This is a genomic window from Pseudomonas sp. AIG (assembly GCF_977020205.1).
Genome location: NZ_CDROCK010000001.1, coordinates 1 through 114,263, shown reverse-complemented (window position 1 = coordinate 114,263; position 114,263 = coordinate 1). Strand labels below are relative to the sequence as shown.

The following is a 114,263-nucleotide window of genomic DNA, read 5'->3' as shown; positions in this document are numbered from 1 at the left end:
CACGCCGTTAAAGGTCGGCGACAGCCTCACCCGCCAACTGACCCTGCAAGCAGATGGCGCACTGGCGATGGCCCTGCCGATTCCGGCATTCAGTGATGTCCCGGGCCTGAGCCGCTATGCGAAAACCCCGCAAGTCACCTCGCTGGATGACGGTCGCGGTGACATCCTCGGCGGTCAGCGCATCGACCGCGTCACCTATCGCATCGACAAGGCCGGCTCGCACACGCTGCCAGCCATTGCAGTGAAATGGTGGGACACCAGCACTCGGCAATCACGTACCGCGCAAGTCCCGGCAGTCACGTTCGAAGCAGCCGCCGGCACGCCTTACAAAGCGGTCTTTTCGATCAGCGAAGACCTCAAGCAATTGGGCCAGAATCAGCTGCGTTTCTCCATGCGCGGGCTGTTGTGGCTGACGCTGATCGCCGCTGTCGTTGCCGCCGCTTATCTGCTGCGTCCTGCGTTGATCCGTGCCAGACAACAGTGGCAAGCACGCCGGCAAGCGCAGCAACGCGCGTGGCAGCAATCCCCGGACTTCGCCTGGCAACAAATCAATGCGCAACTGCAAGCCCGGCCGCCTCAATTGAGCGCGCTGTATCTGTGGCTGCGGCGCAGTCGACTGGGGTTGAAACTGGTCAATGCCGGCCCGCGTCTGCAAGCCTTGTTACGTGGGCTTTACGGTCGCCAGCCGAGCACCGGACAAACACTCGTTCAACTGCGCGAATCGTTGTCTACGCTTCACAGTCAGGCCGAACAGCAGCAAGCAAAACCGGCCTCGGCCCTGCGCCCGCTCAACCCCGTTCACGAGAAGGACTTCCCATGACGCCTGCGCTGCTGCACCGCCAACGTTTCGCACTGGCCCTGTTGTTGGGTCTCGCCCTGCCGCTGCTGGCCCAGGCCAACGAGCCGCTGCCGTCGTGGAATGAAAGCCCGGCGAAGAAGAGCATCATCGAATTCGTGCAGACGGTGACCGACCAGACCAGCAAGGACTTCGTCAAACCGGCCGACCGTATCGCCGTGTTCGACAACGACGGCACCTTGTGGAGTGAACAACCGGCCTACTTCGAATTGCTCTTCGCCTTCGACGAGGTCAAGCGCACCGCCGCGCAGCATCCGGAATGGAACACCACCCAGCCTTTCAAAGCGGTGCTGGAAAGCGATCACAAAGCCCTCGCTGCATCCGGGATGGACGGCTTGCTGAAGATTTTCGGCGCCACCCACACCGGCATGACCACCGAAGCTTTCGATGACTACGCCAGGACCTGGCTCAGTCAGGCGCGCCATCCGAAAACCGGCAAGCCGTACACCGAGATGATCTTCCAGCCAATGCTGGAAATGCTCGACTACCTGCGCAGCCAGGACTTCAAGACTTACATCGTCTCCGGCGGCGACACCGCGTTCATGCGCGCCTTCGCCGAGAAGGTCTACGGCATCCCGCCAGAACAAGTGATCGGCACCACCTTCATCACTTCATTTCAATACAAGGACGGCAAGGCCTCGATCGTGCGCACGCCGAAACTGGCGCATAACGACGATGGCCCCGGCAAACCGGAAAGCATCGACGCAGTGATCGGCAAACGGCCGATCCTCGCCTTCGGCAACTCCGACGGCGACCTGCAGATGCTGCAGTGGACAGCCGCAGGTCCGGGCAAACGGTTCATGGGGCTGGTGCACCACACCGACGCCAAACGCGAATGGGCCTATGACCGCCACTCCGATATCGGCCGGCTCGACAAGGCCCTCGACGAAGCAAATTCCCGCGGTTGGACCGTGGTCGACATGGCGTCCGAATGGCGCCGGATCTACCCGTTCGAATCGCCGGCAACCGGGCAGGTGCAATAAAAAAGCGTGCTGCAGGACTGCAATAAACGTTAGTCGCAATAAACGACCCCCGCGAAAAGGAGCAAGTCAGATGACTCGCATACGCAAATGGCTACCGAAACTCGCCCTCGTGGCGACATCGGTCATGGCGCTGTCGGCTACGGCCACGGCGGCTGAAAAACCCAATATTCTAGTGATCTTCGGCGATGACATCGGCCAGACCAATATCAGCGCCTATTCGATGGGGGTGGTGGGCTACAAGACCCCGAACATCGACCGCATCGCCAAAGAAGGCATGATGTTCACCGATTACTATGCGGAGAACAGCTGCACGGCGGGCCGATCCTCGTTCATCACCGGCCAGACGCCGCTGCGTACCGGCCTGTCGAAAGTCGGCGTCCCCGGCGCTCCGGTAGGTCTGCAAAAGCGTGACATCACCATCGCCCAGGCGCTCAAGTCGCAAGGTTATGCCACCGGCCAGTTCGGCAAGAACCACCTTGGCGACCGGGACGAATACTTGCCGACCAACCATGGTTTCGACGAGTTCTTCGGCAACCTCTATCACCTCAACGCCGAAGAGGAACCTGAGCGCCCCTATTGGCCCAAGGATGACCCTGACTTCGTCAAGTCCTACGCGCCACGTGGCGTCATTCACAGTTTTGCCGACGGCAAGATCGAAGACACCGGCGCGTTGACCGCCAAGCGCATGGAAACCATCGACGACGAAACCACCGCTGCTGCGCAAGCGTTCATCGAGAAACAAGCCAAGGCCGACAAGCCTTTCTTTGTCTGGATGAACACCACGCGCATGCACTTGTTCACCCACGTACGCGACTCGATGAAGGGCCAGAGTGGCATGCCCGGCAACGAATACGCAGACGGCATGATCGAGCATGACGGCGACGTCGGCAAACTGCTGAAAACCCTCGATGACCTGAAAATCACCGACAACACCATCGTCGTCTATACCACCGACAACGGGCCAAACCAATTCTCCTGGCCGGACGCGGCCACAACGCCGTTCCGCAACGAGAAAAACTCCAACTGGGAAGGCGCGTATCGCGTGCCGGCGATCATTCGTTGGCCCGGCAAGGTCAAAGCGGGCGAAGTGTCCAACGAGATGTTCTCCGGACTGGACTGGTTCCCGACATTGCTGGCCGCCGCAGGTGATACCGATGTAAAAAACAAGCTGCTCAAAGGTTGGGCGCCAACTTCGGGAGGCAACAACTTCAAGGTTCATCTGGATGGCTACAACCAGCTGCCGTACCTGACCGGCCAACAGCCCAAAGGCGAGCGTAAGGAGTTCTATTACTTCAACGACGACGGCATGTTGGTATCGATGCGTTTCGACAACTGGAAAGCGGTGTTCTGCGAACAGCGCGCACCCGGCGGATTCAAAGTCTGGAGCGAACCGTTTGTATGCCTGCGGGTACCGAAAATCTTCAACCTGAGGATGGACCCGTATGAACGTGCTGACGTGGTTTCTGACCAGTACTACGACTGGCAAACCAAGAACGTCTATCTGGCGGCCGTCGCTACCGGTAAAGCGGCGGTGTTCCTGCAGACCTTCATCGAGTACCCACCAAGCCAGAAACCGGCCAGCTTCAGTGTTGACCAGATCCGTGCTGCGGTAGACGCGAAAATCGCCGAGAAAATGAAAGCGCAACCTGCGCAGTAACACTGCAAGACTGTCGCCCGCCCGCACCGGCGGGCGGCACTGTTTTTGCTCGTTCCCACGCTCTGCGTGGGAACGCAGCCCGGGACGCTCCGCGTCCCTTGCCGAAGCGGACGCAGAGCGTCCAATGAGGCATTCCCACGCAGAGCGTGGGAACGATCAACTGTCCTATTTGAATTAAGGCCTCCGTATGTCCTCACGTATCGCCAGCAAGCCTTCGGCCATACCCGCCTCACACACCGCCGCTCCCGCGCTGCTGATCCCCGCCCTGCTGCTGTGCATTTCCGGTGCCGCGGCGCTGGTTTATCAAGTGCTGTGGATCAAGCAACTGTCGCTGGTGGTCGGCGTCGAGGTGTACGCGATCACCACTGGTATCAGTGCGTTTTTCGCTGGACTCGCTATCGGTGGCTGGCTGTTCGGGCGCTGGGCCGATCGCTTGCAGCAGCCAGTGTTGCTGTACGCCGGGCTGGAAGTGCTGGTGGCGATATTGGCGGTCGGTGCGACGGTGGCCATGAGTCTGGCGGCCGGTCCGTTTGCCTGGTTGCAGGAACACCTCGGTCCGCTCGCGTGGCTGTTGCCTTTTGCACTGGTTGGCCTGCCGGCAGTGTTGATGGGCGGCACCCTGCCGGTGCTGGTGCGTTCGCTCGCCGCCAATCCGGGCAAGGCCGGCGGTCAGTTGTATGCGGCCAACACCTTGGGCGCGATTATCGGCACCTTACTCGCCGCGTTCGTGTTGATCGCCAGCCTCGGCGTGCGAGGCAGTGCCTTGTTTGCGGCAATGCTCAATCTGCTGGCCGCCGTCGGTGCTTTGTGGTTTGCCCGGCAACATCCGGCGCCGGTAACCACCCTCGTCAAACACCACGCGGAAAAAGCCCCGGATCGCAGCGCGCTGTGGCTGTACTCGATCGCTGGTGGCGTGGCGCTCGGTTATGAAGTGGTCTGGTCGCAATCGATCGTGCAGTTCATGAGCACCCGCACCTACGCGTTTGCCGTGGTGCTTGCGACGTATCTGACCGGGCTGTTTATCGGCAGCGCCCTGCTCGCCCGGCGGGTCGAAAGGATCCGCGATCCGTGGGGCGTGTTCGGTTTGCTGATTGCCGGCGCCGGGTTGATCGCGCTGCTGGAAATCGCCGTGCTCGGGCGCTGGCTGGTGATCGCGCAAAGTCAGGCGGAAATGTGGTTGTTGAGTCTGGGCGCCAGTGAGCTGGCCGGCATGAGCGCGCGCTTTGCGGTGGCGGCATTGAGCATCGTGTTTGTGCCGACGCTGCTGCTCGGCGCGGCGTTTCCGCTGGCCTTACGCCTGAGTGTCGGCCATGAGCGCGTCGGCCAGGACGTTGGCACCGTGGTGGCGTTCAACACGCTCGGCGGGATTGTCGGGGTGATGTTGTGCGGCTTCCTGTTAATCCCGCTGCTGGGGCTGGTGCGCACCTTGGGCCTGCTGGCGATTATCGCCGCCGGCATCGGCTATTTCGCCGTGCGCAAAGGTCATCACGTCAAGAAGGGCCGGCGTCAGGCCGTGGTCGCCCTCGGTCTGGTCTCGGTTGCATTTGCCGTGTTTACCCCGGTCGACAAACTTGCCAGCCTGCTGCCCGGTGCGCGCAACGGCAGCCTGTCGTTCTATGAAGAAGGCCGTGGCGGCACCGTGGCCGTGGTTGCTCAAGGTCGCGGCGATAACACCTTCCATCGCTTGTATATTCAAGGCGTATCGAACACCGGCGATGCCATGCCCTCACTGCGCTACATGCGCGTGCAAGCCTTGCTGCCGCTGTTGATTCACAACGGTGAGCCGCGCTCGACACTGGTCATCGGTTTTGGCACGGGCATCACTGCCGGCGCGATGCTGCGCTATCCGGGGCTGGAGCAGCGGGTGGTCGCCGAGCTGCTGCCGTCGGTGGTCAAAGCCGCGCCGCTGTTCAAGGGCAACTTCAACGCCGCCAGCGATCCCGGCGTCGATGTGCGTCTGCGCGACGGGCGCCAGGAACTGCTGCGCAGCGCACAAACCTACGACCTGATCACCCTCGAACCGCCACCGCCCTCTGCGGCCGGCGTGGTCAACCTGTATTCGCGGGACTTCTACCAGTTGGCGGCCAGTCGTCTGGAGGACAAAGGCATCGTCGCCCAGTGGCTGCCATTACCGACGCAGAACATCGACGACTCGCGTTCGCTGGTGCGCAGTTTTCTTGATGTGTTCCCGTATGCCTCGCTGTGGACCAGCGAATTCCATGAGATGTTGCTGGTCGGCTCGATGCAGCCGATGGAACTGGACGCCGCGAAAATCACCACGCGTTTCCAGCAAGACAGCGTGCGCAGCACCTTGCAGGATGTCGGTATTGGCTCAGCCGCAGCCCTGCTCTCGACCTGGGTGACCGATCGCGCCGGGCTTGAACGCTTTGCCGCCGATGCACCTGCGGTGACCGACGATCAACCGCGCATCGAGTACGCGCCGTGGGTGCGCAGCAAGGAGATTACGCGCGTGTTGCCGGCACTGTTGGACCTGTATCAGGCGCCGCCACTGGTGAATGCCGATGCCGGTTTCAATGAACGTATGGAGACCCATCGCCAGCGTTTGATGCAGTTCTATCGCGCCAGCTTGCATGCCTATGATGGCGACCGCGATGCCTGGGCGCGGGATATCGGCGAGGTGATGCGCGGCGATGGCGGCAACCCGTATTTCCGCTGGTTCGTCGGCAAATAAACCACGGCTGAGGACTTTTCGACGCGAAACAGGTAGGGTGCGCACAATCAAAGTGCCACCACTGGACCGCGTCGAAGGTTTTCATGGAGTTGTACACGCAATGAGTTGCTGGACCGTCCTTGGCCTTACCGCCGACGCCGATACGCGCAGTATCAAACGCCAATACGCAGCCCTGCTCAAACAGACCCGTCCGGACGAGGACGCCGAGGGCTTCCAGCGCCTGCGTGACGCCTACGAGCAAGCCCTGAATTACAAGGAATGGGCGCAGGCCAGCGAGGACCACGGGGCTGATGAAGACGCCTGGGACTTGACCGGTCTGACCGTAGTCGAAGTCGATGCCTTGCAGCAGGCGACTCGTTCGCTGCACGGCACCAGCCTTGCGCAGTTACAGCAGCGCCATGCCCTTGCCGTTGAGCAGGGTTGCGCGCATATCCTCGAAGAGACCCTGCTGCAGCATTGCATCGAGAACCCGCAAACATCGGCGCCGATGGTCGATTGGGCGGTTCAGACGTATCACTGGTTCAGTGCCTGGCAGCGCCTGGAACTGGACGAGGAATCCATCGAACATTTGCTCGATCAGCAGCGGGAACGTATTACTCGACCGCTGCGTGATGCCCTTGATCGTGAGGACAGTGCGGCCTTTTTGCAGGCCTACGCACAGTGCGGCCAATACCTGTGGCTCGACGCTGAAGTACACCGACTTTGGTTCAACCTGTTCCTGAGTCGATTGCTACTGGACAGCGAATACTGGTCCTGCGCTGTTTTCGAGCAGGTTTGTGCGGGCCAGGGCTGGCATTCCGGCCCGGCCAACCGTTGCCCGAAAGATGAATGGAAGCGTCTGGTCGCGCGCCATGAGGCACCGATTTTTATCGCGCAGCAACGGCAACTCGCCGAAGCGCCGCCCGCCACCGCCGAACACCGCGCCGCACAGCTGTTGCTCGGCAGCGGCCCGTTTAGCCAGCGCCGCGCATTGGCCCGGCGCCTGCGTGAGAAAGATTGGGAGCATTGCCGACATTTGAGTTCGGCGCTGTATGCCAATCATCCAAAGGTCTGCGCAGAGATGCCCGGGGGCACCGCGTTTTTCTGGCGCGACTGGGAGCTGAGCCGTGGCGAATGGCCGACCTACGTTGGCGTGGTGCTGGCCTGTCTGATCGGTGCGTTTACTCATTTCATCCCGCTGGGGCTGCGCGTCACCGGGCTGATCAATATCGTCATGACCTCAACGATCGTGTTTGGCGTGATCGCTGCGGGCATCAACTGGCTGACGCACGAACTGGCGCACACCCATTGGCTGCTGGATGACCGCCTCAGCGCGCGGTTATGGCCGGGTTTTGCCAAGGACGCTGCGCCGTTCGGCGTACTGCGCGATCTGATTCCGTGCGCATTGATGGTGGCCGGGCTCAGCTGGTTTTTCGGCCCCATCGCCGGCGTCGTCTATGCGGCCACACTGGTCAGCGTGGGTTTGATCCGTCGCCGTCAGGTCAAGCCACACACGTCCTGGGAAAAGACTAACCTGCCGGTGAAAATCGGCCTGACGCTACTCGGCGTTGTCGCCCTGGTGCTGGTGCTGGGCGTGTTCAAAGTGGCCGCCAGCCAAGGCACAGTCAACCGCAATCAAGGCCTGCAACCCTGGGCCGAGCGTTTGTGTAGCCGGTTGCCGGCGAGTTCTTTCGACTGTGGCGCGCCCGCCACCCGTGAACAGTGGTATCCGGCGGAGGCACGACCATGACCTCAAGATTCATGTTTGTCAGCGGCGTAGTCGTCGTTCTGGTAGTGCTGGGTCTGACGAGCGCGACCCGGCCGTTCCTGAAACTCGACCTGTGGCTTGATCAGCGCGAATCCCCCGTGACCGCGCAGGCCAACGCGCTTAGCCCGATCATCGCCTGCGTCAACCGCGTCGATGTGCACTGGCGCAACGCCTACGACAAGTTCGAACGTCCGCGACCAACCAGTGATGCATTCGGACATTATCTTGCTGAGGCACGGGATTTCGACAACACGGATGCGTACACCGTGCATGACATCCAAAAGGATCTCTGCCTCAGTCATATCAACGAAAAACTCGAACTCTTGGCCTATCAGCCAGTGCTTTCACAAAAAGTCCGTGACTACGCGCAAGCACTGCAGGGGGCAGCGGTGATCTTTACGCCGGAGCGACTCGACAGAAGTGCGAACTTTTATGCCACGCCGCTCGCCCGGTTGTCCCAGGGTTCGGGACAAATCCAGGCCGCCAGCAATGCCTACATCAACGCATCAACAGCCTTGCGAGAGGAACTGCTGCCACTGGATGTGGCACTGCGCCCCGAGCAGCTCAAGCTGCTGGAAGCGCGGGTAGGCAAGGAGATTCATTGGTCTCTGCTGGCGTACATGATTCAGGCCCGGGAGACACTGGATCTGCTCGAAGACGGGATGAAACACCGCACCCTGAGCCCGCAAACCGTGGCCGATACCACCGCTGATCTGCAACAGGCGTGGAATCGCCGCGCGCCCTTCATCGCTCTTCGCGAGGGTGGATTTCGAAACAAGGACGATGACGCGCGGGAGCTGTGGCGGCACATCAGTGCGCCAGCGCAAAGCTATCTCGACGCGCTGAACACCCTGCACAAGGACTGGCAGAACCACGCCGAACCGCAACGATTGAGCGACGATTACTACGCCGTCACCCGTGGCTACGACGCCCTGCTCAGCCAATACAACCGTCAGGCACGCGCCAATTTCTGAGGGTGTGCACAGGCCGGACGGTCCTCGCGGACAATCCGGCCTCGTGCGCTTACTTGGCTTTCTTGAGCTTCAGATACGACTGACGCAGGTCTGAGGCCCAGCCATCGATCACTGGCTTGACGTCGTTGGTCGACATCGCTTGCGTGTCATTCTCCAATGGCTTGCCGGTGCCTTTGCGCACCACTTGCGCGACGACCTTGTTATTCGCGCCATCGAGGAACACCGCTTCGGTGGCCAGGGTGGTTTCCTGATCGCGAATACCGCTGGCCGTGCTGACCGCAGCGGCGACCAGCGCGATCGGGATCACTTCATAAGCGTGCAGGCCTTCGGTCGAACTGCTCACGGCGGTGATTGCCGCACGCACCACAATCACACCTGGACCTGGGCCAGTCGCCAACGGCAAGTCTTTGCCGATTTCACGCTTGAGCGCCTGATCGTAGTAGGAAGTGATGCCATTGAGGGTTTGCTGGGAAATTTTCGCGGTCGGTTGCGGTTTCGGGTAGAGCTGGGTCGGCTCGATATACACGCTGGTGAATTTCCTGACGTCGACCTTCGGATCGATCCAGCGCATGACCTCGGCACCGGACGGCGATTTGGCCTCCTTGAGCTGGCTGTAGTCTTTGAGGAAGCCGGAGTACTCTTTCGGGTCGACGGTTTTGCTGGAACAACCTACCACTGCGAGGGTGGCAAAACACAGTGTGCCCATCATCACTGCTAGCTTCATGCTGTAACTCCTGTCAGAAGGCCGAAAACTTTGCCTGGGGGAGTTACAGGTATAGCTAAAACCTCAGCAATTGCGATTGCAAAGCACAATATTCACGCAAGGCTGCGCGGCGGATCACAACGGTCATTTGACAGACGCCGGTCATCCGGCAAAGCTGCATCAAGCTTGAACGCACGCCAGACGGCAAATGCACCTGGACTACGGAAGTCGCAATGCCCAAGCATAAAAATAAAACAGCACAACCTGAACCTGATTCGCCTCGATCGCCACCCTCAAAATATCTGTTCCCGATCACCATCGCTGTGCTGCTCGCCGCCGTCGCGGGCATTGGCTGGTTTCTCTTCAGCCCTGCGCCCGCCCCGGTAAAACCTGCCCCAATAAGCGTGCCGGCACCCGTAAAGCCGCAGCCCGTTGTGGCGAGTAAAGCGGCAACAATGGTTGATGAACAACAATGCCAAGGCTGCCACAGCGAACAGGTCAAGGACTGGCAAGGCTCGCATCACCAATTGGCGATGCAAGCGGCGAACGCCGACACCATGCTCGGCGATTTCAATAACGTCACCTTCAAGGCCGAGAACGAGACCACACGCTTCGCGCGCAGGGGCGATGAGTTCTGGGTCAATACGCCCGGCATCGACGGCAAGAACGCTGACTTCAAAGTCGCCTACACCTTCGGCATCGCACCGTTGCAGCAGTACCTGATCGAGGTCGGCGAAGGTCGTTTGCAGGCACTCGGCGTGGCGTGGGATACCGAGAAACATCGCTGGTTTCATCTCTACCCCGGTCAGGGCGTCAACTTCAAGAATCCGCTGCACTGGAGCAAGCCGAGCCAGAACGCCAACTTCATGTGCGTCGAATGCCACACCACCGGGTTCAAGCGCAATTTCGATGCGTCGAGCAATACTTTCAACAGTCAGTGGAACAGCCTCGGTGTCGGTTGTCAGGCCTGTCACGGCCCAGCGTCCAATCATCTGGAGTGGACGCAGAAAAAAGGCGATCTGATCCATCAGGGGTTTGACGTCGACCTCAAGGACAAGAACGCCACCGTCGAGATCGAAACCTGTGCCCGTTGCCACGCGCGCCGTGCGCCTTTGGGCGATGGCTACACCGTCGGCAAGCGCTTGATGGACGATTACCTGCCCAGCACCCTGACCCGCGAGTTGTATGCGCTGGACGGGAAGATCAAGGATGAGGTGTTCGAACACGGCTCATTCCTGCAAAGCAAGATGTTCGACAAGGGCGTGCGTTGCAGCAATTGCCACAACCCGCACAGCACCGAACTGAAAGCACCCGGCAACGCGGTGTGCCTGCAATGCCACAACACCGCCGGCAAGACGTCGGTCGAAGGCGTCGACGGCAAAGGCCTGCAAGCGAAGAACTACGATTCCATCGAACACACCCGCCACACCATGGGCCAGCCCGGTTCGCAGTGCGTCGATTGCCACATGCCCGGCAAGTTCTATATGGGCAACGACTTCCGCCATGACCACAGCTTCAGCATTCCCAACCCTGAGCGCGCGCAAAAACTCGGCACCCCGGATGCCTGCCTGACCTGCCATCAGGGCAAGGCTGGCGACAAGGTCACCGCGCAGTTCAAATTGTGGAGCGCCTCCAGCGCAACCCAGGCACCGCGTTATGACGAAAGGCTGTGGCTGATTCGCAATGGCCAACCGGGTGCTGCGGATGCGCTGTATGAGCAGTTGCAGCGCAGTAATCTGCCGGCGATTCAACGCGCGACGCTGCTCGCCGAGCTGCCGTTGTACCCAAGCGAGCAGGCGTTGAAACTGGCCACGCAGGATCTGAAAAACCCTGCACCGCAAGTGCGCGAAAGCGCCGTGCGAGCGATCAGTGCATTCCTGCCGCCAGCGGAGCGTGCGCCTCTGTTGGCGCCGCTACTGGGTGATCCGGTAAAAGCGGTGCGCATCGTTGCCGCTCGGGATCTGTTGAGTACTGCGCGCAACAACGGTCTTGGCGCTGCGCAAGCCAATTGGGATGCGGCGATTGCCGAGTACGAAGCGGTGCAGAAAAGCCTGCTGGAACGTGCCGAGGCCAATCTGAATCTGGCCATGCTGTATCAGGCCAGTGGCCGTGGCGCGGAAGTTGAAGGTCTGTTGCGTTCAGCACTCAAGCGCGACCCGGATTTCTATCCGGCGCTGGTGACGCTGGTGCAATGGCTGGAAGCCAATGGCCGTGGACAGGAAGCGCAGGCGCTGCTGGATGACAGCCTCAAGCAGCATCCGGACGCGGCGCTGTTGCAGCACACCCAAGGTCTGTCGCTGATCCGCGCGGGTAAGGCTGCCGAGGCCATGTCACCGCTGAACAAAGCCGCGCAACTGGAGCCGCAGAACGCGCAGTACGGTTATGTGCTGGCAGTGGCGCTGCATGAAAGCGGCAAGGTCGATGAGGCGTGTGCGGTGCTGGAGGGGCTGCTCAAAGTGCAACCAGCGAACCGCAATGCGCGGTTGTCGCTGATTCAGTGGTACCTCGACAGCGGGCAGGAACCGAAGGCGCAGGTGCTGTTGCAGGGGTGGAAGAAGATGAACATGGGGGATCCAGCGCTCAAGTGATTGGCTGGAGATTGTCTTGCCCTCACCCTAGCCCTCTCCCACTGGGAGAGGGCTAGGGTGGGTTGTCTGGCGAGGTACATCGACCTGAAAAATAGAGTCGACTATGGATTCCAAGCCAATCGTTCAGGTCGGTGCATCTCTCAAATATCCCACAGTCAGTCCCCTCTCCCACTGGGAGAGGGTTAGGGTGAGGGGCTTTCAAGGGTTCACGCCATTACCAGGACGACGTCTCACCACTGCGCAACGCCATCTCGCGCCGGCTATTGATGTGCATCGCCTTGATCAACGACACCGTACCCACCAACAAAATCGCCGCGCCCAACAGGAAATCAATGTTGTACAGCTGAAAATCCTGCACCGGCCCGATCAACAGCACCCGCACGATCGCGGCGCCCAACAGCGTGGCGAGGAAGTCGATCCCCGGCTCATTACGGTAGAACACCAGCAGCAACGGCAGGCACAGCACCAGCAGCAGCAACAACACCACCACCTTGAACGACCCCTTGCGCTCGACGCTGAAGGCACATTCGTGCGGCCCGTAAGCCTTGTAATCCTCGTCGCGAATCATCGAGGTTTTCTCGTTGATGTAGTCGACGCGGTTGTATTTCTGGATCGGTGTGAAGGTGTTGGACATCTCCATCAATGTGGTGATGTTCTTGAAGCGCAGGTCAATGCGCTCGCTGCCCTTGAGGTAATAGAGCACCGGTTTATAGCCGTAGCGATAGCTGTCGAAAGGAAATTCGGTGACCTGACCCTGCACGCCGATCGGCCGTGGTTCAAGTTCGGCATAGGCACTTTTGTTGGTAGCCGACAGGTTGCGGCTCAGCGGCTGCACCTTGACCTGCTCAAGGAAGATCGGCGTGACGCCGAAGGACCACTGCAATGGTTCCAGACGCAGGCGCAATTCGTTGCGAGCGAGGTCATAGCGGTTGAAAGTGCGTTCCGAGACCACCAGCGAACCACTGAGCATGAACTCGCCGCGCAGGTTGTTGGTGACGCGCAAGGTCAGTTGGTCCTTGCCCAGCAACGCCGCTTCCGTGGACGGTGGCGTGCCGCACCACGCGGTTCTTTCGCCGACGCCGCCGAGCTGGCCGTCGCGGTTTTCCTTGAATACATAAAAGTAACTGGCCCACAGCGTCAGCATTAAAAGCAACGCTGTGAGGCCGAGGATTTTTTTGCCCGGACTCACTGATCAGACTCCCTTCTTCGGTTCCATCGTCCAGCCGAAAACCCGCTGGCGACGGCGACTCTACCAAAAGGCCACCATCGACCCAAGGGAAAATGCCCGATTCATGAGGTTTCTAGGGGTTTCCCCGGTGTACATCGAAGATCAAAAGATCGTCCGAACGCGGCCCGAACCTGCGGCAGCTCCTACATGAGGTCAACTGTAGGAGCTGCCGAAGGCTGCGATCTTTTCAACCGTCAACGCCGACGGAAAAGCGGACGCGGCTCGATCACCGAACGCCCATACAGCACGCTCATGCCGGCCAACCCTTTCAGCGCATCCTCGGCAGACTTGTCCTCACGCACGGCAAAACTGTCGAACCCGCACTGGCGCATATGGCTGAGCTGATCACGCAACACATCGCCAATCGCGCGCAACTCCCCTGCCCAGCCGAACCGACTGCGCAGCAAATACGCCTGACTGTAAGCGCGGCCATCACGAAAACTCGGAAAATCCAGCGCGATCAGCGGCAACGACCCCAACCACGGCACCAGGCTTTCAACCTCATCGTCCGGGCCGAGCCACACCGCGTGGGTCGACGGCGATTCCAGCCAATGCGTCAGCGGCAGCATCAACAAACCATCAGGCCTTGGCGTCGATGGCTCGCGCACCAGCGTCCATGGATCGTCCGTAACAATCCGCGCCACGCCCTGCTCCAGCCGCAACAGATTATTCATACCGCGGCCTCCAGCGTCTTCGGATAGACCCGTTCCTTGAACGGCTCCAGACCAATGCGCGCCACGGTGTCGACGAACAGCTCTTCGTGCTCGCGATAGCGGACAAAGGTGCCAATGATCCGCTCGATCACCTGCGGCACTTCAGCGGCGCTGAACGACGGGCCGATGACTTTGCCCAACGCACTGTGCTTGCCCTGCGCACCGCCGAGGGTGATCTGATACCACTCGCTGCCGTTCTTATCGACGCCCAGAATGCCGATATTGCCAATGTGGTGATGACCGCAGGCGTTCATGCAGCCAGAAATGTTCAGGCTGATATCGCCCAGATCGTGCAAATAATCGAGGTTATCGAAACGTGCCTGAATCGCCTGAGCGATCGGGATCGATTTGGCGTTGGCCAAGGCACAGAAATCGCCACCCGGGCAGGCAATGATGTCGGTCAGCAAGCCGACGTTGGCGCTGCCCAGATCGTGTTTGCACGCCAGTTGCCACAGCGCATGGAGATCGGTTTTCGCCACGTCGGGCAGGACAATGTTCTGCTCATGGGCGATGCGAATCTCGCCAAAACCGAAACGCTGCGACCAGTCGGCCACCGCCAGCATCTGCACGCCGGTGACATCCCCCGGCGGCGACGCCATGCCCGGTTTGGTCGACAGCACCACGCTGGTGTAACCCGGCACCTTGTGTGGCTGCACGTTACGCGCAACCCAACGGGCGAACGCCGGGCTTTCGGCCATGCGCGTGCCGAAGTCCAGATCGGTGTCGGCCAGGGTGTGATAAACCGGCGGCACGAACGCACTGGCAACGCGCTGATATTCGTCTTCGGTCAGTTGTGCCGGGCCGTCCTTGAGGTGTTGCCATTCTTCTTCGACTTCCTTGGCAAACGCCTCGATGCCCAGCGCCTTGACCAGAATCTTGATCCGCGCCTTGTACTTGTTGTCGCGCCGGCCGTGGCGGTTGTACACGCGCAAAACGGCCTCGACGTAGGACAGCAAATGCTGCCACGGCAAACCTTCGCGAATCTGCAAACCGAGGATCGGTGTGCGCCCCAGGCCACCGCCGACGATGACCCGCAGCAACATCTGCCCGTCGCGACCGGGGTAAAGATACAGGCCGATGTCATGCATCATGATCGCCGCGCGATCCTGCTTCGCCGAGCAGATGGCGATCTTGAATTTGCGCGGCAGAAACAGGAATTCCGGGTTGATCGTCGACCACTGCCGCAGAATCTCGGCCAGCGGGCGCGGGTCGATCAACTCGTCCGCCGCGACCCCGGCGAACGCCTCGGTGGTGATGTTGCGCACGCAGTTGCCGGAGGTCTGGATCGCATGCATGTTGACCTGCGCCAGGCGTTCGAGGATGTCCGGCACCTCGGCCAGTTCGATCCAGTTGAACTGCAGGTTCTGCCGCGTGGTGAAGTGGCCGTAACCGCGATCGTAGTCACTGGCGATGCTCGCCAGCGTGCGCATCTGCTCGGCGCTCAAGGTGCCGTAGGGAATTGCCACGCGCAGCATGTAGGCGTGTTTTTGCAAGTACAGGCCGTTTTGCAGGCGCAGCGGCAGAAACTCCTCCTCGCTCAACTCCCCGGCCATGAAGCGCTCGACCTGATCGCGGAATTGCGCAACACGCTCGAACACCAGCGCCCGGTCGTAATCATCGTATTGATACATGCCTGCCACCTCATCAGTTATTCCTGTGGGAGCGAGCCTGCTCGCGAATGCGGTGTGTCAGGCAACTGCATTGTTGGCTGACACACCGCATTCGCGAGCAGGCTCGCTCCCACAGTTTTCTTCAGAGCACTATGACGAAGCAGCGCAGCACGTTACAGATTCACCTGAAGCGATAAAAACCATATCAGGGCGCGGCAGAACGCCGCAGTCAGCCCTCCAATCTGATCCGCACAAATCAAGGATTCCTGAGCCTGTTTTGTTTCTGACGGGGTTTCTACAGTGCAGCTCATGCCAGACCGGGTGGCCTGGCAAGACTTTGCAACCGTGGATGAACTGACCATGAGCACAGCAACAATCGGACAGGCTTACAACTACAAGGTCGTCCGCCAATTTGTCATTGCGACGATTTTCTGGGGTGTGGTGGGCATGGCGATGGGGGTTTTTATCGCCTCGCAACTGGTCTGGCCCGAGATGAACCTGGACCTGCCGTGGACCACTTTCGGCCGCTTGCGCCCATTGCACACCAGCCTGGTGATTTTCGGTTTCGCCGGCAGCGCGCAATTTGCCGCCAGTTACTACGCCGTGCAGCGTACCTGCCAGGTGCGGCTGTACTCGGACACCCTCGCCGCGTTCACTTTCTGGGGCTGGCAATCGGTGATCGTGATCATGCTGATCACCCTGCCGATGGGCTACACCACCACCAAGGAATACGCCGAAATCGAATTCTCCGGCGCGGTGTGGATGGCCGTGGTCTGGGTCGCTTACGCCATCGTGTTTTTCACCACTGTGGTGCAGCGCAAGACCAAGCATATCTATGTCGGCAACTGGTTTTTCGGTGCGTTCATTCTGGTGATCGCCATGTTGCATGTGGTCAATCACCTGTCGATTCCGGTGGACTGGTTCAAGTCCTATCCGGTGTATTCCGGGGCTACCGATGCGATGGTGCAGTGGTGGTACGGGCACAACGCGGTGGGCTTCTTCCTGACCACCGGCTTCCTCGGCATGATGTATTACTTCGTGCCGAAACAGGTTAATCGGCCGGTGTATTCGTATCGCCTGTCGATTGTGCATTTCTGGGCGCTGATCACCTTGTACATCTGGGCCGGCCCGCACCATTTGCACTACACCGCGCTGCCGGACTGGGCGCAGTCACTGGGCATGGCCATGTCCCTGATCCTGCTCGCGCCGAGCTGGGGCGGGATGATCAACGGCATGATGACCTTGTCCGGTGCCTGGCATAAGTTGCGCACCGACCCGATCCTGCGCTTTCTGGTCTTGTCGCTGGCGTTCTACGGCATGTCGACGTTTGAAGGGCCGATGATGGCGATCAAAACCGTTAACGCCCTCTCCCACTACACCGACTGGACCATCGGCCACGTCCACGCCGGGGCGTTGGGCTGGGTGGCGATGATCACCTTCGGCGCGACCTATCACATGGTGCCGAAAGTCTTTGGCCGCGAGCAGATGTACAGCACACCGCTGATCAACCTGCACTTCTGGCTAGCGACCATCGGCACGGTGTTGTACATCGCCTCGATGTGGGTCAACGGCATCACCCAGGGCCTGATGTGGCGGGCGATCAACGAAGACGGCACGCTGACCTATTCGTTTGTCGAGGCGCTGCAGGCCAGTCATCCGGGCTTCATCGTGCGTTTTGCCGGCGGGGTGTTCTTCCTTACCGGGATGTTGCTGATGGCTTACAACGTGTGGCGCACAGTGCGGGTGGCAGACGTCGCGCTGGCGCACCGCGAAGCACAGATCGCCTGAGGCAGGGAGCCGCTCGTGATGGAGATTTTCTTTGATGTGTTGGGCGTGGTGTTTCTGTGGCTGGCGGTGGAGTACTGCTTGCGGCGGGAGACGGCGGACAGTCTGGATGAAGCGAGCATGGTGCCGTTTGCCGATGATCCGGAGGTGGCGCGGCGGGTGGAACTGGCCACCGGTAAAACCGTGAACGCGGTGGCGCCGGAGGTGGCGAAGCCGGGGTGGGTCAATCTGGAGATGTGAGGGGTGTCAGGTGGGTCGCCCTCACCCTAGCCCTCTCCCAGAGGGAGAGGGAACTGACCGCGTGGTTTGTTCGGGTTACACCGACCTGAAACACCTCGGGTGAATGCAATCTCAAAAACAACGAAGATCGGCTCCCTTTCCCCTCGCCCCCTTGGGGGAGAGGGCTGGGGTGAGGGGGTAAGCTCTTGATCTCAACTGCGTTCGCGCGGAATCAGACTCTGCAACTGCTGGGCGAGAAAATTGGCGTCGAAGGCAAACGTATCCGGATCCTTCAAACCATTGGTCTTGCGCCACTGCCACGTGCCGTCCGGCAACCCCACCAGCGAAATGCTGCCATAACGCGCCGCCGTCAGGCCCATCACCGCGAGGGAGATCTGCCCTGCGCTGCCCATCACATCCGGCACGAACTCCACCGGTTTGCCGGCAATCACGATGCTCAGCTTTTCCGTCTTGAACGTGGACGTTTCCACCGGCGTGCTCGGCCCAAACGCGACATACGCCTCACGACTCACCTCCAGCAGATTCGGCGCCTGCACCGGCTCCAGCCATTGCTGAATATCACCGAACAACGCGGTAATCCGCGAGGCCCAGGCAGCCGATTGCGTCTCGAACAGTTGCTTCTTGTGCGCTTCGCTCTCGGCGTAATGACGAAGCATCTCGCCCAGTTGTTGTACGTCGTCCATAGCGGTGTTCCTCGGAAAGGAGCTGCAAAGGTCGATAGTGGCAGATACCAGCCCCGGCGTACGTTTAACCTGCACCCGCCCCGATAAAGCACCATGACACTTGCGTGAAAGATCAGCGGTACAGTCACTTGCTGCTGGCATCGAAGTGTGAAGAAAAGGAAACTCCGGGCAGACCTGAACGCTCGACACTGTCATTTGCCTGAGGACATCCAATGCGCACCATCGGCCTGATCGGCGGCATGAGCTGGGAATCCAGCGCCGAATACTATCGACTCATCAATCAGCAAGTCCGTGATCGCCTCGGTCCATTGCGTTCGGCACAATTGCTGATGTACAGCGTCGACTTCGGCCCTGTCGAACAGGCCCAGCACGCCGGTCGCTGGGACGATGCGGCGGCAATTCTGGTGGATGCCGCGCGCAGGCTCGAAGCCGGTGGCGCCGAATGCGTGGTGCTGTGTACCAACACCATGCACAAGGTCGCCGAGCAGATTCAGGCGGCGATCAGCATTCCGTTTTTGCACATTGCCGAACCCGCCGCGCAGGCGGCTCTGGAGATTGATGCGGGTACGGTCGGCCTGCTCGGCACGGCATTTACCATGGAGCAGGATTTTCTCAAGCAACGCCTGATTGCCCAGGGTTTGACCGTGTTGGTGCCGGATGAAGCCGAGCGCAAGGAAGTCCACCGGATCATCTACGACGAACTCTGCGTCGGCGTGATCAGCGATCAGTCGCGGCAGATCTATCAGCGGGTCATCGAGTCCCTGACCGCACGCGGCGCGCAGGCGATCATTCTCGGCTGCACGGAAATTGGCCTGCTGATCAAACCCGAACACAGCGCCCTGCCCCTGCTCGACACCACCGAACTGCATGCACAGTCGGCGGTGGCGTTCGCGCTGAGCGAATGAGTCAGGCTTTCGGACGATTGCGCAGGCGGGCCATGCTCAGGGTGTCGACCCATTGCCCGTCGCGCACGGCGTAATCACGAAACAGGCCTTCGTCCTCGAAACCGAATTTGCGGTAGAGCGCTATGGCTGCCTCGTTGTCGGCGTAAACCGAGAGTTCAACGCGGTGCAGGTTCATCCAGTTGTCGGCGACGTCAAGTGCCGCCGCCAACAACTTCGAACCCACGCCTTTGCCCTGCCACGCCACGGCGACTGCCATACCGACGCTGCCGGCGTGGCTGCGACGAATCCGCGAATAGTTTTCCAGCCCCAGATGGCCGATGACCTGCCCCTGATGCAGCGCGACCAGCTTCAACACCCGCTCATTCTCCGCCAGCAGCCTTTGGCGCCAGACGTCGACGGACTGGAACGGCATCTGCAACACCTGCCGGGTGACGGCCCGCTCGTTGTAAAGCGCAGTGACAGCCTCGAGGTGCGACTCGCTGAAGCGTTCGAGGTGGATGGCGGCGTTGTGGTCGGGCATGGCGGATCCTTCCTGGATCGATATGTGGCCGACCACTCTAAACCGGTGAACCTCTGTCTGGCGAATATCAAAATGTGGGAGCGAGCCTGCTCGCTCCCACAGGGGATTAGCATCAGGGCTGGAACCATTCCCGGCGTTCATTGAAGGTGTGATGAATGAGGTCAGTCAGAGTCTGCACTTCAACCACATTCTGTGAGTCCGCGTTGACGGCCAGCCATGCCTGCAACCGCATCGGTTCCTCGAACAACCCCGGTAGCGCAATCAGGCCCCGATCAAAGCGGCTCATATACGCCGGCAACAACCCAATGCACGCGCTGCAACGAATCATCTCCAGCATCAACTCATAAGACTGCATCTGCACCACCCCGGCCAACCGCTGTTCGACCAGTTCATTCCACGGGCGGAAGCTGTCGATCTGCCGATCATGTTGCCATTGCACCAGCATGAAATCGGCGAGGTCATCAGGCGTGTCCGGGCGCGCGGTGACGCGGGAGTAGCGTTTGGCGATGTGCGGCAGGTAGTCGAGGCGCGCCAGCGCTTGCGGTTCGCTGGTGGCGAAGGTCGGGCAGGGGTGTGGGGTTTCGCCGTGGGCAAGCCAGAGGACGATGTCGGCGCTGACGGCACGCAGGGACAATTCGCTGTCCAGCGCGATGATTTCCAGGCGCACGCTGGCGTTGCGCCGTAGCAGTGCGATGAGGTCGCGGCCGAGGATGTCGTGGAGGATCGATTCGGCCACGGCGAGGCGAATCAGCGGTTGTTCGATCACTGGAAGTTTGCGTTCGTTGGCCAGCGCAACCAGTTTGGCCTGGAGTTGCTGGCCTTCGCGGGTGAGGCTTAGTGCGCTGCCCTGAAAGCTGAACAGGGTGTGTTGCAGGTCTTGTTCGAGCTGCGCGAGTTGTTTACGCAGCAGGGTCGAGCGCACGTTGAGGCTGCGTGCGGCTTGCATGAAGCAGCCGCAGCGGGCGCTGACCAGAAAGTATTGGGCGACGTCGCTGTCGATGGTCGCGGCGTGTGCGAGCCACGCTTCGTTGTTGTCGTGTGGCCAGCGGTAATCAGTGGTGCCCGGTCGTCCTGCGGGTTCGGTGAATGACATCGATGACTCCCTGTCGATCTTTGTAGTTGCCTTTACGCAATTCCTTGTAGGAGTGAGCCTGCTCGCGATAGCGTCCGGTCAGTTGACATTGACTAACCTGACCCACCGCTATCGCGAGCAGGCTCACTCCTACAGGGGGTTTGTGGTGAAACCGAGATTAGTGTTTTTCCTCGAGGACTTTGTTGAGTTCAGCGCCGTCGATGCTCAGCGTCGCGGTGTTGAGCATGCCGTCCAGATAAGCCTGGGCGATTTGCTCCTGGCGTTGCGCACGCAGGGCCTGGGTCAGTTGATCGCGCAATTCTTCGAGGGTCGCGGTGCGTGCCGGTTGTTGCTCGGTGAGTTTGATCACATGGAACCCGGCGGCGCTTTGTACAGGATCAGAAACCGCGCCAACCTTGAGCCGCGCCACGGCGCCACGCACCTCTGGCACCAGTTGCTGCAACGGTTGCAGACCGCTATCGCCACCACGCTCAGCGGTGACGCGATCCTGTGAATATTGAGTCGCCAATGCAGCAAATTCTGCCGGCGTCGCCTGTGCTTTCTTGCTCAGGTCAAGCGCCTGCTTGCGCACCGATTCAAGATTCTGCGGATCATTCACCCCAAGGAAAATCTGACTGACCCGATACAACGCCGGCGTCTGCCAGCTCGCCTTGCCAGCGTCATAAGCCTGCTGCAACTCAGCCGCACTCGGATACTCCGCCGGCACCTGACTGACCGAACGTAAGTAATCACGAAACACGATCTGCTCAGTCGCCGCCCGGGTCTGCCGGGCAACCTCGGGGCGCTGCGCCCAACCTTGGGCATCGGCCTGTTCGAGCACAGCTTTCTCGGCCAGCCGCGTGCGAATCCAGCGTTCCAGCGCTTCCCGATTACCACGCAATTGTTCGCGGGTCTCTGGCGGGACTGTCGCGAGCAGGGTCTGAAGTTCCGCAGGGGTTACCTGCTGATTGCCCAAGCGCGCCACCGCCGGTCCCGTTGCAACCGCCGCCAGCGGCGACGATTGCTGGGCGGCGACCGGGTCACTACCCGGCCGCACCACCAGCGCCACGGCCACCACCAACAGCGCCACTGCCGCAGCGCTGATCACCATGGCAGGCTTTTTCACAGCGCGACTTCCTCTTGCTCGGCGACGGCAACTTTGGCGGTCTGCGCAGTGCCGTTCCGGGTGAAGTCACGCAGATAAACGATGAATTCCTGCAACAGACGATCCCACAATTCCAGGTTGCCACGCAGGTGCTCGTTGCTCACGCCCGCCGCCACCACCACGTCCATTTCCATCACCAGAAACTCGCCCTGCAACGACAAACGCGCAAAACGACGGCTGGCGTTCCACTGCTCGGCCACACCTTGCGGCAACTCACCTTGCACGCGCAGCGCACAGCTGAAAGTGAAGTCGACGTAGCTGCCCTGCTCCACCGCCGGGTTACCGAAACGCACGGCGTAGCCGATGCCCTGACTGGCGCTGAGCAACTGGACGATGCCGTTCTGTTCGGTCTGATTGACGCGATAACCGGCCGCTTGCAGGACGTCGGTCAGGGATTGTGGCGATACGTGGCTGATCAATTGAGTCATTGTTTCTTCCTTGTTTATCAGTGCGTGAGCGCGGCTTGCGGCGCGTCGAATTGAGTCTTGTAAAGGTCATCGCCGAACCCCTGGGCCAGTTCATCGAACTTGACCCGGGCGCTGCCCGCGAAGGGCTGGCGGATCTTCATCACCTCGGCCACATCGATGTTTTCGTAGGCAGTGAGGATCTGCTTGGCGACGCCGTACATCTGCTGATTCTTGACTGAACATTGCTGCACTTGTGTGTCACGTTCAGTCAATTGCGCTTGAAGCTTAGACCGTTCTGCCTCTTTGGCACGGGCCATAACCAACAGCTCGTCATAGGCCTTTTTGAACTTGCCGGTCTGCTCGGCGCTGGCCGCCACTTGTGCCTGCGCCTGGCTGTGCAGGTTCTGCTGCTGCCCGGCCAGTTGCTCGGCGACGCCTTTGGTCTTGGCCAGTTCAGCGGTCAATTGCTTGATTTGCGCCTGCGCAGCCTTGGCCTCATTCTGCGCCGCCAGTTGCGCGGCGCTGGCCTGGGCCTGCTGACTTTGCAGGGCCTGCAACTGTTGCGTGGTGCTGCGCAATTGCGTGCGCAGGCGTTCTTCCATGCCTTCGGCATGCGCTCCAGTGGCGATCAACAGGCCGAGCCCGAGCCACACAAATCGCGTTTTCATAACCCTCTCCCGGCGCCTTAGAAGCGCGTGTTGATCTCAAGCTGCAAGACGTCGATGTCGAACGGCGCGCCGTACACCGCTTCGGTGCTCATCCAGCGACCGGTGGCGTAAACGTTCTTCGCCAGACCGTAGTTGCCGCCAATGAAATAACCCTTGGCGTTGGTGCCGCCGAGGTGGAACGACGAGTCGTTGAAGCCGTCCGGCAAGGCGTCGGGCTGGATGTATTTGTAGCCGGCGAACAGGTTCCAGTCGCCCTGCTTTTTCAGCTCCAGCGCGCTGCCGAGGGTGAATTGCACCATCCACGCATTGGCGCCGCTTTCGATGTCGCCGTTGCTGTCGAGGTTGTTGACGATCTGCCCGGCCGAACGCTTGCGCATGTCGCCTTCGTCGTAGGCGAGGTTGTGGATGTAGTTACCCTGGCTGCGCAGTTTGAAATCTTCTGGCAGGTCGGCATCCCAGACCATGTTCAGATCAAGCAGATTGAATTCGGACGCGAGACCAACAAATTGCGGCTGCGGCGTGGTGGTCGGGTTGAGCGGGTTCGGCGTGATGTCGCGCAGCAGGAACACGCTGTTGCCCTTTTGCATGAACGCCGCACGGCTGCCGTCGCTGTCGCAACCCGGTGCGCCGGCCCATGGTTCGCAAGGGCTGGAGCGCTGGCCCTGAATGTCGTCGAAGCGGTAGTAAGCCAGCGCACCTTTCAAGCGGTTGTTGCTGTTGATCGCCCATTTGGCGCCGATCTGCGCACCGTACAGCCACTTGTTGTCGCTCTCTTCCTTGTCGAAGCCGTTGCTGCTGGCAGTGTCGTTGGTGTAATCCACCGGGAACGCACCGACGGTGCCGAACACGCCCCAATCGCGGTTGAGTTTGTGGTCGAAAATAGCCGCCACACCGTCGAAGTTCAAATCGTTGGAATAGAGCATGTCGGTGGACATGAACGGGTTGGCGAAGCGCCCGCCGGTCAGGGTCAATTCATCCGTAGGCTTCCAGTTCAGGTAACCCTGATCGAGCCAGATGTCCTTCTTGGCGAAGCCGCCGCCGAGGCTTTGTGTGGTCGATACCGGGTTGTTGTCCGAGCCGGTGCCGATGCGAATGCCGGCGGTCCATTGCGGCGAAATCTCCGCTTTCATGCCCAACCGCGCACGAATGCGGAACTGGTTGGTGCGGTCTTCGCGGGTGTTGAGCAGCGGCGGCAGATTGGTGCTGCTGTTGGGGTTTACGTCGTACGGGCCGTTGTTGTTGAGCTTGGCGAAGTCGACGATCTCGTTACTGTTGCTGTCCGAGTAGTAGCGCGACTCGTCACGCAGACGAATATCGCCGTCGAAACTGATGCGCGCCGCCCATTCCGGGAAGCTGTTGGGCGCCGCCCAGTTTTCCTGTTTGGCAGTGGCCATGACTTCGGCTTTGACCTGATCGCGGATCTGGTCACGCACCGCTGCCGGCACGTATTGCACGCGGACATCGCCCGGCGCCGCCACTGGCCCGGCCGCCACGGCGGTGGATGCCGCTGCTTGTTTAGCCTGAGCCGCTTCGTTCTGCGCCTGAGCGATCAGTGCGTCAGCCTTGTCCTGTTTCAGAATGCCCTGCTCGACCAGCAAGCGGATCAGATTGATCGTGGCGTTCTCCGAGGGCGCAGGCGCTGCCACGGCCTGACCGACCAGGGTCGCAATGACCATGCCGACCGCCAGGGACAATCGATTCACGTTGGAAATCATCTGCACACAACTCCTTTTGCCAAAGCGTAAATAAATGAATTAACCCGGACGCCGCCCTTGCAGGGACAGGCGCACAGGCAACGTGATGGAGGCCGGTGGCCGTTCGCTGAGGGCCGGCGCACCGCGCAACGCGGCCAGCACTTGCGTATCAATCTCGGGGTTACCGCTGGACTTGATCAGCTCAACCCGGGTGATCTCGCCAACGCTGCTCAGCCAGACATCGGCCTGCAGCGAAAACGCGAGGTTGCGCAGTTCGGGGTTCTCGCGCAGCAAACGCTGGAAGGTGAACGCCAGAAACTGGCTGTATGTACCCGTGCCCAAACGCCCGCCGCCGGCCCCGGCCATGCCGCCACCCTTGCCCGCGCCGATGTTGAAGGCGTCGTTGCCGCTTTGAGCGTCACCGTCCATTTGCATCGGGTTGGCCAGATCGTCCGCCGGCGATGGCGGTGCTTCTTCCTCGGGCTTGACCTCTTCTGGCTCGGGGGTTGGCTCCGGCTCGACGACTTTCTCTTCCACCGGGGTTTCCGGCTCCGGCGGTTTTTCCGGCGGCGGAGGTGGCGGTGGCGGCAACGGAATGATCGTCGGCACCTTCGGCGCTTCGCGGCGGATGCCGCTCATGTCGTTGGCCCACTGCCACAGGAACCACGCAGCGAGCGCGCCGATCAGTAATCCGGCGCCCCACTTCGCGTAATGCAGCGCTGGTTTTTTCACCGGCAGCGGCTCGATCGGGAGTTGTGCGGTCATGACTCAGCCCTGACTCGGTTTGCCGGTCACAAGACCGACCTGGGACAGTTCGAGCCGGCGCAACAGATCCAGCACTTCGATGACTTTCTGGTATTGCACGGTCGCGTCGCCGCGCACGATCACCGGGAAATCCGGGCTCTGCGCCTTCTCGATGCGCAGGCGTTCTTCCAGCTCGGCCAGCGTCACCGGGTAAGCGTCGAGGAACACCTGCCCGCCGTCGTTAACCGAGATCGCCTTGGTCTTGGCCTCGGACAGCGACACCGAAGCGCTGGCCTTGGGCAGGTTGATCTGGATCCCGGAGACCTGTGCGGTAGCGGTGAGGATGAACATCACCAGCACCACCATAAGCACGTCGACCAGCGGGGTGATGTTGATGCTGTCCACTGCTGCATCTTCGTCATCGTCGTGGGAGGCATTTACGGACGCCATGTCAGTGCTCCTCAGGCCGGTACAGAGTGGTTGGCGTGATGGCCGCGATGCGCCGACTCACTGAACTGGCTCTCGCCGTGCATCTCCGCCAGCCGCGTGATGAACTCGTCGACGAACACGCGCATGTCGGCGCTGACTTCCTTATTGCGAGTAATCAGGCGGTTGTAGCCAAACAGCGCCGGGATCGCGACGAACAGGCCCATTGCCGTGGCCAGCAACGCAGCAGCCATACCCGGTGCGATGGCGTTGATGTTGACGTCACCGGCCATCGCCGTGCCGAGGAACACCACCATGATCCCCAGCACGGTGCCGAGCAGGCCGATGTAGGGGCCGCCGGCGATCGCGTTGGACAGGGTCGAGAGTTTCGAACTCAGTTGCTGATTTTCGCGGGTGCGCACGCCGTCCATCGAGCAGCGAATGGCTTCGATGGTTGCCGCTGACACCGACGAGGTGTCGGCGCCCTGCTCACGGCGGGTGCGAATCTCTTTCACCGCTACCAGATACAAGCGCCACAGCGACGAATGCTGCAGGCGCTGCGCGAGTTGGGCGTCGTCGGCGAACATCTCCAGACGCGTGCCGACCTTGGCGAATTGCACGCGGAAGTCTTCGTTGGCAGCGCTGACGCGGCTGAGGCTGCGGTTCTTGCGCAGCATGATGATCCACGACTGGAACATCATCAGCACCAGCACGGCGATGATCACCCAGGCGTCGATGGGCACCGCGTTGAGCAGGAAACCGAGGCTGCCGAAACCGAAACCGGACTGCTCTTCATCGACGCCATAAGCGACCAGTTTCGACTCGGCACCTTGCGAGGTCGCGTCGGCGAGCAACAGCGGCGCCGGACGCGCGACTTTCGACAGGCGCAATTCATCGATAGCGCCCACAAACGGCTGGAACGCGCCTTCGTGCAGGTCAGCGCCGATAGCCATAACCGAGTTGAATGCGGGCATCGCCTGAGCGAGCGTGGCAGCTTCGCGACCGTTGATGAACAGGGTCACTTTCGAGCCTTCAGCGGTCAGTGCGACGTGTTGCCATTGGCCCGGATTCAGCGCTTGGGAGGAGACGGCACGTTGGCCGTCGATCTCTACAAACGGTACACCTTGATTGGCACCGACCAGCAGACTGTTGGCGCCTTCACGACGGGCGAGAATCAGTTGTTCGCCATTGGCCTGATCCAGACGCAACCAGGCACTGAAAGTGAACGCACTGCCCGCGTTGTGTTGCAACGAAGGACTGGCCGGCAGCAACAACGGCTGGCCGCTGAACTGCAACGCGCGCCCTACTACACCGTCAATCGCCGCGCCGGTCGCACTTTGCGCCGTGTTGCCATAGGCGGTGGTGTCTTTGGCCGGGGTGCCGGTGGCGCCGTCGAAGTGATAGAGCGCGGTGTAATTCGGGTCGAAGGTCAGTTGGCCGTTGCCGGTCGCCGGGGCCTTTTGATTGCCGTAATACATCCAGATGTCCTGGCGCTGACCGCCCTCGACATTCGGCACATCGACCCAGATCAGCGCCATGCCCATCAGTGCGTCGAAACTTTCGATCTGGTGGTTGAGCACGGTTTTGTCATCGGCAGCGACAAAGCGCAGATCCGAACCGTCCTCCTTGACCCCGTCGAAGGTGAAGTTGCCGGTGTGCAGGCGTACCAGCAGCGCGGTGCGGCCGAGGGCCTGATTGATTGCCGCGCCTTGCGGCGTGGTGTCGACAGCGATCTGTTTGCGGTAATGCCAGTCGTCCTGCCACCAGGCCTGAGCCGTGGCCGGGAGCACGAAGCCCAGGCAGATCAACAACGAAAGAATGAGGCGCTGCATGAACGTGCTCCTTTAAAAAGTGGCTTGAAGGTTGAAGTGCAGGCGCGATTCCTGCTTCGAGGTGTTCGGCCCTTCGAGTAGCGGGTAGCCCCAGTCGAGGCTGCCGGACAGCCATTTGCTCAGGCTGGCGCGGGTGCCGAGGCCGACGCTGGCCAAGGCGTAATTGGCGTCCTGATCCGGCAGTTCGTCGCGCAGATACAGTTGCGCGCCTTCGGCGAAGGCGTAGAAGCGCCAGTCCTGCATCCACGTGCCGGCGTATTTGGCCAGCGACGGCGTGCGCACTTCCTGGCTGAGCAGCAAGCCGTCGTCGCCAGTGCGCTCGGCGGCCAGATAGCCGCGCACCGAGGTCGCGCCGCCGGCGGAGAATTGTTCGTTGGAAACCAGTGGCCCCGAGGCCAACTGGAAAGCGGCTTTGCTTGCGCTCTGCCAATCGTTGTCGAAGGTCCAGGTGTAATTGGTGTCGCCCTTGAGTACGGCGAAACTCGGTTTGGCGCGGTAGCGTTTGTAGTCGAAGTCTTCGTCGGAACTGCCGTAGCCGAAGATGCTACGGGTGGCGGCAACCAGGCTCAGGCCGAGGCCGAGCTGGCTCTTCTCGGTGTAGCGATAGCCGTTGTAGGCGAAGGTGAACGGCGCGTATTGCAGTGGGACTTTGTCGCTTTCGCCGGACAGGATCAGGCGTTCATCGAAGTCCTTGAAGTCGATGCCGGCCGACAGCGAGTTCGACCAGTTGCCGCTCGAGGGCAACGTGTAAATTGCCGAGACGCCGTAGCTGTGGCCCTTGCCGAGCACGTTGCTGCCGCCGATGGTGGCGACGTTGCTGTCGGATTGGTAACCGGAGAACTGCACACTCCAGCGCTCGGTCAGTGGCGCGGTGTAGGAGCCGGACCAGACCTTGGCGTTATCGGTGTCCTGCGGCGCGGTGAAGAACGTCAGGTTGACGCTGTGGCCGAGCTGCCAAAGGTTGTTGTAACCGAGGCTGGTGACGGTGCGCAGCTTTTCCGTGTCGGCGCTGTAGTCGTTGTTGAGGCCGACGCTGGCGGTCCACGGGTTCTGGTCTTCGACCTGCAGATCGACGTCCATGGTGCCGGGGCGCTGACCTTCGCGCACCAGCGGCATGACTTGCCGACCTGGCGTCTTATTGAGCTGTGCGAGTTCGCCCTGGACCTTGGCGAAGTCCGGCACCTCGCCTTCCTTCAGCGCCGGGACGTCGTCGCGGATGTCGAGTGGCGAATAGTGTTTGGCGCCGACTACACGCACGCGGCCAACCTTGGTTTCGCTGACTTGCAAATAGACGATGCCGTCGGCGACGGCTTGCTCGGGCAGCTCGACGAACACCGATTGATAACCGCGCTCCTGATAAGCCTTCTGCAATGCGTCCCTCGCGCCCTCGATATCCGTAAGGTTTTTTTGCGGACCAAGAAACGGGTACACCGCCTCTTCAATCGCCCGTGCATCGAGCACGGTGTTGCCGCGCACGAAGTATTCGTTGACGTCGACCAGACGCTTCGCCGCCGCGGTTTCGGCAGCCTCTTCGGCCAATGCCGGCTGCCCGCCCGCCGTCACTAGCAGCCAGCCCCACAGCGCCAGCCGTGACTTGAAAATCGGTTCCACACTACCCCCTGAATTCGCGATGACCTGTTGGCGTTTCGAACGCCGCGTGTATGGCGTCAATTGCTGGCTGTCGAGGCGCAGGCGTGTTTGCCCAGCCATGTGTGCAAAAGCGCGAAGTTCAGCGAGAACTCGGGCATTTGCAGCAACGCGCCGCAGAACACTTCGCCGATGATTTTTTGAATGAGCAGCACCGCCCGTGGCTCGTTGAGCAACGTGGCGATGTCGCGACTGAGGGCGTTGAAGCTCCAGACTTTCTGGTTCAGGCCAAGACCGACGAACCAGCGGAACAGCAGGTTGTAATTGAGCTGTTCATACAGCTGCTGTTCGCTGGGCACCGAATACAGCAATTGCAGGAGCAGGATGTGCATGACCGTTTGCGCGGGGATCAGCATGCCGGGCTCGGCATTGAGGTCGTGCAGGAGCTCGCGGTGGGCATCGAGCAAGTCGTCGATCTGCGGGCGCAGCAACACCAGCGAATGGCCCGGCGGAATGTAACTGGACACCTCTTTCAAGGCGCCCTGCCAGTCATCCTGCGAGACGATCCAGACCCACGGCGCGCCGTAGCGATACACCGAAACCGGCTTCTTGCGCGCGGCTTCGACGATCTTCGACAGGCGTTGATCGAGTTCCTGCATGCCCACTTTCGAGTAGCGTTCCATAGTCCCCATTGCCTCACTCCCGGCGTCCCGCCTCGGCTTGTGAAAAGCGACCCGTTGGGCCCCTCAAGCGCGTTACATAGGCATGACCGGACTGGCGATGTGCTACCGAACTTTTGTCATAAAAGCTTCATTACAGGATTGATAGGGATTTAACAGACAACACAAAACCCTGTGGGAGCGAGCTTGCTCGCGAATGCGGTGTGCCAGTCAATTAGAAGGTGACTGACAGGACGCCTTCGCGAGCAAGCTCGCTCCCACAGGGAAGATTTGTGGTGATTTGGGATCAGGTGTAGACGGGCCAGGTGTCGATGATTTTGCCGTTGCGCACGGCGAGCAGATCGCCGAATTGCAGGAGTACGGCTTCGGTCTGGGTCGGGCGCAGGAAGACTTGATCTTCGATGCTCAGGCCAACGGCACTGGAGCCGTTGACCATCTCCTGATTGGAGCTGCGACCATACACGCCGTTGCTTTGCAAACCAGCGGGCGATTCGAACTCGGCCAGCCAGTTACCGCCGTAGATGAAGAAGGTCTGGCGCTGGTTGGCGTCCCACCACGAGAACAGCTTCGACTTGTCATCCAATGCCGGAATATTGACCGTGCCAGTGCTTTTCAACACGGGCGTGGCGATGTAGGTCGCGGGGACATGCTCGGTGAGCGACGGCAAATCATAGTGCGTCGGCTTGAGCATCGCCGTGCCCACGGAAACCTCGCTGCTGAGCTTCTCGTTTTCATGAATCCGATAACTCGGGCTGCCAGCGGTGTTCAGGCACAAGCCTTCGTGCCACAACGCGGGAAACTGCTGCCGGGTGAAATCCACGCAACGCTGATAAATCACCATGACCTTGGCGAACAGTTCTTCCGGCGAGCCGAGAATCCCCGGCACGCCCATGCCGACGAACGGGTCGTAACCCATGAACCCGGCGAATTCCAGATGCTGCGGATTGGCGCTGATCAACGTGAGCATCTGCCCCAGCGCATTCATATCACCGACGCCGCCGCGATGCAGGCCGACGTCCAGTTCGATGTTGATGCGCATCCGCGTGCCCAAACCCTGCGCCAACGCAAGGTATTGCTGCAAACGTTCGGGACCGTCGAGCAACCATTGCAGTTGTTTCGCGGGATCGAACGGGCCTTTGTGGGATTGATAGAAAATCTCGGCCGAGCGCATCGGCAGTGGCTTGCCGAGCAGAATGTCCGATTGCGGAAACGTGACGGCATCATGATTGAGAAACGGCTGGTGAAACGACATCAGCTTCTGCGTCCCGGCACGCTGGCCGATGTAATTCAACAATCCCGGCGCCGGCAAGGATTTTTCCACCAGCCGCAATTGCTTGCCGCCGCGTTTGACCGACTGCATCACCACATCGATGTTGTGATCGAGCCGATCCAGATCAATCAACAGCACTGGGCGCATCGGCCCTTTTTCCTTCAGTTCCTTGTTCAGCGCGCGGAAGTATTCGCTGTACGGCGCGCCACGATCGCCCGGTCGCAGCCACGCGCCAACGCCGACCAACAGAACGCCGACACCCAACGTACCGAGGAGAAAATTGCGTCGATCAATGGTCATCAGCTCACCCCCAGAATCGACGACAAATGCGCATTGAGAAAGCGTCCGCTCGGATCCAGTGCCTGACGCACATCCACAAACTCGCGCCAGCGCGGATACAGCGGTTGCAGGTTCTTCGCGTTGAGCGTGTGCAACTTGCCCCAGTGCGGCCGACCGTTGTACTTCCAGAAAATCGGCTCGACCGCCGCGAACAAGTTGTGATGATCCATCTGATAATGCTGGTGCACCGAGATCGAACAGCTGTCGCGGCCCTCGAACATGCTCAACGGAATATCGTCAGCCTTGACGTAGCGGTACTCAATCGGAAACCAGGTGCGCAGGTCCTTGTCCTGAATCAGCTTGAGGATTTCGCGCAGGCAGGCCGGGCCGTGTTCGGCGGGCACCGAGTATTCCATCTCGTTGAAACGCACCGTGCGCACATTGGCGTAGATGTCGAACGAGTCGCCGACGCGATCATCGAAACTGGCCAGATGACGCAGGCTGTTGAGCAGCGTGCGGCGTAGGTCTGGGAAGTCGCTGGCATACTTGTCGATCTTCTCGATCAGGGTGACGAACTCGTTGCCGCCCTCTTCTTCCGGGCTGATCGGCGGCGTGGCCGGGTCGTCGGTTTCATTGAGGGCGATGGACAAGGCGTAGTCGGAATGGGTGACGACGAGCATTTCCCAGTGCTGGTTTTCACGGGTGTTGTTGTCGAGGTCTTCGAGCAATTCTTCGGTCTTGGCGATCCACTGGCGCTCGCGCAGGCGATAGGCCGGGCGGTTTTGCAAACGGATCTTCGTCGCCACACCGAGTGCGCCGAGGGAGACGCGTGCAGCGTTGAATACTTCGGGGTGACGTTGGCTGTCGCAGTCGAGTACCTCGCCATTGGCCGTAACCAATTGCAGTCCGCAGACGTGGGCCGAGTAGGACTGGAAGTTTTTGCCGGTGCCGTGGGTCGAGGTGGCAATGGCTCCGGCCAGGGTCTGGTAATCGATATCGGCCATGTTCTGCAGGGCCTGGCCGATGCCTTTCAGCGGTACGCCCATGCGTGACATCGGTGTGCCGGCGGCGAATTCGGCTTGCAGGGTTTTCGCATCGTGATCGAGCAGTCCGCTGAAATAGCTCAGCGACAACAGCGTGCCGTCGGTGGGCACCAGCGCGCTGAACGAGTGCGCCGAGCCAACCGGGCGGATCTTGCCTTGTGCTTGTTTGATGACGGTTGTCAGTTCATTGAGATTCTTCGGCGCGACTCTCGCAGCAGGCAGGCAACTCTGCCCGCCCGACCAGTTGCGCCAAGGAATCAGCCGTGGCGCGCGCATCAATTGGCCCAATGCCGGGTGACTCGCCAGCGCACTGAACGCACCGACGATGCTTGCCCGTTGCAACAACTGACGTCGTGTCAGATCCATGGTCATCCCGGGCACCTTATTCTGGGAGGGGCTGGTCGGCCATGAAGCCGATCAATTGCAGGAATTGCTCTTCCGAACACTCGACGCACTGGCCCATCGGCGGCATGCCGTTGTAGCCGTTGATGGCGTGGTCGAGCAGCGTGTCGCTGCCCTGCCGGAGGCGCGGTTCCCAGGCCTTGCGGTCGCCGGTGAGCGGCGCGTTGGCGGCCGGGTTGGCGTGGCAGAGCTGGCAGCTGTTGGCGTAGATCTGCGCCAGTGCCGGGTCTTTGGGCATGGCGTTATGATCGGTGGTGGCCGGGGGTTTGGGGGCTTCGCCGCAGCCGGGCAGCGTCATGGCCAACGCCAGCAGTAAAGTGAGTCGGATTGCCCGCATAAAGGCCTCGCTTATTGTTGTGCTCTCACCTTAAGGCAGCGGCTGCAACGGGTTGAGGGCATTGCGGGACAGTGAGGGGGGCAAACGGGGCCAGCTCTCCCCCCCGATGATCGTTCCCACGCTCTGCGTGGGAATGCCTCAAGGGACGCTCCGCGTTCCAATGGGACGCAGAGCGTCCCGGGCTGCGTTCCCACGCGGAGCGTGGGAGCGATCATCAAGCCTGTCCGCTCTGCTGTGCGCCTTTGCGTGACATTCGGGTGACATTTGCGGGTTTAAATTCCGGCGCATTCAGGCGTATAACCTGTGAAGGCTTTTTGATCTGCATACGGACATCAACACGGGGTAGCGACATGACCACAGCAAACATCCTTGGCAACCTGTTCCCTTCTGTCAGCGACATCCCGGAAAAATACCGCCTCGACGGTCAGGTCGAGCAACGCGAATATCTGGTCGACGGCCAGTTGCGCCGCTGGGACGGCCCGCTCGCCACCGTGCGCAGCCCGGTCTATCTGAAAGGTGAGAATGGCGACGAACAAGTCATCCTCGGCAGCACGCCGTTGCTCGATGCCGAGACCGCCCTCACCGCCCTCGACGCCGCTGTGCGTGCCTACGACCGTGGCCAGGGCCTGTGGCCGACCATGCGCGTAGCCGAACGTATTCAGCATGTCGAAGCCTTCCTCGGCCGCATGCGCCAGCAGCGCGACGCGGTAGTGAAGCTGTTGATGTGGGAAATCGGCAAGAACCTCAAGGACTCCGAAAAGGAGTTCGACCGCACCTGCGACTACATCGTCGACACCATCAATGCGCTCAAGGAACTCGACCGCCGCTCCAGCCGTTTCGAGCTGGAACAGGACACCCTCGGGCAGATCCGCCGCGTGCCGCTCGGCGTAGCGCTGTGCATGGGACCTTACAACTACCCGCTGAACGAGACCTTCACCACGCTGATCCCGGCGCTGATCATGGGTAACACCGTGGTGTTCAAACCGGCCAAGCTCGGTGTGTTGCTGATTCGCCCGCTGCTCGAAGCGTTCCGCGACAGCTTTCCGACCGGTGTGATCAACGTGATCTACGGCAGCGGCCGCGAGACCGTCAGCGCCTTGATGGCCAGCGGCAAGATCGACATCTTCGCCTTTATCGGCACCAACAAGGCCGCCAGCGACCTGAAGAAACTGCACCCGAAACCACACCGTTTGCGTGCCGCGCTGGGGCTGGATGCGAAGAATCCGGGCATCGTCTTGCCCGAAGTCGACCTCGACAATGCCGTCAGCGAAGCGGTCACCGGTTCGCTGTCGTTCAACGGCCAACGTTGCACCGCACTGAAAATCCTCTTCGTGCATGAAGACGTGGTCGACAGTTTCATCGAGAAATTCAACGCCAAACTGGCCACGCTGAAGCCGGGCATGCCGTGGGACAGCGGCGTGTCGCTGACACCGCTGCCGGAGTCAGGCAAGGTCGATTACCTGCATGGTCTGGTGGCGGATGCGCGCGCCAAGGGCGCCGAAGTGGTCAACCCCAATGGTGGCGAATCCCGCGAATCGTTCTTCTACCCGGCGGTGCTGTACCCGGTGAATCCGCAGATGCGCGTCTATCAGGAAGAGCAATTTGGCCCGGTCGTGCCGATCGTGCCGTACCGTCATCTCGATACCGTGATCGACTATGTACTGGAGTCGGATTTCGGTCAGCAGTTGAGCATTTTCGGCACCAACCCGGTGGCGGTCGGCCGTCTGGTCGACACCTTTGCCAACCAGGTCGGGCGGATCAACCTCAACGCACAATGCCAGCGCGGCCCGGACACTTACCCGTTCAATGGCCGCAAAAATTCGGCCGAAGGTACGCTCTCGGTGCACGATGCGTTGCGGGTGTTCTCGATCCGTACGCTGGTGGCGACCAAGTTCCAGGACAGCAACAAGGATTTGATCAGCGAGATCATTCGCGGGCGTGATTCGAGCTTCCTGACCACCGATTACATCTTCTGAGCAACTGTCACCAGGATCATGAATAAGCAAAAAGGCGACCGCATCCGGCTCTGATCAAAAGTCGCCAAGCGCCCGGCAAATCAGTGTCTACACTGATGCCAGCACTGTGCTGGATGCCGGGAGCTTGACCATGCTGGATTACTTTGCGCTAGGGGTTTTGGTGTTTGCCGGGCTCGTACTGTTTTACGGGATCATCGTGTTGCACGACATTCCCTATGAAATTGCCGTTCATCGTAACCACCCGCATCAGGATGCGATCCATGCCACTGGCTGGGTCAGTCTGTTCACGCTGCATGCGCTCTGGCCTTTCCTGTGGATCTGGGCGATGGCCTATCGAGAGGATCGCGGCTGGGGGTTCGGTGACGGTAACTCCGTGCAAAACCATGTCGTTCGCCTGGAGCAACAGGTGATCGAACTGCAAGGACGCCTCGAAAGACTCGAAGCGCTGAATGCCACTGCTCCCCACAACGGGGAGGGCTGAACACCATGGATCTGCTCCTTATCCTGACTTACGCCGCGATCTGCGTCGCAGTGTTCAAGATCTTCCGTATCCCGCTGAATAAATGGACGGTGCCCACCGCCGTACTGGGCGGCATCCTGATGATCGGCGCCCTGATTTTCACCATGAACTACAACCATCCCTACTCAGAGGTGGCGCGCACTTACTTCGTTTCCGTGCCGGTGATTCCCATCGTCAGCGGTCAGGTAATCGAGGTACCGGTGAAGGGTAACGAGCCGCTGGAAAAAGGCGATGTGTTGTTTCGCATCGATCCCACACCGTTTGAAAACCGGTTGAAATCGCTAAAAGCACAACTGGTCGCCGCCAAGGGTGATCGCTACCGCATCACCGAATTGATCCGGCGCAACTTCGGCACTCAACGCGAACTGGATGCGGCCATCGCCCGCACCGATGATCTGCAGGCGCAACTCGACAACGCCCAGTTCGAACTGGACAACACCACCGTTCGCGCGCCAAGCAAAGGCTTCGTCACCCATGTTTCGCTGCGGCCGGGGATGATGGCGAGCAAGTTGCCATTGCGTCCGTCGATGGTGTTCATTCCCGAGGAAGGCCAATATTTTGCCGCGTGGATGCGCCAGAACAGCCTGCTGCGCCTGACCGTCGGGGATGAGGCGGAAGTCGCGTTCGACGGCATTCCCGGCAAGGTGTTCGCCGGGCGGGTGAAGAATGTCATCGGTGTGATTGCCGAAGGTCAGGTACAACCTTCCGGCACACTGATCGGCTATACCGGTTCGCCGCCGGCCGGGCGTGTGCCGGTGATCATCGAAATCACCGATCCGGACTTCGCCCAGTACAGCAAGCTGATGCCGGGCGGTGCTTACGGGCAGGCCGCGTTGTACAGTCAGCACTTCCACCACATTGGCACGATGCGCAAAATCCTCCTGCGTATGGCAGCATGGATGAATTACATTTTTCCTTTCCATTGACCTGAACCGCCATTACGAGAGGCCCGCACTGAGTACTTACAGCACCCATCGACTTCCGCCCTTGCTGCGCCGTGTCTTGCGTCCGTTGCTTGATCCTTATCGACGCTACCGGCACGCGCGGTTGATTCATGCGGTGCGCGTGGCCCTCGGCTTGCTGGCGACGATCCTGTTGACCACCGGCATCAACCTGCCCCACGGCGAATGGGCCTCGGTGACCATGCTGGTGGTGATCGGTGGTTTGCAGCACCACGGCAATATCGGCAAAAAAGCCGCCGAACGCGCCACCGGCACCTTGATCGGTGCCGGCGTCGGTTTGTTGCTGGTGGCGCAGCAAGCATGGCTCGGCATGCCGTGGCTGACCTATTTTGCGATGGCGGTGGTCTGCGGTTTCTTCTCTTATCACGCCATCGGCAAGGGTGGGTACACCGCCCTGCTCTCGGCGATCACCGTGTTCATCGTCGCCGGGCATGGCGACAACCCGATCACCGACGGCTTGTGGCGCGGCGTCGATATTCTGATCGGCATCGCCCTTGCCCTCGCCTTCTCTTTCGCCCTGCCGCTGTACGCGGTGTACTCGTGGCGCTACAACCTCGCCGATGCCCTGCGTGATTGCGCCACCGTGTACGGGCGGATCATCAGCGGCCAACCGGTCAGCGCCGATGAGCATTTGAAGTTGATGGGGCGCCTCGGCGCGGTGATGGTGCAATTGCGCTCGCTGATGCCGTCGGTGTCCAAGGAAGTGAAGATTTCCATGACCGAACTCGATGCCATCCAGCGCAATCTGCGCATGTGCATCAGCACGCTGGAGATCCTCGGCAACACACGGCCGGATGCCAACGATCCCGAGGCGATGGCGCATTTACAAGCGGCATTGAAAGCTGAACACCGGCAGATTCGCGTGCAATTGATCGGCATGGCCCGGGCGTTGAAAACCGGCGCTTCACAACGCCTGGACAGGCCGCTGGAGTTGCCGGAAGGCAACCTTGATGCGCCGGTCTACAGCGCGCTGGATGGCTATCGTTTGTTGACCCGGCAACTGGCGGCGAACATCGGCGAGATGCGCCAGCGCCTGGCGAAAACCGCACCGCGCTGGAACATCTGAGGGTTACTGCGCGGCGAGTCGCCGGCGCTTCAGGCCCCAACCCTGTTGCATGCCGGCGGCGGCCAGCAGGATCGCCGCCACGCCGAACCATTGTAGGGTTTCCAGGCGATGGCCGAACGCGAACCAGTCGACGAAGATCGCCGCAATCGGGTAGATGAATGACAGCGCGCCGGTCAACGCGGTCGGCAACTTCTGGATCGCGCCGTACAGCAGCACATACATCAGACCGGTGTGAACGATGCCCAAGGTGACCAGACTGGCCCAGGCACTCGGTGCTTGCGGCAGCGCACTGAAATGCGCGAACGGCGCCAGCAGCAAAATCCCGGTGCAGACCTGAATCAGCGCAATCAGATGCGGCGGCGTGCCGGTCAGGCGCTTGATGATCAGTGCGGCAATGGCATAGAGAAACGCCGCGCCCAACGCCAACGCAATGCCCATCAGATAGTCGTTGCCGCTCTCGCCTTGAGTGCCGTGGGCACTGACGATTGCCAGCATGCCCATAAACGAAATCGCCAGCCAGAACAGCTTTTGCAGAGTGATTTTTTCGCCGAGAAACAGCGCTGCCAAACCGACCAGCATGAACGGCTGCACGTTGTACACCGCCGTGCCGATGGCAATCGAAGCGCGGGAGTACGAGGCAAACAACAGCACCCAGTTACCGACAATCGCCATCCCGCTGAGCACTGCGAGCAGGAATGTGGTGCGGGTCAGAATGCCCGGGCGTAAAAAGCCGAACGCCGCGCAAATCAACAGCAAGGTGCCGGCGCCAAACACGCAGCGCCAGAACACTACATCGAATACCGGTTGCCCGGAGACCAGCACGAACCAGCCGATCGTCCCGGAAATCAGCATGGCAGCGGTCATTTCAAATGAGCCGCGACGGATTGTATTGTCCATCTTCAATCTCCTGTCTTTGTGACAAAAGTATGCCAAGCAAACCCGCAGGCGCTCCAGCGCAAAAAGCAGGCTAAACTCGACATCTGCCTTTTTTATCGTGGGTAATTTTCACCAATTGCCTAATGCTGGAGTTTCTTCATGACTGACGATATTGATCAGATCCTCATCGGCGCATTGATGGAGGATTCGCGGCGCTCGCTCAAGGCCTTGGCGCAAATCAGCGGATTGTCGTCGCCAAGCGTGGCTGAACGCTTGCGGCGCCTGGAGGAACGCGGTGTGCTCAAGGGCTACACCGTCGAAATCGACCCGAAATGCTTTGGTTACCAATTGCAGGCCATCGTCCGGGTGCGGCCACTGCCAGGGCAGTTGCAGGAGGTGGAACGGCAGATCCTGTCGATTCCCGAATTCACCGAGTGCGACAAGGTGACGGGCGAGGACTGCTTTATCGCGCGCCTGCATGTGCGCTCGATGGAACAACTCGACACCCTGCTCGACCGGCTTAATACGCTGGCCGAAACCAACACCGCGATCGTCAAGAAGACCCCGGTCAAGCGTCGTTTGCCGCCGATGGCCTAAATGCTTTTTCCGCACGGTTGGCGTAGATTGAGGTTTTTCCGGCGAAGGATTGGCGGTATGAAAGTTCAGGCAATGATGCTGAGCGCATTAGTGTTGAGTGGTTGCGGGACAGTGCAAACGGTCATGCGCGACGACCAGGTCGCCGTGGATGATTTGAGATCGAACAAATCCTATTGCGGGGCGGTGCCGAGGATCTACAGCGGCGTGATGTATGACTTCTGTAGCCTGCATGCGCCGATAGGCGAAGGTAACAAGTACAACGCCGCCCTGCCCGGTTGGGCGATTGATGCGGTGGCTTCCGGGGTGCTCGATACTTTGTTGCTGCCCTACACCGTCTACAAGCAACAGACTGACGGCAGCATCGTGATCAATTGAATAGCTCCAGGCACACGCATTCCTGCAGACAACAAAAAACCCGCCGAGGCGGGTTTTTCGTTATTTCACAGACTGCGATCAGTCGTCGCGGCTCATGATGCCGAAGATCTGCAACAAGCTGATGAACAGGTTGTAGATCGATACATACAGGCTGATGGTCGCCATGATGTAGTTGCGCTCGCCGCCGTGGATGATGGCGCTGGTCTGGAACAGGATGCACACCGACGAGAACAGCACGAAACCTGCGCTGATCGCCAGTTGCAGGCCGCTGATCTGGAAGAAGAAGCTCGCCAGCGTTGCACCCAGCAACACGAAGAAACCAGCGGTGATGAAACCACCGAGGAAGCTCATGTCCTTGCGGGTGATCAGCACGTAGGCCGACAGACCACCGAACACCAGCGCGGTCATCGCGAACGCCGAGCTGACCACTTCAGCGCCGCCCTGCATGCCCAGGTAACGGTTCAGGATCGGGCCGAGCAGGAAACCCATGAAACCGGTCAACGCGAACGCGGACACCAGGCCCCACGCGGAATCACGGAGTTTGTTGGTGAGGAAAAACAGCCCGTAGAAACCGATCAGCACCACGAAAATGTTCGGGTAGCCGACGCGCATCTGCTGTGCGACGAAAGCCATGACGCCGCTGAATGCGAGGGTCAGAGCCAGTAGGCCGTAAGTGTTGCGCAGGACGCGGCTAACCTCTAGCTGCTCAGCCTGCACGCTGTTATTAACTGCGTAATCCTGTTCGCGCATGGCGACACTCCTGTTGGTTTGAAACGTTCAGTCGCAAAGATCATAACAGACGCTCTGTAACAAGCCATGCAGAGAGTTTGACAGTGTGTTTCATTCAGGTATTATGGCGCCCGCAACGCAACGGAGGTGTGGCCGAGTGGTTTAAGGCAACGGTCTTGAAAACCGTCGACTGTAACAGGTCCATGAGTTCGAATCCCATCGCCTCCGCCATCTTATGTACGACAAAGCCCTGATTATTCAGGGCTTTGTCGTTTCTGGCATTCCGGAATTTTGTTAATCCATCTCTGGATCGTTTCCGCATCTTTTCGGTAGTTTCCGCAACATGGCTCGCGGAATGCTCGATTTGCAGTTCTCCTAACTGTCTGTAACCCCAGCCAACTATTCTCGCTGGCTGGGTGTCGATCCACAGTACAAGCTCAATGCATTCATGAGGTGTAGTCGACCTGGTATCGTGCTATTCGAGTATTGCCTAGTTCTGCTCTTACCCGCAGATGTTCTGGGTGCGACGCATACGCATCCAGTGCCTCCTGCGAATCGAATTCACTGTACAGAACCACATCACAGGCGTAGTCGATACGACTCATATCCACACCGACTTCGATTTTCAGCAGGCCGGGTATCAGCCCGGCGAGTCCTTCAAAACGTTCCTTGAGAAACTGGCACGCGCGCTGATGCTCTTCAGGCGTATCTCCCTCCATATTCCACATCACAATGTGTTTAATCATCGCTCTCCTCCTGCGCTCTTGGTTGTGTGGGTCATTTCAACTTTTGCTCTTCTGATAGACATCCACAAATACCGCCGCCAACAGCACTGCGCCCTTGATCATTTGCTGATAGTCGATGCCGATACCCATGATTGACATACCGTTGTTCAATACGCCCATGATGAAAGCGCCGATCACCACGCCCACGACCTTGCCAACCCCGCCGGACGCTGATGCGCCACCGATGAATACGGCAGCGATTACGTCAAGTTCGAACCCGGTGCCGCCACGGGGCGTGGCGCTATTTAGGCGGGCGACGAAGATCAGGCCAGCGACCGCCGCCAGGACGCCCATGTTGACGAAGGCGAAGAACGTAACGCGGGCGGTATTGATCCCCGACAGGCGTGCGGCTTTGAGATTGCCGCCCACGGCATAGATCCAGCGGCCGATCACGGTGCGATTCATGATGAAGGTGTACACGCCGATCAGCACGCTCATGATCACCAGCACCGTGGGGATACCGCGATAGGTCGAGAGCAAGTAGCAGAAGTAAATGATCAGCGCTGCGATAAAGCCGTTTTTCAGAGCAAACAACGCCATTGGTGCTGCGTTGCCCCCACTCTTCAAAGTGCGCCGGCGGCTGCGGTATTCGATGAACCAGAAGGCCGCCGCTACCGCAACGCCGAGCAGCAGTGAAGTTATCCGCAAGTGTTCGCTGCCGAAAAGATCCGGGATAAATCCGGAACTGATCGCCGAGAACGCCGGAGGAAATGGCCCGATCGACTGTCCCTGGGAAATGGCGATGGTCGCGCCGCGAAAGATCAGCATGCCCGCCAGCGTGACGATGAACGAGGGCATGCCCCAGATCGCTACCCAATAACCCTGCGCCGCGCCGATCAATGCACCGGCTGCCAGACAGATCACCGTGACGGTAAAGAAGTCCAGTCGATACTGAACCATCAGTACCGCCGCCAGTGCGCCGATTACTCCGACCACCGAGCCAACTGACAAATCGATGTGCCCACACACGATCACCATTAGCATGCCCAAGGCCATGACCACGATGTAGCTGTTCTGCAGGATCAGGTTGGTGAGGTTGAGCGGCTGCATCAGAGCGCCGCCGGTCGCCACCTGGAAAAACACCATGATGACGATCAATGAGGCCAGCAGGCCGTATTCGCGTGCGCCACGCTTGAAGGACGTGAGCGCCGTGGTCTTGGTTGGAAGTGGAACGCTGACTTCGCTCACTGGATCACCTCGTTTTTCATGATTGCGTGCATGATTTTTTCCTGTGACGCCTGGGCGATCGGAAACTCGCCGACGAAGCGCCCTTCGTTCATCACATAGATCCGGTCGCAGGTGCCCAGCAGCTCGGGCATTTCCGAGGAAATCATGACGACGCCCCTGCCCTCGCTGACCACTTGATTGACCACCCCGTAGATTTCGTACTTGGCACCGACGTCGATGCCGCGGGTGGGCTCGTCGAGGATCAGCACCTTGGGATCGGAAAACAGCCATTTGCCGAGCACGACTTTCTGCTGATTGCCGCCCGACAGCTTGTCCACCGTCTGCAGGACATCCGGGCTGCGAATACGCAGGCGCGTCTGGAAATCGATCGCCACGGCGGTTTCGGCCAACTCATTCATCACCCAGCGTTTGGACACCGCCGCAAGGTTGGCCATGCTGGTATTGCGCGTGATGCTCTCGCCCAGCACCAGACCGGCGCCCTTGCGATCTTCGGTAGCGTAAGCCAAGCCGTGGTCAATGGCTTTGCGCACGGTTCCGAGGTCGACTTCTTCACCCTCGATGAGCGCCTTGCCACGGATATTGGTGCCATAGGAACGGCCGAATACACTCATGGCGAATTCGGTACGCCCAGCGCCCATCAGCCCGGCAATCCCCACGACTTCACCTTTGCGCACGTGAAAATTGATGTTGCGGATGCGGTCATGACCAGGCCGATGCGGATCGCCGACCGACCAGTTCTCCACCACGAAGAGTTTTTCGCCGATGTCTGCCACCCGCTTCGGGTAGCGATCGGACAGTTCGCGGCCAACCATCGAGCGGATCACCCGGGCTTCATCAATCGGTTCACCACGGCAGTCGATAACATCTACGGTACTGCCGTCGCGGATGACCGTAATCTCGTCGGCAACCCGACCGATTTCATTGAGCTTGTGGGAAATGATGATTGAGGTGATGCCGCGACCCTTCAGTTCAAGCATCAGGTTGAGCAAGGTGTCGCTGTCTTTCTCGTTAAGACTGGCCGTGGGCTCATCGAGAATCAGCAGCCGGACATCCTTGGCCAGCGCCTTGGCAATTTCGACCATTTGCTGCTGACCGATACCAAGGTTGCCGACCAGCGTTTGCGGACGCGCATCAAGGCCGACCCGCTTCAGCAGCTCCCGCGCCCGCCGATGCGCCTGATCCCAGTCGATGACACCACGGTGGGCGATCTCGTTGCCAAGGAACAGGTTCTCGGTGATCGACAGCATCGGCACCAGCGCCAGTTCCTGGTGAATGATACAAATGCCCAGCGCCTCGCTGTCACGCAGGCCCTGAAAGGTTCGCGCCTTGCCGTCGAAAATGATCTCTCCGCTGTAGCTGCCGTGTGGATACACGCCGCTAAGGATCTTCATCAAGGTCGATTTGCCTGCGCCGTTTTCACCGCAGATGGCATGTATCTCGCCGTCGCCAACCTTGAGATTCACCCGGCTAAGCGCCTTCACCGGGCCGAAGCGTTTCTGGATATCACGCATATCGAGAAGGGAACTGGTCATGGTATTTCTCCTGCACGCACGGGTACGGGATCGCCTTAGCGCAACTGCTCGGGGGTGTAGAACCGGGTGTCGTCGACGAGCACTTTTTGCCAGTTTTTGCCATCGACCAGCAGCGGAGTGAGTAACTGGGTAGGAACGACCATCGAACCGTTGTCATACGAGGTGGTGTCGTTGACTACAACGGCTTTGCCGGTAAGCGTTGCATCCATCATTTGCGCAGCCGCTTCGGCCAAGGCGCGGGTGTCCTTGAAAATGGTCGAGGACTGATCGCCGCGCATGATCGATTTGATGCTGGAGATCTCGGCGTCCTGCCCGGTGACAATCGGCATCGCTGCCTTGCCGGTGCCATAGCCAACACCGCGCAGGGACGACACCACGCCGGTCGCAATCTGGTCATTCATCGCTAGCACGGCATCCAGATGGCTATTGCCATAGAAGGCGCTGAGCAAGTTATCCATACGTGCCTGGGCCTGCGCACCATCCCAGTTCGGCGTGGCGACTTTCTCCATGGCTTCCTGGCCGCTGCGGATGACCAGTTTGCCGCTGTCGATGAAAGGCTTGAGCTGCGACATGACGCCCGCATACACCACGTGGGCATTATTGTCGTCAGTGGAGCCAGCGAAGATTTCCAGATTGAACGGGCCCTTGCCCTGTTTGAGCGCCAGCGCGTCGACGATCGATTGCCCCTGCAGCACACCTGTGCGGTAGTTATCGAACGTGACGTAGTAATCGAAGTCTTTGGTATTGCGAATCAGACGGTCGTAGGAGATGACCTTGATGCCTTTTTCCTTGGCTTGCTTGAGCACGTCAGCCATGGTCGTGCCGTCAATCGGTGCAACGATCAGGCCCTTGATGCCTTTGACCATCATGTTTTCGATCTGCGACAGCTGAGTGGGCGCTTCATACTGTGCGTATTGCAAATCGGTGTCGTAGCCCAGTTTCTTCAGCGAGTCGACGATGCTGCTGCCGTCGGAAACCCAGCGCGCTTCAGTTTTCGAAGGCATGGCAATACCGATGGTGCCTTGTGTGCTAGTGGCGCCTTTGTCACAGGCACTGACGGTAAATGCCAACAGTACGCTGGCGGCGACCTTGATGATCTTGTACATGATGACCCTCTTCTTTTTGTTGTTGGCATTTCTCGGGGATGCAAGCGCCCTTCCGGCTCTGCGAACAGAGCCGGCGGGGTCATTAGGTGTACGGGACTTCAGTGCGTTATTGCGCCAGGATGACTTCCTGGCCGTTCAGCTCGGCGGACTCAAAGAGCGCTTCGAGAATCACGTTAATGTTATGTGCCTGGGTCGCGGGCACGGTCGAGGGACTGCCGTTGCGCAACGACTGGACGAAGGCGGCCGCTTCACGGTCGAAATACACCGGGTTACCGATTTCGGCGATTTCCGGCGAATAGACGGTTTTGCGCACCGCCCAGATCTCCGGAAAGCTGTTTTCGTTCCAGTGCGTCCAGCCCTGCTGATGCCCGTTCTTGCCATCGTGGTAAAGCTTGTACGACGCTGGCATGGGCGTTGAATGCATGACGCCGTGGGTACCGTAAGCTGTGATGTCCCAGCTCTCCGTCCAAGGCATCGGATCCCAAGACATGAAGTCGATCGTGATGAGTTTGTCTGCGTAGTTGAGCACCGCGCCCACGGCATCCTCGCGCGCTGAATCGCTCATCTGCCCGGCAAACTTGGTGATCCGCGCATTGACCGAATCCGGCATGCCGAAATGCAGCAGCAAACGATCGATGGTGTGGCAACCGATCACATAGAACGCACCGCCTCGGTCACCCGGTTGTTTCATGTGGTTGGTATCGGCTTCATCGTGAGAGCACCCGGCGTGTGCCCGCACCTGCAAGACCTTGCCGATCTCCCCGCTCTGCAGCACTTGCTGCATTTTTTCCACCGAAGGCGCGTAACGCCAGCAGTAACCGACCTGGAACAGTCCACCCGTGCGCTCAACCGCTTCAACGATACGGCGAGTGTCGATGGTGCCACGCCCGGCAGGCTTTTCGCATAGCACAGCTTTCCCGGCTTCCAGCGCCTCGATGGCCCAGTCCGCCATCAGATAGCTTTTGGGGTGCACCAGCACCACGTGCACATTGGGATCGGCGAGAATTTCTTCCTTGCTGCGCGGCTGCAGATCCAGAGCGTCACAGAACGGCGCGAGCAAAGGACTGTCGTCAAAGGCACCGAGGAATTTTGCACCGGGTATACGTTTAAACGCCTTGACCCGCCCCGACGTGTGCGGGTGGGTGATACCCAGGCAGGCCACACCAATCGTGGCGTCGTGCTCAAGTTTATAGGTCATGCTGTTCTCCAGAATTCTTGTCGAGGTGGCGACCGGCTGCCGGCTCAGAGCCGCACTGCCCGCCCGGTCTTGACCGACTCCACCGCAGCATCCGCCAACTTCAGCGCCTTGAGGCCATCCTGCACAGTGGTGGGCAGCGGCGTCCCCTTCACCAAGGCATCGATGTAGGCATCCAGTTCAGCCTTATAGGCTTGTTGATAGCGTTCCAGAAAGAAGTTCAGCAGCGGTTCGCGGGCATCAGTAACGTCCTGGCTCCAGCGGCGGATTGTGGTGGGTCGCAGGTTGTCCATTTGCAACATGCCTTTGGAGCCAAACACCTCGATACGCTGATCATAGCCGTAGACCGCCTGACGGCAGTTGTTGATGTGGCATTGCTTGCCCGAGGCTGTCTGCATTTGCACCATCGCGGTATCGTAGTCGTCGTACTTTTCCATCATCTGCGGATCGATCAGGCGGCTGCCGATCGCAGTGAGCTCGACCGGCTCTTCACCGAGCAGCCAGCGACCGATGTCCAGGTCATGGATGGTCATGTCGCGAAAGATCCCGCCAGAGTGCTCAATGTAATCCTCAGGTGCGAGCCCGGGGTCACGGCTGCTGATGATCACCTGACGCACTTCGCCAATGTCGCCGGCCTTAATCGCGGCATGCATTTCGGCGAAAGTGCTTTCGAAGCGGCGGTTGAATGCGAGCATCACCCGCCCGTTCAGGCGTTCCACCTCCTCCACCGCCGCCAGACTTTTGGCCATGTCCAGATCGATCGGTTTTTCACACAGCACGGCCTTGCCTTGACGCACGGCGCGCAGCATCAGGTTGATGTGGGTGTGCGTTGGCGTGCCAATGACAATCGCCTGCACATCGTCACGGTCGATGGCCGCTTCACAATCGAGCATGGCTTCGGTGCCGAAGGCATCGGCCAGGCTCTGGGCGGCATCGGCGAAGGGATCCGCCACCACCACCAGTTTGGCAAACTTGCTTGCAGCCACATTGGCTGCGTGAATCTTGCCGATACGACCGGCGCCGAGCACTGCGATACCTACCATTGTTCATCTCCTGAAAACGCTGTTATTCGTTGTAATAGTCGGGCAAATCTTCAATGGGTCACGCGCATCAGCGCGGGAACCGGATATTTTCAAACTGTGCGAGGGTGCTGTCGAACGCGCGCTTGGACACCACGTCCAGCGGCAACTTGCGCAGCTCAGCGGAGATCAATTCGACACCCCATGGGCCGTCATAACCGACGTTGACCACTTGTTGAATAAAGTCCGGCACGTCCAACTGGCCTTCACCGCAGCACTTGCGGTAATGCGTGGAATCGTTGAATAGCGTTTCAACGATGGAATGATCAGCGTCGTCCAGTTCGATGGACTTGATCAGCTCCAACGGGATCTTGGCAATCTCGTCGAAATTCATACCGCCGCGCGCAACGTGCCACGTGTCCACCAGCAAACCGCCGTTGGGACGCACGCCTTCGGAGACGGCAATGGCCAGGTCGATGGTGTTGACACTAGAAAACGGCAGGAACTCGATCACCACATTCACGCCGTATGGCTTGGCCTGATCGCACAAGTGGGCAAACGTTTCGCGCATCAGCGGTACATCAGGGGCGCCGTCGTCAAACAGCCCGGCCGCGACTTTCAAACTGCGCGCTCCCAGTTCGCCTGCGACTTCCAGCAGTTCGTCGCGGATCCGGTCGGAGGAGTTGCGGCGATCACCGTCCAGATGCCAATCGGTCAGAAACTCCACTTCAAGGTGCTTGATGCCGTTGTCCTTGAAAATGTTGCGCACTGTGGAGATGCCATATTTGGCAACGTTGTGCACCAGGTCAGCGTGAACCAGACCCATGCCCTTCCAGCCCGCTTTGGCCGCAGCCTCAGCTCGTGATTGCAGGGAAAACGGGCTGATCTCGCTGGGTGCGCCCGGGTAGGTGTCGCCAGCGAGAGTCCAGTAAGCGGCCAACAGTTCGATATTTTTATTTGGCATGACGATCACTTAAGAATGAGTGGTTAAAAACGTTCGCTAGCAAGGTGTCGCTGAATCAAACCGGGGTAAGGACGAAGTCCCAATTGACCGCCAGAAAAGGCACCGGTAATTCATAACTGCTGGCGACCTCGGGATCGGTTTGCTTGGTGAATTCGGCGATGAGTTCTTTCTTCACGCCGAACACGGTGTCTTCGTGCAGGTATGGGCAGTCGGGGGTAAAGATGTGGGTGATGACCTGGTCGTAACCTTCTGCGGTGACGATGAAATGCAAATGCGCAGCGCGATTCGGGTGTCTGCCCAGTTGCCCGAGCAGCTTGCCGACTGGGCCGTCAGCGGGAATCGGGTAGTGGCGCGGTTTGACCGTGCGGAAAGCGTAGTAACCGTCAGCGTCACTGGTGAACAGTCCGCGAAGGTTGTAATCCGGTTGCACGCCCTTCTGCTGCACGTCGTAGAAACCGTCATCGTTGGTTTGCCAGATGTCCAGCGTCGCACCGGCAATCGGCCGGCCAGCGGTGTCCAGCACGCGGCCGCTGACCAATGTTGGCTCACCTTTGCCGTCCAGGCAGATGTTCGCGCCGTTTGGATAACGCGGCGCATCCGCCACGTAAAACGGGCCGAGGATGGTGTTGGGCGTGGCGCCTTTCGGGCGGCGGTGATTGATCGCGTCAACCAGCATGGTTGCGCCAAGCACGTCCGACAGCAGAATGTACTCTTGACGCCAGTCGGTACACATTTGCCCGGTCTGGGTCAGGAACTCGATGGCCTTGAACCACTCGTCATGCGTCGGTTCGATTTCCTTGATCGCCGCGTGCAAGTGCCGGGTCAGTACCGCCATCACTTTCTGCAAACGCGGATCGGCGTCAGCAGAGATTCGCGCGTTGACGATTTCAGCGGAATGTTCTTCTTCGAAGAGGCCGCCGATGGCGATATCGGTGTCTAGGTGAGCGGTCATGGCTGAGATCCTTGTTTCATTATTCTTGAAGAGCGGCAGTGGTTTCATGCGCACTGCCGGCGACGCCAGTGATGCGAGTTTCAATAGGCCTGTGCGTCGACGGCGCGCCATTTACGGCCGTTGAAGCGTTGCTTCATTTGCTGTTCGATTTCTTCCAGGGTCAGGCCTTTGGTTTCCGGCAGCCACAAGGTGCAGAAAGCAATCGAGCCAATATTGACGACAGCGAACAGGAAGAAAGTCATGCCGCCCAACGTACTGAGGAGAACCGGGAACACGAACGCGACAATCGCATTGAACACCCAGAAAATGCTGACTGAGATACCGTTCATCAAACCCCGTGCGTGGGTCGGAAACAGTTCCGACATCAACAGCCAGTAGACCGGGCCAATGCACATCTGCATGAAGAACAGGAACACCAGCACGCCCGACAAAGCCATGTAGCTTTGCAGCAGCGAGTGCGGCATGAAATTGAGCACCACACCAAGGAAGATTTGCGCCAGTACCACCACGGTCAGACCCAGCAACAGCATGGAACGCCGGCCCATACGATTGATGACCCACATGCCAATCAACGTTGCGATCACCGAAATGACGCCGTTACCGATGGTTGCGATCAGTGCCGCGTTGATGCCCATGCCGGTCTCTTTGAGGATCATCGGCGTGTAGTACATGAATGCATTGACGCCGGTGAACTGGATGACGAAGCCCAGACCAATGCCAATAGCGAGCAATTTCAGCAGCCACGGTTCGTTGAGCTTGGCCAGCACCCCTGTGTGTGTGCGTTCGACGTTGCACTGGGCGATGATTTCCTTGAGCTCGCGGTCGGCCTCGCGCTGTGTATCGCGGATGCCGGCCAGCGTCGACTTGGCTTCGGCAATGCGGCCCTTGCTGACCAGCCAGCGCGGTGAAGTCGGAACGAAGTGCATGCCGATGTAGAGCAATGCGGCCGGAATCAGCGCGATGGCGAGCATGTAGCGCCAGATGAGGGGGCTGTCGAAAAGATGCGCCAGTCCGGCGCTGGTGACGTAAGCCAAGCACTGCCCGGAGACGATCATCAACTCACTCTGACAGACCAGCCGCCCCCGATGTTTAGGCGCTGCCAGTTCGGCGATCAGCACCGGAACCGTGGATGAGGCACCGCCAACGGCAATGCCGAGAATGAAACGCGTGGCGACCATGCTCCACATGTCCGGCGCCATTGCCGTTCCCAGCGCACCCACTGCGAACAGCAGCGCCAGAGCCTTGAGTACGCCGAGGCGGCCATAACGATCCGACAGTTGCCCTGCGAACAACGCGCCAAATGCACCGCCGAAGATCAACGAGGACGCCACTAGACCTTCCGAAACAGGTGACAGGCCGAGCCCACCCTGGCTTGGCTCCAGTGCCATGAACGGCAACGCGCCGGAGATCACGCCAGTGTCATAGCCGAAGCCCAACGAACCCATGGTAGTGATGACGGCGATTCGCCAAAGAATTTTTGATGAGGCATTGGCGCCGGTTTGATCGCGGGACATGAGGGTCAACCTTTTATTGAAGTTATTTGTACACTCAGTGGGATCGAGACTACTGCCATTGAATCGGAAAAAAAATGTCCATCTGGCAAATGTGTTTTCCGCTCAGTGGAAAACTGCGAGTGAGCGTAGAGAACGGCCCTGTCGGTGATAGGCAGGACGAGAGTCAGTCAGCGCGGGGAAGATCGACGCGGCCGGGCGCCGCATCGTTTATCAGGAAGGGATCGACGCGAGGATTATCGCGTCCAGTAGCGCTCGTATTCATGCTCGGCAAAATCGGCGAGCAGGAAGTCGATGAAAACGCGCAACTTGGTCGGCATATACCGCCGGCTCTGAAACGCCATGTTGATCGTCAGCCGGGGTAGATCCCAGTCATCCAGTACCGGAATCAGGCGCCCAGCTACCAAGTCGGCATTGATGATGTATTTAGGCTGCACCAGGATGCCACCGCCCGCCAGTGCTGCGGCGCGAACAATTTGACCATCATTGGTTTCAAGGATCGGATCGACTTTGACTGCGACCTCTTCCTCACCTTTGGTAAAACGCATAACCCGTGGCTGATTGGCGTGGCTATAAATCAGCAAGTCATGGCTGGCGAGATCCTCGATCGTCTTCGGCGTACCCATGCGCTGCAAATAGCCCGGCGACGCCGCCAGCACGCGACGTGTTTCAGCCAGACGGCGGATGGTGATGTTCGAGTCGGGCTCATATTCCTTCGTTCTGATCGCCAGATCGATCTCGCTGTCGATAATGTCGTAATAGCGATTCTCGCCTAGAACCTTGACCGTGATGTGCGGGTATTTCTTGCGAAACGCGGGAATCAGCGGCGCGATGTGCAACATGCAAAACGAGATCGACGCGGTAATCGTCAGGGTTCCGACCGGCTGCACCAGCGATTCGGTGAGGGAGGCTTCGGCTTCTTTCAGTTCGCCTAGCAGGCTCTTGCAACTGGTGTAGAACTGATGGCCGGAATGAGTCAGCGCCAGGCGCCGAGTATTGCGATCGATCAAACGCACGTTCAGACGCTGCTCCAACGCCACCAGATGCCGGCTCGCCGCAGCGTTCGACAAGCCCAGCAACTCCGCCGCCTTACTCAGCGTTCCCACCTCGGCGGTCGTCACAAATAGCTCGAGTTCGGTAAGCCGATCCATCGCGCCCTCCTTTTTTATTTTTTCATATATGAAATAAAGATTTTCTTTATCGGGCTTTTTTTGCGCAGACCGCAACTATAACGTGCAGCGCTATGGCCTGAACAGGGCGGTTGCGGTGTCCGCAACTGACCAAGAGCAGGCGCCCAGATATCAGCAATTTCTCGGAGTCACGATGCGCAATCTGGACGAAGCATCAATCACGCAAGCGGTACTGGCACGCAACAGCGGCACGGCTGACCCGCGTTTGTGCGAGATAATGACGAGCCTTGTGCAGCATCTGCACGCTTTTGCCCGGGACGTCAGACTGACCGAAGAAGAGTGGCAAAGCGGTATGGATTTTCTCGCCGAAGCCGCGGCGATCTGCTCGTCAGATCGACAGGAATTCCTATTACTTTCACACACGTTGGGACTCTCGACGCTGGTGGTGGCCCAGAACAGCAAAAAGCGATCAGGTGGCACTGAAGCCACGGCAATCGGCACGCTGCCATTACCTTCCCCTCATCTGCATGACCTGGGCGCCGACATTAGCGCCGAGGGTTCCGGCGTCAAATGCCATGTCAGCGGAACGGTTCGAGACATCCAAGGCAATCCGGTTCCAGGCGCCAGTATTCAAGTGTGCGTCGCCAGCGATTGTGCCTGCGATCAGGCGTTATTGCAGGCCGATCATTTAGGCGAATACCACTTCTGGACTGTGTTGCCAGACAGTCAGCCGATTCAAGCCGATGGCCCGGTCGGCGCCTTGCTCGCCGCACTTAATCGGCATGCCTGGAGACCGGCACACATGCAATTCACCCTCCGCGCGCGGGGCTACCGAACGCTGAGCACCCAAGTATTCCGGGAAGGTGATGCATACCTTGATACCGATGCCGTATTCGGTGTCCGCTCTTCGTTGATTGCCCAATGGTTGTGTCACGAACCGGGGCCAGCGGCGGATGGCTCAGTGATCAACGAGACGTTTTATTCACTGAACTTCAACTTCGTCCTGACCAGCCAGTAAGCAGCAGGCGTATCGAGGAACCTGATGATCAACGAACCTTCTATCACTGCGGCCCTCACCGCGCTTGAAGATCAGCGTTACGCGGCAATGCGCCGGGGCGATCTGTTGACCTTCGAGCGCTTGGCTGACCCTGAACTGATCTACGTTCACTCCAACGGGATCCGGGACACCCTCAACAGTTATCTGCACAAGTGCCGTGACGGTCTTTACGTCTATCACCGCATTGAGCATCGGATTCATGAGGTTCGTTGTTCGGGAGACACCGCATTGGTGTTTGGTGAAATGGCTGCTGACATCACTTCCCACGGCATCGCCAAATCCATTCACAACCGCACGCTGACCGTCTGGCGCAGAACGGCTGCGCAATGGCGACTGTTCGCCTACCAGCCAACGCCCATGACAATACCTTCAGCACTTTAAATGTTCGGGAGAAACGCTAATGTCCACCGCACCTTTCATCTACAACGGCCAACCGTCCCGCGTGATTTTCGGCAGAGGATCGCTGCAACGACTTGAAGCGGAAATTGATCTTCTGGACGCTAAACGAGCATTGGTGCTATGCACCCCGGAGCAACGTCCGCAGGCTGAACGCATTGCGCAGTTGCTGGGTGATCGGGCGGCGGAAATTTTCGACAAGGCAGTTATGCACGTGCCGATCGAGACGGCGCGTGAAGCTCGCGAAGTCGCACGCAAACTGGGCGCCGATTGCGCAGTCGCGATTGGCGGCGGCTCGACCACAGGCTTGGGCAAAGCCATTGCGATGGATTCGGGATTACCCATTCTGGCAATCCCTACGACCTATGCAGGATCGGAAATGACACCGGTTTACGGCCTGACCGAGAACGGCATCAAACGCACCGGCAAAGACCCGCGCGTGCTGCCTAAAACCGTGATCTACGACCCGGAACTCACCGTCAGTCTGCCGCTGGACATGTCGATCACCAGCGGCATGAACGCCATCGCTCACGCCGCTGAAGGCTTGTACGCCCAAGACGGCAACCCAGTGATGTCGCTGATGGCCGAAGAAGGTATCCGTGCTCTCGCAGAAGGAATGAAAAAGATCCATGTCGATGCGACCGATATCGACGCCCGCGCCGATTGCCTATACGGTGCTTGGCTGTGCGGCACAGTGCTGGGCAACGTCGGCATGGCGCTGCACCACAAACTCTGTCATACGCTGGGAGGCAGTTTCAATCTGCCACACGCTCAAACGCACACCATCGTGCTGCCGCATGCCATTGCCTACAACCAGTGCGCCGCCCCTGCTCTGTCGCGCATCAGCCGTGCCCTGGATGTCGGTGACTGCTCACCTGCTTCTGCGTTGTTCGACTTGTCCAGTTCGCTCGGCGCCCCGACCCGCCTCAAAGATTTAGGCCTGACCGAAGCGGATCTGGATCGCGCTACGGACATTGCCATGTCTAATCCTTACTGGAATCCTCGACCTATCGAGGCCTCGGCAATTCGTCAATTGTTGCAAGACGCTTATGAAGGTGCTCGTCCGCGATAGGACGAAATAGTCGAGGATTGGCCCATCCGGCGAGTCTGGCTACAAACCAAAAATCCCACTTCAGATGAGAGTAGTTTTTCATCGAGCGCAGTCTCACGGTGGCAGCTATCAAATTTAGAGCGATCATGAGCCAACCGTGAACTCCAAATAACCGGCCAAATTCGTTTCCGCAAATAAGTTCCTACCCCTTGATTTCAGAGGCCTCCAGAGCATTAATGAATGCGACGTAGCGGAAACGAATACAGCTTAAACTGTTGAAATATATGGACTAATCTTCGGACTTGAAAACCGTCGACTGTAACAGGTCCATGAGTTCGAATCCCATCGCCTCCGCCATATCTGATACGACAAAGCCCTGATTATTCAGGGCTTTGTCGTTTCTGGGGTTTGAGGTTTCCGCTGCGCTCATTGAAAGACTACAAAACTTTCTGACCTTCTCCGTCGTCCTGCCGACCACCAATCCAAAATCCTGCATCTCGTCGAAGTGCTGTAGCCAGATCGCCACCTCGGCAGGCTGCACGCTTTACTGCATCAGCAAGAGGGTGAAGCCGCCGGTTACCCTGACACTTCATCAAGTACCTCATCGAATCAACCTCCCTGCTTCGACCTAGCGATTGCAGCTTTTCTAGCTACGCTTGCCGACAACAGTCTGGCGTAAGTACGCTGACTGCTTTTCAGTCAAGGGAGCCAACATCCATGGATAGCATGCAGGGCGTTTACCCATCAGCAACCGTTCTGGTGGTCGACGACACCCCAGACAACCTGATGCTGATCGCCGAGTTGCTAAAGGACAAATACCGGGTCAAGGCCGCCAACAGCGGCGAGAAAGCCTTGCGCCTTCTGCAGGCCGACCCGCTCCCCGACCTGATTCTGCTGGACATCATGATGCCGGGGCTGTCCGGTTATGACGTTGCCGAGCGACTCCAGCTTGACGCCCGCCTCGCTCACATACCGATCATTTTCCTCACCGCCATGACGGCCACAGAGGACGAGATTCGCGGCTTGAGCCTCGGCGCTGCCGACTACATCACCAAGCCGATCATTCCCCCGGTACTCATGGCGAGGGTCGAGACGCAGGTCAAGCTCAAGGCCGTCGGCGACTTTCTGCGCAATCAAAACGATTTTCTGGAACAGGAAGTGCAACGCCGTACCCGCGAAGTGATGGCTATCCAGGATGTCACCATCCACGCCATGGCCTCGCTCGCCGAGACCCGCGACAACGAAACCGGCAACCACATTCGCCGCACCCAGCACTACATAAAGTTGTTGGCCGAACGGCTGCGCGAGCACCCGCGCTTTCGTCACTTTCTCGACGAGGAAACCATCCAGCTGCTATTCAAATCGGCACCGCTGCACGATATCGGCAAGATTGGCATTCCTGATCGCATCCTGCTCAAGCCCGGACGCCTTACTCCGGAAGAGTTCGAGATCATGAAGACCCACACGACCTTGGGACGCGACGCCATCCAGCACGCCGAGGACCAGTTGGGGATCAACGTCGACTTCCTTCGCCTGGCCAAGGAAATCGCCTACGGCCATCAAGAAAAATGGGATGGCAGTGGCTATCCGCAAGGGCTGGCCACCGACGACATCCCGATCAGCGCGCGTTTGATGGCTGTGGCTGATGTCTACGATGCGCTGATCAGCCGCCGCGTATACAAGCCTGGCATGCCGCATGAGCAGGCGGTCGAAATAATCCGCGAAGGCCGAGGCAAACATTTCGACCCGGACATCTGCGATGCATTTCTGGCCAATGCCGAGCAGTTCCAGAACATTGCCGTGCAGTTCGCCGACAGTGACCAGGACATGGCCAGACAACTGGCCTTGCTTGAACAGATCGCTGAACAACCCTGAACCCTGTGTAGCACTCTGCCCCCCTGTAGAACGAGGCCCTTTATGAACAGACTGTTCGAGATGCTCGAGCGCCTGTCCCTGCGCAGTAAATTGATCATCGGCTTCGCCGCGCTGCTGATATTGGTTCTGATACTGGGGGTGCAAAGCCTGCGTGCCCAGTACTCGCTCAGGAACGAAATGCTGCAGTTGTACCAGCAGGATCTGGTAGGTATCCAGCATGTGCAGGAAGTCCGGGTGCAGTTGCCGCATCTGTTGCTGGCCATGCAACGTGCGATCGCGACCAACAACGCGGAGATCCGCATCAGCGCCAGAGCGCAGATGAATGTCGCCCAGGAACGACTCCACGAAGCCTTGGAACAGGTGCGACCGACGCTGCGGCGACAGAGCAGTCTCAGCAGTCTGCTTGAATTCGAAATGCTCTTGCAGCGTCTGCAAAAAGATGGCGATGACGCTTTGGAATTCGCCGGCAAAGGCTCCCTCGGTCAAGCCTGGATGCTGCTCAACAGTAAGGATTTTCTCGCGCTGGAACAGGGCAGTGACGGGCTGCTCACGCAGATAGAGAACAACAAACAAGCCGACATCCACGATACGGCGAAGAATCTGGCCGAATATGCGCAGCGCAGCACCACGATCACGTATGTGTTGCTGCTGGGCGGGTCGACGCTGGCGTTGCTGTTGACCTGGCTGGTCAGTTATTCCATTCGCGTGCCGCTCAATCGCGTCCGTGTGGCGGTGGACGAATTGGCGTCCGGCAAACTGGACGGGCAGATCCCCCACACCGACCTTCGCAACGAAACCGGTGACCTGGCCCGAGCCATCGCCACGTTGCAGGTGGAGGCTTGTCAGCTTGAGCGCCAGCGCTGGGTCAAAAACCACACTTCACTGCTGCAAGTGGATCTGCAACAGGCGGAAACCCCACAGCAGTTGGCCCAGGCTTTTTTTAGCCACATCGCGCCGCAACTGGGCATGTACCAAGGGGCGCTTTACGTTCTCTATGAAGGCGCCTCGCGCCTTCGACTGGTGGGCGGTTACGCGGTGGACCGTGAGCATCCTCTGCCCGTTGAACTTGAACTCGGTGAAGGGTTGCTTGGCCAGTGCGCACTCGATCGCCAACCCCGTCACCTGCAGAATCTGCCCGAAGCGTTTTGGCATGTGCGCACGCAGTTGGGCGCCGCCCCCGCCAGCGTCCTGATGGTTCAACCGGTGCTGCGTGGCGAACGCCTGCTCGGGGTGGTGGAAATGGCCGGTTTTCGCCAACTGGAAGAGAACGAAGCGCTGCTCTTGCAAGAAGTGCTGCCCAGGCTGGCCGGCGCCATGGCCATCATGGAACGCAGTGAAGCAGCTCAGGCATTGCTGCTGGAGACTCGCCGTCAGGCGGACGAAATGGGCGCGCAGACCTTGCAACTGGAACACCAGGCCCGCGAGCTGGAGGCTCAGCAGGCAGCATTGCGCGCCACCGAGGCCTGGTATCGCGGCATCATCGAGGCCGCACCGGATGGAATGTTGGTGCTAGGCGCCGACGGTCGCATTCTGATGACCAACCCGCAACTGGACACCCTGTTTGGCTATGCCCCCGGCGAGTTGATTGGCGCCAGCATCGAGCGTCTGGTGCCGCACGCTGCCCGCGAGCGTCATGTCAAATTGCGCGACGGTTTCATTGCCAGCGGCGGCACCCGGCAGATGGGCGGCGATCTGGAGGATCTGAGCGGCGTGCGCAAAGACGGCAGCCTGTTCTCCGTGGAAATTGGCCTTTCCCACCTGCCCCGCCTGGAGGGTCGTGGCGTCTGCGTCTGTGCCTCAGTGCGCGACGTGAGTGAGCGCCGGGCGATGGAAGCCAGGCTGCGCACTGCCAGCGATCGCCTGAACCTGGCGCAAGAGGCTGGCGACATCGGTCTGTTCGATGTTGATCTGGTCAGCGGCACAAACTATTGGACGCCCCAGCTCGAAACCCTGTTTGGTCTTGAACCCGGCAACTTCGGTGGCACGCTGGAGCACTGGCGGGCGCTGGTGCATCCCGAGGATCTGGCGCGGGTCAGCAGCACCTTCGAGAGCGCCGTGCAGAGTGGCGATGATCGCGTCGAATTCGACTTTCGCATCGTGCGTAAAAATGATGGACAGGTGCGCACGTTCCGCTCGCTCAACCGTTTCTCACGCACGCCGGACGGCCAGCCATTGCGCGCAACCGGCATCAACATCGACGTGACGGCGCTGGCAGAGGCAAGAGCAGCGGCCGAAGAGGCCACTCAGGCAAAGAGCGAGTTCCTTGCCAACATGAGCCATGAGATCCGCACGCCGATGAACGCCATCATCGGCATGAGCCACCTGGCGCTGCGCACCCACCTGGACAATCGCCAGCGCAACTACATAGAAAAGGTGCATCGCTCGGCGGAGAACCTGCTGGGAATCATCAACGACATTCTCGATTTTTCCAAGATCGAGGCCGGCAGGATGAGCCTCGAACAGGCGCCTTTCCGCCTCGAGGACGTGCTCGACAGTTTTGCCGCCATGATTGGCCTGAAGACCGAGGACAAGGGTCTGGAGTTGTTGTTCCAGATCCCGCCCGACCTGCCCACGGCCCTGCTCGGCGATCCCCTGCGCCTGGGGCAAGTGCTGATCAATCTGGGCAACAATGCTGCCAAGTTCACCGAGCGCGGTGACATCGTGGTCGGCGTGGAAGCAGTGGGTTCACACAACGAACACGTGCAACTGCACTTTTGGGTGCGCGACACGGGCATCGGCATGACCGCCGAGCAGTGTTCACGCCTGTTCGAGTCATTCAGTCAGGCTGACAGTTCGATCACTCGCAAGTACGGCGGCACCGGGCTCGGCTTGTCCATCTCGAAGAAGCTGGTGGAGCTGATGGCCGGCCGAATCTGGGTGGAAAGCCAACCGGGGGTCGGCTCGACATTCCATTTCCAGGTGCAACTCGGCGTGCAGCAAGGCGTGCAGGCGCGCCGTATGTTCAAGGCCGGCGAGCTACTGGGCATGCGGGTACTGGTCGTGGATGACAATGCCAGTGCGCGTGAAATCCTCTCGGGCATGGCACGTAGCTTTGGCCTGGAAGTGGATGTCGCGCAGAGCGGAGATCTGGCGCTGCGCATGTTGGCCGACGCCGAGCACAAGGCACTGCCTTACGATCTGGTCTTGATGGACTGGCGGATGCCCGGCATGGATGGCATGGAAGCCGTGAGCAAAATGCATTCCGCCAGCCTGATGCGCACGCCATCGGTGATCATGATCACCGCATTTGGACGCGAAGAAGCCCGCGAAGAAGCCGAGCGTCAAGGCATCCAGTTGCCGGTGGTGCTGACCAAGCCTGTCACGCCGTCCTCGCTGCTCGAAGCCATCGGCGTGGTGCTGGGCAGAGAAACACAGGGGGACACGCGAACGGGCGAACGCTCCCTGCACAATGCCAACACCGTCGCCAGCCTCAATGGCGCGCGGCTGCTTCTGGTCGAAGACAACGATCTGAATCAGGAACTGGCCAGCGAACTGCTGGAGAGCGTCGGAATACGCCTGCGACTCGCCACGCACGGTCAGGAAGCCCTGGACATCCTCGCCGAGGATGGCGACTTCGATGGTGTGTTGATGGATTGCCAGATGCCGGTAATGGATGGCTACACCGCAACCCGACACATCCGCCAACAAGCGCGCTTCAGCACTTTGCCGGTGATCGCCATGACCGCCAACGCGATGGACGGTGACCGCGAGCGCGCCCTCGAATGCGGCATGAACGACCATATCTCCAAGCCACTCAACGTCGAAACCATGTTCGCCACCCTGGCAAAATGGATCAATCCACGTGCCGCTCAAGCATCGCTGAATACAAGTTTCGCCGATGGCTTGCCAGAGCATATTGAGGGCGTTGATCTGGCGGCGGGTCTCGCCACCTGCATGGGGCGGCGGGACCTCTACTTACGTTTGCTGTGCAAGTTTCGCGACACTCAGACAGGCTTTATCGAGCAGTTCCATGCCGCACGGACCGATCCGGATCGTGGCGCCGCTGAACGACTGGCGCATAGCTTGCGCGGCACTGCCGGCAACATCGGCGCCAAGGCCGTGGCGCAGGCCTGCGCTTTGCTGGAACAGGCCTGCCATGACGGCGAGCCGGCTAAGGTGCTGCAAACGCTGGTGACGCAGGTCGAATATTGCCTGCACCCGATCCTGCTGGCTCTGGCCGACCTCAAGGCAGACACACCGGCCGGCACAGGTGAAAACCCGCTGAACTACTCCGCAATCAACGAGCAACTGAACAGGCTCGTGGGGCTTTTGGACGAAGGTGACACGGCGGCGTTGGACGCACTTGCAAGACTGCGCAACCTGCCACTTGATCGGGCGTTGGCAGAACGCCTGGCTCTGGTCGCGGCACAGGTAGATCTGTTCGATTTTGATCGGGCGTTGAAGCTTCTGCAGGATGGGTGATTTGCACTGAGCAGTCTCCTGCTTGCCAGTGCGCTGAACATTGCGTTCTGACGACGGGCCTCAGGGGCGACACACCACCTGGCGCAACCATCTGTCGTGACTTCGGGTGCGCAGCCAGACGTGGACTTCGGCACTATCGGGAAACTGCGGTTCGGCATCAAACGCGATCAGGCAAGTGCCGGCGTCAATGGCCTTGCCCATCAGAATATTGCGCTTGACCAGCACCGAGTCGCCATCGCCCGTCAATTCGTAGCAACCCTCAAGGGTCGAGACAAACCAGTGGCGCTGGAACCGAGTGATGCCCAAGGGTTCGCCAGGCACCTGCGCAATGGTTCTGGCTTCCTGACCGGCAACAGAAATCACCGAGCCGCCAGCGGCCACTGCCCACAGTTCACCTTGTGGACCTTCGACACCCGCGATGAGGTTGACGAACTCGCCAGCCTCCTCCGGCCAGGGTCCGGGAACTCGTTGCCAGGGACTGTCGCCGATCCGGCGCAGGATCAGCCCGGCGTAGCCCAGAACGAATACCGCCTGCGCCGTCACGACAATATTGTTGACCCCGCCCATCGTGCCGGGAACGTGGTCATCGTATTCAAGTTGCGCGCATTCGCCCGATGTCCAGCGGTACAGACGACGCTCGAAGGTACCGATCAGCAGGCTGCCGCTGACCCAGGCCAGACACTCGGCCAGCTCGATTTTTTCGCCGTCGGGCGTTTGATAACCGATTGTTCGGGAATACCAGGGGTGCAATGCCGACAGCTGCGGATGCGGGGAAATGCGCTGCCATCCGGCGACATGCCCAAGCTCGGTATTGGTCAGCAATTGGTCTTCGCTGGTGATTGCCCATACCTGCCCATCGTTGTCACCGACGATGGCCTGAATGGCATCAGCAACCCACACCTGCGGCTGGAACTGAAACCGGTCGCCGACCCAGTCGCCGCTGACGATCCATGACGAGGTATGCCCGTTTTCGTCGCGCGAGTGCACGGCAAACCAGGGGCGCCCGCCGGCCATGGTCAGGTCGGCCAATTGATAGCGCCGGCCCAGAGGCGCGGCAGAAGATTCATTCATATCCACACTCATGTCGCCGGTACCGGTTGTTGGTTGACTGTCGCGGGAATGTCGTAGAACAGCGGCAATTCCCTGTCCATCGTCCAGCCAGCGGCCGTATAGAACTCGCGAGCTTCGATCATCAACGCAACGGCCACTGCGCGACCGACTTCCTTGCGCTCGCGCCAGGTCATGTACCCTGCCTGCGCAAGCGCAAAGCCTTTGACGTTGAAGTCCTTGTAGTCACCTTTGTTGCCCAGAGCATTGTCCATGATCGCCACATCGACGCCCAGGTCAGCGGTTGTGTAGACGTGGGTCATCCACTCCAGCGCGTGCGCCAGGTATTCACCGGTCGTAGGGTTGCGGGCCGGTTGCTTCGGATCGCCACGTAATGCCTTGCGCGCTTTTTTCTGCGCGTCGGTGACATATTTATGCTGCGAGCCGCGGTTTTGCGAGTCTTGCATGAAGGTGGCAAAACTCTGGTTGAGGCTGAAGGACTGTCCTCTGAGCAACGAGCCGCGCAGCACTTTGTCGGGGATCAGATGATCGGCATCGTAGCCTCGATAGATATTCAGCAAGTGCACGTTGGCCGACGATTTGGCTTGAGAAATGATTTTGTAGCCGCCCGCCAGAGTGGGCATGCGTAACAGTTCGCGAATCGCCTGTCTGCTGCTGGCGTCCAGTGAAGCCGTTTGCCAGTCGAGCTGATTGATTTCATTGGCCAGCGTCACGGTGGCCTTGATCTCGGTGCGCAACACTTCATCCTCGAGCGGATAGGCTGCCTCGATGACACTGGGGCGCAAATCCAGCACTGTGTACGCGGGATTGGAGAGGATTCGCGAAATCACTTCGCGGGCCTCACGCTCACTCAGCTTGTGTCCGTCCGTACGCGGATAGGAAATACCACCGACCTCGAACGACTCGACGTAAGTGTCCTGCTGCGCCTGATGCGCGGCGGCGAAAGCGGCCAGCGCAGCCGGGTCGACGGGATGGCGCGATGCCGCTTCATAAGCGCGCCGCATCAGCCCCATGGCATAAAACCCGTTACTCATTGGCACTGTCTCCTACCGGTTCAGCCGAGGCATTGCCACGTACCAGATCATCAATATGTTTGCCGAACGTGGATGGCCGCCCATGGCCGCGCGCCTGCATCCAGGCCAGCAACAGGTCGACGGTCGGCTCCAGCAGTGAATGGGTGCGCAAGGCAGGGTCCTGCACCGCGATACGCAGAGACGGCGGTTGCCCACTGCTGAGCAGGCTCTCCACCTGTGCGGGTGCCCAGGCTCGCGTATGTCGCTGCACGCCATCAGGGTCAAGGCCAAACCAGCCAGGGTAGTCTCCGGGCTGCCCTGTGAGCACTTCCACGCCGATTTCGACCGGGCGAGTCGCCGTTTTGCCAGGCCAGGACAACGGATAGATCCGGCGCACGATGTGCATTTCGCCGTCCCGCAAGGACGAGGCCAGCATCAGCTTCGACATCATGTCGTAGAGTTGTCGCTGCGTCGGCGTGAACGCTGCCATTTCCGGGCTGTCGGCGGTCACGGCAATGTCCAGTGGCACCAGCGCACCGTGTGCGCCACTGCGGCCACCGTCCGGCGCGGGCAACGCTTCTTCGGTCGATGCCGTAGCGCAATCGTCAGGCTCTTCCTGCGCGCCCTCTTCATCGGTCGCGGGCACTGACGCCACAGGTGATTCGCCCCACGTATTCAATTCTACGGCGGGCTGTCCGGCAAACAACGCAATGACCGCACCCTGTGCATCGACAGTCTGCGCTTCAGGGCCGCTGACCGGCAGCGCACCGGTGAACGCCGGGCATTGGTCGTCGAACCTCGCCGCCCAGGTGTACAGGAACGCCAGGTAATCGTCCTCTGTGGCGTCGGCCTTGCTGGACAGCCGCGTCAGCGCTGCATCGAATGCCATCAGCAATTCATTGGCGCTGATGGCTCGCAACCAGTCATTGCTGAGCAGTTTCTCGGCCTGAACCCGGCCCGCAGCGGTCAGGAACAACCGCCCTTGACCATCGAGTGCAGCCCATGCATTTTCACCCGCCCGCAGGTCGGGCCCATCTGTGCCCGGGCGCATCTCATAAAGCTTTTGCAGTGCCCCCATCGTGCGCGACGGTAACCAGCCAAATCGCCTGAACGCTTCCTGCAACACCAGATTGGTGCCGAGGTTTTCAGCGGGTGGCAGGCCACAGGTTTCCTGTTCGATCAGACAAGGTGTCGGCGCAACGACCGCTTCGGCCAGGATGCGGATCAAGGCGTCGGCGTTTTCCTCGCTGTCGCTGCCCCACGATCGCCACCCTTCTGCCGCGCGCAGCACCATCAAACGCGCCGGCACGACAATGCCGTCGACGTTCAGCGTGATGCCAATGCCCAAGCGTTTCGCGGGAACGCCCTCGGAATCACCATGGCCGGCCAGCGCCCGGAGCAAGGGCCCCTTGACCCGCCCGCCGCCCGGGATGCCGTGGCGCAGGTAGACCGAGCCGATCAGATTATCCAGCACCCGCAAGGCGATGGCGCCGTAAGCCAGGCCCATGTTCAGGGCGCGGCAGATGCTTGCAGCGCGCTCCTCGGCAGTGCCGCCTTCGACCTGAATACATTTGCCCTGTTCAAAGGCGCTTTGCATCTGCGGCGCCGTCAATGCATGAAAGCGTACGCGACGCACCTGGCGCACATGCATGAACCACGGCGCCTCCTTGAGCACTTGAATCATGTGCCAGGCAATGGCCTCGCCCTGAGCGTCATCATCGGTACCCAACACCAGCTCAGTGCATTGCAGCAGGCGACTGCCGGTATTGCGCAGCGCGATCGCGAGGTCATGACCTTCGCGCTCGCTCAGTTGCCAACGGGGTTTGAGTCCGTCGTGCCAACGAATGGACCCCGGCCCCGGCAGATCTCGAATATGCCCCCCGCAACCGAAAACCTGCGTGCCATCGGGCACCAGCGCCTGAATGATTTTCGCCTTGTGCACTGACTCGACGACCATCAGCGTCGAAGGCCCGAGCTTGCAGGCCGGCACACGAGGTGCCCCGGTCCTGCGCTCATGCTCCGGCTCGCGCACACCGGCCAGGCATCGCCCGACCACAGCCGAAGGTAAATGGTTTTCCGGGTCCATCGCCTGCTGAGAAAAAAACAGATCAGAGTGGCCGAACAGAATGAAGCTTTTCTGTGCCCGGCTGATTGCGACATTGAGCAAGCGACCATCGTCGCGGTCGATGAACACCCGTTCGCGGTGGTTGTTCTCGGTTCGGCGACTGGCGCGGCTTTCCCGGTTGACGGCACTGAACAACACCACCGGTTTTTCGGCCCCTTGCAGCGTATGCACGGTGCCGATGGTCAAGCGCTCGCTCAGGCCCGCGTCAATCGGATCAAGCTCTTCGCGCACGCGATTCCTGATCGCTTCGACCTGTCCGCGAAAGGGCGTGACGATCGCAACCAGTTTCTCCAGCGCAATGGGTTCATCGGGATGCCCCTCGACCCGCGCAGCCCACTTTGCCAGGCGTGGACCAAACTCCTTGAGCCAGTTCACGATCGCTCGTGCTTCTCCGGGGTTTGACCAGGAGTCGCCTCTGCTGGGCTCATCGTTCGGCCCTCCGGTCTGGTAGAAGCCCAGCGGCGGCAGCGGGAACGTAGCCTTTATTTGCTTGCGCCGCAGCAACTCTTGCGGCCCCTCAAGCAGAGGCAAATCGGCGTCCGAAAACAGCCCCGGTTGCGGGTCGGGCACTTTCGGTTCCAGCTCCCGATTGAGCAATTGGCCCGCAGCATCGCGGTCGTGATCGTGGTAAAGCAGATCGATGCAGACATTGATGATCGATTCGGCACATCGATAATGCTCGCGCAACAGCAACCCGTTCCGCAGCCGGCCATCAGGCATGGCTTCGGCAAAAGACGCTCCGGTCGCCGCAAGCTTCATGATGGAACCGCTGGCAGAATCAGCTCCGCGCGTGAGCAGATCCCCCAGGCTGGCCGGGTCCGCCCAACGATCCTCCACCTGTCGGGCATCCACCTCCGGCGTCACCGAGGACACCGGTGAAAGTTGCTTCATGTCGCCGACAATCACCGCTTTCTTCGCCAGGCTCAACACTGGCACACCCAGCTCCGGGGCAGCCTGCCCGGCTTCGTCGATGATCAGCAAATCAAGAAAGGCGAACAGCGGTTGGCGGCGCTCGCTCAACAGCCGCGGCGCACTGTGCAGCGTGGCGACGATGCACGGAAACAGCATGGCCGCGCGGCGCAGTGCACTTCGGCGGTCAGCTGGCGCAGGTTCTGCGATGACAGCCGCCAGCCAGCGGGTTTCCCAGTAGCGGGCTGCCAACTGGAAAATCACTGGCCGCCACACCACGTCCAGTAATTTCTGCTGCAGCGCCTGACGCGCCTCGGGGTCGGAGGCCGCCTGCAACTCAGCCAGGATGTCCTGCGCCCAGCCAGAAGACCACGCCTGACCGGGGAAGCGGTCCGCTAAAGCCTTGGCTTCGATCAGCGCCTCAATGTCGACCTGACGCTCAATCGCCGACACCAGACCGCAGTGCAAAACCTCGGTAAGCGTCTTCAAGTGTTGGCAGAGTGCGGCTGAGTCCGAGGATGCCGAAGGCGTTTTTTGCACCAGACGGATATGCCGGGTGGCGTCACTGACGAGGTGCTTTTGCTCAACGCTGAACAACGAACCGAACAGCTGCGGGAGCTCCTGGAAGGCATCTTCAAAGTGCCGCGCCAACGCAAGCGCCGCCGCCACACGATCCTCATACGATTGCTTCAGGCTGGAGGAGCCGACGCCCAGCACACGCAATTGTTTTTGCCTGATTTCCAGCGTGGTGAATTTGCTCCGGTGCGTTTTGCCTTTGGCTTTGGACGGTGCGCTGGCGGTAAACCCCAATAACGGTCGCCCGGTGGGATCCAGCCAACGCCGCGCCAACGCATGCTTCCTGCCAACGGCGCCATTGAAGGTGCCCATCACATTCTCGACGCTCTGGTTGGTGGCCCCGCACACAAAGGTCACCGGACAGTGTTCGTCGTTGTCGTAAGCGGCCAGTACCCACTGGTTGGCAATCATCGCGCGCAGCATGGCCGTCTTTCCGGTACCCGGTGGTCCGCTCACGGCGACCACGCCAGTTCCGCTCCCCAGCCGCCCAAGTGCCTGCAATGCACGACGCTGCGACTCGTTCAAAGGGTCGGCACAGCGATTGTCATCCGGTGCGTCGAGGTTGCCGGCCTTGTCGACCATTGCCACATGTCGGGCGCTGATGAGTGCCGGGGTCAGTCCACCCACCTGAACGGCTGTCCGGTAGCGATCAGCATGGACAAGTTGCCCTAGCGCACCGATCGAGCGGGCCTTGGGAATCGCCTTGTAGACGTTTTCCAGCGCACGGGTGGCGTATCCCGGTTGTCGCGGCACCGCAATCCATTGTCCGGAAATCGACGCCAGCCCAGTCTCAACACCGTCAGCCTGAATACGTTCGAACAGCGCCAGGCAGGCGTCAACGTAGGTGCTCAGGGTGCAACTTTGCCCCAGCGTTGCGAGAAACGTCTTCAGCTCGTCGCGATAACAATCGAAATGACCAATGGCCGGCGGTAACTCGTTCAAGGCAATCAGCGGCTGCGGCTCGAGCCAATGGCGAACCACTCGCGGGCGGCAGTCATTGACATCCTTGGGCAGGCAGATTTCGTTGTTCTCGTTGAGTTCGAACGGGAACCAGAAGGCGATGTTCAGGCGGGCGGGCTTGAGGGGTGGTTTGACCGGTGGTTTTTTCTCCCCCGGAGCAGGTTTCTTCGCCGGGGCGGGCCAAGTGACCTGAACGTCATCCGCCGATGGTGTTGATTGGTGAAAAACCAGGGCCATGGGAATCCGCGGATCTTCGTCCTCTTCTTCCGGCTCGTGGGTGCCTTCGGGATCGTCCTCAAGCGCCTTGATTGCCTCTTCTTCGCGCTTGCGCCGAGCCTCGGCGGCACGCTCAGTGATGACGGCCAGCGCCAGCGTCGGTCTTTTGCCGAAACCCAGGTTGAAACCCGGCCAGGCCAGTGTTGCAACGTTCTTCAATGGAATACGAACATCGGCCATCTGCAAGCTGAGCAAATCATCGGCCGTGAGTGCTTTGTGCCAGTAATCCAACACGTCGTTCGGCAATGGCGCAACGGTTTGTGTGTGAGGCTGCGCCTCGGCAGGCACGTCGGCAGGTTGCTTGGCTGCAGGCATTTTTTCGGCATCCGGCCGCAACCACTTGCTCAACTCCATGAGTCGCCTAATCATTTGTTGCTCCCTGAAATCTGAATTGCACGGCGGCCATGGCCCGTCGAGGGCGGCGATGATGGCTCATTGCCTTATCTGGTGCAATGCACGCGCCCTCAATGCTTCAATCCCCTCCCGCCGTGATCCCTTGAAACGGCGGGCAAGCGTCTACTGACACTTGGCGCCGTGTTGTAATGCTGCCTGCCAGACCTTTAACGGGCACGATCAGCCCTACGTTATCAGAGGATGCCCGAATGCCGAAAAAACCACCGGCCCATCAGAAAACCGCAACCGCCGCAGAGATCGAACACTCGATTCAGGCGCTGAACAAAATGGCCGAACGCCTCTGGGGTGAAGGTCGCGAAGCCGAGGCCAAAGCGCTGCTCGATGCCCTCGATGCGCTGAACCGGGCGCTGGACAGAATCAGGATTGGCGAGAGTCGCCGCGCGGCGACGCTCCATTGAATCGCGGGCCTACGGCTTGAGAATCAGCAACGGCTCACCCTTCTTGACGATGTAAGTCGCCAGCTCCGAGCCTTTGTCCGTACCAATGTTTTTGGCGACATGCGCCACCCCTTGCGGAATAAACAACGAATCCCCCGCCTTCAACGTCACCGGCGCCCTGCCCTCCAGTTGATACTCGAAGGTGCCGCTGATCACGTAAGCGACCTCAACACCGGGATGGGCATGTCTGGGCGAGGTCACGCCGGGTTCGAAATCGACGCGTGCCTGAATCACCTCACGCTCGGCCGTACCGAGATCCTCGCGAACCAGATCGGTGCGGCTCAAGCCTTGTTGCCAGCTCTTGGCCGGCGCGTCAGCCGCGTGGACGACACCGATCATTGCAGCCAATAGTGCGGCGCTGGCCAGTAACAGGGGACGATGCATGATGAAGCCCTCTCAAACTTAGGGGTGTGGAGGCCTCTAGCGTGGGTGTCGCGTGTATTGCTGATGTGTCGCAAACCCTGAGTTTATTGTTCTCGTGTGTCTGCGCGGCAGCTTGATACAGGCTTATACAAAGGTGTCTGAACCTGGCGGCAATGCCAACAACCAAGTCCTGAACGCCACGATCTTCCTGGATTCCGCGGTTTCATGCGGCATCACCAGATAAAAGCCGAGTTCGTCTTGCAAACGCAGATCAAACGGCACAACCAAACGCCCGGCCCGCAGATCGGCTTCGACATAGGTTGATCGCCCCATGCACACGCCCTGCCCGTCAACGGCGGCCTGAACCGCCATCATCGCCAGATCAAAGGTCATGCGCGGGCCTTCTGCGAGCTGCGGCGGTTGACCTGCTGCCCGTAACCAGGTGCTCCAGTCACCGGCGGTCACGCCACTGACTTGCAGCAACGTGTGGTGGGCGAGGTCAGCGGGCGTGCTTAACGTGTTCGCCAGTTGCGGGCTGCACACCGGAAAAATCTCGTCGGACATCAGAAAATCGCCACGCAAGCCTTTCCAGTCACCCCGCCCGTAGCGGATCGCCGCATCAATCGCCCCCTTGCGAAAGTCCACCCGCTCCGTGGACGCGCTGATTCGCACATCGATACCAGGAAACGCCTGCTGAAAGGACGGCAAACGCGGCAACAGCCACTTCGACGCGAAGGACACCAGGGTGCTGAGGGTCAGCACGCTTTTCTCGCGCGATTCGAGCAGCTGTTCAGTCGAGTAACGCAGTTCATGAAACGCCGCACGAATACCGGGCAAGTAAGCCTGCCCGTCCTCACTCAGTGCCAGACCATCGTTGAGCCGCAAAAACAGAGGCACGCCCAACTCCGCTTCGAGTCGGCGAATCTGATGACTGACCGCCGTCTGGGTGACGTTGAGCTCCTCTGCAGCCTTGGTAAAGCTCATGTGCCGAGCGACCGCTTCAAAAGCACGCAATCCATTAAGCGAGGGAAGTCTGACGGACATTTGGCTCGTAACTCTCATGAGATTTTGTCATACGCTAGCACTCGAAATGACCTTTGCGAAAGCCGTTGCGGCAATGGAATCTGGCGTCTTTTCTCTGCAAGGAAGTGCCATGAAACTGTATTTCGCCCCGATGACCTGCTCGCTGTCTCCGCACATTGTGCTGCGGGAACTGGGTTTGCCTTTCGAACTGGTTCGCGTCAACAACCAGAGCAAGCGCACGGCTGACGGGCAAGACTTTCGCGACATCAACCCCAAAGGCTACGTCGCAGCGCTGCTCCTGGATAACGGCGAAGTGCTGACAGAAGGCCCGGCGATCCTGCAGTACCTCGCCGATCAGGCCCCCGAAAGCGCGCTGGCGCCGGCACTTGGCAGTTGGGAGCGGACACGCTTGCAGGAATACCTGAACTTCATCAGCACGGAAATTCACGGTGGCTGTGCGCCGCTGTTCGATGCGCAGATTCCACAGGCGACCCAAGCGATGTTCACCCACAAACTGTTCAAGCGCCTCGACTACCTGAACCGCAAACTGGTCGATCAGGACTATTTGCTGGGCACCTTCGGTGTCGCCGATGCCTACCTGTTTACCGTGCTGACATGGCTGCCAAACTTCAATATCGACCTGCAGGACTGGCCGGCGCTGGCCACCCACTCCCGGCGGGTCGCCACCCGCCCCAGTGTCCTTGCAGCGATCGCGGCAGAAGCGGCGACGCAACCGGTTTGATCGCCCTCTACGCTTTCACTGCAGTGGCGGCTGATCATTTGTCCGTTAGCCGTGAATCTGTAAACTGGCGCGATTTACTCGCTCAAACAAGGGATCCGCATGGCTAACCAAGACATCACTTTTACCCCCGATCCGGACGCAGACTCGATTTCCTCGGACGTCACCACGTTCAACGGGATCATGATGTCCACGCAGATCCCGACCCGTGCCGACGGCAGCCTGGAACTGGGCGACATCACCCTGCAAAGCGAATGCACACTGCAAGCGTTGAAAGTTGCGCTGGAACGCGCCGGCAGCTCGATGGACCGGGTGATGCACCTGACTATCTACCTGACCGACATGGCGGATCGCGCGGCATTCAATGAGGTTTACAAGCGCTACTTCGCCAAGCCTTGGCCGGTGCGTGCGGCGGTGGGTGTGGCATCGTTGGCGGTTGAAGGGATGCGCGTGGAAGTTACGGCGATGGCCGCCAAGGCCTGAGACTCACTGCACAACCCCTTGTGGGAGCGAGCTTGCTCGCGAAAGCGTCAGTTCAGTCTCCATTGATGTTGAATGTCCTGCCGCCTTCGCGAGCAAGCTCGCTCCCACAGGGGTCAAGGTGACAATGCCCTGTGCCATCGGGCAGCACGGGCGTGCCGGGCGCGCGTTTCACGGGTAGAATGCGCGCCTAACCGTGACAGCCTGACTAAAAAAACTATGTCCTTGCCCAAGCATCATCTGGAATTGCTCAGCCCTGCCCGCGATGTCGCCATCGCCCGTGAGGCGATCCTGCACGGCGCTGACGCCGTGTACATCGGCGGCCCGAGCTTCGGCGCGCGCCACAATGCCTGCAACGAAGTCGGCGAGATCGCTGAACTGGTGGAGTTCGCCCGCAAGTATCACGCGCGCATCTTCACCACCATCAACACCATCCTGCACGACAACGAACTGGAGCCGGCGCGCAAGCTGATCCATCAGTTGTACGACGCCGGGGTCGACGCACTGATCGTTCAGGATCTGGGCGTGATGGAGCTGGACATTCCGCCGATCGAGCTGCACGCCTCGACGCAGACCGACATTCGTACGCTGGAGCGAGCGAAGTTCCTCGATCAGGCCGGTTTCTCGCAATTGGTCTTGGCCCGCGAGCTGAACCTGCAAGAAATCCGCGCCATCGCCGACGAAACCGACGCGGCCATCGAGTTCTTTATCCATGGCGCGTTGTGCGTGGCCTTCTCCGGCCAGTGCAACATCTCCCACGCGCAAACCGGGCGCAGCGCCAACCGTGGCGACTGCTCGCAAGCCTGCCGTTTGCCGTACACCCTCAAAGATGAAAAGGGTGGCGTGATCGCCTACGAAAAACACCTGCTGTCGATGAAAGACAACAACCAGAGCGCCAACATCCGCGCCTTGGTTGAAGCCGGTGTGCGCTCGTTCAAGATCGAAGGTCGCTACAAGGACATGGGCTATGTGAAGAACATCACCGCCTACTACCGCCAGCGCCTCGATGACGTGCTCGAAGATCGCCCGGACCTGGCCCGCGCCTCCAGCGGCCGCACCGCGCACTTCTTCCTGCCCGACCCGGAAAAGACTTTCCACCGCGGCAGCACCGATTACTTCGTCACCGATCGCAAGATCGACATCGGCGCTTTCGACTCGCCGACCTTCACCGGGCTGCCAGTCGGCACCGTCGAGAAAGTCGGCAAACGCGACATGCAGGTCGTCACCCAGGAGCCGCTGTCCAACGGCGATGGCTTGAACGTGCTGGTCAAACGCGAAGTGGTCGGTTTCCGCGCCAACATCGCTGAAGCCAAAGGCGAGTTCGAAGAAGACGGCGAGAAGCGCTACCGCTACCGCGTCGAGCCGAACGAAATGCCGGAAGGCCTGTACAAGCTGCGTCCGAATCACCCGCTCAATCGCAACCTCGATCACAACTGGCAACAGGCGCTGCAAAAGACCTCGTCCGAGCGTCGCGTAGCCCTGAGCTGGGTCGCTCGTCTGCGTGAAGAGCAGCTGGAAGTCACCGCCACCAGTGAAGAAGGTATCAGCGCCAGCGTCACCCTCGCCGGTCCGTTCGGCGTGGCCAACAAGCCTGAGCAAGCGCTGGAGCAACTGCGCGATCTGCTCGGCCAGCTCGGCACCACGCAGTACCACGCCACCGACATCAAACTGGATGCGCCGCAGGCGTTCTTCATCCCCAACTCGCAGCTCAAAGCCCTGCGCCGTGAAGTGATCGAGAACCTGACCACCGCCCGTGTCGCTGCGCACCCGCGTGGCGGCCGTAAAGCTGAAACCAGTCCCCCGCCGGTGTACCCGGATTCGCACCTGACCTTCCTCGCCAACGTCTACAACCAGAAGGCGCGCGACTTCTACCACCGTCACGGCGTGAAGCTGATCGACGCGGCGTACGAAGCACACGAAGAGCCAGGCGAAGTGCCGGTGATGATCACCAAGCACTGCCTGCGTTTCTCCTTCAACCTGTGCCCGAAACAGGCCAAAGGCGTGACCGGCGTGCGCACCAAAGTCGCGCCGATGCAGTTGATCCACGGCGATGAAGTGCTGACGCTGAAGTTCGATTGCAAGCCGTGCGAAATGCACATCATCGGCAAGATGAAAGGCCACATCCTCAACCTGCCGCAACCGGGCAGCGTGGTCGGCCACATCAGCCCCGAAGACCTGATGAAAACCATTCCGCGCGCACCGCACTGAGTGGACGGCGTGCGCGGTGCTTCGGCGCCGCGCACGTCTGCTTTACCAAGCCTGGCCAAATCGCAGGCATAAAAAAACGCCAACTTCTTGCGAAGTTGGCGTTTTTTTCGAATATGGCAGGGGCGGCTGGATTCGAACCAACGCATGGCAGGATCAAAACCTGCTGCCTTACCGCTTGGCGACGCCCCTACTGCTCTGCCCAGCTACTTCGTTAGGTTCGCTGTGAGAACGGGGCGCAATTTACCAAGGTTTTTTGGCTTTGGGAAGCGCGAAGTGAAATATTTTTTGTTTTAAAACAGCGACTTATTATTTTGGCCTGAATCAGGTCCAGGGTGAGTCGGTTTCGCCGCCGTGTATCACACTGTGTACGAACCCCACCGCGACACATCGACTTTCAACAAAGCCGTTCTTCGACACAGGCCAGATACGTCTCCACGCTCAAATGCACGCAAGGTTTCAAGGGTTCATTCAGGCCCCTTGACCAACGGCTCGCAAAGGAGACGTCACCATGAAGATGGCACTGCACACCCGCAAAACTGCGTTCGGTTTGTCGATTCTGGCTTTGTCGTTGTTCGGCGCTTTTGGCACTACTCAAGCGCAAACCAATGAGCCTGCGGCCGTCAGTTATTCCGCGCCCTCGCCCTTCGGCCCGCTGAAACATGTGAAGGCTGGCGTGCTCGACGTCGCCTACGCCGAAACCGGCCCTGCGAATGGCCCGGTGGTGATCCTGCTACACGGCTGGCCCTACGACATTCACAGCTACGACGAAGTCGCGCCGTTGCTCGCGGCCAAGGGTTATCGGGTGTTGATGCCCTATGCGCGGGGTTATGGCGATACGCAGTTCCTTTCCAAAGACACCCTGCGCAATGGTCAACCGGCGGCGCTGGCCAGTGACGTCATCGACTTCATGGACGCGTTGAAAATCAAGCAAGCAGTGCTCGGCGGTTACGACTGGGGCGCGCGTTCGGCGGACATCGTTTCGGCGTTGTGGCCGGAACGTGTGAAAGCGCTGGTGTCGGTCAGCGGTTATCTGATCGGCAATCAGGCTGCCGGGCAGAACCCGCTGCCGCCCAAGGCTGAATTGCAGTGGTGGTATCAGTTCTACTTTGCGACTGACCGTGGCCGTGCCGGTTACGAGAAGAACACTCATGATTTCGCCAAGCTGATCTGGCAAACCGCTTCACCGCAATGGAAGTTTGATGACGCCACGTTCGATCGCAGCGCCAAAGCGCTGGAGAACCCCGATCACGTCGACATCACTGTGTTCAATTACCGCTGGCGTCTGGGCCTGGTACAGGGCGAGGCGAAATACGCGGCGCTGGAGCAGAAACTCGCCACCGCACCGTCGATCAGCGTGCCGACCATCACCCTTGAAGGCGACGCCAACGGTGCGCCGCACCCGGCGCCTGAGGATTACGCCAAGCGCTTTACCGGCAAGTATCAGTTCCGTTTGATCAATGGCGGGATTGGGCACAACTTGCCGCAGGAAGATCCGCAGGCGTTTGCCAAAGCCGTGATCGACGCTGACCACCTGTAGAAACAAAAAAAGCAGTCAGCCGCGAAGGCTGACTGCTTGATTATTTGAGGGTGGTGGGATGGTCACGTTTTGCAGATGCTTTGCCTGAACGGACGCCATCGCGAGCAGGCGAACGCCTACAGGGGGAACGCATTCAAATGTAGGCGTGAGCCTGCTCGCGATCACGCCCGACCAAACACCCTCAACCCCGACTAACGTGCGCGATCACTCGGTTGGCACAACCAGATCCAACGCCTTATTCACCGCCAACTCCCCCAACATGACCACTTGCGCAATACCCAACAGGGTATGGCGGTTTGCGCCCTCCAGCATCCCGGCAAAATTGCCGAGCATGACCGACGCGGACGCCAACGACCCGCAAGCATTGGTCAGCAACGACTCCGTGTCTGCTTGCGGGTTGACCATGAACAGAGCATTGGGCGCATAGGGTGTGGCCATGATCGCGGCAGGCAACAGGTAATGGTCAAGCGCACGCTCTGCCGCTTCGTGCAGCTTTCTTGAATTGGGCGAGGCGTACGGGGACACCAGGTCGGTGACCGGTGGTTCGGGTGGCTGAGACATCAACTGAAACTCCAGACAAGAACCGTTTGCGGTTCTTTGATAGAAGGCGTGAAGCGTCGCGATCGCGGACGCTTCCGTGCAAATGAGGGGGGCAAGCCCCCTCACCCATCTGCATCGCGATTAGTGCGGCAAGCGCTGGTTATCCAGGACTCGACCGACCACCAGCTCGCTGAGCATGATCACCTGTTGCAGGATCAGCATCTTTTTGCGCTGTGAAGGGTCAATCGAATCGGCGAGATCGCGGGCCATGTCAGTGGCTGAGGACAAGGTTTCAGTGGCTTCGACGAGCAGGGTTTCGTTATCCACCGTGGGGTCGATCAGGTAGATCTTGCCGGTCTTGCGGGTGGGTATTGAGGTCTTCAGCGCGGAGGGATTGAGGTAGAAGTTGATCGCGCGGTCGGTGGCCTCTTTGATGTTTTGAGGTTCGAGTGCGGCGTCGTAGGGGATTGGATCGGTTTCTGGCGGGTTTGGCGTAATTTTGAACATAGATGACACTCGCTTAGCAAAAAATAAGGAGCCATCACTCACGCTACCAAACGAGGTGGTGACCATTGCGCGGGTTGGTAGACCGGTCTAAGCGAGTAAACCCCGGCGCTCCCGAAGGAGCCCCACGCATGGCCACCATATAAAACCGAGCCCCGAAAAGAGACTGCATATAGCGGCGCATAACGCTTAGAAAACGGGCTACCAAACCCGATCACTGTTTTGCAGTGACAGGGAAACGATACAGCCCGCCTCAAGGCGCGTAAGCCGGCGGATTCTGGCGTACGCGTAGGCAACGGCGCAAGGTGTTGTAGCCGTTATGGCGTAACAGTGCGTGTAAGTTAAACGTGTGTGGGTGACAGCGTTTAAGAGCCCCTCACCCTAGCCCTCTCCCCGAGGGAGAGGGGACTGACCGAGGTGTTTGGGAGAGGTACGCCGACGTGGGATATCGCGTCGAACTCTGGTGAGGACGCGGTTGGTGCCACCTACAAATTTCCTCACCTTGGCCCTCTCCTCGAAGTAGAGGGAACTGACCGTGGTGTTTGGGAGAGGTGCGCCGACGTGGATTACCGCGATGTTTTTTGGTGAGGAAGCGGTTGGTGCCGCCTACAAAGCCCCTCGCCCTAGCCCTCTCCCAAAGGGAGAGGGAACTGACCGAGGTGTTTGGGGGAGGTACGCCGACGTGGGATTGCGCGGCGCACTCTGGCTGGGAAATGGCTGTTGTTATTTGACCAGGCGTTTTTCTTTGGAAGGTCTGTAGCCGAAATATGAGCTGTAGCATTTGCTGAAATGACTCGGCGAGACGAAGCCGCACGCCACCAGCACTTCCACTTGTGACAGCTCAGTGTGCTGCAACAACCGCCGTGCTTCGGTGATGCGCAGCTCCAGGTAATAGCGCTGCGGCGTGGTGCCCAGTTGTTCCTTGAACAAGCGCTCCAACTGGCGACGTGAGCGTCCGGCGTACACCGCCAGTTGCTCCAGCTCCAGCGGCTCTTCCAGATTGGCATCCATCAGCTTCACCACTTCACGCAGCGGCGCACTGACGCAGATGTTTTCATCCGGTTTGATCCGCCGGTAACGCGACTCTTCGAAGGCGAGGATGTCTTCGATACCTTCGACCAAGGCTTTGCCGTGCAGGCTCTTGATCCAGTCCAGCGCCATATGAAAAGCGCCGGACGGACTCGATGCCGTGAGCCGGTCGCGGTCGATCACGTAAGGCTCGCTGCTGACATGGGTGGTTTTGGCGATTTCAGTCAGCGCCGGGCGATGTTCCGGGTGGATCGCGCAGCGATAGCCGTCGAGCAATCCAGCGCGGCCGAGGAACCACGAACCGTTCCACAACCCGGCGAGGCTGATGCCGCGCTCCGCTGCCGATCTGAGCAAGCCGATGAACTCATCACTCGCGCGCAGTTCGGTGCGATAACCGCCACACACCACCAGCAGATCCAGCTGCTGAAGCGCGACCGAATCCAGACGTGCATCGGGGCGGATCACCAGGCCCAGATCACTGATGACTTCACCGTCGCCCAAACCAAACGTGCGCGAGGAAAACAACCCCGGACGCAACAGGTTGGTAGTGACAACGGTGTCCAGCGCTTGGGTAAACGCCGGTAGCGAAAAGTGTTCGAGCAGCAGAAAACCAGTGCGGGTCATGCGCGGGTCTTCCGCGCTTTGCTCATTCAGATAGCGGAGGTTTTTCCCCTTCATGCCTCCGCTGAATTGGCGTCGTTCGATCAAGTTGTGGTCCATCGGTCATGTTGTTATGCGCCGATAGTTGGCTTGATCCGCGTCAGAGTCAATCACGCCTGTGGTTGATGGCTGGTCACGCAGTGAATTCCGCCCCCGCCAGCGGCGATGGCATCGATGTTGAGCTGGACGATTTCGCGCTGCGGATACAGTTGCGACAACAGATCGAAAGCCTTCTTGTCCGCCGCTTTATCGCCGAACTCCGGGGCGATGATCGCGCCGTTGATGACGAAGTAATTGATGTAACCGGCGGCGAAGTCCGGGTTGTTTTTGTTGAACTTGCTTTGGCGCGGCTTCAGCGGCGGCGACATCGTGTGGATCTGCAATTTGCGGCCTTCAGCGTCGGTGGCGTTCTTGAGGATTTCCAGGTGCGCCAGGGTGACCTTGTGATCGTAGGATTCAGGGTCGGTGTCGAGGTTGGCGATGACCACGCCGGGCTTGATAAAGCGTGCGTAGAAATCGACGTGAGCATCGGTGATGTCCTTGCCCTTGATGCCCGGCAGCCAGATGATTTTGCGCAGGCCCAGACGCTCCTTCAGTTCAGCTTCGACATCGGCCTTGCTCCAGTCCGGATTGCGGTTGCTGTTGATCCAGCTGCTCTCGGTCATGATCCCGGTGCCGTGACCGTCGACCTCGAGGCCCCCGCCCTCGCCCACCAGATCGGTGCGGATGTACGTGGCTTGCGCGTCGTCGGCGACCAGTGCAGCGATCTTCGAGTCTTTACTGTGCTGCTGTTTGCCACCCCAACCGTTGAAGTTGAAGTCCACCGCGCCGAGACCACCCTTGTCGTCGATGACGAAGTTGGCGCCGATGTCGCGCATCCAGATGTCATCGAGCCCGGCAGTGACGTAAGTGATATTGCGCGTACCGCAGAACTCTTCGGCGATGCTGCGTTCGTTCTTGCGGCAGAACACGGTGACCGGTTCAAACCGGGCAATGGCGCGGGCAATGCGGCCGAGCGCTTCCTGGACGTCTTCGGTGAAGTCTTCCCAAATCGCATCCTGCGCGCCGAAAGCGATGTAGGCGCGCTCATGTTTATCGCCTTCGTCGGGCATGAACCAGCGGCCCTGCGCGGCGGCGAGGACTTTGCCCGGCGAAAGGCCCAGGCCAGTAACCGCAGCGCTTACAGCGGCGACCACCGAGGCTTGTTTGATGAAATCGCGACGAGTCGTCATGTGGGTTTCCTGTCTTTCAGTGAAGGGCCGACGCGTACGCCGGCCATTGATCATTTGCCAGTGGCAGTCCTGAATTTGGTCCAGGTGCGCATGCGCGCGCGCATGTCGGCCTGAGGGATGTCTTTGCCCGGTATCAATCGAGCATAGGTTGCTTCGTCGAGGTAGATATCCGGGTTGTCGCGCATGCTTTCATCGACACTCGCCCGCGCCTTGGCGTTGGAGGTCGGGTAACCGGTGAAATTGCTGATCGCTGCCATGTTCTCGGGGCGCATGACGAAGTTGATAAACGCGTAGGCGTATTCCGGGTGTTTCGCGTCGACCGGAATGGCCATGGTGTCCATCCACACCGTGGTGCCTTCGCGAGGTACGCGATACTGAAACCTGGTGTGCTTGCCGGCACTGTCCGAGGTGCGCTGGGCCTGGGTCATGTCGCCGCTGTAGCCGAGCGACAGGCACAGGTTGCCGTTGACCAGGTCAGTGACCGGTTGCGACTGGAACTTGCGGATGTACGGCCGCAACTTCATCAGCAACTCGCTGGCCGCTGCCAGATCTTCGGCTTTGCCGCTGCGCGGATCGCGACCGAGGTAATTGAGCACCACCGCCAAAGCTTCGTCTGGCGAGTCGATCATCGAGATGCCGCAATCGGCAAACTTCGCCGCCAGCTCCGGTTTGAACAGCATGTCGAGGCTGTTCACCGGCGCATCGGCCATGCGCTGTTTGATCTGTTCTTCGTTGTAGGTCAGGCCGATGGTGCCCCAGGTGTAAGGCACCGTGGCTTTGCTGGAGTGCTCGTAATGGCCGCGCAGCTTCTGCAAACCGGGTTCGATGTCGGCCAGCTCGGTCAGCTTCGTTTGATCCAGCGGCATCAGGCTGCCGGCGCGCATCAAGCGCTCGGCGACGGTGTCGCCGGGAAAGATCAGGTCGTAACCGCTGCCGCCGGAGAGCATCTTCGCCTCCAGTGTTTCGCTGCCGTCCATGACGTCGTAGATCACCTTGATCCCGGTTTCGGCGGTGAAGCGACTCAAGGTGTCTTCGGCAAAATAATCCGCCCAGTTGTACAGCCGCAGGGTTTTGTCTTCGGCGTGCAGCGACGGTATCAAGCAGACCAGCGCCAAACCGATCGCGCCGCGCAAGCGTTTGTGATGGATAGCCATGTCAAACCCCTTGGGTGTTCCAGCGTGCATGAAGGTGGCGACCGTCCTGACTGAGCAACGGCCCGTACATCTCCGGCCGACGATCGCGATAGATGCCCCAGCTCAAACGCTCTTCGCGCATGGCCGCCAGATCGAGGCGCTGCACCAGCAAACCGCTGCTGTCGCGGTCAGCGCTGGCGAGCAATTGGCCTTTGTGGTCGCTGATGAACGACGAACCGTAGAAGCTCATTTGCAGGTTCGAATCGGTGGTCGCGGTTTCTCGACCGACCCGATTCGACGCCACCACCGGCAGCAGATTGGCAGCGGCATGGCCGCGCATGGTCATCTGCCAGTGATCGCGGGAATCCAGCGCCGCGCAGCCCGGCTCGGAGCCGATGGCGGTTGGATACAGAAGTACTTCGGCGCCCATCAATGCCAGGCAACGGGCAGTTTCCGGGAACCACTGATCCCAACAGATGCCGACGCCCAGGCGGCCGAATGCGGTGTCCCAGACTTTGAAACCGGTATCGCCGGGGCTGAAATATTCCTTCTCCTGATAGCCGATGGCGTTGGGAATATGGGTCTTGCGATACACACCCAACAGGCGCCCGTCAGCATCGGCCACACTCAGCGAATTGAAGTAGGCGTTGCCGGCCCTTTCGAACCAGCTCAGCGGCAATACCACGCCCAACTCGCGGGCCAGTGCGGCGAAGCGCGCGAGCACACGGCTGTCGCGATATTCCTCGGCCAACGCCATGTGTTGATGGCTTTGTTCGATGCAGAAGTACGGTGTGGCGAACAGCTCCTGCAACAGGATCACTTGCGCGCCCTGCTGCGCTGCGTCACGGACGAGTTGCTCGGCGCGATCAAGGTTGCCGGGTAAATCCCAGGTGCACGGCATCTGGGTGGTCGCGATGGTCAGAATGCTCATGCGTTCAACCTCTCAGCGGCCAGGCCGGCTGCTGTTGCGTGATGCAATGCACCCCGCCACCGCCATGGGCCAAATGATTGATCCGCACCGGTACCACTTCGCGGCCGGGGAAGGCTCGCTCAAGCACTTTGGCGGCGACGTTGTCAGCCTCGATGCCATACGCCGGCATGATGATCGCGCCGTTGGCGATGTAGAAATTGGTGTACGAGGCGCAGAACACTTCGGCTTCGGTGTCGACCGCATCGGTCGCTTCGAACAGTTCGATCAGCTCGAATTTGCGTCCGTTGGCATCGGTGGCCAGTTCCAGTGCTCGGCGGTTTTCCCGCGCCACTTCGGCGTACACCGACGATTGATCATGGGTGGCGTCAACCAGCAGCACACCCGGACGGGCGAAGGCGCAGACGCCATCGACGTGGCCATCAGTCATGTCGCCAGTGACGTAATCCGGATCGCCCGGCAGCCAGACGGTTTTCTTCACGCCGAGCAAGCGGCTGAAGATCTCTTCCATCTCGCCTTTGCTCATGCCGGGGTTGCGATTGGGGTTGAGCAACACCGATTCAGTGGTGATCAGCGTGCCTTCACCGTCGACATGAATCGCCCCGCCCTCGTTGCTCAGCGGCGTGCCGAAGCATTCCAGGCCGAGGTGATTGAGCGCGCGGCGCGCCAGACTTTCGTCCAGATCATGCGCCGACTTGCCGCCCCAGGCGTTAAAGCGCCAGCTCACCCCGGCCAGCCCCTGCTGCGGATGACAGACAAACGTCGGGCCGGAATCGCGGCACCAACTGTCATTCACGGCCAGCGTAATCAGCTCGATGTTCGGCCCGCACAAGGCTTTGGCGCTGGCGATGGCCGATGGATCGACCACCAATTTCACCGGTTCGAAACGGGCGATGGCGTTGGCGACGCGAGCGAAATCTTCCTGCACCTGCGCCAGGGTCACACCCCAGCCCGACTCCCACAGCGCTTTGTTGTGCGGCCAGACCATCCACGTCGCGGCGTGAGTTACCCACTCTGCCGGCATCATCCAAGCGCTGTTTTTATTATCGTTGTGCTGCATGATAAGCCTCGTTAGTTAAGCCGTTGTGTTCAATAGGCTTATGCTACGACCCATAAAAACGGCAAACAAACGATGGATTTTGCGGATAACTGATTAGAGGAGCTTATCGATATGCTTAAACACTGGCCGCCGCTCAGCTCTCTGCGTGGCTTCGAAGCCGCCGCCCGGCTCGGCAGTTTTCACAAGGCTGCCGAGGAGTTGAGCCTCACGCAGTCGGCGATCAGTCAGCAGATCCGCAGCCTTGAGGCCTATCTGGAACAGCCGCTGTTTTTCCGCAGCGGTCGCAGCGTGGCATTGACCGATGCCGGCCACGATTTGCTCAGCACCACGCAAGCGATGCTGCAGCAATTGGCGGTGGGGATTCGGCGTCTGGGCCAGTATCAGAAACCCAATCAACTGGTGCTCAACACCACGCCGGCATTCGCTCGGCATTGGCTGTTGCCGCGTTTGGCGGATTTTCGCGCGCAGCATCCAGAGGTAGATCTGTGGATTTACAGCACCGATGAAGTGCCGGACATGGCCACCCAGACCATTGATCTGGCGGTGCGCGACGACATCAGCTCGCAGGCCGAATGCAGCTTCAAAGTGCTGCACGTCGATCGGCTCTTTCCAGCCTGTCACCCGAGGGTTTTAGCGTTGCCGGCGGCACAGCGCACCACGTTGCATGGCGAGCGGGAAATGGACTGGAGTCATTGGGCGGTCGAGGCCGGGATCGACGTCGGCCAGCAGGATCAGGGGCTGAATTTTTCCGATCCGGGATTGCTGCTCGACGCCGCGTGTTCGGGGCTGGGCATCGCGCTGGTCAGCCAATTGCTAAGCCGTCAGGCGCGCGCTGACGGCTTGTTGCAACCCTTGGTCGAGAACACCATTCGCGGGCCGAACTGGGCTCTGCTGACCCACCGCGACAGTGAGCATGATCCGCTGGCGAAAAGCTTTATCGCCTGGTTATCAGCCCATCTGAGCCCAGATCAAACCACCGAGAACACACCAGCACCCAGTCTTCCTTCCAGACGGCCGTGAAGCACATAGTGCTGATAGCCACTTTTCAATTGTCCGGTGGCAACGGCGTGCCTGACATCGTCGTTTAGCTGGAGGTACTGCGCTTCATCGAAATTTTCAGCACTGACCTCACCCGCTCGCCCCAGCAGTTCGCTGTCCACTGTAATTCCTTGGCTGCTGAGATTCTCGAAATCAAGAATGCGATTGACCGCATGGCGCTCCAGCACCCCTTGATTGGGGAACATCGAGTAGACATGCATGCCCTTGTTAGCGCAGCGGCTGCACATGTCGACGCAGTTTTTCTGCGTGGATTTGCGCTGCATGAGTTCTGCAACCGGCATGTCGAGGTACTTGCCGACCTGATATTCGCTCTGATTGAAGATCGTGCAGCACAAAACCGTATTGCCATTGCAGTCGATTACCAGCCAGTTATCTTTGAGCGAGCAAGATTGCTGGTGATGCTGCTGGGCGACATTGACCAGATCGTCGTACGGCGGGAGTGCCAGTCTTTTCAGGGTTTCATAATCGGTATCGGTGACAGAAGGATCGCGGTCGATAATGGCCAGCGTCTTCTCCAGCGGCATCATGATCGAATAACCGGTGGTGAAATGAAAACCGAGGCGCTCACTGAACTCGCGCATCAGCGCTTCCTCATCGATGTTATCGAGGTAGCGGTGATAGTAGACGTCGACACGCGTACTCAAACCCAATCGTTGTTTGATCTCGTGCAACGCAATCATGTTCTGTTTTACAACTTCAATATCCCCCCCTACATGGCCCTTTTTGTAGGTTTCCTGGTAAAAACCGGAAAGTGAAATACGGAAGAAACCCGGATCAGCCAACAAGGCCTTTTCCATGTTCTTGGCAAGGTTGAGGTTGGTGCTGACACCGCTGCTCATGCCGGCGGCATTGATGACTTCGATGAACTCGCCAATTTTTGGGTGCACCAACGGCTCAGTCCAGTTGTACAGAAAAATCGACGTGACGCCTTCAGTTCGCGCTTTCGCGACGATCTGTTTGAACATGTCCAGCTGCATGGCTTTTTTGAAGTTGAGGTTTTCCGAATTGCCCATCGGGCAAGAGGGGCAGCTCAGATTGCAGGCGCCGACAATATCGATGTACATATTCATCTGGGTGTTGCTCCAAGGGTCGAAAGTTTTGCATCTCATCACTGCAAACTTTCGGATCGCCGGTTATGTTGGTTTTTTGACGGCATGACTGCGCATGGAAGCAATAAACGAACCACCTTGTTAATCCGCCATCAACGCCACAACCCAATCGATAAACACTCTTAACTTCAGGCTGACATGCCGGTTCGGCGGATACGCGACATAAAGCGGCATCGAGTCGAGCTGCCAACCCTTGAACAGCGGCACCAGCTCGCCGCTGGCCACATGCGCAGCGGACATGTACGTGGGCAGCCACAGCACGCCCAGGCCCGCCAGACCTGCCGCGAGATAAGCGTTGCCGTCGTCGACGGCCAGCACGTGGCGCCCTTTGATGTGCAGGTTTTCACTGGCGTTGTGCAAGGCATACGGTACCGGTTTGCCGGTACGTGCCCAGAGGAAACCGACTACGCGATGATGGCTGTCTTCCAGTTCCCGTGGATGCACAGGTGTGCCCGCGCGTGCCAGGTATTGCGGTGCGGCGAATACACCCAACTGCAGGTCGGCGACCTTGCGCGCCATCAGCGACAAGTCCATAAGCTCGCCGCCACGCACCACGCAATCGACATTCTCATCAATGATGTCGACGATGCGGTCGCTGACGCCCATGTCGATCTGAATATCTGGATAACGCGCGTGAAACTCAGGCAGGGCCGGCACCAGAATCAGCCGTGCCAGCGGACTCGGCACGTCCACACGCAGCCGGCCCGAGGGTGAAGACGCCGTGCCGGGCAGGCTGGTTTCGGCATCGTCGAGGTCGGCGAGCAAGCGGATCACCCGCTGGTAATACGCCGCGCCATCGGCGGTAACGTTGACCTTGCGCGTGGTGCGGTTGAGCAACTTGACCCGCAGGCGTGCCTCCAATTGCTGAACCAGTTGGGTCACGGTGGTCTTGCTCATGTGCAAGGTTTCCGCCGCTTTGGTGAAACTCCCCGCCTCGACCACCCGGGCGAAGGCCTGCATTGCATCAAACCGGTCCAAGGTCAGCCCCTCGATTGTTTGGATTTCACAAACAGTGAACGCCAAGCTTGCGCGTTTATCGCCTGCCTGCAAATACCTACAGTGGCTCCATCAACTCAAATGAAGGAGACACCCCCATGACTCAGCGCGATGTTGTTTTCCCACCTGCACGCCGCACGCTCTATGAGCGCCATCGCTACTCGCCAGCCATTCGCTCCAACGGTTTTCTGTTTGTCTCGGGACAGGTCGGCAGTACCGAAGACGGCACGCCAGAGCCGGACCTGAAAAACCAGGTGCGTCAGGCTTTCACGAACCTCAATGCAATCCTTGCAGAGGCCGGTGCCAGCTTCGATGACGTGGTTGATGTCACCGTATTCATCGTCGACCCGCAGTCGAAATTCGAGACGATCTGGGATGTGGTGCTGAACGAGTTCTGGGGTGATGCGCCGCATCCGACGGTGACGGCGGTTGGCGTGACGTGGCTGTATGGGTTTGATTTCGAGATCAAGGTGATTGCCAGGTTGCCTGAAGCGGCCTGATCGTCAGATCGATTTGCAGCAGGGGTCGGCAGTCTTCAGACTGGCGACCCTTTAGTCTTTTCCGACAGCCGTCATGTCAGTTTCAATGCTCAAACCTGCCCTGCCCGGTATCGCCCTGCGTCGTTGGCGCCTGTTGCATCGAGTCAAACAAAGCCACGCCGCGCAGATGTTCAACGTCACCCAGTCGACCATTTCCCGTTGGGAAAGCGGCGTACTGGCGCTGGATCCGGCTGCGCATCTACAGCTCGAGCAACTGTTGGCCGCGCGCCTCGACACGGCGGCCGATCAGGCTCTCGCCCGATTGGTGTGCGAAAGCGCACGACCGGTGCATCTGGTCTGCGACCTGACCCACCGTTTACTGGCCTGTTCCCCGGCCCGCGCCGCGCAGTTCGCCAGCCCGTTGAGCGAATTGCTCGGGCAATCGCTGTGGCGTTTCGTGACGCCGGAAATCGCCAGCAACGAACGGGCGCTCGACACACTGGGCTGGCGCGAGTTGCAGGCACCTCCGGCACTGGAATTTGTCACTGGCAGCAACGGCTCCGACCTCGTGCCGATTCACCAAAGCCTGTGCCGCTGGACCCGCATTCCACTCTCCGACGGCACTGCCGCGCGGCTGGTCGAGACGCTTTGAACGCATATTTTATGCGTGGACGCTCAACCGCATCGGGCCTAGGCTTGCTGCTCGGTTCCACCACCGGGCAAGTTCATGGACCTCGAAAAAATCAGCGGACGCCTCGAATTCCTGCGTGAAGCAGAAAGGCTCAAGGACGTTCTCAGAAGCGCACACACTTCTAGTGGGCGCACCGAAAGCACCGCCGAACACAGCTGGCGCCTGTGCCTGATGGCGATTGTCTTCGCCGATGAGTTGGCCGGGCTCGACCTGCTTAAAGTGCTGAAGATGTGCGTCATTCACGACTTGGGCGAAGCGATCAACGGCGACATCCCGGCAGTCGATCAGGCCGCGTTCCCCGATAAGGGCGAACAAGAGCGCAACGACCTTCTGCTGCTGACCCGCGCGCTCGATGACACCCTGAGAAACGACATTCTCGCGTTGTGGGACGACTACGAAAACGCCCAGTCTGCCGAAGCGAAAGCGGTCAAGGCGCTGGACAAACTCGAGACCCTGCTGCAACACACTCAGGGCCAGAACCCGGCGGGTTTCGACTACCGTTTCAATCTGACTTACGGCAAGAAACACACCGCTGCCGAACCGATCTTCGCCGCGCTGCGAACACTTATCGACTCAGACACCCGAAAAAGGATCAGCATGAACCTGACCATCCGCAACGAACACCGCGACGACATCGACATCATCTCGCAACTGACAGAAGCGGCGTTTCAGACCGAGGAACACTCAAGCCATACCGAACAGTTCATCGTCACTGCACTGCGCAATGCTGGCCAACTGAGCGTTTCGCTGGTTGCCGAGGAAAGCGGCAAGATCGTTGGCCATGTGGCGATTTCTCCGGTGACGATTTCGTCTGGCGCGACCGATTGGTACGGTCTCGGTCCGATCTCGGTATGGCCTGAACATCAGCATCAAGGCATTGGTTCGGCTTTAATGAAGGCCGCGCTGGCGCAACTGCAAAATCTCGACGGCGCTGGCTGCGTGGTCTTGGGCAATCCGGACTATTACGGGCGTTTCGGCTTCAAGAATCACCCTGAGCTGACGTTGCCCGGTGTGCCGCAGGAATACTTTCAAGTATTGTCATTCGGCGCTGACCTGCCTGCTGGAGAAGTGAAGTACCACGAGGCCTTTGAGGCTACTGAATAAGTATTCTGCTGACCGTAAATATCCGGACACACCCATTCGTTTGCCATTTCAGAGGTCGTCTGTTTGCATGCTGTCCCACATCAGCATTCAGATCAGGGAGAGGATCGATGAACATATTGGTGGTGGGTGCCAGTAAAGGCTTGGGCAGAGCGTTTATCGAAGGTTTGGGTAACGCGGGAGACACGCTGATGGGTGTGTCCCGCACGCGCCCCGAAGGTTTGGTGTCCGAGGCAGAGCGCCCAGTACGCTGGGTAGAAGCCGACCTGATGAACCCGGCCAAAGCCGCGCACGCCATCGAGCAGGCGGTTGTCGACGACGGGCTGGATACGCTGATCTACAACCTTGGCATTTGGGAAGAGTCGGCGTTCGATCCAGCCTATGACTTTCTCGACAGTCCGGACGACGAATTGCAAGCCATCGTCAGTTGCAACATCAGCGCAACGATCCTGTTGATCAAACGCCTGCTTCCCCTCCTGCTGAAAAGCGCCCATCCCAGAATCATCCTCACCGGATCAACCTCGGGCCTGCCAGACATGATCCTGAGTCTGTCCTCGGCCAGCTACGTCAAGGAGCTCACGCTCCCGGCGATACTCGACGAACGTTTTTGACCACTGCAGCCCCGATGGCGCTGGCCTTTGCGCGTGGGAATACGTATAACCACGCCGATTCGTCTACCCTCACGTAGCGCCCTGGTTCAGCTCTTCACACTTTTTGACGCTCACGAAACGGAGAATTCCATGCTCAAACGAACACTGGCACTGACCGCCGGCCTGGCCCTGTCCTTTTCTGCATTCATGGCTCAGGCCGCCGACGTTCTGCGCGTCAGCGCGATTCCCGATGAAGCGCCGACCGAACTGCTACGCAAGTTCGAACCGCTTGGCGCGTATCTGGAACAACAACTGGGCATGAAAGTGCAGTTCGTGCCGGTGGCCGACTACCCGGCAGTGGTTGAAGCCCTCGCGACCGATCGCCTCGACATGGCCTGGCTCGGCGGTTTTACCTTTGTGCAGGCGCGTTTGAAGACTGACGCAACGACGCCAGTCATTCCGCTGGTTCAGCGCGAGCAGGACGCGCAGTTCACCAGCAAATTCATCACCGCTGACCCGAACGTACACAGCCTCGCCGACCTGAAGGGCAAAACCTTCGCCTTCGGTTCGGTGTCGTCGACCTCCGGCAGCCTGATGCCGCGTTACTTCATGCTGAAAAACGATGGCATCAAGCCTGAGGGCTATTTCAGCCGTGTCGCCTACTCCGGCGCCCATGACGCCACCGTGGCCTGGGTGCAGGCCGGCAAGGTTGACGCCGGCGTGCTGAACGCCAGTGTCTGGCAGAAACTGGTGGATGCCGGCAAGGTCGACACCAACAAAGTGAAAGTCTTCGCCACCACCCCGACCTACTTCGATTACAACTGGACCGTGCGCGGCACCCTCGACCCAGCGCTGGCAGCGAAGATCAAAAAAGCTTTCCTTGATCTGGACCCGGCCAACCCTGAGCAGAAAAAGATTCTCGATCTGCAGGCCGCCAGCCGTTTCATCGACACCAAGCCCGAGAACTACAAGGGTATCGAGGAAGCCGCCCGCGCTGCCGAACTGCTGAAATGACCCTGAGCCTCAACCAGGGCAGCCTGCGCCACGCCAATGGAGTCGACGCCCTGCGCGGTGTCGACTTGCAGATTGGCGTCGGCGAACAGGTCGCCATCATTGGCCCGTCCGGGGCCGGTAAATCGAGTTTGCTTAACCTGCTGGCCACCGCACTGCGGCCCAGCAGCGGTGAGATTGAAGTGCTGGGTGAGCGTGCCTGGCATTTGTCGGCCCGTCAGCGCCAACGCCTGCGTGCGCGAATCGGCCTGGTGCATCAGGCACCGCCGTTGCCGCCGCGTCAGCGCGTGGTCACAGCGGTGCTGGCCGGCAAGCTCGGCCAATGGAGTCTGGGTAAAAGTCTTCTGAACCTGTTGCATCCACTGGATGTGGCGGGTGCACGCGCGGCGTTGGCGCGGCTGGATCTGGGCGACAAGTTGTTCGCGCATTGCCGGCAACTGTCTGGCGGCCAGTTGCAGCGTGTCGGCATCGCCCGCGTGTTGTATCAGGCGCCGGAGATTCTGCTGGCTGATGAACCGGTGTCGGCGATGGATCCGGTGATGGCCGGGCACACCCTGTCGATCCTGTCGCGCCACGCTCGCGAGCACAACGTCACGCTGGTGGCGAGCCTGCACGCGGTCGATCTGGCGCTGTCGCACTTCCCACGGATCATCGGTCTGCGCGACGGGCAGGTTCTGTTCGACAGTCCTTCCGGGCAAGTCAGCCACGAGATGCTCGACGCGTTGTACGCCAACGAAAAACTGCAATCGCCGACCGCTGTGGTGGCGCCTCTGACTGTGCAGATTCCCCGATGCTGAAGGCCGATTCACGCGATCCGGCGGCGTGGCCACGACTGCTGCTGACGCTGTTGGCGATTGCCTTGCTGTGGCCGGGCGTCCAGCTCAGCGAGCTGAATCTGGGTGTATTGCTGCCCGACAGCCAGAATGAAATGGGCCGTTTTGTCGCGCAATTCTGGCCACCGGCGCACGACGAAGCGTTTCTGCAGTTACTACTCAAAGCCACCCTGCAGACCTTGGCTATCGCCACCGCCGGCATGGCCTTGGCGTTGGTCTTGGCGATACCGGCGGGCCTGATTGCCAGCCGTGCGCTGTCGCTGTCTGCCGCTTCGCGCGGTGGCGTGCCCAGTCGACTGGGCCGCCTGCTGCGCTGGCCGGTGCGCGGTTTGTTGATCTTATTGCGCAGCGTGCCGGAAATCGTCTGGGCGCTGTTGTTCGTCCGCGCGGTCGGGCTGGGCCCGGCGGCCGGTGTGCTGGCCATCGCCATCACTTACAGCGGCATGCTCGGCAAGGTCTACGCGGAGATTTTCGAATCCACCGATCAGCGTCCGGCGCACGCGCTGTTGCAGGCTGGCAGTGGTCGTCTGGCGGCGTTTGCTTACGGCACGCTGCCCAATGTCGCGTCGGAATTGCTCTCGTACACGGTTTATCGCTGGGAATGCGCGATTCGCGCGTCAGTGGTGATGGGTTTCGTCGGTGCTGGCGGCTTGGGACAACAGATCGACCTGTCGATCCGCATGTTCGCCGGCGGTGAAGTCGCCAGTATTCTGCTGTGTTTCCTGATCCTGGTATTGGCCGCCGACCAACTCAGCCGCTTGCTGCGCTGGAGGCTGACATGAATCGCTTGATCAACCTGCTGCTGATCGCCGGCATCGCGTTGGCCGTGATTGCCTCGTTCACTTATCTGGGGCTCGACCTCGGTGAACTGGGCAGCGCCACCAGCCTCAAGCAGATGGGCGCTTACGTGCAGCGCTTTCTCAGCCCGGACCTGAGCGCCGATTACCTCAAGGCAATCTTCCACGGCTCACTGGAAACCTTGGCCATGTCGGCCCTCGGCACGCTACTCGCGGCGGTGTTCGGCATCGTCCTTGCGTTGCCTGCCGCCGGGCGTTTCGGCTGGCCGCTGCAAAGTGCCTCGCGCTTGCTGCTCAACGCCTTGCGGGCGATTCCGGAACTGGTCTGGGCGGCGCTGATGGTGCTCGCCGCCGGCCTCGGCCCGAACGCCGGCACCCTCGCCCTCGCCCTGCATACCACCGGCGTGCTCGGTCGATTGTTCGCCGAAGCCCTGGAAAACACCCCGCCACAACCGGCCGAAGCGATTCGTTTGCAGGGTGGCAATCCGATTCTCGCCTTTTGTTACGGCACCCTGCCGAACCTGGCGCCGCAACTGCTCGCCTACATTCTGTACCGCTGGGAAAACAACATCCGCATGGCCAGCGTTCTGGGTTTTGTCGGTGCCGGCGGGCTGGGTCAGATGCTCTATGTGAGCCTGAGCCTGTTTCAGGAAGCCCAGGCCAGTACGGTGATTCTGGCAATGCTGGTGCTGGTGTTTATGGTCGACTGGTTGAGTGCGTGGAGCCGGCAGCGCTGGGTCAAAGCCTAGTGCGCAGGCCGGCAAGTGGATATCTGGCCAAAGCTGATTATGCTCAAGGAAACCTTGCACACCTGCGAGGCGGTCAGACTGTGCAAGTTTCACGCGAGAGCAGTTGCGGCATTTGCCACAAGGCCAGAGTGCGATAAGCAGTAACGGGGGACTCCGGCCTACAACAATAAGCACGACGGAGAACACCCATGGCCACAATCGACACAGCATCCACCGGCAGTCCACCGCGCAGCGGCGGCATCACCAAGGAAGAGCGCAAGGTCATCTTCGCTTCGTCCCTTGGCACGGTTTTCGAGTGGTACGACTTTTATCTCTACGGTTCACTGGCGGCGATCATCGCCAAGCACTTCTTTGCCGGTGTCAACGAAACCACCGCGTTCATTTTTGCCCTGCTGGCCTTCGCGGCGGGGTTTGCGGTGCGGCCTTTCGGAGCGATTGTGTTTGGCCGGCTCGGTGACATGATCGGGCGCAAACACACCTTCCTGATCACCATCGTGATCATGGGTGTCTCGACCGCGATTGTCGGTCTGCTCCCCGGCTACGAGACCATCGGCGTCGCCGCACCGGTCATCCTGATCACCCTGCGTCTGCTGCAAGGTCTGGCGCTGGGGGGTGAGTACGGCGGCGCAGCGACTTATGTGGCCGAGCACGCGCCCCGCAACAGACGCGGGTTCTTCACCTCGTGGATTCAAACCACCGCGACCTTGGGGCTTTTCCTGTCGCTGCTGGTGATCCTCGCCTGCCGCACGGCGCTGGGCACTGAAGCCTTCGAAGCATGGGGCTGGCGGATTCCGTTTCTGCTGTCGATCCTGCTGCTGATCGTCTCGGTGTACATCCGCCTGCAACTGAGCGAGTCGCCGGTGTTCCAGAAAATGAAGGCCGAAGGCAAGGCGTCGAAAGCGCCGCTGACCGAATCCTTCGCGCGCTGGGACAACCTCAAAGTGGTGATCATGTCGTTGCTCGGCGGCACGGCCGGGCAAGCGGTGGTCTGGTACACCGGGCAGTTCTACGCGTTGTTCTTCCTGTTGCAGACGCTGAAGATCGACCCGCAGACCGCCAACCTGCTGATCGCCGGTTCGCTGCTGATCGGCACGCCGTTCTTCGTGATTTTCGGCAGCCTCTCCGACCGCATCGGACGCAAGCCGATCATCATGGTCGGCTGCATGCTGGCAGCGCTGACCTACTTCCCGATCTTCCACGCGCTGACCCAGTACGGTAACCCTGATGTGTTTATCGCCCAGGAGAAGAACCCGGTCAAAGTGATCGCCAACCCCGACCAGTGCTCGTTCCAGTTCGACCCGGTGGGCAAGGCCAAATTCACCAGTTCCTGCGACCTGGCGAAGACCCTGCTGGCAAAACGGGCGATCCCGTATGAGAACGTGATTGCCGAGCCGGGCACCGTCGCGCAGGTGCGCATCGGCGACAAAGTGGTCGAGAGTTTTGAAGGCAGCGCCCTGCCGGCCGCCGACTTCAAGACCCGCAACGACGCGTTCACCGCGACCCTCGGCACGGCACTCAAGGATGCCGGTTATCCGGAGAAAGCTGACCCTGCGAAAACCAACTATCCAATGGTGCTGCTCCTGCTCACCGTGCTGGTGATCTACGTGACCATGGTCTACGGCCCGATCGCCGCATGGCTGGTCGAACTGTTCCCGACCCGCATCCGCTACACCTCGATGTCGCTGCCCTATCACATCGGTAACGGTTGGTTTGGTGGTTTCCTGCCGACGGTGGCGTTTGCCATGGTCGCGGCCACGGGGGATATCTACTACGGCTTGTGGTACCCGATCGTGATTGCGGTGATGACGGCGATACTCGGCACGTTCTTCCTGCCGGAGACCAAGGATCGCGACATTCTCAAGGACTGAAAGCCGCCAGCGCGCCCTCTCCATCGCGGGAGGGCGCCATTTGGCACATCCCGGCAAAAATATCGAACGCCTGCCGCACTGCTTGCCTCCAATGTTTACACCACTGGAGGTCACCCACATGAACAGCGACGATAAAACCCCGAACGCCCCGCCAACCGACACGTCCGGCAAACCGGTGAATGTGGTCGAGCGCGATATTGAAGACAGGGACGATGACAGCAAAGCCGTGGATGAAGTCATCACGCCCTCCTCCACGAGAGTGAAGGAACAGGACGCCGAGACGCTGCAGCGCAAGATCGATGAGATAGAGCGCAAAGTGGCTGATGGTAATTAGTGTTTTTGCAGGCGATCGCGACAGTCTGCTGGATCTACCCCCTCACCCCAGCCCTCCCGAAACGTCGGACCGCCCCCAAGGGGGCGAGGGGGAAAGGGAGCCGATTTGTGGGCTTTTCAAATTTTGCGTTCAAACGCCGCGGTCAGTCCCCTCTCCCTCTGGGAGAGGGTTAGGGTGAGGGCTCCTCAGCGCACATTGCGATACAGCATCAGCCGCGCACTTTCATGCAGCCCCCGCGTCAGCTCCACCAGCCGCTGAAACTCCTCCGGGTGCTGCTCGGCGACGTTGTCTCGCGGTGTCGCCGAGCGCAAGTCGTGCAGGGTCGGCGCGCTGCCGTCGTGTTGCATTTGCAGCAGATGATGTTGGGTCACGCCGCCAATCAACGGGAACGTGCCTTCACGCAACACCAGCGGCACCACCCGTTCGCCCTCGGGTGTCGGCTGCTGAATGTCGCGGCCCATCGCGCCGTTGCTGAACGGAATGCCGGCCATACCCGCCACGGTCGGCAGCAGGTCCACCAACCCCACCGCCTCATCGATCACCTTGGGTTTGAGCAGCCCCGGCGCGTGAATCAGCATCGGCACATGGTTGCTTTCCAGCCCCAATTGTTCGAAGGCCGGCGGCATGTGCGGGATCTGGCTGATGCGGGTGTTGTGGTCGCCGAAGAACACAAAAATTGTGTTGTCGTAGTAGCCGCCGGCCTTGGCCAGCGCCATCAGCTTGCCGATGTTGAAATCCAGCAGGCGCACGGCGTTGTATTGCTCGACGCTGCGCGAGCCGGCGGCTTGCACTTGTTCCAGCGGCAGATGACTGACCTGGAAACCGTCGTTGTCCTTGGGAATGGTGAACGGCCGATGGTTGCCCGAGGTTTGCACGTAGGCGAAGAACGGTCGGTCCTTGGGCAGATCGCGCAGGATGCGATCGCTTTCCTTGAACAGGTCCAGGTCGGAAATCCCCCAGACATCCACCAGCGGCGAGCGCCAGTCACTCTCCTGATACAGCTGTACGCCGTCGATGCTTTGCTGGATCAGCGCATTGATGTTCGCCCAACCGGCATTGCCGCCGATCATGTAGAGCTTGTGATAATCGCTGAACGCGTTGATCAGCGTGTGCTGGCGGGTGATCAGCGGATGCCGGGTGGCGGTCTCCTGGCGGGTCACGTCCGGCACCCCGGTGATGCTCGCCCACACGGTTTTTGCGGTACCGGTGACCGGCACGTAGAAGTGGCGGAAAAACCAGCTCTCGGTCGCCAGTTGATCGAGATTGGGCGTCGGGTTCAGCGGGTTGCCATAGGCGCCCACCGCGCTGGTGCCCAACGATTCAAGCATGACAAACATCACGTTCGGTGTTCCGGCGACCCGGTACGGTTGCACCGCTTGCTGGCGCTCGAACGTCAGCGTTTGCCGGTCCGGTTGCGCCACGCCGAGATAACGCGCAATCAGCGGGTAATGCTCGCGCACCTGGGCCTCATCGAACTGCGCCTGGCCGGCCTTGAGCGTGTCGTAGAGGAACAGCACCGGGTTGAGGCCGACCGCGGCAATCTGCGCGTTGCCGGAGAAAAACGCATCGCTCCAGCGCAACGGCACCGGGTTTTCCAGATTCAGATTTTCCACACGACCGAGCAGCGCCAGCAACACGGCGACCAGCCCGAGCCCGCCGCCCAACGCCAGTGAAGTGCGGCGGATGGCCCGAGGTTCACGCGCCAGCGTCGCCCGCTCCAGGCGCACAAATCCGTAGAACCACAGCGACAGCACCGCCAGCCAGCCGAGGGCAATCCACAGCACCGGATAGGTTTCCCAGACCATTTGCTGCGAGATCTGCGCATCCTCCAGATAACGCAACACCGTGGCATTGATGCGCACGCCGAGGTAGGCGTAATGGCCGAAATCGATGATGTAGATGAGGCCGACCACGCCCAGCGTCAGCAACCAATAACCTCGCGCCACAACACGCAACAACGGCACACGGGTCAAGTTCCAGCGCGGCAGCCAGGCCAGAACGGCCAGCGGCAACATCAACAGCACAGCCAGACGCAGGTCGAAGCGCAGACCGATGCCGAGGGTTTCGCGCAGTTGCGGGTCGTCGGCAAATGCGCTGATGTCGAGACCGGAAAAACCCAGCACGAACACCAGCCGCAGCAGGGCCAACAGTAAAAACGCCAAACCTGCCGCGCCGACGCCGTAGCGCAGACGCCGCGATTGCAACCAAGCCATCGTTGACCTCTGTGGGGTGATTCAGATTGAGGATGTCGGCACAGCCGCGACCGGCCGTAGCAGACGCCAGACTTCGCGGATGCACAGCGCCGCGCCGGCCACCAGGCAATAGCCGACCAGCAGCGGATCGATCAGGTAATCCCAATAGTTTTCCGAGGCCTTGAGGCGCAGCGCGAAGGCCAGCGTGCCAAGCGCCAGCATCGCCACGCCCAGCCCATTGCGCAGCCACAACAGCGCCAACGTGGTCAGCCCGACCAGCACAATCATCGGTCGCGGGTTGAAGCCCCAGCGGTACGGGTCGACATAGGTCAGGCCCATGGTCGCCGGGTACAGAATCAGCGCCAACACCGCAAACAGCACCAGCACCTGAACGCGCTTGATCGTTGGCGGTGGCTGAACCACGCCCAACCGCAGCAGGCTGACCCAACCGAGCAATACCAGCGTGGTGATCGCCAGATCATCGGTAAAGCTGCGCACATAGGCCGCCAGCGGCAGGTCGTTGACCGGGATAAAACTGGCCAGTGCCAACAGCGGCAGCAGCCACGGCCGCCAGCGCCGGGTCAGGCCCAGCGTGCTGAGCAAAACAAAACCGAGCAGGACAAAACTCAAATGGGCTTGCCAGGGAAACATCATCACAGGCGCTCCGCCAGCCACGCATCGTTGAAGCTGACATGTTTGATAAAGGTGTTATTCCACGAATACACCAGGTGATAGAGACCGTCCGAACCCCGGCTGAAATACGGGTACTCGTACTCGAAATCACAGCCGCGCGGCTTGCACACGCGGTAGTCGAGATTGCTCAGGAAACGTTGCTCCAACGGCAAGCGGCGCGCGCCACTGGAGGCGCGAAAGCCTTCGCCGATGATCGCCTTATAGGCTTCGGGGGCGAACGGCTGGCCAAGCGGATCGGGCGATTGATCGAGATCGATGACGCTGCGCCAGTCATTGAGATTGGCATCGGTGCCGTACAGGCTGAGTTTGAAACGGCCGTCCTGCAGATCGTTGAGCGCCACCAGCAAGCCGTCGTCAGCCGTACCCACCGCCGCCAGCGACGAGTTGGGGTTGGCCGGTTCCAACGGATACGGTTCGCTCCAGGTCTGGCCGGCGTCGTTAGTGCGGCTGGCCAGCACGCGATGATGGGTGTCGCCGGCATAGCGCAACATCGCCACGGCGCGGTGTCCGTCCAGCGGCACGATGGTCGGCTGCAACGAGTGTTTGCCACGGCTGATGCGGAATTTGTCGATGACTGCACCGTCGGCGCTCAGGTACAGGTACTCGGCAAATTTGCCCATGAATTCGTGATACACCGGCAAGCCGATCGAGCCGTCGGCATGGAACACCGGCGCGGCGCGCACCAACGTGCTGATGTTGAAAAACGGCGAGGTGACTAACTGTCGAGGCGTCGACCAGTTGCGCCCGAAGTCATCGGAGACCATCGCATTGATCGCGCTGGTGGCCCAGCCGCCAACCGACACCGACACATAGAACATCCACAAACGCTGATCCGGCGCGAGGGCGATCACCGGGTTACCGAGTTTGCGGATGTAACGGCGCGTGCCGTCGCGAGTGGATTCGCGGGTCGCCAGCACATGCTCCGCGCCCCACTCCGCGGTCTTCGCATCGAACCGCGCCGTGCGGATCTGCACGTCGGCAGCGCCTTCGCGCGATCCGGCAAACCACACCGCCATCAGGTCGCCGCCGGGCAGCGCCGTGACCGACGACGAGTGCACAAAGTCGTCCAGTTGCGAGGAGACGAAGCGGCTGTTGTACATCGGTTCGGAGGCTTGTTGAGCGCCATCAACCGGCGCTGTCGAGAGCGCGAATGGCGCCAGCACATGGGACGGATGACTGCGCCACGCCGCCAGAAAAATCAGGCTCACGGCAAGGCTGCCGAGAATGAACGTCAAGCGAAAGGACAACGCACGCATAGTGGACTCGCGGCAAGGACAGGAGGGTTAACAATGGGCAGACGTCCTTGTCAGCGCGTCGAATCGTCCGGCAATCGGCGACGGCGCCCGGTGAGCATCGACAACGGCAAGTTGTCGCGAACCTGAAAGCTTTCAAACACGGCAGCAGCGATGTGAATGCACACCAGCACCAGCAGACTGTCGGCCGCCGTTTCGTGGACCGACAACGGCCAATCGGCACCCCACAAGGCGTCGACTTCTTCCATCGCCCAGCCACTGAGACCCACGGTGAACAACGCCAGCAACATCAGGATCATCACCAGCGCGCCGATCGGCGAGTGGCCGAGGCGATGCTCGGGCCGCCCGGCGAGCAGTGAGCGCGCATGGGCCAGCAGGCGCGTCGGGGTCGGCCAGAAGTCCGCCCAACGCGCACTGCGCGGCCCGATAAATCCCCACACCGTGCGCACCAGCAGCCAGCCCATGGCGTAATAGCCGAGCCAGACATGCCAGTCGTCACCCGCTTCATTGAAGAAGTAATTGGCGACGAAGACGCCCGCAATCGACAGATGAAACAGCCGCACCACGGGATCCCACAGGCGCAGGGACGCGCTCGGCATCAGCCCTTGATCTCGGTCTTGACCGCTTTACCGCTGACCGGGTCGTGGTAGATCTCGACCTTGCGCTTGTCCTTGTCGAAGCCGTAGATCTCGTAGCAGTTGCCATCGGTGACTTTGAATTTGCTGATCTCGTAGCCCTGGGCTTTCAGCTGTTCCTGAAAGGCCTTCTGGTCTTGCCATTGCGAGCGCTCGGCAGTGGTGCATTGCGGGCCGGCAATGGCCAGAGGGCTGGCGACGATCAAAGACAACAGCAGCAGTTTGCGCATGGAATCACTCTCGCTGGATGAGGAAGGCCTCACTGTGCAAAAGCAACCTTAGCGAAAGCTTAGTTGGCAACGAGTCGTTACATCTTTCCCGTCGGATGGCCTGCCACGACGGCTTGCACAGCGGCATGATGCCGGCCATCCAACCCCGTATTAGCAACCCCGTACTCCCAACAGAGAACCGCCCATGCGCCTGCTTCTGGTCGAAGATGATCGTGCCCTCGGACAAGGCATTCGCGTTGCCCTGAGCAGCGAGGGCTACACCCTTGACTGGTTGCAGGACGGCGTCAGTGCCTTGCATGCGCTGCGCAGTGAAAGCTTTGATTTGCTGCTGCTTGACCTTGGTCTGCCACGGCTCGATGGCCTGACCCTGCTGCAGCAATTGCGCAGCGAGCAGCAGGACTTGCCGGTGCTGATCCTCACCGCCCGCGATGGCACCGGCGAACGCATTGCCGGCCTCGACGCCGGCGCCGATGACTACCTGATCAAACCGTTCGATGTCGATGAGTTGAAGGCACGCATCCGCGCCTTGCTGCGGCGCAGCCAGGGCCGGGCGCAACCGGTGCTGGAACATGCCGGCGTGTGCCTCGATCCGGTCAGCCAGCAAGTCACCTGGCTGGGCAACGAGGTGGTGATGACGCCGATGGAATACCAGCTGCTGCATCAACTGATGGCGCGGCCCGGCAAAGTCGTCACCCGCGAGCGCCTGTCCGGCGCACTGTACGGCTGGCAGGAACGGGTCGAGAGCAACACCCTCGAAGTGCTGATCCACAACCTGCGCAAAAAACTCTCGACCGAGTTGATCCGCACCGTGCGCGGCGTCGGTTATGTGGTGGCGGTCAAACCATGATCTCGATACGTGCGCGAATTCTGGTGCCGGTATTGATCCTGGTATTGATGGGCGATCTGCTGATCAGTTGGCTGGTGCTGCGCGACAGCCATCACGAAATCGAAGAGGTCTACGACGCACAACTGGCGCAGAGCGCACGCCTACTGCAAGGCGTGCTGGCGCAACGCGCTCCGGGCGATAACAACTGGCAGCGGCTGCATCAGGCCTTCGATGAAGCCATGAGCCGGGTCGGCGATGGCGAGGCGGCGCACCCCTACGAAACCCGTTTGACGTTTCAGGTCTGGCGCAGCGACGGGCAGTTGCTGATGCGCTCGGCTGAAGCGCCGGAACTCAACGCGCCGCCGACCACCCTCGGGTCCCATGACTTGATGGAAAACGGCCGCGACTGGTGCGCGTTTCTGCTCAAGGACTCGCAGCAAGGGCTGTTGATCTGGGTCGGTGAGCGCGATGACATTCGGCAGGATCTGATCGAGCGCATTGTCGGCCACACGCTGTGGCCGAGTGTGATCGGCGTGCCAGTGCTGACGGTGCTGATCTGGCTGGCGATTGGCTGGGGCCTGCAACCGTTGCGAGCCATGGCGCAGACCATTCGCGGGCGCAACACCGACACCCTCAAACCGCTGAACCTCAAGCCCCTGCCCCACGACCTTGAACCGATGCAAACCGCGCTCAATCGCCTGTTGCAGCAGATCGATAATGTGTTGGCACGCGAGCGACGCTTTATCGCCGACGCCGCCCACGAGTTGCGCACGCCGCTGGCGATCCTGCGCATCCATGCGCAAAACGCGCAGCTTGCCGGTACCGCGCAACAACGCGATGAGGCGCTGGAGTTTCTGGTCAGCGCCGTGGACCGTGCCACCCGCATCGCCAGCCAGTTGCTGACCATGGCGCGCATTGAGCCGCGCCTGGCCATCCCGGAAAAGACCCCGGTGGAACTCACCGCGCTGGTGCGCGAAGAGCTCGCCGAACTGGCGCCGCTGGCGCTGGAGAAAGACGTCGACCTGATCCTCGACAGCGACCACCACTGCCCGGTCGACACCGACCCGGTTGCACTCGCCATCGCCTTGCAGAACCTGGTCACCAACGCCTTGAATTTCGCCCCGCCCGGCAGCGAAGTGCGCGTACAGGTCCAACCAAAGGCATCCGGCGCGGTGTACATCAGCGTCGAGGACGCCGGCCCCGGTATCAACGAAGCGGATTATGCGCGACTGTTCGAGCGTTTCTACAGTCACGGTCATGCCAACGGCGCCGGACTGGGGCTGGCCATTGTGCAGATGATCGTCAGCAAGATCGGCAGCACTTTGCAGTTATACAACCTGCCGCGTGGCGGTTTGTGCGCAGAGTTGCGGATCAACGAGAAGTCGGCATGACGTGCTACGCCTGATGTCCGATGCGGCGGTTTTGACGAAATTTTCATGTTTGCCCGCATAAGATCCGCAGCCTCGTTGGGGAGTAGCCTGTTTCCGAGCCTTTCGGAAGCGTTCGTATCAACATTCTCGGCAACATGCCGTGGTGCGAACACCTTTTGGTTGGTGAGACCGACGACACATCCATGCCTAAAGTCGGGCGTGTGGTTGTGTCGTTGACTCATAGCCCGACTGGAAGTGTGCCCCCGTGAATCCTGTTTCCCTCATATTCCTCGCTTTGGCCATGTCCACGGATGCGTTCGCCGCCGCCATCGGCAAAGGCTCCAGCCTGCACAAACCGCGTCTCACTGAAGCCCTGCGTACCGGTCTGATCTTCGGTGTGATCGAAGCCATCACCCCCATCATCGGCTGGCTGATCGGCCAGGCGGCGACCCGTTGGGTGGCCGAATGGGACCACTGGATCGCGTTCACCCTGCTGGTGATTCTTGGCCTGCACATGATCTACAACGGCCTGAAACACGAAGAAGAGCAAGAAGAAAAACCGGGCTCGCACTCCTTCCTGATTCTTGCGGTCACCGCGTTTGCCACCAGCATCGATGCCCTCGCGGTCGGCGTCGGCCTGGCGTTTGTCGATGTGAATATTTGGGTGGCTGCGGCGGCAATTGGTCTGGCGACCATGACCATGGTGACCCTTGGTGTGATGCTCGGCCGGGTGCTCGGCGCGGTGGTCGGCAAGCGTGCGGAAATCGTCGGTGGCGTGGTGCTGATGATTGTCGGTGCGACGATTCTGTATGAGCATTTGGCGGTCTGATTCAACCTGAAGTCAGCGCGGTCAGTGCCAAGGCGTTGCCCAGCGCTGCGCCGCTGGCGGTGTTGTCGAAAATACACCAGGTCGCGGCACCTGCCGCGGCCGCTGATTGCAGGGCTTGTGCAAGGTTTTGCAGATAAGCGGGCTCGTAGGCGCTGTGGTAAATGCGCGGTGAGCCGTGCAGTCGCCAGTATTTCGCTTCTGCCCAGCCGATTGGCGAAACATCACTGCTGATGCGCGAGGGATCGACTGCCGCCTGGGCAATCTGATGCGTCATCAGCATCGGCTCGGCGCTGATCCATGATTCGTGCCTTGGTTCGAGCACCACGACGCCGGAAAAGCGCTGACGCAATGTCGTAAAAAAGGCTTCGGCGACGGCTTCGTCGAACGCCAGTGACGGCGGCAACTGCACCAGCAAACAGCCCAGACGCTCACCCAGACCTGCGCACTCGGCGAGGAATTTATCCAGCGCTGGTTCACAACCCACCAAGCGCAATTCATGGCTGATGTGTTTGGGCATTTTCACCGAAAAGCGGAAGGCTTCCGGTACGCCATCCGCCCAGCGTTCATAGGTTTGCCGACGATGCGGACGGTAGAACGAACTGTTGATTTCCACGCCGTTGAGACGCGCAGCGTAGCGCCGCAAGTGCGTGCCTTCTGCCGGAAATGCCGGCCAGTGTTCGCGCCCCAGATTCCAGCCTGCACAGCCAATGAAAATCATCAGTGCACCTTCCGCTCATTGATGGGAATGCAGCCCGTGACGCTCCGCGTCACTGGACGCAGAGCGTCCCTAGAGGCATTCCCACGCAGAGCGTGGGAACGATCAAACCTTTGCGTTAACCGGTCATTTCTTCCCGGGCAATACCGAGCCGAGTACCTGCTTGGCGGTTTGCAGGATCACCCCGGCCTCATCCGGATCGCCCTTGAGCAACGTCGTGGCGAACTTCTTCGCCTGTTCAAGTTTGATGTGCGGCGGCAATGGCGGCACGTTCGGGTCGGTCTTGAACTCGATCAGCACCGGCACCTCCGAGGCCAGTGCCTTTTCCCAGGCAGCGGCGACGTCTTCTTCGCGATCAACGAAAATGCCTTTCAGGCCGATGGAGATGGCGAACAGGTGATAAGGCACATCGGGAATGCTTTGCGAAGCTTCGAACTTCGGATCGCCCTCCATCACCCGCTGCTCCCACGTGACCTGATTGAGGTCCTCGTTGTTGAACACCGCGCAGATCCATTTCGGGCTCGCCCACTGGCGCCAGTGCTTGGCGACGGTGATCAGCTCGGCCATGTTGTTCATCTGCATCGCCCCGTCGCCCACCAGCGCAATGACCGAACGCTCGGGATAAGCAAACTTGGCGGCAATCGCATAAGGCACAGCGGCGCCCATGGACGCGAGTCCACCGGACAATGAGCACTGCATGCCACGGCGGATTTTCAGGTCACGGGCAAACCAGTTGGCGCAAGAGCCGGAGTCGCTGGTGATGATTGCGTTATCGGGCAGGCGCGGCGACAACTCGTACACCACCCTTTGCGGGTTGACCGGATCGGCTTTGGCCATGGCGCGTTTTTCCAGGGTTTTCTCCCAGCTGCCGCGCCAGCCTTCGACTTTCTTGCGCCACTTGTTTGAGGTTTTCTGTTCGAGTAGCGGCAACAACGCGGCGAGGGTTTCCGCCGAATCACCGACCAGATTGACCTCCATCGGATAGCGCAGACTGAGCATGTCGGGTTGCAAATCGATCTGCACACCGCGCGCCTGGCCTTCCTTCGGCAAAAACTCCGCGTAGGGAAAGCCCGAACCGATCATCAGCAAGGTGTCGCATTCGTTCATCAGTTTGTAGCTGGGTTCGGTGCCGAGCAGGCCGATGCTGCCAGTGACCCAAGGCAAATCGTCCGGCAACACGGCTTTGCCCAACAGCGCTTTGGCGACGCCGGCGCCGAGTTTTTCCGCCACCGCGATGACCTGATCCGTCGCCTGCAAAGCACCCGCTCCGACCAGAATGGCAACCTTTTCGCCGGCATTCAAAACGTCGGCTGCCCGCTGCAGATCCACGTCATAAGGCAGCACTTTGGGTTTCGTGTAACCGACCCCGGAATGCGCGGTGCCATGTTCGCGAGCCGGCGCTTGGTATTTCAGGTCCTGCAAATCGTTGGGCAGGATCAGCGCGGTTACCCGACGTTCGCCCACAGCCGTGCGCACCGCTCGATCAAGCAGGTGCCGCACCTGCGACGGCGCCGAGGCCTGCTGCACAAATGCCCCGGCGACGTCCTTGAACATCGATACCAGATCAAGCTCTTGCTGATAGTGACTGCCGAGTGCCGTGCGCGCCTGCTGACCGACGATGGCCAACACCGGCATGTGATCCAGGCGCGCATCGTAGAGGCCGGTGATCAGATGCGAGGCGCCGGGGCCGGAAGTGGCGATGCACACCCCCAACTCACCGGTGAACTTGGCATGCGCCGAGGCCATGAACGCGGCCATTTCTTCATGCCGCGCCTGGACGAATTCGATCTTTCCCTTGGCCCGGCTGAGCGCGCCGAACACGCCGTTGATGCCGTCACCCGGGTAACCAAAAATCCGCGTAACGCCCCATTGGCTGAGCCGCTCAACCAGAAAATCTCCTACGGTCATCGTCATCTTGATCCTCGTCGTTTGCTGGTGCATGACGTATTCCCGACCGTGCCTGGGCCGGGAGCTGTAGAGGTCTGGACAATGACGGCGAAGGCGAAGTTTCGATTGTTTTCACCACCTGGACCATTTGCGGTGAAGTCCGCCCGGACGGCAAACTGCGCATTTCGGGCACGGGCAAGGACCACGAACATGGATTTACCAGACACATGGCGCAACCGCTTTGCAGACGCGGTTATCGAGCAACAGACCATTGGCGAATCACGCGCCGACGTATGGCGCATTACCCGCGCAGGCGCTGCGGCGCTGTTCGTGAAATCCGAGACGGTCATGGCGTTGGGCGAATTGCCCGGTGAGGTACAGCGCTTGCGTTGGCTGACGAGCCAGGACTTGCCGGCGCCGCGTGTGCTCGAGACCACCACCGAAGCGGATCGCAACTGGCTGCTGATGAGCGCCATTGCGGGGCGGGATCTGGCCAGCAGTGAGCACCTCTCGCCGCAACAGATCGTCACGCTTGCAGCCGAGTCTTTGCGCGCACTGCACGCGGTCGCTATCGAGAGCTGCCCGTTCGATCACTGCCTGGACAAAAAAATACGGCTGGCCGGCGAACACCTGCTGGCCGGATTGATCGATGAAGAGGACTTCGACGATTCGCGCCTTGGCTGGAGTGCTGAAGCGGTGTTCGAACAATTGCTCGCCACTCGCCCTGATCATGAAGAACTGGTGGTCGCGCATGGCGATGCGTGCCTGCCCAACCTGCTCGCCGACGAGGGCCGCTTCAGCGGGTTTGTCGACTGCGGGCGACTCGGCGTCGCTGACCGTTATCAGGATTTGGCGTTGGCCGCGCACAGCATCACGGACAACCTCGGCGCGCAGTGGCTACCGCTGTTTTTCGAGGTGTACGGCGTGGAACCGGATCTGCAGCGGATCGCTTTCTATCAGTTGCTTGACGAGTTTTTCTGATGCCTTTCACAAGACGTCACGGTCGGCGGTGAGGCCATTCGCGAGCAGGTTCGCTCCCACATTTGGAACGCCCCCCCCTGTGGGAGCGAGCCTGCTCGCGAAGACGTCAGAACAGTCACCACTGACGTGAAAGCTTTCAACGATGCGGATGCACCGTCCACGCCACCAGTTTGATCACAATCGGCCGCACGATGAGGATGCACAGGAACGCCGCAGGCATCGCCAGCTTGTAGGCGTGCAACGCATTATTCAGGTAATCGTTATCAATGCCGGAGTTGGCAGCGGTAATCACCAGCGACATCAAAAACGCCATGATCGTCGCCATGTACAACGCAAACACGTAGGGCGTGGCGCGCGGTGACAGCTTGCGGCGGCTGATGATCAAGGCTTCGGCGTTGGTTCTTTGATTCATATCGCTTTTCCATCCAGTGACAGGGAGACCGCACGTTAGCAAGGCCGCCCCCGCGCAACTAGACGCTCAATCGCAGGTACTTTATAAAGCACAACTTACGAATCAACCCTCAACGGGACATGGATGAATCTGTTAGCGGCGATTGCCAGTTTTATCAAAGTGGTCGAAGCCGGCTCGATTGTCGGCGCGGCCAGGATTCTCGGCGTCAGCGCAGCGGCCGTCAGCCAGACGATCAATCGACTGGAAGCGCACCTCGGCGTACGCCTGCTGCAACGCACCACGCGCAGCATGGCGCTGACCGAAAACGGCGCGGCGTACTACGAGAAAGTCCGGCGCATCGCTGCCGATCTGGAAGCCGCGCAAAGCTCGATCAGCCACGATGAAACCGAGCTGCAAGGCCGGCTGAGCATTGCCTCCACCTCAGCATTCGGCCGCCATGTGCTGGCCTCGCTGATCGCCGGTTTCGGTGCACTGCACCCGCGTCTGCTGATTGAGCTCTCGACCACCAACGGCAAGATCAACCATATCCAGGACGGCATCGATCTGAGCCTGCGGATCAAGCCACAACTGGAGGACGGCATCGTCGCGCGCAAGATCGTTTCGCTGCCCTTCATCATGTGCGCCGCGCCGGCCTATCTGCAGCGCGCCGGATGGCCGCAATCGCCTGATGATTTGCAGAACCACGCCTGCCTGGCGTTTCGTTATCCACTGGACGGGCGTTTTCTGCGCTGGAGTTTTGTCCGCGACGGTCAGCGTTTCGACGCCACTATCAATGCCACCGCGATCAGCGATGACATCGATGCGCTGGCGCAAATGGCGGTTCACGGCGCCGGGGTCACGCGACTGGCGGAGTTTGTTGCGGCGCCTTATCTGGCGAGCGGGCAATTGGTGCCGCTGTTTGAACGCAGCGACGCGTCCCACTCCGTCGTCCAGCCGATGGACATCTACGCCTGCGTGCAGGAACGCGCGGCGATGACGCCGAAGGTCAAAGCCTTTCTGGATTACCTGACCGCGCATCTGGCCGCGCGCTGGCCGCTGGAAAATGTTTAAGACGCAGGGCTCGCTGAAGCGCGCGAATTCGGGCAAAGTCCATCTCGCCCAAACGGCCCATCACGGAAGATAACAACAATGAAAAAGTCTCTCGGCGCTCTGCTACTGATCTGCTTGAGCAACCACGTATTCGCTGACGCTCAACCCGTTGGTTTCCAGTACGCCACACTGGCGGATCCGCGCAACGAGCGCCCGCTGGAAATGGTCGTCTGGTACCCGAGCTCGACCACCGCTGCGACGCCACAATTGTTCGGCGACAACCCGGTCTTCGTCGGTGCCCCTGCCGTGCTCGACGCCCCGGCCGCCAGCGGCGCGCATCCGTTGGTGGTGCTTTCCCACGGCTATGGCGGAAGCTGGATCAACCAGACCTGGCTGGCCAGTGCGCTGGCGCATCAGGGTTACATCGTCGCGGCAGTCAACCATCCCGGCACCACCAGTCGAGATCGCCGCCCACAAGCGGCGGCACAACTGTGGCAACGTCCGGTCGACCTCAGCCGGGCCATTGATGCTGTGACGGCGCAACCGGAAAAATTCGGCGCGGTGGCCAAGGATCGAATTGCTGTTGTGGGCCATTCTCTCGGCGGTTGGACCGTGCTCGAAACCGGCGGCGCGCGCTTCGACCCCGAACGTTTCGCCAAAGACTGCAAGGTCCACACGCAACTGGCCAGTTGCACCGCCTACCAACAAATGAACACTGCAAGCACCGCGCAAGCGAAAGCGCAATTGGCCGCCGACTGGCGTGACAAGCGTGTCACTGCCGTGGTGTCACTGGATCTGGGCCTGTCGCGCGGGATGACCAATGCCAGCCTTGCGACCTTTCCCGTGCCGATTCTGGTGATTGCCGCCGGCGTACCGTCGAAAGAACTGCCCGCGCAACTGGAATCGGTCGACCTCGCCAAACGCCTGCCGAAAACCTCGTCGCATTACGTCGAAATCAACGATGCCAGTCACTTCACGTTCATGGCGATCTGCAAACCTGGCGCCGTGGCCATGCTTGACGCGGATGTGCCGGGGGACAGCATCATCTGCACCGATGGCGTCGGCGGTCGTCCGCGCGCGGTGATTCAACAACAAGTGATTTCCCTGATCAGCGACTTTCTGAAGCAATCACCCGGCAACCTGAAACCAGCCATCGCCTACAAGGACTCCCAATAATAATGCTGACACCCTCCCCTCAGACCTTCCGGGGCAGTTGCCTGTGCGGCGTCGTGAAATACCAGATCCGCTCACGGCCCAAAGCGCTTTCGCACTGCCACTGCAGCCAATGCCGCAAAAGCCACGGCGCGGCATTCGCCAGCTACGGCAGCGTGCTGCGCCAGAACCTGGAATTGCTGGAGGGCGCCGACCAGGTCAAGTCGTATCAGTCGTCTGAATCGGTACAACGCCAGTTCTGCACGCACTGCGGTTCGTCGCTGTTCTGGGCACGCAATCAGGGTGAATACAGCGACTGGATTTCGGTAGCGCTGGGCACGCTGGACACGACGTTCACCACGGAAAAACAGCAACATGTCGAAGTCACGTCGAAAGCACCGTGGTTTGAAATCAAGGATCAATGGCCGCAGCGCTGAGGCTGAAACCGGAATCGTACGGCGGGTCAATCGCAGAGCAAATCGCCATCGAGCTGACGACTGCAAGCGCTCATCGCTTGCCGCTCAATCCATCGCCCTCTGGAATACACAGCAGGTTGTGTGGTGTCCTGTCTATTATCAGCGAGGTATTTTTTCCACTTGCCAAGATGAGGCCCCTTAGATGAGCAAAGCGCCGTACGTTCCGCCCCAGGTCTGGAAAAACCAAGCACCGTCCGGTGGTCAGTTCGCCAGTATCAATCGGCCGATTGCCGGACCGACCCATGACAAGACCCTGCCAGTCGGCAAGCACCCGTTGCAGCTGTATTCGCTGGCCACGCCCAACGGCGTCAAAGTGACGATTCTGCTCGAAGAGCTGCTGGCGCTGGGGCACAGCGACGCCGAGTACGATGCCTGGCTGATCCGCATTGGCGAAGGTGATCAGTTCTCCAGCGGATTTGTCGAGATCAACCCGAACTCGAAAATCCCGGCGCTGCTGGATCGCAGCACCGAACCGCCGATTCGGGTGTTCGAGTCCGGTTCGATCCTGCTGTACCTGGCTGAGAAGTTCGGCGCCTTCCTGCCGAAAGACCCGGCTGGCCGTGCCGAAACCTTGAACTGGCTGTTCTGGCAGATGGGCTCGGCACCGTACCTTGGCGGCGGTTTCGGGCATTTCTATGCCTATGCGCCGGAGAAGCTGGAATACCCGATCAACCGCTTCACCATGGAAGCCAAGCGGCAACTGGATGTGCTCGATCGGCGTTTGGCCGAAAGTGCTTATCTGGCCGGCGACAGCTACACCATCGCCGACATCGCGGTCTGGCCGTGGTACGGGCAATTGGTGCGCAACAATGTTTATTCCGCGGCCGAGTTTCTCGCGGCTCATGAATACACGCATGTGCAGCGCTGGGCAGAGGAGATTTCCAAGCGGCCGGCGGTCATCCGTGGCCAACGCGTCAATCGCACGTGGGGCGATGAAGCGACGCAAGTGCCCGAGCGGCACGACGCTGCCGATTTGAACTGACCGCCCTTTTCGTCTCGTTTGTCTGCTTAGCCGGACTCACCCGCAGCACCGGTCACAGCCACTGTGATCGGTCCGCTGCCCCGTCATTTGCCCCGCAAAAGACCAACGAATCTGCGCCGACCCGCGACGTAGAGCGCCCGCTCAAATGTGAAAAATTCATTAACTAACTGAGCCGTACGGCTTTCTTCCCCCGGAATGATCTGACAGACTAATGCGAATAATTCCTACACGCACTCGCACTGGATTCGTTTTCGTATCATTTGGGGAAGCAGATTGATGTCGTTTCACACCATTCACCGTCGCTCACACCGTTCACCTAACCTGTTGGCACTCGCCATCTGCATGGCCAGCATCACACCGGTTCTGGCCGATGAAGCAACACCCGCCTCTCCTGAAAAAGCTGCGCCAGCCACGCTGGAACTGGACGCCACCGAAATCGGCGCCACCCAGATGAGCAGCACTACCGAAGACACCCAGTCCTACACCACCGGCCCGATGCGCACGGCAACCAAGCTGTCGCTGACCATGCGCGAAACGCCTCAGGCGGTGACGGTGATTACCCGTCAACGGATGGACGACCAGAACATGACCAGCATCAACGACGTGGTGAAAGGCACGCCGGGGTTGTTCCTCAGCCAGGCCAGCGGCCCGGGTCGGCAGACGTACAGCTCGCGCGGTTTCGACATCGACACGATCATGTACGACGGCCTGCCGAGTTCGTACTCGCCGTTCTCGATGGCAGTGCAACCCAACCTGGCGATGTTCGACCGCGTCGAAATCGTCCGTGGTGCGACCGGTCTGGTCACCGGTGCGGGCAATCCTTCGGCGGCGATCAACCTGGTGCGCAAACGCCCGACTGCCGATCAACGCGTGACCCTCACCGGCGCCGCCGGCAGTTGGGATGACTACCGTGGCGAGATCGACGCGTCCAGCCCGTTGAACGAAAGCGGCACCTTGCGCGGCCGCGTGGTCAGCTCTTATCAGGGCGCCGACAGCTTCCGCGACAAGGAAGAGAACGACCATGGCTTGTTCTACGCCATCGGTGAAGCCGACCTGAGCGACAGCACCACCGCGACCCTCGGTTTCTCGCGGCAGAATGAACAGACCAACTATTTCTGGGGCGGCTTGCCGATCGGCACCAACGGCCATCACCTCGACCTGCCCCGCTCCACCTACCCGGGCACCGATTGGGAAAACCGCAAGCTGCAAATCGACACCGCGTTCGGTGAAGTGGAACATCGTTTCGACAACGACTGGAAACTGCACGTCGCCGGCTCGACCTCGACCCTCGACGGCGAGTTCTCCGGGACTTACCTGTCGCGCTACGCCGGCCCGCTGGAAACCACGGCCTATCAATCCCATAACACCGACAAGCAGCGCTCGCTCGAAGTATTCGCCAGCGGCCCGTTCGAAGCGTTCGGCCGCAGCCACGAACTGGTCGTCGGCGCCAGCAACCGCGTGTATGACGCGACCACCAAGGAATACGACCCGTACACCACCGCCTGGCCGATTGGCGCGCCAAAACCCGACTTCGTGCGGGACGGCAAAACCCGCACCGTCACCACCCAGGATGCCGTTTACCTGACCACCCGCCTGAGTCTGGCCGATCCGCTGACACTGATCCTCGGCGGCCGTCTCGATTGGTACGACTACGATGACCGCTCCGGCGATGGCGACTATAAAGTCACCAAGAACCTCACCCGCTATGCCGGCCTGATCTACAAGCTCGACGACCACTACTCGGTGTATGCCAGCTACACCGACATCTTCACCCCGCAGACCCAGAAGGATCTCGGCGGCAAAGTGCTCGAGCCGATCGTCGGCGAAAACTACGAGGTGGGCATCAAGGGCGAGTACTTCAACGGCGCCCTCAACGCCAGTCTGGCGGTGTTCCAGATGGACCAGACCGGCCGCGCCACCCAGGCCGACACTCAGTTCGGCTGCCCGGTCCTGACCTGCTACGGCTCATCGGGTAAGGTGCGCAGCCAAGGCGTGGACATGGAACTGCAAGGCGCGCTGACCGACAACTGGCAAGTCGGCGCCGGTTACACCTACACCCGCGCGCACTACATCAAGGATGAAAACCCGGCCAACAACAATCAGCGTTTCGAAACAGACACGCCAGAGCATCTGTTCAAGGTCTCCACCGTGTATCGCTTCCAGGGTCCGCTGCAAAACCTGCGCGTGGGTGGCAACGTTTACTGGCAGAGCCGGATGTACAACGATGTCGCCCTGGCCAATAACGGCAGCTATCGCCTCGAACAGGGTGGCTACGCGGTGACCGACCTGATGGCCGGGTACGAAGTCAACAAACACCTGGATCTGCAGGTCAACGCGAACAATATCTTTGACCGCGTCTACTACTCCGCCATCGGCTCCAATGTCACTTGGGGGGCCAACGACAACTACGGCAACCCGCGCAGTGATATGCTGACGGCCAAGTACAAGTTCTGAGTCGCACCGGCAATAAAACACAAGGGCGCCCGGGAAATCCGTGGCGCCCTTGTTCTTTCTTGATTACCGCATTAGTCATGCCTGGCAATAACAGATAGTCTCTGAGCGAACTCTTCAAGAAGCATCGTCCATGACCAATCCGGCATTCACCCCAGACATCGACGCCATCCGCAGCATTGATGCAGTGCCGGTCATCCTGAGCATGGTCAAGCACCTCACCGGCATGCGTTTCGCTGCAGTTGCCCGCGTCACTGACCGAAACTGGGTAGCCTGCGCCGTCGATGATTCGATTGATTTCGGGCTCAAACCCGGTGGCGAACTGGTGCTTGAGTCGACCATTTGCCATGAGATCCGCCAGCATCAGCAGCCGGTGATTTTCGGTCACGCCAGCGCGCATCCGATCTTTTCCCTGCACCACACGCCGAAAACCTATGGACTGGAGAGTTACATCTCCATCCCCATCGTCAAAGCCAATGGCGACTTCTTCGGCACCCTCTGCGCCATCGACTCCGTGCCCGCCAATCTGGACGAACCGGCTATCGCCAAGACGCTCACCCTCTTCGCCCAACTGATTGCCATGAGCCTCGATACGCAAACTCATCTTGAGGCAACCAAGGTCGAACTGAGCAACGCCAATGAGCTGGGCCGCCTGCGCGAGCAGTTCATCGCCGTGCTCGGGCATGACCTGCGCACACCGCTGAGTGCGATTCGTATGAGCGCCGACCTGTTGGAAAGCAAAACCGAAGAAAAGCGCTCACTCAATCTGATTTCGGCGATCCGCAACAGCTCGGTGCGCATGGGCGTGCTGATCGAAAACATCCTCGACTTTGCCCGGGGGCGGCTGGGTGGCGGGATTCCCGTGCAGCGTACGCTGGTCGACGACTTGCAAAACACGCTGCAACTGACCCTTGCCGAGGTGCAAGCCTCCAATCCGCAGGCGACGTTCATCGCGGAGCTGGAGGTGCCGGCGGGCGTCTATTGCGATGCATTGCGCATCAGCCAATTGCTCTCCAACCTGCTGGGGAACGCCGTCACCCACGGTTCGAACGCCACGCCGATCATTTTCAAGGCTTACGCCGAGCGCGACGAAATTGTCCTCTCGCTGACCAATCAAGGCACGCCGATTCCCGCACAACTGATGCCATTGCTGTTCGAACCGTTCTCCCGCGCCGAAGCCGGGCAACGTTGCGAAGGCTTGGGTCTGGGGCTTTACATCGCCTCGCAGATCGCCACGGCACACAACGGCACCTTGAGCGTGTCCTCAAACAGCGAGTCGGGCACCTGCTTTGTGGCGAGATTCCCGGCCCGGTTCAAATGGGTTTAAACCGTCTGCCGACGCATCGTCAGAATCGCCGCGCCAAAACCGATGAACGTTGAACCGACCACACGACTGACCCAACGCGACAGGGCCGGCCGAGTCAGCACGCCCTTGGCGCGGGAAGCCAACGCGGCGTACACGCTCAGTGACGACACCGACAGCGCCATGAAAATCGAAGTCAGGATCAGAAATTGCGGCAGCAGCGCGGCGCCCTGATCGATGAACTGCGGAAACAACGCAGTAAAAAACATCGTCGCCTTGGGGTTGGTCACCGCCGTCAGAAACGCCGACTTGTACAGCTTGCCGCGAGTCGGCCGCACCTTGCTCGCCTCACCTTCGACACCCTCCGGCAGCATCGGCCCCTTTTTGAACAACTGCTTGACCCCGAGGTAGAACAGATACCCGGCGCCGATGATCTTCACCGCATTGAACAGAATTTCCGAACTGGCCAACAACGCCCCCAACCCCAACATCGCCGCTGCCGACAGACAGAACAAACCACTGGCATTCCCCAGCGACGACCAGATCGTACTGCGCTGCCCGTGCGCGAGACTGTTGTTGATCGCCATCAAAGTCGCCGGCCCCGGGCTGGCAATGGCAATTGCGGCGACCAGAGTGAAGGTCAATATCGAGTGAGAATCCATTTTCGCTGCTCGCAAGAGTGAAGATGCCGCATGTTACAGCAACCTGCCGGATAACCCAGATCAAAAGCCCCTCACCCTGGCCCTCGCCCGGAGGTAGAGGGAACTGACCGAGGTGATTGTGAGACGTGCGCCGACGTGAAATACCGAGTCGAATTCAATACTGCACCAGATCAAAAGCCCCTCACCCTAGCCCTCCCGAAACGTCGGACCGCCCGGAGGTAGAGGGAACTGACCGAGGTGATTGTGAGAGGTACGCCGACGTGAAATACCGAGTCGAATTCAATACTGCACCAGATCAAAAGCCCCTCACCCTAGCCCTCCCGAAACGTCGGACCGCCCAGAGGTAGAGGGAACTGACCGAGGTGATGGTGAGAGGTACAACGACGTGAAATACCGAGTCGAACTCAGACAATGAAAAGCCCACAAATCGGCTCCCTCTCCTTGGGGAGAGGGCTGGGGTGAGGGGTAAATCCAGCACAAACCCAAAGCCGACCGCACGCTCTTCCACCACTCAACAGGATGAGCGTTAGCTCGGCTGCAGCTGTTGATCTTGATTCACCGGCCGCGTCGGCAGGCTGAG

General features: G+C 60.0%; 102 protein-coding genes, 2 tRNA genes and 1 riboswitch (1 of these 105 running past the window's edge). Of the genes, 48 read left to right on the top strand and 56 right to left on the bottom strand.

What is annotated here, in order from left to right:
* From ACWR1S_RS00520 to ACWR1S_RS00495, 6 genes are all read left to right on the top strand, one after another.
* Nucleotides 1-820 carry the 3' portion of a hypothetical protein gene (locus ACWR1S_RS00520; protein WP_454562031.1) on the top strand. 605 nt of this gene lie to the left of the window's left edge, so 820 of the gene's 1,425 nt are visible here — the last part of the coding sequence; the start codon falls outside the window, past its left edge; its stop codon occupies nt 818-820.
* Nucleotides 817-1,839, top strand: a complete 1,023-nt coding sequence (locus ACWR1S_RS00515; RefSeq protein WP_454562030.1) for an HAD family hydrolase — start codon at nt 817-819, stop codon at nt 1,837-1,839. Before ACWR1S_RS00520 ends, ACWR1S_RS00515 begins: the two co-directional genes overlap by 4 nt.
* Before the next feature lie 70 nt (nt 1,840-1,909).
* On the top strand, nt 1,910-3,496 hold the full coding sequence (locus tag ACWR1S_RS00510; protein WP_454562029.1) for an arylsulfatase: 1,587 nt from the start codon (nt 1,910-1,912) through the stop codon (nt 3,494-3,496).
* Between the two features lie 187 nt (nt 3,497-3,683).
* Nucleotides 3,684-6,188 (top strand): fused MFS/spermidine synthase, encoded by a 2,505-nt coding sequence (locus ACWR1S_RS00505; RefSeq protein WP_454562028.1) that lies wholly within the window; start codon nt 3,684-3,686, stop codon nt 6,186-6,188.
* Between the two features lie 100 nt (nt 6,189-6,288).
* A complete protein-coding gene (locus ACWR1S_RS00500) occupies nt 6,289-7,917 on the top strand; it encodes a J domain-containing protein (RefSeq protein WP_454562027.1) in 1,629 nt (542 codons plus the stop codon).
* Entirely contained in the window at nt 7,914-8,909 is a 996-nt protein-coding gene (locus ACWR1S_RS00495) for a DUF3829 domain-containing protein (RefSeq protein ID WP_454562026.1), read from the top strand. The genes ACWR1S_RS00500 and ACWR1S_RS00495 overlap by 4 nt, the downstream gene beginning before the upstream one ends.
* A 49-nt stretch (nt 8,910-8,958) precedes the next feature.
* Here ACWR1S_RS00495 and ACWR1S_RS00490 read toward each other — a convergent pair whose 3' ends face one another.
* Entirely contained in the window at nt 8,959-9,633 is a 675-nt protein-coding gene (locus tag ACWR1S_RS00490) for a DUF3313 domain-containing protein (RefSeq protein ID WP_454562025.1), read from the bottom strand.
* Nucleotides 9,634-9,845: 212 nt separating this feature from the next.
* On the opposite strand from ACWR1S_RS00490, the gene ACWR1S_RS00485 reads away from it, so the two are divergent.
* Complete coding sequence (locus tag ACWR1S_RS00485; RefSeq protein WP_454562024.1) at nt 9,846-12,200, top strand: tetratricopeptide repeat protein; 2,355 nt, start codon at nt 9,846-9,848, stop codon at nt 12,198-12,200.
* A 214-nt stretch (nt 12,201-12,414) separates the two neighbouring features.
* On the opposite strand, the gene ACWR1S_RS00480 is transcribed toward ACWR1S_RS00485, so the two are convergent.
* From ACWR1S_RS00480 to ACWR1S_RS00470, 3 genes are all read right to left on the bottom strand, one after another.
* On the bottom strand, nt 12,415-13,389 hold the full coding sequence (locus ACWR1S_RS00480) for a hypothetical protein (protein WP_454562023.1): 975 nt from the start codon (nt 13,387-13,389) through the stop codon (nt 12,415-12,417).
* A gap of 233 nt (nt 13,390-13,622) precedes the next feature.
* Nucleotides 13,623-14,102 (bottom strand): DUF934 domain-containing protein, encoded by a 480-nt coding sequence (locus tag ACWR1S_RS00475; RefSeq protein ID WP_141129264.1) that lies wholly within the window; start codon nt 14,100-14,102, stop codon nt 13,623-13,625.
* Nucleotides 14,099-15,772: a nitrite/sulfite reductase gene (locus tag ACWR1S_RS00470; RefSeq protein ID WP_454562022.1), complete on the bottom strand. Its 1,674-nt coding sequence runs from the start codon at nt 15,770-15,772 to the stop codon at nt 14,099-14,101. The genes ACWR1S_RS00475 and ACWR1S_RS00470 overlap by 4 nt, the downstream gene beginning before the upstream one ends.
* A 339-nt stretch (nt 15,773-16,111) precedes the next feature.
* Between ACWR1S_RS00470 and ccoN the strand changes: the two genes are divergently transcribed.
* Together ccoN and ACWR1S_RS00460 are read left to right on the top strand one after the other, a co-directional pair.
* The gene (gene ccoN, locus ACWR1S_RS00465) at nt 16,112-17,539 is read left to right on the top strand and encodes a cytochrome-c oxidase, cbb3-type subunit I (RefSeq protein WP_454562021.1); all 1,428 of its coding nucleotides are present in this window, start codon (nt 16,112-16,114) and stop codon (nt 17,537-17,539) included.
* A gap of 18 nt (nt 17,540-17,557) precedes the next feature.
* On the top strand, nt 17,558-17,776 hold the full coding sequence (locus ACWR1S_RS00460; protein ID WP_141129262.1) for a cbb3-type cytochrome c oxidase subunit 3: 219 nt from the start codon (nt 17,558-17,560) through the stop codon (nt 17,774-17,776).
* Nucleotides 17,777-17,967: 191 nt separating this feature from the next.
* Here the strand turns inward: ACWR1S_RS00460 and ACWR1S_RS00455 are convergent, their stop codons facing one another.
* Nucleotides 17,968-18,459: a hypothetical protein gene (locus ACWR1S_RS00455; RefSeq protein WP_454562020.1), complete on the bottom strand. Its 492-nt coding sequence runs from the start codon at nt 18,457-18,459 to the stop codon at nt 17,968-17,970.
* Nucleotides 18,460-18,671: 212 nt separating this feature from the next.
* On the opposite strand from ACWR1S_RS00455, the gene ACWR1S_RS00450 reads away from it, so the two are divergent.
* Nucleotides 18,672-19,364 (top strand): aspartate/glutamate racemase family protein, encoded by a 693-nt coding sequence (locus tag ACWR1S_RS00450; protein WP_454562019.1) that lies wholly within the window; start codon nt 18,672-18,674, stop codon nt 19,362-19,364.
* 1 nt (nt 19,365) lies between these two features.
* On the opposite strand, the gene ACWR1S_RS00445 is transcribed toward ACWR1S_RS00450, so the two are convergent.
* From ACWR1S_RS00445 to ACWR1S_RS00380, 14 genes are all read right to left on the bottom strand, one after another.
* Complete coding sequence (locus ACWR1S_RS00445; protein ID WP_454562018.1) at nt 19,366-19,884, bottom strand: GNAT family N-acetyltransferase; 519 nt, start codon at nt 19,882-19,884, stop codon at nt 19,366-19,368.
* A gap of 112 nt (nt 19,885-19,996) precedes the next feature.
* Nucleotides 19,997-20,977, bottom strand: coding sequence for a LysR family transcriptional regulator (locus ACWR1S_RS00440; RefSeq protein WP_454562017.1), 981 nt, complete (start codon nt 20,975-20,977; stop codon nt 19,997-19,999).
* A 157-nt stretch (nt 20,978-21,134) separates the two neighbouring features.
* Nucleotides 21,135-22,082 carry a peptidylprolyl isomerase gene (locus ACWR1S_RS00435; RefSeq protein ID WP_454562016.1) on the bottom strand — a complete coding sequence of 316 codons (948 nt, stop codon included), beginning with the start codon at nt 22,080-22,082 and terminating at the stop codon, nt 21,135-21,137.
* Nucleotides 22,079-22,549, bottom strand: a complete 471-nt coding sequence (locus tag ACWR1S_RS00430; protein WP_454562015.1) for a YbjN domain-containing protein — start codon at nt 22,547-22,549, stop codon at nt 22,079-22,081. The genes ACWR1S_RS00435 and ACWR1S_RS00430 overlap by 4 nt, the downstream gene beginning before the upstream one ends.
* Nucleotides 22,550-22,566: 17 nt before the next feature.
* Complete coding sequence (locus tag ACWR1S_RS00425) at nt 22,567-23,196, bottom strand: DNA repair protein (protein WP_454562014.1); 630 nt, start codon at nt 23,194-23,196, stop codon at nt 22,567-22,569.
* A gap of 17 nt (nt 23,197-23,213) precedes the next feature.
* The gene (locus ACWR1S_RS00420; RefSeq protein WP_454562013.1) at nt 23,214-24,911 is read right to left on the bottom strand and encodes a putative porin; all 1,698 of its coding nucleotides are present in this window, start codon (nt 24,909-24,911) and stop codon (nt 23,214-23,216) included.
* Nucleotides 24,912-24,950: 39 nt separating this feature from the next.
* Complete coding sequence (locus tag ACWR1S_RS00415) at nt 24,951-25,655, bottom strand: energy transducer TonB family protein (RefSeq protein ID WP_454562012.1); 705 nt, start codon at nt 25,653-25,655, stop codon at nt 24,951-24,953.
* A 3-nt stretch (nt 25,656-25,658) separates the two neighbouring features.
* Complete coding sequence (locus tag ACWR1S_RS00410; RefSeq protein WP_007915482.1) at nt 25,659-26,084, bottom strand: ExbD/TolR family protein; 426 nt, start codon at nt 26,082-26,084, stop codon at nt 25,659-25,661.
* Nucleotides 26,085-26,095: 11 nt separating this feature from the next.
* Entirely contained in the window at nt 26,096-27,892 is a 1,797-nt protein-coding gene (locus tag ACWR1S_RS00405; RefSeq protein WP_454562011.1) for a DUF2341 domain-containing protein, read from the bottom strand.
* Nucleotides 27,893-27,904: 12 nt separating this feature from the next.
* Nucleotides 27,905-29,503, bottom strand: coding sequence for a ShlB/FhaC/HecB family hemolysin secretion/activation protein (locus ACWR1S_RS00400; RefSeq protein ID WP_454562010.1), 1,599 nt, complete (start codon nt 29,501-29,503; stop codon nt 27,905-27,907).
* Between the two features lie 56 nt (nt 29,504-29,559).
* The gene (locus tag ACWR1S_RS00395) at nt 29,560-30,171 is read right to left on the bottom strand and encodes a transposase (RefSeq protein WP_007915478.1); all 612 of its coding nucleotides are present in this window, start codon (nt 30,169-30,171) and stop codon (nt 29,560-29,562) included.
* A gap of 274 nt (nt 30,172-30,445) precedes the next feature.
* Entirely contained in the window at nt 30,446-31,654 is a 1,209-nt protein-coding gene (locus tag ACWR1S_RS00390; protein WP_454562185.1) for a DSD1 family PLP-dependent enzyme, read from the bottom strand.
* 74 nt (nt 31,655-31,728) lie between these two features.
* Nucleotides 31,729-33,057 carry a D-arabinono-1,4-lactone oxidase gene (locus ACWR1S_RS00385; protein WP_454562184.1) on the bottom strand — a complete coding sequence of 443 codons (1,329 nt, stop codon included), beginning with the start codon at nt 33,055-33,057 and terminating at the stop codon, nt 31,729-31,731.
* 76 nt (nt 33,058-33,133) lie between these two features.
* A complete protein-coding gene (locus ACWR1S_RS00380; protein ID WP_454562009.1) occupies nt 33,134-33,490 on the bottom strand; it encodes a c-type cytochrome in 357 nt (118 codons plus the stop codon).
* Between the two features lie 350 nt (nt 33,491-33,840).
* On the opposite strand from ACWR1S_RS00380, the gene ACWR1S_RS00375 reads away from it, so the two are divergent.
* The 4 genes from ACWR1S_RS00375 (at nt 33,841) to ACWR1S_RS00360 (ending at nt 38,014) form a co-directional block, all read left to right on the top strand.
* A complete protein-coding gene (locus ACWR1S_RS00375; protein WP_454562008.1) occupies nt 33,841-35,466 on the top strand; it encodes an NADP-dependent glyceraldehyde-3-phosphate dehydrogenase in 1,626 nt (541 codons plus the stop codon).
* A gap of 130 nt (nt 35,467-35,596) precedes the next feature.
* Nucleotides 35,597-35,947, top strand: a complete 351-nt coding sequence (locus ACWR1S_RS00370) for a DUF3302 domain-containing protein (protein ID WP_454562007.1) — start codon at nt 35,597-35,599, stop codon at nt 35,945-35,947.
* Nucleotides 35,948-35,952: 5 nt separating this feature from the next.
* A complete protein-coding gene (locus tag ACWR1S_RS00365) occupies nt 35,953-36,912 on the top strand; it encodes an HlyD family secretion protein (RefSeq protein ID WP_454562006.1) in 960 nt (319 codons plus the stop codon).
* A 61-nt stretch (nt 36,913-36,973) separates the two neighbouring features.
* Nucleotides 36,974-38,014 carry an FUSC family protein gene (locus ACWR1S_RS00360; protein ID WP_454562005.1) on the top strand — a complete coding sequence of 347 codons (1,041 nt, stop codon included), beginning with the start codon at nt 36,974-36,976 and terminating at the stop codon, nt 38,012-38,014.
* 3 nt (nt 38,015-38,017) lie between these two features.
* On the opposite strand, the gene ACWR1S_RS00355 is transcribed toward ACWR1S_RS00360, so the two are convergent.
* Nucleotides 38,018-38,911, bottom strand: a complete 894-nt coding sequence (locus tag ACWR1S_RS00355; RefSeq protein ID WP_454562004.1) for a DMT family transporter — start codon at nt 38,909-38,911, stop codon at nt 38,018-38,020.
* 138 nt (nt 38,912-39,049) lie between these two features.
* Between ACWR1S_RS00355 and ACWR1S_RS00350 the strand changes: the two genes are divergently transcribed.
* Together ACWR1S_RS00350 and ACWR1S_RS00345 are read left to right on the top strand one after the other, a co-directional pair.
* On the top strand, nt 39,050-39,487 hold the full coding sequence (locus ACWR1S_RS00350) for an Lrp/AsnC family transcriptional regulator (protein ID WP_064381847.1): 438 nt from the start codon (nt 39,050-39,052) through the stop codon (nt 39,485-39,487).
* 57 nt (nt 39,488-39,544) lie between these two features.
* Nucleotides 39,545-39,862, top strand: coding sequence for a YceK/YidQ family lipoprotein (locus ACWR1S_RS00345; protein ID WP_454562003.1), 318 nt, complete (start codon nt 39,545-39,547; stop codon nt 39,860-39,862).
* Between the two features lie 78 nt (nt 39,863-39,940).
* On the opposite strand, the gene ACWR1S_RS00340 is transcribed toward ACWR1S_RS00345, so the two are convergent.
* Complete coding sequence (locus tag ACWR1S_RS00340) at nt 39,941-40,612, bottom strand: Bax inhibitor-1/YccA family protein (RefSeq protein WP_008081508.1); 672 nt, start codon at nt 40,610-40,612, stop codon at nt 39,941-39,943.
* A 122-nt stretch (nt 40,613-40,734) separates the two neighbouring features.
* Here ACWR1S_RS00340 and ACWR1S_RS00335 point away from each other — a divergent pair.
* Nucleotides 40,735-40,822 (top strand) — tRNA-Ser (locus ACWR1S_RS00335).
* Nucleotides 40,823-41,037: 215 nt separating this feature from the next.
* Here the strand turns inward: ACWR1S_RS00335 and ACWR1S_RS00330 are convergent.
* The 10 genes from ACWR1S_RS00330 to ACWR1S_RS00285 form a co-directional block, all read right to left on the bottom strand.
* The gene (locus ACWR1S_RS00330; RefSeq protein WP_454562002.1) at nt 41,038-41,337 is read right to left on the bottom strand and encodes a Dabb family protein; all 300 of its coding nucleotides are present in this window, start codon (nt 41,335-41,337) and stop codon (nt 41,038-41,040) included.
* 36 nt (nt 41,338-41,373) lie between these two features.
* Nucleotides 41,374-42,564, bottom strand: a complete 1,191-nt coding sequence (gene mmsB / locus ACWR1S_RS00325; protein ID WP_454562001.1) for a multiple monosaccharide ABC transporter permease — start codon at nt 42,562-42,564, stop codon at nt 41,374-41,376.
* Complete coding sequence (gene mmsA / locus ACWR1S_RS00320; protein WP_454562000.1) at nt 42,561-44,096, bottom strand: multiple monosaccharide ABC transporter ATP-binding protein; 1,536 nt, start codon at nt 44,094-44,096, stop codon at nt 42,561-42,563. Before mmsA ends, mmsB begins: the two co-directional genes overlap by 4 nt.
* A 35-nt stretch (nt 44,097-44,131) precedes the next feature.
* On the bottom strand, nt 44,132-45,202 hold the full coding sequence (chvE, locus tag ACWR1S_RS00315; protein ID WP_454561999.1) for a multiple monosaccharide ABC transporter substrate-binding protein: 1,071 nt from the start codon (nt 45,200-45,202) through the stop codon (nt 44,132-44,134).
* A 106-nt stretch (nt 45,203-45,308) separates the two neighbouring features.
* Nucleotides 45,309-46,400 carry a Gfo/Idh/MocA family protein gene (locus ACWR1S_RS00310; protein WP_454561998.1) on the bottom strand — a complete coding sequence of 364 codons (1,092 nt, stop codon included), beginning with the start codon at nt 46,398-46,400 and terminating at the stop codon, nt 45,309-45,311.
* A gap of 44 nt (nt 46,401-46,444) precedes the next feature.
* Entirely contained in the window at nt 46,445-47,440 is a 996-nt protein-coding gene (gene iolG / locus ACWR1S_RS00305; RefSeq protein WP_454561997.1) for an inositol 2-dehydrogenase, read from the bottom strand.
* A gap of 67 nt (nt 47,441-47,507) precedes the next feature.
* The gene (locus ACWR1S_RS00300) at nt 47,508-48,380 is read right to left on the bottom strand and encodes a sugar phosphate isomerase/epimerase family protein (RefSeq protein WP_454561996.1); all 873 of its coding nucleotides are present in this window, start codon (nt 48,378-48,380) and stop codon (nt 47,508-47,510) included.
* 55 nt (nt 48,381-48,435) lie between these two features.
* The gene (locus ACWR1S_RS00295) at nt 48,436-49,332 is read right to left on the bottom strand and encodes an intradiol ring-cleavage dioxygenase (RefSeq protein WP_454561995.1); all 897 of its coding nucleotides are present in this window, start codon (nt 49,330-49,332) and stop codon (nt 48,436-48,438) included.
* Nucleotides 49,333-49,412: 80 nt separating this feature from the next.
* Entirely contained in the window at nt 49,413-50,846 is a 1,434-nt protein-coding gene (locus ACWR1S_RS00290) for a sugar porter family MFS transporter (RefSeq protein WP_454561994.1), read from the bottom strand.
* Nucleotides 50,847-51,079: 233 nt separating this feature from the next.
* On the bottom strand, nt 51,080-51,994 hold the full coding sequence (locus tag ACWR1S_RS00285; protein ID WP_454561993.1) for a LysR family transcriptional regulator: 915 nt from the start codon (nt 51,992-51,994) through the stop codon (nt 51,080-51,082).
* Nucleotides 51,995-52,166: 172 nt separating this feature from the next.
* On the opposite strand from ACWR1S_RS00285, the gene ACWR1S_RS00280 reads away from it, so the two are divergent.
* The 3 genes from ACWR1S_RS00280 to ACWR1S_RS00270 are packed head-to-tail and all read left to right on the top strand — an operon-like array spanning nt 52,167 to nt 54,498.
* Nucleotides 52,167-52,991, top strand: coding sequence for a dioxygenase (locus tag ACWR1S_RS00280; RefSeq protein WP_454561992.1), 825 nt, complete (start codon nt 52,167-52,169; stop codon nt 52,989-52,991).
* Between the two features lie 24 nt (nt 52,992-53,015).
* The gene (locus ACWR1S_RS00275; RefSeq protein ID WP_454561991.1) at nt 53,016-53,411 is read left to right on the top strand and encodes a nuclear transport factor 2 family protein; all 396 of its coding nucleotides are present in this window, start codon (nt 53,016-53,018) and stop codon (nt 53,409-53,411) included.
* A gap of 19 nt (nt 53,412-53,430) precedes the next feature.
* A complete protein-coding gene (locus ACWR1S_RS00270; RefSeq protein ID WP_454561990.1) occupies nt 53,431-54,498 on the top strand; it encodes a maleylacetate reductase in 1,068 nt (355 codons plus the stop codon).
* Between the two features lie 268 nt (nt 54,499-54,766).
* Here the strand turns inward: ACWR1S_RS00270 and ACWR1S_RS00265 are convergent, their stop codons facing one another.
* Complete coding sequence (locus tag ACWR1S_RS00265; RefSeq protein ID WP_454561989.1) at nt 54,767-55,018, bottom strand: hypothetical protein; 252 nt, start codon at nt 55,016-55,018, stop codon at nt 54,767-54,769.
* A gap of 176 nt (nt 55,019-55,194) precedes the next feature.
* Between ACWR1S_RS00265 and ACWR1S_RS00260 the strand changes: the two genes are divergently transcribed.
* Together ACWR1S_RS00260 and ACWR1S_RS00255 are read left to right on the top strand one after the other, a co-directional pair.
* Nucleotides 55,195-56,352: an HD-GYP domain-containing protein gene (locus tag ACWR1S_RS00260; protein ID WP_454561988.1), complete on the top strand. Its 1,158-nt coding sequence runs from the start codon at nt 55,195-55,197 to the stop codon at nt 56,350-56,352.
* 42 nt (nt 56,353-56,394) lie between these two features.
* A complete protein-coding gene (locus ACWR1S_RS00255; protein WP_454561987.1) occupies nt 56,395-60,774 on the top strand; it encodes a response regulator in 4,380 nt (1,459 codons plus the stop codon).
* A 60-nt stretch (nt 60,775-60,834) separates the two neighbouring features.
* On the opposite strand, the gene ACWR1S_RS00250 is transcribed toward ACWR1S_RS00255, so the two are convergent.
* From ACWR1S_RS00250 to ACWR1S_RS00240, 3 genes are read right to left on the bottom strand one after another with little or no spacing between them, the layout of a single operon-like run.
* The gene (locus tag ACWR1S_RS00250; protein WP_454561986.1) at nt 60,835-61,845 is read right to left on the bottom strand and encodes a hypothetical protein; all 1,011 of its coding nucleotides are present in this window, start codon (nt 61,843-61,845) and stop codon (nt 60,835-60,837) included.
* An 8-nt stretch (nt 61,846-61,853) separates the two neighbouring features.
* On the bottom strand, nt 61,854-62,876 hold the full coding sequence (locus ACWR1S_RS00245; protein ID WP_454561985.1) for a hypothetical protein: 1,023 nt from the start codon (nt 62,874-62,876) through the stop codon (nt 61,854-61,856).
* Nucleotides 62,869-68,070, bottom strand: a complete 5,202-nt coding sequence (locus ACWR1S_RS00240) for an AAA domain-containing protein (protein ID WP_454561984.1) — start codon at nt 68,068-68,070, stop codon at nt 62,869-62,871. The genes ACWR1S_RS00245 and ACWR1S_RS00240 overlap by 8 nt, the downstream gene beginning before the upstream one ends.
* A 233-nt stretch (nt 68,071-68,303) precedes the next feature.
* Here ACWR1S_RS00240 and ACWR1S_RS00235 point away from each other — a divergent pair, with 233 nt between their 5' ends.
* The gene (locus ACWR1S_RS00235) at nt 68,304-68,513 is read left to right on the top strand and encodes a hypothetical protein (RefSeq protein WP_454561983.1); all 210 of its coding nucleotides are present in this window, start codon (nt 68,304-68,306) and stop codon (nt 68,511-68,513) included.
* A gap of 9 nt (nt 68,514-68,522) precedes the next feature.
* On the opposite strand, the gene ACWR1S_RS00230 is transcribed toward ACWR1S_RS00235, so the two are convergent.
* Together ACWR1S_RS00230 and ACWR1S_RS00225 are read right to left on the bottom strand one after the other, a co-directional pair.
* Nucleotides 68,523-68,936 (bottom strand): cupin domain-containing protein, encoded by a 414-nt coding sequence (locus ACWR1S_RS00230; RefSeq protein ID WP_454561982.1) that lies wholly within the window; start codon nt 68,934-68,936, stop codon nt 68,523-68,525.
* A gap of 123 nt (nt 68,937-69,059) precedes the next feature.
* A complete protein-coding gene (locus tag ACWR1S_RS00225) occupies nt 69,060-69,959 on the bottom strand; it encodes a transcriptional regulator GcvA (RefSeq protein WP_454561981.1) in 900 nt (299 codons plus the stop codon).
* Between the two features lie 109 nt (nt 69,960-70,068).
* Between ACWR1S_RS00225 and gstA the strand changes: the two genes are divergently transcribed.
* The 3 genes from gstA to ACWR1S_RS00210 all read left to right on the top strand — a co-directional run bounded on the left by gstA (nt 70,069) and on the right by ACWR1S_RS00210 (nt 73,365).
* Nucleotides 70,069-70,680, top strand: coding sequence for a glutathione transferase GstA (gstA, locus tag ACWR1S_RS00220; protein WP_454561980.1), 612 nt, complete (start codon nt 70,069-70,071; stop codon nt 70,678-70,680).
* A gap of 99 nt (nt 70,681-70,779) precedes the next feature.
* A complete protein-coding gene (locus ACWR1S_RS00215) occupies nt 70,780-71,160 on the top strand; it encodes a RidA family protein (RefSeq protein WP_007919637.1) in 381 nt (126 codons plus the stop codon).
* Nucleotides 71,161-71,376: 216 nt separating this feature from the next.
* A complete protein-coding gene (locus tag ACWR1S_RS00210) occupies nt 71,377-73,365 on the top strand; it encodes a peptidase U32 family protein (protein ID WP_454561979.1) in 1,989 nt (662 codons plus the stop codon).
* A 114-nt stretch (nt 73,366-73,479) separates the two neighbouring features.
* On the opposite strand, the gene ACWR1S_RS00205 is transcribed toward ACWR1S_RS00210, so the two are convergent.
* Nucleotides 73,480-73,554, bottom strand: a tRNA-Gln gene (locus tag ACWR1S_RS00205).
* A gap of 319 nt (nt 73,555-73,873) precedes the next feature.
* Between ACWR1S_RS00205 and ACWR1S_RS00200 the strand changes: the two genes are divergently transcribed.
* Nucleotides 73,874-74,902, top strand: coding sequence for an alpha/beta fold hydrolase (locus tag ACWR1S_RS00200; RefSeq protein ID WP_454561978.1), 1,029 nt, complete (start codon nt 73,874-73,876; stop codon nt 74,900-74,902).
* Between the two features lie 204 nt (nt 74,903-75,106).
* Here ACWR1S_RS00200 and ACWR1S_RS00195 read toward each other — a convergent pair whose 3' ends face one another.
* The 7 genes from ACWR1S_RS00195 to ACWR1S_RS00165 form a co-directional block, all read right to left on the bottom strand.
* A complete protein-coding gene (locus ACWR1S_RS00195; RefSeq protein WP_454561977.1) occupies nt 75,107-75,463 on the bottom strand; it encodes a DUF6124 family protein in 357 nt (118 codons plus the stop codon).
* 120 nt (nt 75,464-75,583) lie between these two features.
* Nucleotides 75,584-75,949: a DUF6124 family protein gene (locus ACWR1S_RS00190; RefSeq protein ID WP_095050669.1), complete on the bottom strand. Its 366-nt coding sequence runs from the start codon at nt 75,947-75,949 to the stop codon at nt 75,584-75,586.
* Between the two features lie 720 nt (nt 75,950-76,669).
* Nucleotides 76,670-77,695: a GlxA family transcriptional regulator gene (locus tag ACWR1S_RS00185; protein ID WP_454561976.1), complete on the bottom strand. Its 1,026-nt coding sequence runs from the start codon at nt 77,693-77,695 to the stop codon at nt 76,670-76,672.
* 50 nt (nt 77,696-77,745) lie between these two features.
* On the bottom strand, nt 77,746-78,867 hold the full coding sequence (locus ACWR1S_RS00180) for an agmatine deiminase family protein (protein WP_454561975.1): 1,122 nt from the start codon (nt 78,865-78,867) through the stop codon (nt 77,746-77,748).
* Nucleotides 78,868-78,917: 50 nt separating this feature from the next.
* Entirely contained in the window at nt 78,918-80,021 is a 1,104-nt protein-coding gene (locus ACWR1S_RS00175) for an extracellular solute-binding protein (RefSeq protein WP_454561974.1), read from the bottom strand.
* Nucleotide 80,022: 1 nt separating this feature from the next.
* On the bottom strand, nt 80,023-80,931 hold the full coding sequence (aguB, locus tag ACWR1S_RS00170; RefSeq protein WP_454561973.1) for an N-carbamoylputrescine amidase: 909 nt from the start codon (nt 80,929-80,931) through the stop codon (nt 80,023-80,025).
* A gap of 4 nt (nt 80,932-80,935) precedes the next feature.
* Nucleotides 80,936-81,988: an agmatine deiminase family protein gene (locus ACWR1S_RS00165; RefSeq protein WP_454561972.1), complete on the bottom strand. Its 1,053-nt coding sequence runs from the start codon at nt 81,986-81,988 to the stop codon at nt 80,936-80,938.
* 111 nt (nt 81,989-82,099) lie between these two features.
* Between ACWR1S_RS00165 and ACWR1S_RS00160 the strand changes: the two genes are divergently transcribed.
* The gene (locus ACWR1S_RS00160; protein WP_454561971.1) at nt 82,100-83,008 is read left to right on the top strand and encodes a LysR substrate-binding domain-containing protein; all 909 of its coding nucleotides are present in this window, start codon (nt 82,100-82,102) and stop codon (nt 83,006-83,008) included.
* Here ACWR1S_RS00160 and ACWR1S_RS00155 read toward each other — a convergent pair.
* Nucleotides 82,957-84,111 (bottom strand): radical SAM/SPASM domain-containing protein, encoded by a 1,155-nt coding sequence (locus ACWR1S_RS00155; protein WP_454562183.1) that lies wholly within the window; start codon nt 84,109-84,111, stop codon nt 82,957-82,959. The two genes, ACWR1S_RS00160 and ACWR1S_RS00155, sit on opposite strands and share 52 nt — an antisense overlap.
* 126 nt (nt 84,112-84,237) lie before the next feature.
* Entirely contained in the window at nt 84,238-85,134 is an 897-nt protein-coding gene (locus tag ACWR1S_RS00150; RefSeq protein ID WP_454561970.1) for a LysR substrate-binding domain-containing protein, read from the bottom strand.
* A 116-nt stretch (nt 85,135-85,250) separates the two neighbouring features.
* Here ACWR1S_RS00150 and ACWR1S_RS00145 point away from each other — a divergent pair, with 116 nt between their 5' ends.
* From ACWR1S_RS00145 to ACWR1S_RS00100, 10 genes are all read left to right on the top strand, one after another.
* Complete coding sequence (locus tag ACWR1S_RS00145) at nt 85,251-85,652, top strand: RidA family protein (protein ID WP_454561969.1); 402 nt, start codon at nt 85,251-85,253, stop codon at nt 85,650-85,652.
* A gap of 73 nt (nt 85,653-85,725) precedes the next feature.
* Nucleotides 85,726-86,283, top strand: a complete 558-nt coding sequence (locus tag ACWR1S_RS00140) for a helix-turn-helix domain-containing protein (protein WP_454561968.1) — start codon at nt 85,726-85,728, stop codon at nt 86,281-86,283.
* Between the two features lie 75 nt (nt 86,284-86,358).
* Nucleotides 86,359-87,426 carry a bifunctional HD family hydrolase/N-acetyltransferase gene (locus tag ACWR1S_RS00135; RefSeq protein ID WP_454561967.1) on the top strand — a complete coding sequence of 356 codons (1,068 nt, stop codon included), beginning with the start codon at nt 86,359-86,361 and terminating at the stop codon, nt 87,424-87,426.
* Nucleotides 87,427-87,533: 107 nt separating this feature from the next.
* Complete coding sequence (locus ACWR1S_RS00130) at nt 87,534-88,034, top strand: SDR family NAD(P)-dependent oxidoreductase (RefSeq protein WP_454561966.1); 501 nt, start codon at nt 87,534-87,536, stop codon at nt 88,032-88,034.
* Between the two features lie 129 nt (nt 88,035-88,163).
* Nucleotides 88,164-89,027: a putative selenate ABC transporter substrate-binding protein gene (locus tag ACWR1S_RS00125; protein ID WP_016987344.1), complete on the top strand. Its 864-nt coding sequence runs from the start codon at nt 88,164-88,166 to the stop codon at nt 89,025-89,027.
* The gene (locus ACWR1S_RS00120; protein WP_454561965.1) at nt 89,024-89,821 is read left to right on the top strand and encodes a phosphonate ABC transporter ATP-binding protein; all 798 of its coding nucleotides are present in this window, start codon (nt 89,024-89,026) and stop codon (nt 89,819-89,821) included. Before ACWR1S_RS00125 ends, ACWR1S_RS00120 begins: the two co-directional genes overlap by 4 nt.
* Nucleotides 89,815-90,639: a PhnE/PtxC family ABC transporter permease gene (locus ACWR1S_RS00115; protein ID WP_454561964.1), complete on the top strand. Its 825-nt coding sequence runs from the start codon at nt 89,815-89,817 to the stop codon at nt 90,637-90,639. The genes ACWR1S_RS00120 and ACWR1S_RS00115 overlap by 7 nt, the downstream gene beginning before the upstream one ends.
* The gene (gene phnE / locus ACWR1S_RS00110; RefSeq protein ID WP_454561963.1) at nt 90,636-91,403 is read left to right on the top strand and encodes a phosphonate ABC transporter, permease protein PhnE; all 768 of its coding nucleotides are present in this window, start codon (nt 90,636-90,638) and stop codon (nt 91,401-91,403) included. Before ACWR1S_RS00115 ends, phnE begins: the two co-directional genes overlap by 4 nt.
* A 188-nt stretch (nt 91,404-91,591) precedes the next feature.
* Nucleotides 91,592-93,271, top strand: a complete 1,680-nt coding sequence (locus ACWR1S_RS00105) for an MFS transporter (protein WP_454561962.1) — start codon at nt 91,592-91,594, stop codon at nt 93,269-93,271.
* A gap of 118 nt (nt 93,272-93,389) precedes the next feature.
* Complete coding sequence (locus ACWR1S_RS00100) at nt 93,390-93,605, top strand: hypothetical protein (protein ID WP_454561961.1); 216 nt, start codon at nt 93,390-93,392, stop codon at nt 93,603-93,605.
* A 185-nt stretch (nt 93,606-93,790) separates the two neighbouring features.
* On the opposite strand, the gene ACWR1S_RS00095 is transcribed toward ACWR1S_RS00100, so the two are convergent.
* Genes ACWR1S_RS00095 through ACWR1S_RS00075 form a run of 5 tightly spaced genes read right to left on the bottom strand, consistent with a single transcriptional unit; the run spans nt 93,791 to nt 98,608 of the window.
* Nucleotides 93,791-95,818 carry an LTA synthase family protein gene (locus ACWR1S_RS00095; RefSeq protein WP_454561960.1) on the bottom strand — a complete coding sequence of 676 codons (2,028 nt, stop codon included), beginning with the start codon at nt 95,816-95,818 and terminating at the stop codon, nt 93,791-93,793.
* Nucleotides 95,819-95,839: 21 nt separating this feature from the next.
* Nucleotides 95,840-96,451, bottom strand: coding sequence for a hypothetical protein (locus ACWR1S_RS00090; RefSeq protein ID WP_454561959.1), 612 nt, complete (start codon nt 96,449-96,451; stop codon nt 95,840-95,842).
* A complete protein-coding gene (locus ACWR1S_RS00085) occupies nt 96,451-97,746 on the bottom strand; it encodes a sialidase family protein (protein WP_454561958.1) in 1,296 nt (431 codons plus the stop codon). The genes ACWR1S_RS00090 and ACWR1S_RS00085 overlap by 1 nt, the downstream gene beginning before the upstream one ends.
* 50 nt (nt 97,747-97,796) lie before the next feature.
* On the bottom strand, nt 97,797-98,342 hold the full coding sequence (locus ACWR1S_RS00080) for a cytochrome b/b6 domain-containing protein (protein ID WP_034155850.1): 546 nt from the start codon (nt 98,340-98,342) through the stop codon (nt 97,797-97,799).
* The gene (locus ACWR1S_RS00075; RefSeq protein WP_003225806.1) at nt 98,342-98,608 is read right to left on the bottom strand and encodes a PepSY domain-containing protein; all 267 of its coding nucleotides are present in this window, start codon (nt 98,606-98,608) and stop codon (nt 98,342-98,344) included. Before ACWR1S_RS00075 ends, ACWR1S_RS00080 begins: the two co-directional genes overlap by 1 nt.
* A 184-nt stretch (nt 98,609-98,792) precedes the next feature.
* On the opposite strand from ACWR1S_RS00075, the gene ACWR1S_RS00070 reads away from it, so the two are divergent.
* From ACWR1S_RS00070 to mntP, 3 genes are all read left to right on the top strand, one after another.
* Entirely contained in the window at nt 98,793-99,455 is a 663-nt protein-coding gene (locus tag ACWR1S_RS00070) for a response regulator (protein ID WP_454561957.1), read from the top strand.
* Nucleotides 99,452-100,825 (top strand): ATP-binding protein, encoded by a 1,374-nt coding sequence (locus tag ACWR1S_RS00065; protein WP_454561956.1) that lies wholly within the window; start codon nt 99,452-99,454, stop codon nt 100,823-100,825. The genes ACWR1S_RS00070 and ACWR1S_RS00065 overlap by 4 nt, the downstream gene beginning before the upstream one ends.
* A gap of 64 nt (nt 100,826-100,889) precedes the next feature.
* Nucleotides 100,890-101,061, top strand: a riboswitch (yybP-ykoY riboswitch).
* A gap of 8 nt (nt 101,062-101,069) precedes the next feature.
* Entirely contained in the window at nt 101,070-101,633 is a 564-nt protein-coding gene (mntP, locus tag ACWR1S_RS00060; protein ID WP_016984480.1) for a manganese efflux pump MntP, read from the top strand.
* A 1-nt stretch (nt 101,634) separates the two neighbouring features.
* Here the strand turns inward: mntP and ACWR1S_RS00055 are convergent, their stop codons facing one another.
* Together ACWR1S_RS00055 and ACWR1S_RS00050 are read right to left on the bottom strand one after the other, a co-directional pair.
* A complete protein-coding gene (locus tag ACWR1S_RS00055) occupies nt 101,635-102,351 on the bottom strand; it encodes a DUF72 domain-containing protein (RefSeq protein WP_454561955.1) in 717 nt (238 codons plus the stop codon).
* A gap of 123 nt (nt 102,352-102,474) precedes the next feature.
* Nucleotides 102,475-104,262 carry a thiamine pyrophosphate-requiring protein gene (locus ACWR1S_RS00050; protein WP_454561954.1) on the bottom strand — a complete coding sequence of 596 codons (1,788 nt, stop codon included), beginning with the start codon at nt 104,260-104,262 and terminating at the stop codon, nt 102,475-102,477.
* Nucleotides 104,263-104,445: 183 nt separating this feature from the next.
* Between ACWR1S_RS00050 and ACWR1S_RS00045 the strand changes: the two genes are divergently transcribed.
* Nucleotides 104,446-105,216: an APH(3')-II family aminoglycoside O-phosphotransferase gene (locus ACWR1S_RS00045; protein WP_454561953.1), complete on the top strand. Its 771-nt coding sequence runs from the start codon at nt 104,446-104,448 to the stop codon at nt 105,214-105,216.
* A gap of 136 nt (nt 105,217-105,352) precedes the next feature.
* Here the strand turns inward: ACWR1S_RS00045 and ACWR1S_RS00040 are convergent, their stop codons facing one another.
* A complete protein-coding gene (locus ACWR1S_RS00040; RefSeq protein WP_454561952.1) occupies nt 105,353-105,628 on the bottom strand; it encodes a DUF2798 domain-containing protein in 276 nt (91 codons plus the stop codon).
* A gap of 123 nt (nt 105,629-105,751) precedes the next feature.
* On the opposite strand from ACWR1S_RS00040, the gene ACWR1S_RS00035 reads away from it, so the two are divergent.
* The 6 genes from ACWR1S_RS00035 (at nt 105,752) to ACWR1S_RS00010 (ending at nt 113,045) form a co-directional block, all read left to right on the top strand.
* Nucleotides 105,752-106,678 carry a LysR substrate-binding domain-containing protein gene (locus tag ACWR1S_RS00035; RefSeq protein ID WP_454561951.1) on the top strand — a complete coding sequence of 309 codons (927 nt, stop codon included), beginning with the start codon at nt 105,752-105,754 and terminating at the stop codon, nt 106,676-106,678.
* Nucleotides 106,679-106,756: 78 nt separating this feature from the next.
* Nucleotides 106,757-107,833 (top strand): alpha/beta hydrolase family protein, encoded by a 1,077-nt coding sequence (locus ACWR1S_RS00030; protein ID WP_454561950.1) that lies wholly within the window; start codon nt 106,757-106,759, stop codon nt 107,831-107,833.
* 2 nt (nt 107,834-107,835) lie between these two features.
* Nucleotides 107,836-108,246, top strand: a complete 411-nt coding sequence (locus ACWR1S_RS00025) for a GFA family protein (protein ID WP_454561949.1) — start codon at nt 107,836-107,838, stop codon at nt 108,244-108,246.
* Nucleotides 108,247-108,427: 181 nt separating this feature from the next.
* Nucleotides 108,428-109,267: a glutathione-dependent disulfide-bond oxidoreductase gene (yghU, locus tag ACWR1S_RS00020; protein ID WP_454561948.1), complete on the top strand. Its 840-nt coding sequence runs from the start codon at nt 108,428-108,430 to the stop codon at nt 109,265-109,267.
* A 276-nt stretch (nt 109,268-109,543) separates the two neighbouring features.
* A complete protein-coding gene (locus ACWR1S_RS00015; protein ID WP_454561947.1) occupies nt 109,544-111,721 on the top strand; it encodes a TonB-dependent siderophore receptor in 2,178 nt (725 codons plus the stop codon).
* A gap of 130 nt (nt 111,722-111,851) precedes the next feature.
* Nucleotides 111,852-113,045, top strand: coding sequence for a GAF domain-containing sensor histidine kinase (locus tag ACWR1S_RS00010; RefSeq protein WP_454561946.1), 1,194 nt, complete (start codon nt 111,852-111,854; stop codon nt 113,043-113,045).
* Here the strand turns inward: ACWR1S_RS00010 and ACWR1S_RS00005 are convergent.
* Nucleotides 113,042-113,683, bottom strand: a complete 642-nt coding sequence (locus ACWR1S_RS00005; RefSeq protein WP_016984467.1) for a LysE family translocator — start codon at nt 113,681-113,683, stop codon at nt 113,042-113,044. The genes ACWR1S_RS00010 and ACWR1S_RS00005 overlap by 4 nt on opposite strands.
* Nucleotides 113,684-114,263 lie beyond the last annotated feature (580 nt).

What these genes read in the sequence shown, in the direction of transcription:
- ACWR1S_RS00395 (WP_007915478.1), bottom strand. Translation starts at nt 30,171, where the DNA reads ATGGGGACTATGGAACGCTACTCGAAAGTGGGCATGCAGGAACTCGAT.
- ACWR1S_RS00190 (WP_095050669.1), bottom strand. Translation starts at nt 75,949, where the DNA reads ATGTTCAAAATTACGCCAAACCCGCCAGAAACCGATCCAATCCCCTAC.
- ACWR1S_RS00120 (WP_454561965.1), top strand. Translation starts at nt 89,024, where the DNA reads ATGACCCTGAGCCTCAACCAGGGCAGCCTGCGCCACGCCAATGGAGTC.
- ACWR1S_RS00455 (WP_454562020.1), bottom strand. Translation starts at nt 18,459, where the DNA reads ATGGACGACGTACAACAACTGGGCGAGATGCTTCGTCATTACGCCGAG.
- ACWR1S_RS00345 (WP_454562003.1), top strand. Translation starts at nt 39,545, where the DNA reads ATGAAAGTTCAGGCAATGATGCTGAGCGCATTAGTGTTGAGTGGTTGC.
- ACWR1S_RS00280 (WP_454561992.1), top strand. Translation starts at nt 52,167, where the DNA reads ATGCGCAATCTGGACGAAGCATCAATCACGCAAGCGGTACTGGCACGC.
- ACWR1S_RS00230 (WP_454561982.1), bottom strand. Translation starts at nt 68,936, where the DNA reads ATGCATCGTCCCCTGTTACTGGCCAGCGCCGCACTATTGGCTGCAATG.
- aguB (WP_454561973.1), bottom strand. Translation starts at nt 80,931, where the DNA reads ATGAGCATTCTGACCATCGCGACCACCCAGATGCCGTGCACCTGGGAT.
- ACWR1S_RS00090 (WP_454561959.1), bottom strand. Translation starts at nt 96,451, where the DNA reads ATGATGTTTCCCTGGCAAGCCCATTTGAGTTTTGTCCTGCTCGGTTTT.
- ACWR1S_RS00130 (WP_454561966.1), top strand. Translation starts at nt 87,534, where the DNA reads ATGAACATATTGGTGGTGGGTGCCAGTAAAGGCTTGGGCAGAGCGTTT.
- ACWR1S_RS00155 (WP_454562183.1), bottom strand. Translation starts at nt 84,111, where the DNA reads ATGTACATCGATATTGTCGGCGCCTGCAATCTGAGCTGCCCCTCTTGC.
- ACWR1S_RS00240 (WP_454561984.1), bottom strand. Translation starts at nt 68,070, where the DNA reads ATGATTAGGCGACTCATGGAGTTGAGCAAGTGGTTGCGGCCGGATGCC.
- ACWR1S_RS00495 (WP_454562026.1), top strand. Translation starts at nt 7,914, where the DNA reads ATGACCTCAAGATTCATGTTTGTCAGCGGCGTAGTCGTCGTTCTGGTA.
- ACWR1S_RS00350 (WP_064381847.1), top strand. Translation starts at nt 39,050, where the DNA reads ATGACTGACGATATTGATCAGATCCTCATCGGCGCATTGATGGAGGAT.
- ACWR1S_RS00010 (WP_454561946.1), top strand. Translation starts at nt 111,852, where the DNA reads ATGACCAATCCGGCATTCACCCCAGACATCGACGCCATCCGCAGCATT.
- gstA (WP_454561980.1), top strand. Translation starts at nt 70,069, where the DNA reads ATGAAACTGTATTTCGCCCCGATGACCTGCTCGCTGTCTCCGCACATT.
- ACWR1S_RS00180 (WP_454561975.1), bottom strand. Translation starts at nt 78,867, where the DNA reads ATGACGACTCGTCGCGATTTCATCAAACAAGCCTCGGTGGTCGCCGCT.
- ACWR1S_RS00290 (WP_454561994.1), bottom strand. Translation starts at nt 50,846, where the DNA reads ATGTCCCGCGATCAAACCGGCGCCAATGCCTCATCAAAAATTCTTTGG.
- ACWR1S_RS00285 (WP_454561993.1), bottom strand. Translation starts at nt 51,994, where the DNA reads ATGGATCGGCTTACCGAACTCGAGCTATTTGTGACGACCGCCGAGGTG.
- ACWR1S_RS00200 (WP_454561978.1), top strand. Translation starts at nt 73,874, where the DNA reads ATGAAGATGGCACTGCACACCCGCAAAACTGCGTTCGGTTTGTCGATT.
- chvE (WP_454561999.1), bottom strand. Translation starts at nt 45,202, where the DNA reads ATGTACAAGATCATCAAGGTCGCCGCCAGCGTACTGTTGGCATTTACC.
- ACWR1S_RS00330 (WP_454562002.1), bottom strand. Translation starts at nt 41,337, where the DNA reads ATGATTAAACACATTGTGATGTGGAATATGGAGGGAGATACGCCTGAA.
- ACWR1S_RS00450 (WP_454562019.1), top strand. Translation starts at nt 18,672, where the DNA reads ATGCGCACCATCGGCCTGATCGGCGGCATGAGCTGGGAATCCAGCGCC.
- ACWR1S_RS00270 (WP_454561990.1), top strand. Translation starts at nt 53,431, where the DNA reads ATGTCCACCGCACCTTTCATCTACAACGGCCAACCGTCCCGCGTGATT.
- ACWR1S_RS00195 (WP_454561977.1), bottom strand. Translation starts at nt 75,463, where the DNA reads ATGTCTCAGCCACCCGAACCACCGGTCACCGACCTGGTGTCCCCGTAC.
- ACWR1S_RS00065 (WP_454561956.1), top strand. Translation starts at nt 99,452, where the DNA reads ATGATCTCGATACGTGCGCGAATTCTGGTGCCGGTATTGATCCTGGTA.
- ACWR1S_RS00045 (WP_454561953.1), top strand. Translation starts at nt 104,446, where the DNA reads ATGGATTTACCAGACACATGGCGCAACCGCTTTGCAGACGCGGTTATC.
- ACWR1S_RS00085 (WP_454561958.1), bottom strand. Translation starts at nt 97,746, where the DNA reads ATGCGTGCGTTGTCCTTTCGCTTGACGTTCATTCTCGGCAGCCTTGCC.
- ACWR1S_RS00070 (WP_454561957.1), top strand. Translation starts at nt 98,793, where the DNA reads ATGCGCCTGCTTCTGGTCGAAGATGATCGTGCCCTCGGACAAGGCATT.
- ACWR1S_RS00405 (WP_454562011.1), bottom strand. Translation starts at nt 27,892, where the DNA reads ATGCAGCGCCTCATTCTTTCGTTGTTGATCTGCCTGGGCTTCGTGCTC.
- ACWR1S_RS00340 (WP_008081508.1), bottom strand. Translation starts at nt 40,612, where the DNA reads ATGCGCGAACAGGATTACGCAGTTAATAACAGCGTGCAGGCTGAGCAG.
- ACWR1S_RS00135 (WP_454561967.1), top strand. Translation starts at nt 86,359, where the DNA reads ATGGACCTCGAAAAAATCAGCGGACGCCTCGAATTCCTGCGTGAAGCA.
- ACWR1S_RS00295 (WP_454561995.1), bottom strand. Translation starts at nt 49,332, where the DNA reads ATGACCGCTCACCTAGACACCGATATCGCCATCGGCGGCCTCTTCGAA.
- ACWR1S_RS00015 (WP_454561947.1), top strand. Translation starts at nt 109,544, where the DNA reads ATGTCGTTTCACACCATTCACCGTCGCTCACACCGTTCACCTAACCTG.
- ACWR1S_RS00040 (WP_454561952.1), bottom strand. Translation starts at nt 105,628, where the DNA reads ATGAATCAAAGAACCAACGCCGAAGCCTTGATCATCAGCCGCCGCAAG.
- ACWR1S_RS00470 (WP_454562022.1), bottom strand. Translation starts at nt 15,772, where the DNA reads ATGTATCAATACGATGATTACGACCGGGCGCTGGTGTTCGAGCGTGTT.
- ACWR1S_RS00185 (WP_454561976.1), bottom strand. Translation starts at nt 77,695, where the DNA reads ATGGACCACAACTTGATCGAACGACGCCAATTCAGCGGAGGCATGAAG.
- ACWR1S_RS00415 (WP_454562012.1), bottom strand. Translation starts at nt 25,655, where the DNA reads ATGACCGCACAACTCCCGATCGAGCCGCTGCCGGTGAAAAAACCAGCG.
- ACWR1S_RS00080 (WP_034155850.1), bottom strand. Translation starts at nt 98,342, where the DNA reads ATGCCGAGCGCGTCCCTGCGCCTGTGGGATCCCGTGGTGCGGCTGTTT.
- ACWR1S_RS00510 (WP_454562029.1), top strand. Translation starts at nt 1,910, where the DNA reads ATGACTCGCATACGCAAATGGCTACCGAAACTCGCCCTCGTGGCGACA.
- ACWR1S_RS00425 (WP_454562014.1), bottom strand. Translation starts at nt 23,196, where the DNA reads ATGAAAACGCGATTTGTGTGGCTCGGGCTCGGCCTGTTGATCGCCACT.
- ACWR1S_RS00380 (WP_454562009.1), bottom strand. Translation starts at nt 33,490, where the DNA reads ATGCGGGCAATCCGACTCACTTTACTGCTGGCGTTGGCCATGACGCTG.
- ACWR1S_RS00475 (WP_141129264.1), bottom strand. Translation starts at nt 14,102, where the DNA reads ATGAATAATCTGTTGCGGCTGGAGCAGGGCGTGGCGCGGATTGTTACG.
- ACWR1S_RS00375 (WP_454562008.1), top strand. Translation starts at nt 33,841, where the DNA reads ATGACCACAGCAAACATCCTTGGCAACCTGTTCCCTTCTGTCAGCGAC.
- ACWR1S_RS00500 (WP_454562027.1), top strand. Translation starts at nt 6,289, where the DNA reads ATGAGTTGCTGGACCGTCCTTGGCCTTACCGCCGACGCCGATACGCGC.
- ACWR1S_RS00100 (WP_454561961.1), top strand. Translation starts at nt 93,390, where the DNA reads ATGAACAGCGACGATAAAACCCCGAACGCCCCGCCAACCGACACGTCC.
- ACWR1S_RS00370 (WP_454562007.1), top strand. Translation starts at nt 35,597, where the DNA reads ATGCTGGATTACTTTGCGCTAGGGGTTTTGGTGTTTGCCGGGCTCGTA.
- ACWR1S_RS00145 (WP_454561969.1), top strand. Translation starts at nt 85,251, where the DNA reads ATGACTCAGCGCGATGTTGTTTTCCCACCTGCACGCCGCACGCTCTAT.
- mmsA (WP_454562000.1), bottom strand. Translation starts at nt 44,096, where the DNA reads ATGACCAGTTCCCTTCTCGATATGCGTGATATCCAGAAACGCTTCGGC.
- ACWR1S_RS00515 (WP_454562030.1), top strand. Translation starts at nt 817, where the DNA reads ATGACGCCTGCGCTGCTGCACCGCCAACGTTTCGCACTGGCCCTGTTG.
- ACWR1S_RS00420 (WP_454562013.1), bottom strand. Translation starts at nt 24,911, where the DNA reads ATGATTTCCAACGTGAATCGATTGTCCCTGGCGGTCGGCATGGTCATT.
- ACWR1S_RS00035 (WP_454561951.1), top strand. Translation starts at nt 105,752, where the DNA reads ATGAATCTGTTAGCGGCGATTGCCAGTTTTATCAAAGTGGTCGAAGCC.
- ACWR1S_RS00485 (WP_454562024.1), top strand. Translation starts at nt 9,846, where the DNA reads ATGCCCAAGCATAAAAATAAAACAGCACAACCTGAACCTGATTCGCCT.
- ACWR1S_RS00095 (WP_454561960.1), bottom strand. Translation starts at nt 95,818, where the DNA reads ATGGCTTGGTTGCAATCGCGGCGTCTGCGCTACGGCGTCGGCGCGGCA.
- ACWR1S_RS00005 (WP_016984467.1), bottom strand. Translation starts at nt 113,683, where the DNA reads ATGGATTCTCACTCGATATTGACCTTCACTCTGGTCGCCGCAATTGCC.
- ccoN (WP_454562021.1), top strand. Translation starts at nt 16,112, where the DNA reads ATGAGCACAGCAACAATCGGACAGGCTTACAACTACAAGGTCGTCCGC.
- ACWR1S_RS00105 (WP_454561962.1), top strand. Translation starts at nt 91,592, where the DNA reads ATGGCCACAATCGACACAGCATCCACCGGCAGTCCACCGCGCAGCGGC.
- ACWR1S_RS00055 (WP_454561955.1), bottom strand. Translation starts at nt 102,351, where the DNA reads ATGATTTTCATTGGCTGTGCAGGCTGGAATCTGGGGCGCGAACACTGG.
- phnE (WP_454561963.1), top strand. Translation starts at nt 90,636, where the DNA reads ATGAATCGCTTGATCAACCTGCTGCTGATCGCCGGCATCGCGTTGGCC.
- ACWR1S_RS00445 (WP_454562018.1), bottom strand. Translation starts at nt 19,884, where the DNA reads ATGCCCGACCACAACGCCGCCATCCACCTCGAACGCTTCAGCGAGTCG.
- ACWR1S_RS00505 (WP_454562028.1), top strand. Translation starts at nt 3,684, where the DNA reads ATGTCCTCACGTATCGCCAGCAAGCCTTCGGCCATACCCGCCTCACAC.
- ACWR1S_RS00355 (WP_454562004.1), bottom strand. Translation starts at nt 38,911, where the DNA reads ATGGACAATACAATCCGTCGCGGCTCATTTGAAATGACCGCTGCCATG.
- yghU (WP_454561948.1), top strand. Translation starts at nt 108,428, where the DNA reads ATGAGCAAAGCGCCGTACGTTCCGCCCCAGGTCTGGAAAAACCAAGCA.
- ACWR1S_RS00235 (WP_454561983.1), top strand. Translation starts at nt 68,304, where the DNA reads ATGCCGAAAAAACCACCGGCCCATCAGAAAACCGCAACCGCCGCAGAG.
- ACWR1S_RS00255 (WP_454561987.1), top strand. Translation starts at nt 56,395, where the DNA reads ATGAACAGACTGTTCGAGATGCTCGAGCGCCTGTCCCTGCGCAGTAAA.
- iolG (WP_454561997.1), bottom strand. Translation starts at nt 47,440, where the DNA reads ATGGTAGGTATCGCAGTGCTCGGCGCCGGTCGTATCGGCAAGATTCAC.
- ACWR1S_RS00125 (WP_016987344.1), top strand. Translation starts at nt 88,164, where the DNA reads ATGCTCAAACGAACACTGGCACTGACCGCCGGCCTGGCCCTGTCCTTT.
- ACWR1S_RS00115 (WP_454561964.1), top strand. Translation starts at nt 89,815, where the DNA reads ATGCTGAAGGCCGATTCACGCGATCCGGCGGCGTGGCCACGACTGCTG.
- ACWR1S_RS00250 (WP_454561986.1), bottom strand. Translation starts at nt 61,845, where the DNA reads ATGAATGAATCTTCTGCCGCGCCTCTGGGCCGGCGCTATCAATTGGCC.
- ACWR1S_RS00365 (WP_454562006.1), top strand. Translation starts at nt 35,953, where the DNA reads ATGGATCTGCTCCTTATCCTGACTTACGCCGCGATCTGCGTCGCAGTG.
- ACWR1S_RS00490 (WP_454562025.1), bottom strand. Translation starts at nt 9,633, where the DNA reads ATGAAGCTAGCAGTGATGATGGGCACACTGTGTTTTGCCACCCTCGCA.
- ACWR1S_RS00025 (WP_454561949.1), top strand. Translation starts at nt 107,836, where the DNA reads ATGCTGACACCCTCCCCTCAGACCTTCCGGGGCAGTTGCCTGTGCGGC.
- ACWR1S_RS00050 (WP_454561954.1), bottom strand. Translation starts at nt 104,262, where the DNA reads ATGACGATGACCGTAGGAGATTTTCTGGTTGAGCGGCTCAGCCAATGG.
- ACWR1S_RS00165 (WP_454561972.1), bottom strand. Translation starts at nt 81,988, where the DNA reads ATGCAGCACAACGATAATAAAAACAGCGCTTGGATGATGCCGGCAGAG.
- ACWR1S_RS00300 (WP_454561996.1), bottom strand. Translation starts at nt 48,380, where the DNA reads ATGCCAAATAAAAATATCGAACTGTTGGCCGCTTACTGGACTCTCGCT.
- ACWR1S_RS00245 (WP_454561985.1), bottom strand. Translation starts at nt 62,876, where the DNA reads ATGAGTAACGGGTTTTATGCCATGGGGCTGATGCGGCGCGCTTATGAA.
- ACWR1S_RS00275 (WP_454561991.1), top strand. Translation starts at nt 53,016, where the DNA reads ATGATCAACGAACCTTCTATCACTGCGGCCCTCACCGCGCTTGAAGAT.
- ACWR1S_RS00310 (WP_454561998.1), bottom strand. Translation starts at nt 46,400, where the DNA reads ATGACCTATAAACTTGAGCACGACGCCACGATTGGTGTGGCCTGCCTG.
- ACWR1S_RS00175 (WP_454561974.1), bottom strand. Translation starts at nt 80,021, where the DNA reads ATGGCTATCCATCACAAACGCTTGCGCGGCGCGATCGGTTTGGCGCTG.
- ACWR1S_RS00430 (WP_454562015.1), bottom strand. Translation starts at nt 22,549, where the DNA reads ATGACTCAATTGATCAGCCACGTATCGCCACAATCCCTGACCGACGTC.
- ACWR1S_RS00225 (WP_454561981.1), bottom strand. Translation starts at nt 69,959, where the DNA reads ATGTCCGTCAGACTTCCCTCGCTTAATGGATTGCGTGCTTTTGAAGCG.
- ACWR1S_RS00030 (WP_454561950.1), top strand. Translation starts at nt 106,757, where the DNA reads ATGAAAAAGTCTCTCGGCGCTCTGCTACTGATCTGCTTGAGCAACCAC.
- ACWR1S_RS00210 (WP_454561979.1), top strand. Translation starts at nt 71,377, where the DNA reads ATGTCCTTGCCCAAGCATCATCTGGAATTGCTCAGCCCTGCCCGCGAT.
- ACWR1S_RS00215 (WP_007919637.1), top strand. Translation starts at nt 70,780, where the DNA reads ATGGCTAACCAAGACATCACTTTTACCCCCGATCCGGACGCAGACTCG.
- ACWR1S_RS00440 (WP_454562017.1), bottom strand. Translation starts at nt 20,977, where the DNA reads ATGTCATTCACCGAACCCGCAGGACGACCGGGCACCACTGATTACCGC.
- ACWR1S_RS00140 (WP_454561968.1), top strand. Translation starts at nt 85,726, where the DNA reads ATGTCAGTTTCAATGCTCAAACCTGCCCTGCCCGGTATCGCCCTGCGT.
- ACWR1S_RS00075 (WP_003225806.1), bottom strand. Translation starts at nt 98,608, where the DNA reads ATGCGCAAACTGCTGCTGTTGTCTTTGATCGTCGCCAGCCCTCTGGCC.
- ACWR1S_RS00410 (WP_007915482.1), bottom strand. Translation starts at nt 26,084, where the DNA reads ATGGCGTCCGTAAATGCCTCCCACGACGATGACGAAGATGCAGCAGTG.
- ACWR1S_RS00460 (WP_141129262.1), top strand. Translation starts at nt 17,558, where the DNA reads ATGGAGATTTTCTTTGATGTGTTGGGCGTGGTGTTTCTGTGGCTGGCG.
- ACWR1S_RS00260 (WP_454561988.1), top strand. Translation starts at nt 55,195, where the DNA reads ATGGATAGCATGCAGGGCGTTTACCCATCAGCAACCGTTCTGGTGGTC.
- ACWR1S_RS00160 (WP_454561971.1), top strand. Translation starts at nt 82,100, where the DNA reads ATGCTTAAACACTGGCCGCCGCTCAGCTCTCTGCGTGGCTTCGAAGCC.